Annotated in this window: 101 protein-coding genes, 2 tRNA genes and 3 pseudogenes (2 of these 106 running past the window's edge); 41 read left to right on the top strand and 65 right to left on the bottom strand. The window is 68.3% G+C overall.

The features are described 5' to 3' along the window. Together QM772_RS01595 and QM772_RS01600 are read right to left on the bottom strand one after the other, a co-directional pair. Positions 1-1,056 carry the 5' portion of a wax ester/triacylglycerol synthase domain-containing protein gene (locus tag QM772_RS01595; protein ID WP_415133498.1) on the bottom strand. Its footprint begins 360 nt before the window's first position, so the window shows 1,056 of its 1,416 coding nt (coding positions 1-1,056); it begins with the start codon at positions 1,054-1,056; its stop codon lies off the left edge, out of view. 356 nt (positions 1,057-1,412) lie between these two features. After that, positions 1,413-2,036: a hemerythrin domain-containing protein gene (locus tag QM772_RS01600; RefSeq protein ID WP_415133500.1), complete on the bottom strand. Its 624-nt coding sequence runs from the start codon at positions 2,034-2,036 to the stop codon at positions 1,413-1,415. 189 nt (positions 2,037-2,225) lie between these two features. Between QM772_RS01600 and upp the strand changes: the two genes are divergently transcribed. From upp to QM772_RS01615, 3 genes are all read left to right on the top strand, one after another. Further along, positions 2,226-2,885 (top strand): uracil phosphoribosyltransferase, encoded by a 660-nt coding sequence (upp, locus tag QM772_RS01605; RefSeq protein WP_415133502.1) that lies wholly within the window; start codon positions 2,226-2,228, stop codon positions 2,883-2,885. 156 nt (positions 2,886-3,041) lie between these two features. Further along, the gene (locus tag QM772_RS01610; protein WP_415133504.1) at positions 3,042-3,437 is read left to right on the top strand and encodes a DUF4398 domain-containing protein; all 396 of its coding nucleotides are present in this window, start codon (positions 3,042-3,044) and stop codon (positions 3,435-3,437) included. Between the two features lie 32 nt (positions 3,438-3,469). After that, the gene (locus tag QM772_RS01615) at positions 3,470-4,387 is read left to right on the top strand and encodes an OmpA family protein (protein WP_415133506.1); all 918 of its coding nucleotides are present in this window, start codon (positions 3,470-3,472) and stop codon (positions 4,385-4,387) included. 69 nt (positions 4,388-4,456) lie between these two features. On the opposite strand, the gene QM772_RS01620 is transcribed toward QM772_RS01615, so the two are convergent. The 4 genes from QM772_RS01620 to msrA form a co-directional block, all read right to left on the bottom strand. Continuing rightward, positions 4,457-6,310 (bottom strand): beta-galactosidase, encoded by a 1,854-nt coding sequence (locus QM772_RS01620; RefSeq protein WP_415133508.1) that lies wholly within the window; start codon positions 6,308-6,310, stop codon positions 4,457-4,459. Between the two features lie 125 nt (positions 6,311-6,435). Continuing rightward, positions 6,436-8,514 (bottom strand): TonB-dependent receptor, encoded by a 2,079-nt coding sequence (locus QM772_RS01625; protein ID WP_415133510.1) that lies wholly within the window; start codon positions 8,512-8,514, stop codon positions 6,436-6,438. 108 nt (positions 8,515-8,622) lie between these two features. Beyond that, positions 8,623-9,000 carry a hypothetical protein gene (locus QM772_RS01630; RefSeq protein ID WP_415133512.1) on the bottom strand — a complete coding sequence of 126 codons (378 nt, stop codon included), beginning with the start codon at positions 8,998-9,000 and terminating at the stop codon, positions 8,623-8,625. Between the two features lie 48 nt (positions 9,001-9,048). Further along, entirely contained in the window at positions 9,049-9,585 is a 537-nt protein-coding gene (msrA, locus tag QM772_RS01635) for a peptide-methionine (S)-S-oxide reductase MsrA (protein WP_415133514.1), read from the bottom strand. Positions 9,586-9,665: 80 nt separating this feature from the next. Here msrA and QM772_RS01640 point away from each other — a divergent pair, with 80 nt between their 5' ends. The 8 genes from QM772_RS01640 to QM772_RS01675 all read left to right on the top strand — a co-directional run bounded on the left by QM772_RS01640 (position 9,666) and on the right by QM772_RS01675 (position 19,734). Next, positions 9,666-10,853: an acyl-CoA dehydrogenase gene (locus QM772_RS01640; RefSeq protein WP_415133516.1), complete on the top strand. Its 1,188-nt coding sequence runs from the start codon at positions 9,666-9,668 to the stop codon at positions 10,851-10,853. A gap of 22 nt (positions 10,854-10,875) precedes the next feature. Then, entirely contained in the window at positions 10,876-12,015 is a 1,140-nt protein-coding gene (locus QM772_RS01645) for a serine/threonine protein kinase (protein ID WP_415133518.1), read from the top strand. Between the two features lie 57 nt (positions 12,016-12,072). Then, complete coding sequence (locus QM772_RS01650; RefSeq protein WP_415133520.1) at positions 12,073-12,741, top strand: TetR family transcriptional regulator; 669 nt, start codon at positions 12,073-12,075, stop codon at positions 12,739-12,741. Continuing rightward, complete coding sequence (locus QM772_RS01655; protein ID WP_415133522.1) at positions 12,738-13,868, top strand: efflux RND transporter periplasmic adaptor subunit; 1,131 nt, start codon at positions 12,738-12,740, stop codon at positions 13,866-13,868. The genes QM772_RS01650 and QM772_RS01655 overlap by 4 nt, the downstream gene beginning before the upstream one ends. A 66-nt stretch (positions 13,869-13,934) precedes the next feature. Then, on the top strand, positions 13,935-17,171 hold the full coding sequence (locus QM772_RS01660; protein ID WP_415133524.1) for an efflux RND transporter permease subunit: 3,237 nt from the start codon (positions 13,935-13,937) through the stop codon (positions 17,169-17,171). A 34-nt stretch (positions 17,172-17,205) separates the two neighbouring features. Next, complete coding sequence (locus QM772_RS01665) at positions 17,206-17,880, top strand: protein-L-isoaspartate O-methyltransferase family protein (RefSeq protein WP_415133526.1); 675 nt, start codon at positions 17,206-17,208, stop codon at positions 17,878-17,880. Positions 17,881-18,031: 151 nt separating this feature from the next. Continuing rightward, complete coding sequence (locus QM772_RS01670; protein ID WP_415133528.1) at positions 18,032-18,376, top strand: rhodanese-like domain-containing protein; 345 nt, start codon at positions 18,032-18,034, stop codon at positions 18,374-18,376. An 11-nt stretch (positions 18,377-18,387) separates the two neighbouring features. Further along, positions 18,388-19,734, top strand: coding sequence for a TolC family outer membrane protein (locus tag QM772_RS01675; RefSeq protein WP_415133530.1), 1,347 nt, complete (start codon positions 18,388-18,390; stop codon positions 19,732-19,734). A gap of 59 nt (positions 19,735-19,793) precedes the next feature. Here QM772_RS01675 and QM772_RS01680 read toward each other — a convergent pair whose 3' ends face one another. The 4 genes from QM772_RS01680 to QM772_RS01695 all read right to left on the bottom strand — a co-directional run bounded on the left by QM772_RS01680 (position 19,794) and on the right by QM772_RS01695 (position 23,865). Further along, positions 19,794-20,441, bottom strand: a complete 648-nt coding sequence (locus QM772_RS01680) for an exosortase H-associated membrane protein (RefSeq protein ID WP_415133532.1) — start codon at positions 20,439-20,441, stop codon at positions 19,794-19,796. Positions 20,442-20,446: 5 nt separating this feature from the next. Continuing rightward, positions 20,447-20,959 (bottom strand): exosortase H, encoded by a 513-nt coding sequence (gene xrtH, locus QM772_RS01685; protein WP_415133534.1) that lies wholly within the window; start codon positions 20,957-20,959, stop codon positions 20,447-20,449. 52 nt (positions 20,960-21,011) lie between these two features. Beyond that, positions 21,012-22,331: a 3-deoxy-D-manno-octulosonic acid transferase gene (locus QM772_RS01690; RefSeq protein ID WP_415133536.1), complete on the bottom strand. Its 1,320-nt coding sequence runs from the start codon at positions 22,329-22,331 to the stop codon at positions 21,012-21,014. 79 nt (positions 22,332-22,410) lie between these two features. Continuing rightward, the gene (locus QM772_RS01695; protein ID WP_415133538.1) at positions 22,411-23,865 is read right to left on the bottom strand and encodes a phosphomannomutase/phosphoglucomutase; all 1,455 of its coding nucleotides are present in this window, start codon (positions 23,863-23,865) and stop codon (positions 22,411-22,413) included. 156 nt (positions 23,866-24,021) lie between these two features. Between QM772_RS01695 and QM772_RS01700 the strand changes: the two genes are divergently transcribed. The 3 genes from QM772_RS01700 to QM772_RS01710 all read left to right on the top strand — a co-directional run bounded on the left by QM772_RS01700 (position 24,022) and on the right by QM772_RS01710 (position 27,118). Then, entirely contained in the window at positions 24,022-25,509 is a 1,488-nt protein-coding gene (locus QM772_RS01700; protein WP_415133540.1) for an AlkA N-terminal domain-containing protein, read from the top strand. Between the two features lie 59 nt (positions 25,510-25,568). After that, complete coding sequence (locus QM772_RS01705) at positions 25,569-26,150, top strand: methylated-DNA--[protein]-cysteine S-methyltransferase (protein ID WP_415133542.1); 582 nt, start codon at positions 25,569-25,571, stop codon at positions 26,148-26,150. Positions 26,151-26,233: 83 nt separating this feature from the next. Continuing rightward, positions 26,234-27,118, top strand: coding sequence for a DMT family transporter (locus QM772_RS01710; RefSeq protein ID WP_415133544.1), 885 nt, complete (start codon positions 26,234-26,236; stop codon positions 27,116-27,118). A 7-nt stretch (positions 27,119-27,125) separates the two neighbouring features. Here QM772_RS01710 and QM772_RS01715 read toward each other — a convergent pair whose 3' ends face one another. Then, positions 27,126-27,767 carry a riboflavin synthase gene (locus tag QM772_RS01715; RefSeq protein WP_415133546.1) on the bottom strand — a complete coding sequence of 214 codons (642 nt, stop codon included), beginning with the start codon at positions 27,765-27,767 and terminating at the stop codon, positions 27,126-27,128. Positions 27,768-27,779: 12 nt separating this feature from the next. Beyond that, positions 27,780-28,250, bottom strand: a complete 471-nt coding sequence (locus QM772_RS01720; RefSeq protein ID WP_415133548.1) for an S-adenosylmethionine decarboxylase family protein — start codon at positions 28,248-28,250, stop codon at positions 27,780-27,782. 344 nt (positions 28,251-28,594) lie between these two features. Here QM772_RS01720 and mobH point away from each other — a divergent pair, with 344 nt between their 5' ends. Further along, positions 28,595-29,422 (top strand): MobH family relaxase, encoded by an 828-nt coding sequence (mobH, locus tag QM772_RS01725; RefSeq protein WP_415139418.1) that lies wholly within the window; start codon positions 28,595-28,597, stop codon positions 29,420-29,422. A 227-nt stretch (positions 29,423-29,649) separates the two neighbouring features. Here the strand turns inward: mobH and QM772_RS01730 are convergent. The 12 genes and pseudogenes from QM772_RS01730 to QM772_RS01785 all read right to left on the bottom strand — a co-directional run. Continuing rightward, positions 29,650-29,832, bottom strand: a pseudogene (locus QM772_RS01730) (slipin family protein); the annotation flags it as partial. 157 nt (positions 29,833-29,989) lie between these two features. Beyond that, positions 29,990-30,760: an SDR family NAD(P)-dependent oxidoreductase gene (locus QM772_RS01735; protein WP_415133550.1), complete on the bottom strand. Its 771-nt coding sequence runs from the start codon at positions 30,758-30,760 to the stop codon at positions 29,990-29,992. A 30-nt stretch (positions 30,761-30,790) separates the two neighbouring features. Beyond that, positions 30,791-32,029 carry a thiolase family protein gene (locus QM772_RS01740; protein ID WP_415133552.1) on the bottom strand — a complete coding sequence of 413 codons (1,239 nt, stop codon included), beginning with the start codon at positions 32,027-32,029 and terminating at the stop codon, positions 30,791-30,793. Between the two features lie 14 nt (positions 32,030-32,043). Beyond that, on the bottom strand, positions 32,044-32,910 hold the full coding sequence (locus QM772_RS01745; RefSeq protein ID WP_415133554.1) for a CoA-transferase subunit beta: 867 nt from the start codon (positions 32,908-32,910) through the stop codon (positions 32,044-32,046). Beyond that, a complete protein-coding gene (locus tag QM772_RS01750) occupies positions 32,897-33,772 on the bottom strand; it encodes a CoA transferase subunit A (protein ID WP_415133556.1) in 876 nt (291 codons plus the stop codon). The genes QM772_RS01745 and QM772_RS01750 overlap by 14 nt, the downstream gene beginning before the upstream one ends. Beyond that, the gene (locus QM772_RS01755) at positions 33,762-34,484 is read right to left on the bottom strand and encodes an ABC transporter ATP-binding protein (RefSeq protein ID WP_415133558.1); all 723 of its coding nucleotides are present in this window, start codon (positions 34,482-34,484) and stop codon (positions 33,762-33,764) included. The genes QM772_RS01750 and QM772_RS01755 overlap by 11 nt, the downstream gene beginning before the upstream one ends. Continuing rightward, the gene (locus tag QM772_RS01760) at positions 34,471-35,253 is read right to left on the bottom strand and encodes an ABC transporter ATP-binding protein (RefSeq protein WP_415133560.1); all 783 of its coding nucleotides are present in this window, start codon (positions 35,251-35,253) and stop codon (positions 34,471-34,473) included. The genes QM772_RS01755 and QM772_RS01760 overlap by 14 nt, the downstream gene beginning before the upstream one ends. After that, complete coding sequence (locus QM772_RS01765) at positions 35,250-36,866, bottom strand: ATP-dependent acyl-CoA ligase (protein ID WP_415133562.1); 1,617 nt, start codon at positions 36,864-36,866, stop codon at positions 35,250-35,252. The genes QM772_RS01760 and QM772_RS01765 overlap by 4 nt, the downstream gene beginning before the upstream one ends. After that, positions 36,863-37,870 (bottom strand): branched-chain amino acid ABC transporter permease, encoded by a 1,008-nt coding sequence (locus QM772_RS01770; protein WP_415133564.1) that lies wholly within the window; start codon positions 37,868-37,870, stop codon positions 36,863-36,865. The genes QM772_RS01765 and QM772_RS01770 overlap by 4 nt, the downstream gene beginning before the upstream one ends. Beyond that, the gene (locus tag QM772_RS01775) at positions 37,867-38,733 is read right to left on the bottom strand and encodes a branched-chain amino acid ABC transporter permease (RefSeq protein WP_415133566.1); all 867 of its coding nucleotides are present in this window, start codon (positions 38,731-38,733) and stop codon (positions 37,867-37,869) included. Before QM772_RS01775 ends, QM772_RS01770 begins: the two co-directional genes overlap by 4 nt. Positions 38,734-38,760: 27 nt before the next feature. Beyond that, a complete protein-coding gene (locus tag QM772_RS01780) occupies positions 38,761-39,942 on the bottom strand; it encodes an ABC transporter substrate-binding protein (protein ID WP_415133568.1) in 1,182 nt (393 codons plus the stop codon). Between the two features lie 12 nt (positions 39,943-39,954). Continuing rightward, positions 39,955-40,731 carry a TetR family transcriptional regulator gene (locus QM772_RS01785; RefSeq protein WP_415133570.1) on the bottom strand — a complete coding sequence of 259 codons (777 nt, stop codon included), beginning with the start codon at positions 40,729-40,731 and terminating at the stop codon, positions 39,955-39,957. 111 nt (positions 40,732-40,842) lie between these two features. Here QM772_RS01785 and QM772_RS01790 point away from each other — a divergent pair, with 111 nt between their 5' ends. From QM772_RS01790 to QM772_RS01825, 8 genes are read left to right on the top strand one after another with little or no spacing between them, the layout of a single operon-like run. After that, positions 40,843-41,946 (top strand): thiolase family protein, encoded by a 1,104-nt coding sequence (locus tag QM772_RS01790; protein ID WP_415133572.1) that lies wholly within the window; start codon positions 40,843-40,845, stop codon positions 41,944-41,946. Beyond that, positions 41,943-43,136 carry a thiolase C-terminal domain-containing protein gene (locus QM772_RS01795; RefSeq protein ID WP_415133574.1) on the top strand — a complete coding sequence of 398 codons (1,194 nt, stop codon included), beginning with the start codon at positions 41,943-41,945 and terminating at the stop codon, positions 43,134-43,136. Before QM772_RS01790 ends, QM772_RS01795 begins: the two co-directional genes overlap by 4 nt. Before the next feature lie 26 nt (positions 43,137-43,162). Next, the gene (locus QM772_RS01800) at positions 43,163-43,633 is read left to right on the top strand and encodes a Zn-ribbon domain-containing OB-fold protein (RefSeq protein ID WP_415133576.1); all 471 of its coding nucleotides are present in this window, start codon (positions 43,163-43,165) and stop codon (positions 43,631-43,633) included. A gap of 13 nt (positions 43,634-43,646) precedes the next feature. After that, complete coding sequence (locus QM772_RS01805) at positions 43,647-44,834, top strand: thiolase C-terminal domain-containing protein (protein ID WP_415133578.1); 1,188 nt, start codon at positions 43,647-43,649, stop codon at positions 44,832-44,834. Further along, positions 44,831-45,271, top strand: coding sequence for a Zn-ribbon domain-containing OB-fold protein (locus QM772_RS01810; protein ID WP_415133580.1), 441 nt, complete (start codon positions 44,831-44,833; stop codon positions 45,269-45,271). The genes QM772_RS01805 and QM772_RS01810 overlap by 4 nt, the downstream gene beginning before the upstream one ends. After that, a complete protein-coding gene (locus QM772_RS01815; RefSeq protein ID WP_415133582.1) occupies positions 45,264-46,307 on the top strand; it encodes an MBL fold metallo-hydrolase in 1,044 nt (347 codons plus the stop codon). The genes QM772_RS01810 and QM772_RS01815 overlap by 8 nt, the downstream gene beginning before the upstream one ends. A gap of 46 nt (positions 46,308-46,353) precedes the next feature. Further along, positions 46,354-48,150: an acyl-CoA dehydrogenase gene (locus QM772_RS01820; RefSeq protein WP_415133584.1), complete on the top strand. Its 1,797-nt coding sequence runs from the start codon at positions 46,354-46,356 to the stop codon at positions 48,148-48,150. Between the two features lie 36 nt (positions 48,151-48,186). Beyond that, a complete protein-coding gene (locus tag QM772_RS01825) occupies positions 48,187-48,963 on the top strand; it encodes an SDR family NAD(P)-dependent oxidoreductase (protein WP_415133586.1) in 777 nt (258 codons plus the stop codon). A 1,023-nt stretch (positions 48,964-49,986) separates the two neighbouring features. On the opposite strand, the gene QM772_RS01830 is transcribed toward QM772_RS01825, so the two are convergent. The 3 genes from QM772_RS01830 to hrcA form a co-directional block, all read right to left on the bottom strand. Beyond that, positions 49,987-50,063, bottom strand: a tRNA-Arg gene (locus QM772_RS01830). Positions 50,064-50,093: 30 nt separating this feature from the next. Further along, positions 50,094-50,170, bottom strand: a tRNA-Ile gene (locus tag QM772_RS01835). A gap of 12 nt (positions 50,171-50,182) precedes the next feature. Then, entirely contained in the window at positions 50,183-51,199 is a 1,017-nt protein-coding gene (hrcA, locus tag QM772_RS01840; protein ID WP_415133587.1) for a heat-inducible transcriptional repressor HrcA, read from the bottom strand. A gap of 72 nt (positions 51,200-51,271) precedes the next feature. Here hrcA and QM772_RS01845 point away from each other — a divergent pair, with 72 nt between their 5' ends. The 4 genes from QM772_RS01845 to xth are packed head-to-tail and all read left to right on the top strand — an operon-like array spanning position 51,272 to position 55,515. Next, entirely contained in the window at positions 51,272-52,168 is an 897-nt protein-coding gene (locus tag QM772_RS01845) for an NAD kinase (RefSeq protein WP_415133589.1), read from the top strand. 1 nt (position 52,169) lies between these two features. Then, positions 52,170-53,858, top strand: coding sequence for a DNA repair protein RecN (gene recN, locus QM772_RS01850; protein ID WP_415133591.1), 1,689 nt, complete (start codon positions 52,170-52,172; stop codon positions 53,856-53,858). Then, positions 53,855-54,733 carry an RNase adapter RapZ gene (gene rapZ, locus QM772_RS01855; RefSeq protein ID WP_415133593.1) on the top strand — a complete coding sequence of 293 codons (879 nt, stop codon included), beginning with the start codon at positions 53,855-53,857 and terminating at the stop codon, positions 54,731-54,733. The genes recN and rapZ overlap by 4 nt, the downstream gene beginning before the upstream one ends. Positions 54,734-54,738: 5 nt before the next feature. Beyond that, on the top strand, positions 54,739-55,515 hold the full coding sequence (gene xth, locus QM772_RS01860) for an exodeoxyribonuclease III (protein ID WP_415133595.1): 777 nt from the start codon (positions 54,739-54,741) through the stop codon (positions 55,513-55,515). On the opposite strand, the gene ntrC is transcribed toward xth, so the two are convergent. The 6 genes from ntrC to QM772_RS01890 all read right to left on the bottom strand — a co-directional run bounded on the left by ntrC (position 55,512) and on the right by QM772_RS01890 (position 62,245). Continuing rightward, positions 55,512-57,044: a nitrogen regulation protein NR(I) gene (gene ntrC / locus QM772_RS01865; protein ID WP_415133597.1), complete on the bottom strand. Its 1,533-nt coding sequence runs from the start codon at positions 57,042-57,044 to the stop codon at positions 55,512-55,514. The two genes, xth and ntrC, sit on opposite strands and share 4 nt — an antisense overlap. A 37-nt stretch (positions 57,045-57,081) precedes the next feature. Beyond that, positions 57,082-58,155 (bottom strand): nitrogen regulation protein NR(II), encoded by a 1,074-nt coding sequence (gene glnL, locus QM772_RS01870; protein ID WP_415133598.1) that lies wholly within the window; start codon positions 58,153-58,155, stop codon positions 57,082-57,084. 40 nt (positions 58,156-58,195) lie between these two features. Further along, entirely contained in the window at positions 58,196-58,693 is a 498-nt protein-coding gene (locus tag QM772_RS01875; protein ID WP_415133600.1) for a hypothetical protein, read from the bottom strand. A gap of 150 nt (positions 58,694-58,843) precedes the next feature. Next, a complete protein-coding gene (gene glnA / locus QM772_RS01880) occupies positions 58,844-60,259 on the bottom strand; it encodes a type I glutamate--ammonia ligase (protein ID WP_415133601.1) in 1,416 nt (471 codons plus the stop codon). Between the two features lie 191 nt (positions 60,260-60,450). Beyond that, positions 60,451-61,350 carry a competence/damage-inducible protein A gene (locus QM772_RS01885; RefSeq protein WP_415133603.1) on the bottom strand — a complete coding sequence of 300 codons (900 nt, stop codon included), beginning with the start codon at positions 61,348-61,350 and terminating at the stop codon, positions 60,451-60,453. Further along, positions 61,340-62,245, bottom strand: coding sequence for an EI24 domain-containing protein (locus QM772_RS01890; protein WP_415133605.1), 906 nt, complete (start codon positions 62,243-62,245; stop codon positions 61,340-61,342). The genes QM772_RS01885 and QM772_RS01890 overlap by 11 nt, the downstream gene beginning before the upstream one ends. Positions 62,246-62,416: 171 nt before the next feature. On the opposite strand from QM772_RS01890, the gene QM772_RS01895 reads away from it, so the two are divergent. Then, the gene (locus tag QM772_RS01895; protein WP_415133607.1) at positions 62,417-63,163 is read left to right on the top strand and encodes a sulfite exporter TauE/SafE family protein; all 747 of its coding nucleotides are present in this window, start codon (positions 62,417-62,419) and stop codon (positions 63,161-63,163) included. Positions 63,164-63,601: 438 nt separating this feature from the next. Here the strand turns inward: QM772_RS01895 and QM772_RS01900 are convergent, their stop codons facing one another. From QM772_RS01900 to QM772_RS01915, 4 genes are all read right to left on the bottom strand, one after another. Then, positions 63,602-67,147, bottom strand: a complete 3,546-nt coding sequence (locus tag QM772_RS01900; RefSeq protein ID WP_415133609.1) for an IPTL-CTERM sorting domain-containing protein — start codon at positions 67,145-67,147, stop codon at positions 63,602-63,604. A gap of 352 nt (positions 67,148-67,499) precedes the next feature. Then, entirely contained in the window at positions 67,500-68,477 is a 978-nt protein-coding gene (locus QM772_RS01905; protein ID WP_415133611.1) for a sterol desaturase family protein, read from the bottom strand. Between the two features lies 1 nt (position 68,478). Next, positions 68,479-69,297: a polysaccharide deacetylase family protein gene (locus QM772_RS01910; protein WP_415133613.1), complete on the bottom strand. Its 819-nt coding sequence runs from the start codon at positions 69,295-69,297 to the stop codon at positions 68,479-68,481. A 3-nt stretch (positions 69,298-69,300) separates the two neighbouring features. After that, complete coding sequence (locus QM772_RS01915; protein ID WP_415133615.1) at positions 69,301-70,320, bottom strand: YncE family protein; 1,020 nt, start codon at positions 70,318-70,320, stop codon at positions 69,301-69,303. A gap of 56 nt (positions 70,321-70,376) precedes the next feature. Between QM772_RS01915 and QM772_RS01920 the strand changes: the two genes are divergently transcribed. Continuing rightward, the gene (locus QM772_RS01920) at positions 70,377-71,159 is read left to right on the top strand and encodes an alpha/beta fold hydrolase (RefSeq protein WP_415133617.1); all 783 of its coding nucleotides are present in this window, start codon (positions 70,377-70,379) and stop codon (positions 71,157-71,159) included. Positions 71,160-71,163: 4 nt separating this feature from the next. Here the strand turns inward: QM772_RS01920 and QM772_RS01925 are convergent, their stop codons facing one another. After that, on the bottom strand, positions 71,164-71,898 hold the full coding sequence (locus QM772_RS01925; protein ID WP_415133619.1) for a pseudouridine synthase: 735 nt from the start codon (positions 71,896-71,898) through the stop codon (positions 71,164-71,166). A gap of 165 nt (positions 71,899-72,063) precedes the next feature. On the opposite strand from QM772_RS01925, the gene QM772_RS01930 reads away from it, so the two are divergent. Then, positions 72,064-72,804 (top strand): DUF2726 domain-containing protein, encoded by a 741-nt coding sequence (locus tag QM772_RS01930; protein WP_415133621.1) that lies wholly within the window; start codon positions 72,064-72,066, stop codon positions 72,802-72,804. Positions 72,805-72,907: 103 nt separating this feature from the next. Here the strand turns inward: QM772_RS01930 and QM772_RS01935 are convergent, their stop codons facing one another. After that, on the bottom strand, positions 72,908-73,243 hold the full coding sequence (locus QM772_RS01935; protein ID WP_415133623.1) for a DUF3579 domain-containing protein: 336 nt from the start codon (positions 73,241-73,243) through the stop codon (positions 72,908-72,910). A gap of 231 nt (positions 73,244-73,474) precedes the next feature. Between QM772_RS01935 and QM772_RS01940 the strand changes: the two genes are divergently transcribed. From QM772_RS01940 to QM772_RS01955, 4 genes are all read left to right on the top strand, one after another. Beyond that, a complete protein-coding gene (locus QM772_RS01940) occupies positions 73,475-74,635 on the top strand; it encodes an aspartate aminotransferase family protein (protein ID WP_415139420.1) in 1,161 nt (386 codons plus the stop codon). Between the two features lie 7 nt (positions 74,636-74,642). Continuing rightward, entirely contained in the window at positions 74,643-75,575 is a 933-nt protein-coding gene (gene argF / locus QM772_RS01945; protein WP_415133625.1) for an ornithine carbamoyltransferase, read from the top strand. Continuing rightward, positions 75,572-75,919, top strand: coding sequence for a YkgJ family cysteine cluster protein (locus QM772_RS01950; protein ID WP_415133627.1), 348 nt, complete (start codon positions 75,572-75,574; stop codon positions 75,917-75,919). The genes argF and QM772_RS01950 overlap by 4 nt, the downstream gene beginning before the upstream one ends. A 323-nt stretch (positions 75,920-76,242) precedes the next feature. Beyond that, a complete protein-coding gene (locus QM772_RS01955; RefSeq protein ID WP_415133629.1) occupies positions 76,243-76,479 on the top strand; it encodes a holin in 237 nt (78 codons plus the stop codon). A gap of 218 nt (positions 76,480-76,697) precedes the next feature. On the opposite strand, the gene QM772_RS01960 is transcribed toward QM772_RS01955, so the two are convergent. Continuing rightward, positions 76,698-76,931, bottom strand: coding sequence for a hypothetical protein (locus tag QM772_RS01960; RefSeq protein WP_415133631.1), 234 nt, complete (start codon positions 76,929-76,931; stop codon positions 76,698-76,700). 130 nt (positions 76,932-77,061) lie between these two features. Here QM772_RS01960 and kynB point away from each other — a divergent pair, with 130 nt between their 5' ends. The 4 genes from kynB (at position 77,062) to QM772_RS01980 (ending at position 80,872) form a co-directional block, all read left to right on the top strand. Next, on the top strand, positions 77,062-77,700 hold the full coding sequence (gene kynB, locus QM772_RS01965) for an arylformamidase (protein ID WP_415133633.1): 639 nt from the start codon (positions 77,062-77,064) through the stop codon (positions 77,698-77,700). 23 nt (positions 77,701-77,723) lie between these two features. Beyond that, positions 77,724-78,932, top strand: a complete 1,209-nt coding sequence (locus QM772_RS01970; protein ID WP_415133635.1) for an aromatic amino acid transaminase — start codon at positions 77,724-77,726, stop codon at positions 78,930-78,932. Beyond that, positions 78,929-79,774, top strand: a complete 846-nt coding sequence (gene kynA / locus QM772_RS01975; RefSeq protein WP_415133637.1) for a tryptophan 2,3-dioxygenase — start codon at positions 78,929-78,931, stop codon at positions 79,772-79,774. The genes QM772_RS01970 and kynA overlap by 4 nt, the downstream gene beginning before the upstream one ends. 204 nt (positions 79,775-79,978) lie before the next feature. Continuing rightward, complete coding sequence (locus QM772_RS01980) at positions 79,979-80,872, top strand: DMT family transporter (protein WP_415133639.1); 894 nt, start codon at positions 79,979-79,981, stop codon at positions 80,870-80,872. 245 nt (positions 80,873-81,117) lie between these two features. On the opposite strand, the gene QM772_RS01985 is transcribed toward QM772_RS01980, so the two are convergent. From QM772_RS01985 to QM772_RS01995, 3 genes are all read right to left on the bottom strand, one after another. Continuing rightward, a complete protein-coding gene (locus QM772_RS01985) occupies positions 81,118-81,408 on the bottom strand; it encodes a hypothetical protein (protein ID WP_415133641.1) in 291 nt (96 codons plus the stop codon). A gap of 88 nt (positions 81,409-81,496) precedes the next feature. Further along, positions 81,497-82,384: an RHS repeat-associated core domain-containing protein gene (locus QM772_RS01990; RefSeq protein ID WP_415133643.1), complete on the bottom strand. Its 888-nt coding sequence runs from the start codon at positions 82,382-82,384 to the stop codon at positions 81,497-81,499. Between the two features lie 40 nt (positions 82,385-82,424). After that, positions 82,425-82,724: a hypothetical protein gene (locus QM772_RS01995; RefSeq protein WP_415133645.1), complete on the bottom strand. Its 300-nt coding sequence runs from the start codon at positions 82,722-82,724 to the stop codon at positions 82,425-82,427. Positions 82,725-82,928: 204 nt separating this feature from the next. On the opposite strand from QM772_RS01995, the gene QM772_RS02000 reads away from it, so the two are divergent. After that, the gene (locus QM772_RS02000) at positions 82,929-83,957 is read left to right on the top strand and encodes an IS30 family transposase (RefSeq protein ID WP_415133647.1); all 1,029 of its coding nucleotides are present in this window, start codon (positions 82,929-82,931) and stop codon (positions 83,955-83,957) included. A 1-nt stretch (position 83,958) separates the two neighbouring features. Here QM772_RS02000 and QM772_RS02005 read toward each other — a convergent pair whose 3' ends face one another. The 14 genes and pseudogenes from QM772_RS02005 to QM772_RS02070 all read right to left on the bottom strand — a co-directional run bounded on the left by QM772_RS02005 (position 83,959) and on the right by QM772_RS02070 (position 102,705). Then, positions 83,959-84,642, bottom strand: a complete 684-nt coding sequence (locus QM772_RS02005; protein WP_415133649.1) for an RHS repeat-associated core domain-containing protein — start codon at positions 84,640-84,642, stop codon at positions 83,959-83,961. A gap of 72 nt (positions 84,643-84,714) precedes the next feature. Beyond that, on the bottom strand, positions 84,715-86,307 hold the full coding sequence (tnpC, locus tag QM772_RS02010; protein WP_415133651.1) for an IS66 family transposase: 1,593 nt from the start codon (positions 86,305-86,307) through the stop codon (positions 84,715-84,717). A gap of 25 nt (positions 86,308-86,332) precedes the next feature. After that, positions 86,333-86,683, bottom strand: coding sequence for an IS66 family insertion sequence element accessory protein TnpB (tnpB, locus tag QM772_RS02015; protein ID WP_415133653.1), 351 nt, complete (start codon positions 86,681-86,683; stop codon positions 86,333-86,335). Continuing rightward, positions 86,659-87,102 (bottom strand): IS66-like element accessory protein TnpA, encoded by a 444-nt coding sequence (gene tnpA / locus QM772_RS02020; protein ID WP_415133655.1) that lies wholly within the window; start codon positions 87,100-87,102, stop codon positions 86,659-86,661. Before tnpA ends, tnpB begins: the two co-directional genes overlap by 25 nt. A gap of 493 nt (positions 87,103-87,595) precedes the next feature. Further along, on the bottom strand, positions 87,596-88,099 hold the full coding sequence (locus QM772_RS02025) for a hypothetical protein (protein ID WP_415133657.1): 504 nt from the start codon (positions 88,097-88,099) through the stop codon (positions 87,596-87,598). Further along, positions 88,080-88,847: an RHS repeat-associated core domain-containing protein gene (locus QM772_RS02030; protein WP_415133659.1), complete on the bottom strand. Its 768-nt coding sequence runs from the start codon at positions 88,845-88,847 to the stop codon at positions 88,080-88,082. Before QM772_RS02030 ends, QM772_RS02025 begins: the two co-directional genes overlap by 20 nt. Positions 88,848-88,954: 107 nt before the next feature. Continuing rightward, entirely contained in the window at positions 88,955-89,212 is a 258-nt protein-coding gene (locus QM772_RS02035; RefSeq protein WP_415133661.1) for a hypothetical protein, read from the bottom strand. Next, complete coding sequence (locus QM772_RS02040; protein WP_415133663.1) at positions 89,209-96,642, bottom strand: RHS repeat-associated core domain-containing protein; 7,434 nt, start codon at positions 96,640-96,642, stop codon at positions 89,209-89,211. Before QM772_RS02040 ends, QM772_RS02035 begins: the two co-directional genes overlap by 4 nt. 498 nt (positions 96,643-97,140) lie before the next feature. After that, a pseudogene (locus tag QM772_RS02045) lies at positions 97,141-97,883 on the bottom strand (hypothetical protein). Position 97,884: 1 nt separating this feature from the next. Continuing rightward, positions 97,885-99,234: a sodium:proton antiporter gene (locus QM772_RS02050; RefSeq protein WP_415133665.1), complete on the bottom strand. Its 1,350-nt coding sequence runs from the start codon at positions 99,232-99,234 to the stop codon at positions 97,885-97,887. Then, positions 99,231-100,463 carry a nicotinate phosphoribosyltransferase gene (gene pncB / locus QM772_RS02055; RefSeq protein ID WP_415133666.1) on the bottom strand — a complete coding sequence of 411 codons (1,233 nt, stop codon included), beginning with the start codon at positions 100,461-100,463 and terminating at the stop codon, positions 99,231-99,233. Before pncB ends, QM772_RS02050 begins: the two co-directional genes overlap by 4 nt. Before the next feature lie 147 nt (positions 100,464-100,610). After that, a complete protein-coding gene (locus QM772_RS02060) occupies positions 100,611-101,333 on the bottom strand; it encodes a nitroreductase (protein ID WP_415133667.1) in 723 nt (240 codons plus the stop codon). Continuing rightward, positions 101,330-101,773 carry an acyl-CoA thioesterase gene (locus QM772_RS02065; protein ID WP_415133669.1) on the bottom strand — a complete coding sequence of 148 codons (444 nt, stop codon included), beginning with the start codon at positions 101,771-101,773 and terminating at the stop codon, positions 101,330-101,332. The genes QM772_RS02060 and QM772_RS02065 overlap by 4 nt, the downstream gene beginning before the upstream one ends. Continuing rightward, positions 101,770-102,705: a histone deacetylase gene (locus QM772_RS02070; protein ID WP_415133671.1), complete on the bottom strand. Its 936-nt coding sequence runs from the start codon at positions 102,703-102,705 to the stop codon at positions 101,770-101,772. The genes QM772_RS02065 and QM772_RS02070 overlap by 4 nt, the downstream gene beginning before the upstream one ends. 272 nt (positions 102,706-102,977) lie before the next feature. Between QM772_RS02070 and QM772_RS02075 the strand changes: the two genes are divergently transcribed. After that, the gene (locus tag QM772_RS02075; RefSeq protein ID WP_415133673.1) at positions 102,978-103,520 is read left to right on the top strand and encodes a phasin family protein; all 543 of its coding nucleotides are present in this window, start codon (positions 102,978-102,980) and stop codon (positions 103,518-103,520) included. Positions 103,521-103,779: 259 nt separating this feature from the next. On the opposite strand, the pseudogene QM772_RS02080 reads toward QM772_RS02075, so the two are convergent. The 3 genes and pseudogenes from QM772_RS02080 to QM772_RS02090 form a co-directional block, all read right to left on the bottom strand. Continuing rightward, positions 103,780-104,866 (bottom strand): annotated as a pseudogene (locus tag QM772_RS02080) (PQQ-dependent sugar dehydrogenase). 72 nt (positions 104,867-104,938) lie between these two features. Further along, positions 104,939-105,949, bottom strand: coding sequence for a Bug family tripartite tricarboxylate transporter substrate binding protein (locus tag QM772_RS02085; protein WP_415133675.1), 1,011 nt, complete (start codon positions 105,947-105,949; stop codon positions 104,939-104,941). Between the two features lie 96 nt (positions 105,950-106,045). Further along, entirely contained in the window at positions 106,046-107,053 is a 1,008-nt protein-coding gene (locus tag QM772_RS02090) for a Bug family tripartite tricarboxylate transporter substrate binding protein (protein ID WP_415133677.1), read from the bottom strand. 356 nt (positions 107,054-107,409) lie between these two features. On the opposite strand from QM772_RS02090, the gene QM772_RS02095 reads away from it, so the two are divergent. Beyond that, positions 107,410-108,060, top strand: coding sequence for a C40 family peptidase (locus tag QM772_RS02095; RefSeq protein ID WP_415133679.1), 651 nt, complete (start codon positions 107,410-107,412; stop codon positions 108,058-108,060). Between the two features lie 66 nt (positions 108,061-108,126). On the opposite strand, the gene def is transcribed toward QM772_RS02095, so the two are convergent. The 5 genes from def to smc form a co-directional block, all read right to left on the bottom strand. Then, the gene (def, locus tag QM772_RS02100) at positions 108,127-108,666 is read right to left on the bottom strand and encodes a peptide deformylase (RefSeq protein WP_415133681.1); all 540 of its coding nucleotides are present in this window, start codon (positions 108,664-108,666) and stop codon (positions 108,127-108,129) included. A gap of 28 nt (positions 108,667-108,694) precedes the next feature. After that, positions 108,695-109,168 (bottom strand): hypothetical protein, encoded by a 474-nt coding sequence (locus QM772_RS02105; protein ID WP_415133683.1) that lies wholly within the window; start codon positions 109,166-109,168, stop codon positions 108,695-108,697. Positions 109,169-109,324: 156 nt separating this feature from the next. Next, entirely contained in the window at positions 109,325-111,382 is a 2,058-nt protein-coding gene (gene ligA, locus QM772_RS02110) for an NAD-dependent DNA ligase LigA (RefSeq protein ID WP_415133685.1), read from the bottom strand. Positions 111,383-111,434: 52 nt separating this feature from the next. Then, on the bottom strand, positions 111,435-112,520 hold the full coding sequence (locus QM772_RS02115) for a cell division protein ZipA C-terminal FtsZ-binding domain-containing protein (RefSeq protein WP_415133687.1): 1,086 nt from the start codon (positions 112,518-112,520) through the stop codon (positions 111,435-111,437). A 61-nt stretch (positions 112,521-112,581) separates the two neighbouring features. Then, on the bottom strand, positions 112,582-114,298 hold the end of the coding sequence (gene smc / locus QM772_RS02120) for a chromosome segregation protein SMC (RefSeq protein ID WP_415133689.1). 1,799 nt of this gene lie beyond the right edge of the window; 1,717 of the gene's 3,516 nt are visible here — the last part of the coding sequence; its start codon lies off the right edge, out of view; the stop codon is at positions 112,582-112,584.

Below are 114,298 nucleotides of genomic sequence, written 5' to 3' on the forward strand. Positions count from 1 at the left end.
CGGCACCGCCTCGCGGTATTTCGTGGCGCTGGAAGCCACGGCGACCAGGGCCTCGCCCGGGTCCTCCACATCCGTCGCGAGCGGGCGCGGCCGCCAGGAGGCCGGGCCGCGCTTGCCCGAGCTGCCCTCGGGCTTGCCCGGGTGCCAGGTCATCGCGTTCAGGGTCGCGTTCGCGGGCAATTCGCCCTGCTCGATCAGGTAGCGGCGCAAGGCCCCGCCGCAGACGGCGATCACGGCGTCCTCCAGCGTCGCGCCGGGCACCGACGCGGCGATCTGTTCGAACTCTCCGATGGCGAAGCGCCGCGTCTCGAACACGCGGTAGGGCGAGACCACCGAGTTGAAGCGCGTCATCGGCTGCACCTCGGCCAGGCCGCCGCCGGCCAGGATGCGCGCGGCCGGCAGCATGCGCTGCGCGACCCAGGGCAGTTGCCACGGCGTCAAGGCCGAACGCCACATGCCGCGCTGCAGCAGCGCCAGCGGGCCGGGGGCCGAGTCGGCGAACCACGACGGCGGCGGCGGCGCCGCAGCGGGCTTGGCCTGGGGATCGCAGAGCCCTTCGGTCAGCTTGGCCAGGTCGGACATTTCGAGCACGGCCAGGTGGGTCTTGATCAGCACCGCGAAGCTGCCGGGGGGCAGGTCCAGGAAGCTGTCCAGCCCCTCGATCACGTACAGCTCCCACAGCGGGCGGTCCATGTCCAGCGCGCGCGCGTGCAGGCGCGACGTCTGGATGCAGAACTGCCGCCAGTCGCCCGGCTTGGGCAGGGCGATGTGGCGCACGTGGTGCTCCAGGTCGAACATGTCGTCGTCCACCCAGTAGGGGCGGTCGATCCCCAGCGGCACGCGCTGCAGGCGCTGGCGGGCCCGGGGCCACCGGTGCAGCCGGTTCTCGATCTGGGCCAGGATGCTCTTGAAGCGCACCACGCCGCCGGGCGCGCTGCGCTGGTCGTGGATCTGGATCAGGCTGACGTTGGCGTTGGCGTGGGTGCTGTCGGACAGCAGATGGCCGGCGGCGCGGTCGTCCAGCTGCTCCAGCGTGTCGAATTCTTGCCGGGTCACGTTGCGATCTGCTTTCATGAAATTCAGTCAGGAGAGGATGGTCCGCGGGTCAGCCGTCTTGCGTTGGTTCAGCCGACAGCCAGGCAACAACCGCCAATGGTAGGTGATTCAAGCCCACGGGGGCGGTCGGGCTGCCACGGAGGCGACTCGCCCCAGGACCGCCGGCGGCCGCGCTGGCAGGCGATGCGGGCGGCACCGCCCCTCTCAGCCAGCGGCCACGCCACCGCTGCCGGCCCCGGCATGAACGCGGGATCGCTCTTTTGACGAAAGCGGCCGGCATCGCCCGGCAGGAAGTCACCGGCAGCTGTTCTTTTGAGGGCTATCGCCGATGGCCGCGCGGTGCGCACGGCGGCCGCTCAAACCTTCAGCTTGATCTTCTTCTCCACCCTGGCGCCGGCCCTCTCCTCGCGCTTGCGGCGGTTGAACACCTGCCGCATGTAGCGGATGTCGGTCGCCGATAGATGCTTCTGCGCGGCGACGAACTGCTCCTGCTCCTCCTCGCGGATGTGGTGCAGGTACTCCTCGCGCAGCTTGGCGAAGCGACGCAGCCAGCCGCTGGATGCCATGTCGCGCGCGGCCAGGTCGGCCAGCATCTCGTCCATCTCGTGGTGTTCGGCCACCGCGTGGCGCGCGTCTTCGGTGGTGGGCGGATCGCGCAGCACGGTGGACCACAGGGCCTGCTCCTCGGCGGCGGCGTGGCCCTTGATCTCGCGCACCAGTTCATCGAACAGGCGCTCGCGCTCGGGCGACTTGCCCTCGGTGGCGGCGATCATGGCCAGCAGCGCACGGTGGCGGTCGTGGTCCTCGACCAGGCGGCCGAAGATGTCGGGGTTTCCGCGAAACCGCGTGGCCGGCGTGGCGCCGATGCGCGCGGGCAGATCGGGCGCCACCGCCCTGGCCTTGGCGATGGCGGCGGATTTGGCCTGGCGGGCCGGGGTGGCGCGGCCGTGGACGGCACGGGGTTGGTGGGCGGTCTTCATCGTGGTCTCCTTCCTCGGTTGGGGCAACCCAGGCCGGCCTGCGCGCCTGCGCTCGCGCGGGAGGTCGCGCGACGGGTTGTGGAGGCGCCAGCTTAGGCCCGCTGCGCTGCGGCGCGCGACCGCCGCTCGTCGCATCCGGTGCAGGACGGCGGCGCTGTCGGGCGCGAGCCGGCTCCTACAATCCCGCGCATGCCGCAGCCGCCCGCCGCCCAGACCCGGCTCCACCAGGTCCACCACGTCACGCATCCGCTGGTGCAGCACAAGCTCACGCTGATGCGCGACAAGGAGGTCGGCAGCACCGGCTTCCGCACCCTGCTGGGCGAGCTGGCGATGCTGATGGCCTACGAGGTCACGCGCGACATGCCGGTGCGGATGGTGGAGATCGAAACGCCGCTGGAGCGCATGCACAGCCCCGTGATCGACGGCAAGAAGCTGGTCTTCGCCAGCATCCTGCGCGCCGGCAACGGCATGCTCGACGGCCTGCTGCGCGTGGTGCCCAACGCCCGCGTGGGCCACGTCGGCCTGTACCGCGACCCCGACACGCTGGAGGCCGTGGAGTACTACTTCAAGATGCCCACCGGCATGGCCGAGCGCGACGTGATCGCCGTGGACCCGATGCTGGCCACCGGCCACTCGGCGGTGGCGGCCATCGACAAGCTGAAGTCGCTGGCGCCGCGCTCCCTCAGGTTCCTGTGCCTGCTGGCCGCGCCCGAGGGCATCCGCACCCTGCACGCCGCGCACCCCGACGTGCCGATCCACACCGCCGCCATCGACCGCTCGCTGAACGAGCACGGCTACATCCTGCCCGGCCTGGGCGACGCGGGCGACCGCATCTTCGGCACCCGGTAGGCGCGCGCCCGGCCCTCTTTCCTACGCCACCGTCGGACAACGCCTACGGCGATGCCGCCGCGCGGCTGACGCGGCGGCATCGCCGTGCTGCCAAGAATTGCCTGGACGGCGCCCGCCAAGCCCGGACGGCGCCACGGACGAGAAAGGAAAGCACCGATGCCCTCCCCGTTTGCCGCATCACCCGCGCGCCCGGCCGCGTGGGCCGCCCTGGCGGCCACGCTGGCCCTGGCCGCCTGCTCCAGCACCCCGCCGCCGCGCGAGGAAATGGCGGTGGCCAAGACCACCGTGGACCGCGCCACCACCGCGCCCGACACCGCCGCCGCCGCGCCGCTCGAGTTGCAGTCCGCGCGCGACAAGCTCTCGCGCGCCGAGCGCGCCATGGCCGACAAGGACTACACCCAGGCCCGCCGCCTGGCCGAGGAGGCCCAGGCCGATGCCCGCCTGGCCGAGGCCAAGGCGCAGGCCACGCGCAGCGAGCAGGCCGTGCAGGAGCTGCAAGGCTCGGTCCGCGCGCTGAACGAAGAACTGCAGCGCCGCGCGCCCCAGAAGTGAACGCCCTGCCCTGCATCGACACGGAGTCCCCCATGACCGAACGAACCCCCTTCATGACCCGAACCCGCGCCGGCGGCGCCCTCGCGCTGGCCGCCGTCCTGGCCCTGGCCGCCTGCGGCACGCGCGGCCCGCTGACCGCGCTGGAAGAAGCCCGCGCGCAGGTCAACGGCACCGCCGCCAACCCCGACGTGGCGCGCCGCGCGCCGCTGGAGCTGAAGTCCGCCACCGACACCCTCGCCCGCGCCGACCGCGTGTGGCGCGAGGACGGCGACGAGGCCGAGGCCCGCCACCTGGCCTACCTGGCGCGCCAGCGCGCCGAGACCGCGTCGTCGCTGTCCCGGGCGCGCGCCGCCGACGACCAGATGAAGGACGCCAGCGCCCAGGCCGACCGCCTGCGGCTGGACGCGCGCACCCGCGAGGCCGAAGCCGCCCGCAGCCAGGCCGAGACCGCCCGTGGCGAGGCGCGCGCGGCCCAGGCCCAGGCGGGCGCCGCGCAGGCGCAGGCCCAGCAGGCCAACGCCCGCGCCGCCGCGCTGGAGGCGCAGCTCAAGGAGTTGCAGGCGCAGCAGACCGAGCGCGGCCTGCTGGTGACGCTGGGCGACGTGCTGTTCGAGTTCGGCAAGGCGCAGCTGCTGCCCACCGCCGGCCCGCGCCTCGATCAGCTGGCCGACTTCCTGAAGCAGTACCCGGACCGCAAGCTGCTGATCGAGGGCCATACCGATTCGGTGGGCTCCGCGTCGGCCAACCAGACGCTGTCCGAGCGCCGCGCCCAGGCGGTGCAGCAGGCGCTGACGATGCGCGGCGTGGACCCGGGGCGCATCACGGCGCGCGGCTACGGCAAGGCGTTCCCGGTCGCCGGCAACGGCACGCCCGAGGGCCGCGCGCTGAACCGCCGGGTGGAAGTGGTGATCGCCGACGACAAGGGCACGCTGCGCTCCCGGGGAGGCTGATTGCTACCCTATCGATAGCTACCAGCGCTTGGTGGACGGGCGCTGGCGGCTCTTTTCGTTCATGATCGCTCAGCGCTTCAGCACCTCGCGCAGCGACTCGTACAGCCGGTCCGAGCCGTGCCGCGGGTTGGCCGGGTCCAGCGCGAACGGGTTGGGCGCCGCCGCCTTCGCCTCGCCGTGCGAAGCCTGGTGCGGGTGCAGGAAGAACGACAGCGTGCGCGCGCCGTGCGCGCGGTGGCCCTCCAGCACGCGGTCCAGCTGGTCCGCATCCAGCGCGCGCAGCGGGTGGAACTCGGTCACGCTGTAGCCGGGCTGGCGCGAGCGCGCCAGCCAGTCGAAGAAGGCGCCGCCCTCGGCCGCCTCGCCGTACAGGTTGATGCCCAGCGCCACGTGGCCGAACGGCAGCAGCGACTGCCCGGCCGCGAAGCGGCTGGCGTCCCAGCCCGCGCCTTCGGCCGGGGCGATCTGCTGCGTGCGGTGCGGCGCGGCGGCCAGGCAGGTGTTGTCCAGCAGCGCGTCGAAGTGGGCGATGTAGTCCACCACCTGCTGCTCGCGGAATTGGTGCCACAGCGGCACCAGCGGGTTGTGGAACACGGCCAGGCCGTCGGCGGGCGCGTCGATCCAGAACGCCACGCCCTCGCCCGACGCGGCCATGGGTGGCAGCGGCTGGCGCAGGGGCAGCGGCGCGGGCGTGCTCTGCTGGCGGTCCATGGCGGCGAAGCGGCGCGTGCCCAGGTGCGCCAGCGCGCCGCCCGGGCGCTCCAGCGCGATGTCGATGCGGTGCACGCCGGCGGGCAGGCCGGCGTGGCGCAGGTCGAAGCGCCAGCCGACGTGGTCGGTGCCCAGCTCGGGCCGCGCCTGGCCCACGTCCTGCCGCGCGTGGCGCGCGGGCACGCGGCCGGCCAGCTCGCCGTCGAGGTAGATGCGCACCCAGGGCGCGTCGCCCGGCGCGCGCGCGGTGTCGTGCGCCCAGCCGCCCACGGCCAGGGTGCCGGCGGCCTCGGCGTCGATGTGCTGCCAGAAGTGGTCGAGCCGCTCGCGCCGGATGTCCTTCGAGGGCGGCTCGATCTGGTCGAACGACGCGAAGGGCGAGCCCAGCACCGCGTTCAGCGCCGCGATGCGGCCGAAGCGGCGCTTGAGCCAGGCGCGGAAGCCTTCGCGCGAGGCGGGCGAGTAGTCCGTCACCACGTAGGGCTTGCCATAGCCCATGCCGGCCTCGAAGTCGGGGTAGAGGTGGTGCACCTCGCCCAGCAGGTTGATGCCGGCGATGCGCGCGCGCGCGGCGGCGGGCAGCGCGCAGAGGGCATCGGCCACGGCGCCGATGGCCTGCTCGCGCCGGCGGGTGATGGGGTTGTCGAAGCGGGCGATGCTCCAGGGGTACATCGCCGCGTCCAGGTAGCGGTCCACCGGCAGCGGGCCTTGCGGCGTGGCGGCCAGGTTGGCCGGGTCCCGCGCCAGCACGGGCTCGATCGGCGCGTGCTCGGAGAAGTGCGTGGAGAACAGGTACAGCACCACCGGCCTGTCCACGTCCTGCACGGTGCGGGCGATGCGGCGCACCGCCTCGTCGTCGATCGCCCAGTCGGCGCCCTGCGGCTCGAACAGGTTGAGCAGCGGCACCACCAGGGTGTAGCCCAATTCGAAGCGGCCGTCGGAGCTGCGGCGCGGGCCGAGCGCGTCGAGCGCGGCCTCGATGCGGGCGGCGGCCGAGCCCCGCGGGCCGGCGCAGGCGGCCTCCAGCGGCGCGGCGGGCGCGGCCATCTCCAGGCAGTCGCCGAGGCCGCCGATGGCCGGCACCAGCAGCAGCGGCTGCTGCTGGCCGCGCCACAGCCACGCCGAAAAACCGAGCAGCAGCGCCAGCAGGACCAGCGCCATCGCCCCGCACACCGCATCGACGCCGCGCCCGGCGCGTGGTTCCCCGTTCATCGCAGTCCTTTTTTGACGACAGGGGCCGATTGTCACCGGGCGCGCGGGCCGCGCTGGCAGCTATCAGGTTAATAGCTGCCAGCGCTTGTCCAGCAAGCGCTGGAGGCCGATTTGGCTTGAAACCATCAGAACGTCGCCTGCACGCCCACCCGCACGCTGCGGCCCGGCAGCGGCGCATTGGGGAACACCGTCTGCGTGAGGATCGAGGTGGCGCTGTAGGCCAGCCGGTTGCTCAGGTTGTCCACCCGGGCGTACCACTGCAACTGCGCGCGGCCGACCTTCTGGCGGTAGGTGAGCGCGGCGTTCCACAGCGTGTAGGCGCCGGTGGCTCGGCTGCCCTCGGGCACGCGGCGCTGCGCCATGGCGTGGTCGAAGCCGATGCGCGCGCCCCACGGCCCCTGCGACCAGCGCAGCGTGGCGCCCACCCGGGCCGGCGCGATCAGCGGCAGCGGCTGGCCGGTGCTGGTGTTGGTGGCGCGCACCAGGTCGCCGCGCAGGTCCAGGTCCAGCACCGAGCCGCCGGCGCTGTCGCCGGCCACACCCTGCGCGCCCAGCAGGCGCACGGTGCCGCTGGCCTCCAGGCCGGCGAAGCGCGCCTTGACCCCGGTGTAGGCGTATTCGGGCAGGTCGTCCACCGTGCGGCCGGTGGGCGCCAGGCCGATGTAGTTGCCGTAGCGGCTGGCGAAGGCGGTGACGGCGAAGCGGTGCGGGCCGCGCTTCCACTGCGCGCCCAGGTCGATGCTGGCGGACTTCTCCAGCCCCAGCGTCGGGTCGCCCACTTCCCAGGCGGCGGTGGCCACGTGCGGGCCGTCGGCGAACAGCTCGTAGTCCTTGGGCGCGCGCTGCGTGTAGCTCAGGTTGCCGGTGAGCTGCCAGTCCGGCGCCACGTTGACCAGCGCGCCCAGCGCCGCGCTGCCGGGCGTGAAGCGGCGGCTGCCGGCGGCGAAGCGCTCGTCGCCGGCATCGTCCAGCACGGCGGTGCTGCGCACGCGCACCTGCTCGGCGCGCGCGCCGAAGGTGAGCTTGCCCCAGCCGGTGGCCAGTTCCTCGTGCGCGAACAGCGCCAGCGCGCGCGTGGTGCTGGGGGGGATGAAGGCCTCGTCGCCCAGCGCGGCGAAGCGCGTGCCCTCCCACTGCACGCCCCAGACGCCGCGCAGGTTGCCGAAGGCGCGGTGGCGCGCCTCCAGGCGCAGGTCGCTGCCGCGGTTCTTGAACACGGTGCCGGCCTCGTCGCCCTCGTACTCGGTGTGGCGGTAGTCGCCGTGGCTGAACTGGCCCTTGACGCTTTCGATCAGGCCGCCGGGGTTGCGCCACAACCCCTCCAGCGCGGCGCGCGTGGAGCGCATGCCGATGGTCACCTCGTCCTCGGCCACGGTGCCGTAGCTGCTGCGGTAGCCGGCGACGGAGGCGCCCAGGTAGCCGCGGTCGAAGAAGACCGTGCCGCCGACGGCGCCGCCCCAGGCGCGGTTGGCCGAGTTGCAGATGCGCCGCGCCTCGGCGGGCGAGCCGGGCCTGGCGCACTCCAGCGTGATCGGCACGGCGGTGTCGCCGGCGTCGCGGCTGAAGGCGTCCACGTGCAGGGCGTAGCGGTCGTTGCCGCCTTCCAGCAGCACGGCGCCGCTCTTCTCGCGGCTGCCGCTGGCGTACGACGCATCGGCGCGGCCGGTGACGCCGCCCTCGGGGCCGGCCACCGGCTGGCGCGGGATGCGGTTGTCGATGACGTTGACCACGCCGCCCTGCGCGCTGCCGCCGTACAGCAGCGCCGCCGGGCCGCGCAGCACCTCGATGCGCTCGACGGCGAGCGGGTCGATGGGCGTGTTGTGGTCGTAGCTGAGCGATGAAGCGTCGATGCTGGCGCCGCTGTTCTGCAGGATGCGCACGCGGTCGCCGTCCAGCCCGCGGATGGACGGCCGGCCGACGTTGGGGCCGAAGTAGGAGCTGGCCACGCCGGGCTGCTCGGCCAGCGTCTCGCCCAGCGTGCTGCCGCGCTCAAGCAGCAGGTTCTCGCCGCTGAGCACGCTGGCGGGCGCCACGGTCTGCGCCTCGCCCAGCGGGTTGCCCGTGACGGTGACTTCGGACAGGCTCGGCACGTCGGCGGCGGCGGGCGACTGCGCCCACGCCGGGGTGGCGGACATGGCGCCCAGGGCGCACAGGAACGCGGCGCGGCGGATGGCGCGCACGCGGAATCTTCTGGATGGGAACATGGTGGTGGGAATCCGGTCTGGGTTGGAGGCGGAGGCCCCGCGCCGCGCGCATGCGCGCGATGCCGCACGCCGCAGCGTGCGCACGCGAGAGCACTCAGAGGGAAAGGCTCAACCCAGCGCCGGCGGCGCCCGCGCCTGGAACAGCGCCACCACGCGCGCCGCCCAGGCGCGCTGCACCCAGCGCGGCGGCAGCCGCGGCTCGCCGGCCGCGGGCAGGCCGGCCATGGCGGCGGGCGGCGCATGGTCGCCGCCGGCCACCTGGTCGTACAGGCGGCAGTCGTCGCTGCCCTCGTGGCCGGCGAACAGGCGGGCCAGCCAGCCTTCGTCGGCGTGCGCCGCCGGCTGGGCCAGCGCGGCCACGCCGCCGGCCTGCGCGTGCCCGGCGCCCCGCGCGTGCAGCACGCCATGCGCCAGCGTCAGCCACTGCGCGGCCAGCAGAAGGGCCGGCAGCAGCCAGATCAGGGAGCGGAAGCGACGCGCGCGCATGGCGCGCACTGTAGCGCAACGGCGGCGGGCGCAGGGCCGCCTGGCCCCTCAGCGCGCCAGCTCGCGGAAGGTCTTGCGGAACTTGGCCACCTTGGGCGCGGCCACGGCCATGCAGTAGCCCTGCGTGGGGTTCTTCTCGAAGAAGTCCTGGTGGTAGTCCTCGGCCGGGAAGTAGTGCGCCAGCGGCGCCACCTCGGTGACGATGGGCGCGTCGTACAGCCCGTCGCGGGTGGCCTCGCGGACCAGCTCCTCGGCCTCTTGCCGCTGCGCGGGCGTGGTGAAGTAGATGCCGCTGCGGTACTGCGTGCCGACGTCGTTGCCCTGTCGGTCGAGCTGCGTGGGGTCGTGCACGGCGAAGAAGATCTCCAGAAGCTGCCGGGTGCCGACCTGTGCCGGGTCATAGACCAGCTTCACCACCTCGGCGCAGCCGGTGCGGCCGGCGCAGACCTGCTCGTAGGTGGGCGCTGTGGCCTGGCCGTTGCTGTAGCCGGACTCGACGTCCAGCACGCCGCGCACTTCCTTGAACACCGACTCGGTGCACCAGAAGCAGCCGCCGGCAAGCACGATGGTTTCGGTGGTACTCATGGTTGGGTCTCCTTGCCGCCCATCTTAGTGCCGGCCGCACAATGCCGGCTTTACCTCACCCTCACCACGGAGAAACCCGCATGGCCGCCACCCCAGCCCGCTTCGACTGGCAAGACCCCTTTCAGCTCCGCGCGCAGCTCACCGACGACGAGCGCCAGGTGCAGGAAGCCGCCCGCGCCTACTGCCAGGAGAAACTGCTGCCGCGCGTGCAGATGGCCTTCCGCCACGAGACCACCGACCCGGCCATCTTCCGCGAGATGGGCGCGCTGGGCCTGCTGGGCGCCACCATCCCCGAGCAGTACGGCGGCGCGGGCCTCAACTACGTCTGCTACGGCCTGGTGGCGCGCGAGGTGGAGCGGGTGGATTCGGGCTACCGCTCGATGATGAGCGTGCAGTCGTCGCTGGTGATGGTGCCGATCCACGCCTTCGGCACCGAGGCGCAGAAGCAGAAGTACCTGCCCAGGCTGGCACGCGGCGAGTGGATCGGCTGCTTCGGCCTCACCGAGCCCGGCCACGGCAGCGACCCCGGCGGCATGGTCACGCGCGCGCGCAAGGTGGACGGCGGTTACAGCTTGAGCGGCGCCAAGATGTGGATCACCAACAGCCCCATCGCCGACGTGTTCGTGGTCTGGGCCAAGGACGACGGCGGGCAGATCCGCGGTTTCATCCTGGAGAAAGGCTGGAAGGGCCTGAGCGCCCCCGCCGTGCACGGCAAGGTGGGGCTGCGCGCCAGCGTCACCGGCGAGATCGTGATGGACGAGGTCTTCGTGCCGGAGGAAAACGCCTTCCCCGAGGTGCGCGGCCTGAAAGGGCCCTTCACCTGCCTGAACAGCGCGCGCTACGGCATCGCCTGGGGCGCGATGGGCGCGGCCGAGGACTGCCTCCACCGCGCGCGCCAGTACGTGCTGGACCGCCCGCAGTTCGGCCGCCCGCTGGCCGCCAACCAGCTGATCCAGAAGAAGCTGGCCGACATGCTGACCGACATCGGCCTGGGCCTGCAGGGCGTGCTGCGCCTGGGCCGCATGAAGGACGAGGGCACGGCGCCGATCGACCTCACTTCCGTGATGAAGCGCAACAACTGCGGCAAGGCGCTGGAGATCGCCCGCCTGGCGCGCGACATGATGGGCGGCAACGGCATCAGCGACGAATACGGCGTGGCGCGCCACCTGGTGAACCTGGAGGTGGTCAACACCTACGAGGGCACGCACGACGTGCATGCGCTGATCCTGGGGCGGGCGATCACGGGGATTGCCGCCTTCGCCAGCTGAAGCGGCGGCGGGTGCGCCGACAATGCCGCCCATGCCCGCCGACCCGCATCCCTTCGCCGCCCTCACCCCCGACTTCGTGCTCGACGCCCTGGCCTCGCTGGGCCTGATGGGCGACGGGCGGCTGATGGCGCTCAATTCGTACGAGAACCGCGTCTATCTGGCCCACCTGGAGCCCGGCACGCCGCTGGCCGACGCGCATCCGGCGGTGGTGCTCAAGTTCTACCGCCCCGGGCGCTGGAACACGGCGCAGATCGAGGAGGAGCACGCCTTCTCCGCCGAACTGGCCGCCGCCGAGGTGCCCGTGGTGGCGCCGCTGGCCCTCGAAGGCCGCACGCTGCATGCACACGGCGGCTTCGCCTTCAGCGTCAGCCCGCGGCGCGGCGGCCGCGCGCCGGAGCTGGGCGACGCCGAGGCGCTGGAGTGGATCGGCCGCTTCATCGCCCGCCTGCACACCGTGGGCGCGCGCACGCCCTTCGCGCACCGCCCCGCCGTGGATGCGGCCAGCTACGGCACCGAGCCGCGCGACTGGCTGCTGGCGCACGGCGCGCTGCCGCTGGAGGTGGAGCGCGCCTGGGCCGACACCAGCCAGGAAGCTATTAAAATCATAGCTGCCAGCGCGCTCCCATCAAGCGCTGGAGGCCGATTTGACTCTCAAGAAAACGCCGGGCCGCCCCAAGTTTTCTTGCCCCCCTCGGGGGGCGGGCTGGGCACAGCCCAGCCCTGGGGGCAGTCAGGTTCTGAAGGCATCGCCACGCTGCGCCTGCACGCCGACTGCCACCCCGGCAACATCCTGTGGACGCCCACCGACCGGCCCGGCGGCGGCCCGCACTTCGTCGATCTGGACGACTGCCGCGGCGGCCCCGCCGTGCAGGACCTGTGGATGCTGCTCTCCGGCGAGCGCGCCGAACGCCAGCGCGCCCTGGGCGCCCTGCTCGACGGCTACGAGCAGGTGCGCGACTTCGACCGCCGCGAGCTGGCGCTGATCGAGCCGCTGCGCACCCTGCGCATGATCCACTACAGCGCCTGGCTGGCGCGGCGCTGGGACGACCCGGCCTTCCCCGCCGCCTTCCCCGGCTTCGGCACGCCCGACTACTGGCGCGGACAGATCGCGGCGCTGCGCGAGCAGATCGAGGCCCTGACCGAGCCGCCGCTGGTGGCGTAGCGCTCTCTTCCCGCCTCGCGCGGGTTCGCGTATATTACTAACCAGTCAGTCATTAATATGAGCGCATCCCCCGATCAACCGCCCAGTGAGGCGCCCCCGAAGCGCGAGCGCCGCAAGCAGGCCCGCCCCGGCGAGCTGCTGGACGCCGCGCTGGCGCTGTTCGTCGAGAAGGGCTTCGCCGCCACCCGCGTGGAAGAAGTGGCGGCGCGCGCCGGTGTCTCCAAGGGCACGCTGTTCCTCTACTTCCCCAGCAAGGAGGCGCTGTTCAAGGCCGTGGTGCACGAGAACGCCGGCCGCATCCTGGCCGACGCCTTCCGCGAGGTGGCCGAGTTCAACGGCTCCAGCACCGAGCTGCTGCGCGAGTTCCTGCGCCGCTGGTGGGCGCTGTACGGCGGCACGCCCGCCGCCGGCCTGACCAAGCTGATGGTCAGCGAGGCGGCCAACTTCCCCGAGCTGGCGCAGCACTACCAGGACGAGGTGGTCGACCCCAGCCACGAGCTGCTGCGCCGCGTGGTCCAGCGCGGCATCGACCGTGGCGAGTTCCGCCCGGTGGACGTGCCGCAGCTGGTGCACCTGATCGTCGCGCCGCTGGTGCAGATGGTGACCTGGCGCTACTCGCTGGCGCCCTGCTGCCCCAGCGCGCAGCAGATCGACGCGCCGGCGCTGGTGGAACTGCACGCCGACCTGCTGCTGCGCGCCCTGCGTGCCGACAAGCCCGCGCCATGAAGCGGTCCCTCAAGATCGCGCTCGTGCTGCTGGTGCTGGCGGCCGCCCTGCTGCTGGGCTGGCGCGGCTACAGCGCGCGCCAGGCCGCCCAGAAGGCGCAGGCGGCGCCGGCCGCAGCGCCAGTGATCGAGCTGGCCGCCATCGACCTGGCGACCGCGCAGGTGCGCGAGCTGAGCGCCGGCCTTCCGATCACCGGCACGCTCAAGGCCGTGAACTCGGCCGTGGTCAAGGCCCGCGTGCCGGGCGAGCTGCGCGATTTGACGGTGCGCGAGGGCGACACCGTGCAGGCCGGCCAGGTGATCGCCCGCGTCGAACCCACCGAATACGCCGAACGCCTGCGCCAGGCCCACCTGCAAGCCGAGGCCGCCAAGGCGCAGGTGGACATCGCCCAGCGCCAGTACGACAACAACGCCGCGCTGGTCAGCCAGGGCTTCATCTCGAAGACGGCGCTCGACAACTCGCTGGCCAGCCTGGCCACCGCCCAGGCCAGCCACCGCGCGGCGCTGGCCGGCGCCGAGGTGCTGCGCAAGTCGCTGGCCGATACGGTGCTGCGCGCGCCCATCGGCGGCCAGGTGTCGCAGCGGCTGGCGCAGCCGGGCGAGCGGGTGGCGCCCGAGGCGCGCATCGTCGAGATCGTCGATCTGAGCCGGCTGGAACTGGAGGCCGCGCTCAGCCCCGCCGACTCGGTAGCGGTGCGCGTGGGCCAGCCCGCCACATTGACCGTGGAAGGCGTGCCGCAGCCGGTGCAGGCCACGGTGGCGCGCATCAACCCCAGCGCGCAGGCGGGCAGCCGCAGCGTGCTGGCCTACCTGAGCGTGGCCGCGCAGCCCGGCCTGCGGCAGGGCCTGTTCGCGCGCGGCCAGCTCGCCACCGGGCAGGTGCGCGCGCTGGCGGTGCCCCTCAGCGCCGTGCGCACCGACAAGCCCCTGCCCTACGTGCAGGCCGTCGAGGGCGGCCGCATCGCCCACCGCACGGCGGAGCTGGGCGCGCGCGGCGAGGTCGAAGGCGAGCTGTGGGTGGCCGTGCAGGGCGTGGCCGAGGGCGCGCAGGTGCTGCGCGGCGCCGCCGGCCTGCTGCGCGAGGGCACGCAGGTGCGCCTGCCGGCGCAGGGCGGCGCGCGGCCATGATGCCTGTTTGCTATTTTTACGATAGCTGCTCGCGCTTTCTGGGCGCGCGCTAGAGGCCGATTTTTCATGTGGTTCACCAAGGTCAGCCTGAACAACCCGGTGTTCGCCACCATGGTGATGCTGGCCTTCGTGGTGCTGGGCCTGTTCTCGCTGCAACGCTTGCAGGTGGACCAGTTCCCCAACGTCGATTTCCCCGTGGTGGTGATCACCGCCGAATACCCCGGCGCAGCGCCCGCCATCGTGGAGAGCGAGGTCACCAAGAAGCTGGAAGAAGCCGTCAACGCCATCGCCGGCATCAACGCGCTGTACTCGCGCAGCTACGAGGGCATGTCGGTCGTCATCATCGAGTTCCAGCTGCACATCGACGGCCGCAAGGCCGCCGACGACGTGCGCGAGAAGATCGGCCAGGTGCGCCCGCTGCTGCGCGACGAGGTGAAGGAGCCGCGCGTGCTGCGCTTCGACCCGGCGAGCCGCGCCATCTGGTCGCTGGCCGTATTGCCGGAAGCAGCAGAGGGCCGCCCTGCCCCTTCCGCCATCGAGCTGACCAACTGGGCCGACCAGGTGCTGAAGAAGCGCCTGGAGAACGTGCGCGGGGTCGGCGCCGTCAACCTGGTGGGTGGGACCAAGCGCGAGCTGCACATCTACCTGCAACCGCAGGCGATGGAGGCGCTGGGCGTCACGCCCGAGCAGGTGATGGCGGCGGTGCGCGGCGACAACCAGGACCAGCCCCTCGGCCCGGTGCGCACGCGCGCGCAGGAGCTGACGGTGCAGCTCGCCGGCCGCATGGAGCGGCCGGAGGACTTCAAGCGCATCATCGTGGCACGGCGCGGCGCGGCCGCGCCTGGTCAGTCCGGCGGCGGCGCGCCCGTCTATCTGGAGCAGGTCGCCAGCGTGCACGACGGCGCGCAGGAGCTGGAATCCATCGCCCTCTACGACGACCAGCGCACCCTGGTGCTGTCGGTGCAGAAGGCGCAGGACGAGAACACCATCCAGGTGGTGGACGGGCTGAACGACGCCGTGCAGGCGCTGCGCGCCGAGCTGCCGCCCGGCGTGCGCTTGGCGCCGGTGACCGACGCCTCGCGCCCCATCCGTGTGGCGGTGACCAACGTGCGGCAGACGCTGATCGAGGGCGCGGCGCTCACGGTGCTGATCGTGTTCCTGTTCCTCAACTCGTGGCGCAGCACCGTCATCACCGGGCTGACGCTGCCGATCTCCATCATCGGCACCTTCTTCTTCATGCAGCTGTTCGGCTTCACCGTCAACATGATCACGCTGATGGCGCTCAGCCTGTGCGTGGGCCTGCTGATCGACGACGCCATCGTGGTGCGCGAGAACATCGTGCGCCACGCGCAGATGGGCAAGGCGCCCTACCCCGCCGCGATGGAGGGCACGCAGGAGATCGGCCTGGCGGTGCTGGCCACCACGCTGTCGATCGTGGCGGTGTTCCTGCCGATCGGCTTCATGCAGGGCATCATCGGCAAGTTCTTCCACGAGTTCGGGCTGACCATCGTGGCGGCGGTGCTGATCTCGATGTTCGTCAGCTTCACGCTGGACCCGATGCTGTCCTCGGTGTGGCACGACCCCGCCGTGCACGGGCACGAGCGCACCAACAGCCTCTACGACCGCACGAATCAGAAGCGCACGCTCTACGAGCGTACGTTGGGCCGCGTCACCGCCTGGTTCGACCGCGCCACCGACCGGCTGGCCGAGGGCTACCAGCGCATCCTGCGCTGGGCGCTGGCGCACCGGCTGGCGACGCTGGCCATCGCGGCGGCCGTCTTCGTGCTGAGCGTGTTCATGGTGCGCCTGCTGGGCACCGAGTTCGTGCCCAAGGCCGATTTCTCCGAGACCACCATCGCCTTCTACACGCCGCAGGGCTCGTCGCTGGAGGCCACCGAGGCCAAGGCGCGGCAGGTGGTCGAAGTCATCCGCGGCTACCCCGAGGTGCGCTACACGCTGACCACCCTCAACACCGGCAGCGCGCAGGGCAAGACCAACGCCAGCATCTACGTGCGCCTGACCGACCGCCACCAGCGCCGGCTCGGCGCCGAGCAGCTGGCGGCCGAGCTGCGCGAGCGCCTGCGCGCGGTGCCCGGCATCACCGTCACCCAGGCCGGCCTGCTGGAGCCGGTGGGCGGGCAGAAGCAGATCGAGTTCTCGCTGCAAGGCGCCGACCAGGCCGAGCTGGAGCGCCTGGCGCGCCCGCTGATGGAGCGCCTGCGCGCCATCCCCGGCCTGGTGGACCTGGACTCCAGCAGCAAGCCCGGCAAGCCGACCATCGACGTCACCGTCCGGCGCGACGCCGCGTCCGAGCTGGGCCTGTCGGCGGCGCAGATCGCCACCCCGCTGCGCACCCTGGTCGCCGGCACCACCGTGGGCAACTGGCGCGCGCCCGACGACCAGACCTACGACGTCATCGTGCGCCTGGCGCCCGAGGCGCGCACCACGCTGGCCGACCTGGAGCGCCTGCCGCTCACCGCCGGGCTGAACGCCGACGGCACGCCGCGCATCGTGCGGCTGAACCAGGTGGCCGAGCTGGCCGAAGCCACCGGCACCAACCAGATCAACCGCCGCGCCATGCTGCGCGAGATCCAGATCACCGCCAACGTGCAGGGCCGCACCACCGGCGAGGTGTCGGGCGACATCCGCGCGGCGCTCGGCGAGCTGGCCTTCCCGCCCGGCTACGGCTACACCTTCGGTGGCGCCACCAAGAACATGCAGGAAAGCTTCGCCTACGCGCTGCAGGCGCTGGCGATGGCGATCATCTTCATCTACATGATCCTGGCCAGCCAGTTCAGGAGCTTTTCGCAGCCGCTGGCGCTGATGACCTCGCTGCCGCTCACGCTGATCGGCGTGGTGCTGGCGCTGCTGCTGTTCGGCTCCAGCATGTCGATGTTCTCCATCATCGGCATCGTCATGCTGATGGGGCTGGTGACCAAGAACGCCATCCTGCTGGTGGACTTCGCCATCCGCGCGCGCGAGGGCCGCGTCGGCGAGACCCGCGGCGACGGCGGCCACTCCGCGCCGCTGCCGCGCGAGCAGGCCCTGCTGGCCGCCGCGCGCGTGCGCCTGCGGCCGATCCTGATGACCACGCTGGCCATGGTGTTCGGCATGGTGCCGCTGGCCTTCGCCGTCAGCGAGGGCGCCGAGCAGCGCGCGCCCATGGGCCAGGCCGTCATCGGCGGCGTCATCACCTCGTCGCTGCTGACGCTGGTGGTGGTGCCGGTGGTCTATTGCTATCTGGACGACCTGGCGGGCTGGCTCAAGCGCCGCTTCGCGCGAAAGCCCGTCGATAAAATCTGAAGCCCACCCGAACCCCCACGCCTGGAGCCATCCCATGAACGTCGAACAAGCCCGCTTCAACATGATCGAGCAGCAGATCCGCCCCTGGGACGTGCTCGACGCCCACGTGCTGGACCTGCTGGCCGTGGTGCGGCGCGAGGACTTCGTGCCGCCCGCGCACCGCGCCCTGGCCTTCGCCGACATCGAAATCCCGCTGCGCGAGGCCGAGGCCGCCATCGCCGCCGGCCAGGTGATGCTGCCGCCGCGCCTGGAAGGCCGCCTGCTGCAAGACCTGGAAGTCGCCAAGCACGAGAAGGTGCTGGAGATCGGCACCGGCAGCGGTTTCATGGCCGCCCTGCTGGGCCACCGCGCGCAGCGCGTGCTGACGCTGGAGATCGACGACGGCCTGGCGCGCACCGCGCACGCCAACCTGCAGCGCGCCGGCGTGCTGAACGTGGAGGTGCGCGCGGCCGACGGCGCCAGCGCCGACCTCTCGGCCGACGGCCCGTTCGACGCCATCCTGCTGTCCGGCTCGGTGGCGCTGCTGCCCGAGCGGCTGCTGGCGCTGCTCAAGCCCGGCGGGCGCCTGCTGGCCGTCGTCGGCGACGAACCCGTGATGCGCGCCACCCTGGTGCGCCAGGGCGCCAGCGGCCGCGTCGTCACCCAGCCCTGGGATACCGGGGCGCCGCGCCTGCTGAATTTCCCCGAACCGACGCGCTTCCATTTTTGAAAAATATGGAACACCCCCGTGGCTCCACGCGCTGCGCGATGTTGCGCCTCCCCCCTCGAGGGGGCGCCCCCACTGGCCGGGGGAACCCCGGCCGCGGGTACGCTGACATGGCCTGCTCCGCGGCCGCTGGACTCCTTGGGATTCAACTGAAATGATCGAGCAAGTCCCCCCGCGCGACCTCGCCGCCTGGCTGGCTTCGGTGCGCACCGAGGGCGCCGAGCCGCTGCTGCTGGACGTGCGCGAGCCCGCCGAGTGGCAGGCCGCCAGCGTGCGCGCCGAGGGCGCCGAGCTGCTGCAACTGCCGATGATGAGCGTGCCGCCGCGCCTGCGCGAGCTGGACCCCGGCCGCCCCGTCGCCGTGCTGTGCCACCACGGCGCCCGCAGCATGCAGGTGGCGATGTTCCTGCAACAGCACGGCTTCGAGCGCGTCGCCAACGTGGCCGGCGGCATCGACGCCTGGTCGCTGCAACTGGACCCTTCCGTCCCCCGCTACTGAGAAAGCCGTTCATGCCCCTGCTCCCGCGCCGCCTCCGATGCCTCGCCCTGGCCGCTGTACTCGCCGCCGGCGGCGCCCAGGCGCAGTCGCTGATGCAGCTCTACGACACCGCGCACGGCTTCGACGCCGCCTACCAGTCCGCGCAGGCGCAGGTCCAGGCCAGCCAGGCGCGGGCCGACCAGGCGCGCGCCGGCCTGCTGCCGCAGGTGGCCCTGCAGGCCGGCGCACAGCGCAACTGGCTGGACACGCACCTGGGCAGCTCCAGCCCCGGCAGCCGCGGCTACAGCGTGCTGAACGGCGCGCTGGTCGGCTCGCAGCCGCTCTACCGGCCGGCCAACCGCATCGCCTGGAACCAGGGCAGGAAGCAGGCCGAGCTGGCGCAGGTGCAGCTGGGCGGCGCCGAGCAGGACCTGATCGTGCGCCTGTCGCAAGCCTACTTCGACGTGCTGGCGGCCGAGGACGCGCTGCGCTTCGTGCGCGCGCTCAAGGCCGCCGTGGCCGAGCAGCTCGAATCGGCCAAGCGCAACTTCGAGGTCGGCAACGCCACCGTCACCGACAGCCGCGAGGCCCAGGCCCGCTTCGATCTGGCGCGCGCGCAGGAGATCGCGGCCGAGAACGACCTGCTGGTCAAGAAGCTGGCGCTCGACCAGCTCGTCGGCCAGGCCGGCAGCCAGCCGCGCCCGCTGGCGCAGCCCATCGTGCTGCCGGTGCCGCGGCCCGACAACGTGGAGGCCTGGGTCAACCAGGCGCTGGAACAGCACCCGGCCGTGGTGCAGACCCGCATGGCGCTGGAACTCGCCCGCATGGAGACGGCCAAGGCCCGCGCCGGCCATCTGCCCACGGTGGACCTGCAGGCCAGCGTCGGCCAGACGCGCTACCCCGACGGCAACCCCTCCATCAGCGCCGCGCCGGACACCCGCTACCGCGCCACCACCGCCGGCATCGGCGTGGTGCTGAACTGGCCGCTGTACGCCGGCCACGCCATCGAGAACCGCGTGCGCGAGACGCTGGCGCTGGAGGACAAGGCCCGCGCCGACCTGGACAACGCGCAGCGCACCGTCTCGCAGGCCACGCGCGCGGCCTTCTTCGGCGTGCAGTCGGGCCTGGGGCAGGTGAAGGCGCTGGAGGCGGCCGAGCAGTCCAGCCTGACCGCGCTGCAAGCCAACCAGCTCGGCTACCAGGTGGGCGTGCGCATCAACATCGACGTGCTGAACGCGCAGAGCCAGCTCTACCAGACCCGGCGCGACCTGGCGCGGGCGCGCTACGACGTGCTGGTGGGCCTGCTGCGCCTGAGGCAGGCCAGCGGCGCGCTGCAGCCGGCCGACCTGCTGCCGATCAACCAGTTGCTGGCGCAGTAGGCTTTTTTTAGCCGAATTGGCCTCCAGCGCCCGCCAGACAAGCGCCGGCAGCTATCGAATCAGGAGTCCCCGGTCTGCTGCACCGGCGGCCGCTCGGCCGATTTCTCCGGCGCGCCTTCCAGCGCCGCCTCCAGCCACAGCGCCGCCACGAAGCGCTTGTTGAACGCCAGCCACAGCAGGATCGGCGCCACCGGCGTCAGCATCAGGAAGCCGAACTGGTAGCCGTAGGCGATGAGGTTGTTGGCCAGGGGCGAGTAGTTCAGGTAGGCCGCGCCGCTCGGGCCGGAGAGCAGCGCCACGTCGCGCAGCCACTGGAAGCAGATGCCCCACGCCTGCGCCGGCACCAGCAGCACGCTGCCGATCAGGCCCTTGAGCCACCAGCGCTCGGTGCGCGCGGCCAGCAGCATGGCCCACAGCAGCACCAGGCCGTAGCCGTAGAGGGGATAGTTGACCTCGGGCGCCAGCTCGCCCAGCACGTCGGCGCCCTGCGGGCCCCTCATGCGCACCTGCACCAGGGTGTGCAGCACGGCGGTCACGCCCTGCTGCTCGAAGCCGTCCACCCAGCCGAACAGCGCCTTCATCGCCGTGCCGGCCAGCCAGATCGGCGGCGCCGCCAGCCAGCGCGCGGCCCAATACCACAGGGGCAGCAGCACCGCCAGCCAGACGATGGCCAGCAGCAGGAATCGGCCGATGAGGGTGGCGCGCATGGCGGTCAGGCGGCCGGGGCCGCTGCCGCCGGCCTGGGGTCGTGCTTGGCGACGTAGCGCATCCACAGCAGCCAGACCACCAGCACGTCCAGCATGATGAGCGCCTGCCACATGTACAGGTGGGCGAACTCGAACACCTTGAAGCTCCACTGCCCCAGGAAGAACAGGCTGACGATGCGGATCAGGTTGACCGCCTGCACGGCGATGAAGCCCAGGCCGATGCCCCACAGCTTCATCTTCCAGCTCGACGGGAAGGCCAGCATCGCCGCCACCAGCACGATGGTGGCCTCCACGCCGTTGCAGCCCGCCTCGATGGAGACGCCGAAGCCCGTCTTGGCGCTTTGCAGCACGCGGCCGTAGGAGATGACGGTGGGGTCGATCAGGTGCACGATGGCCGCGCTGGCCTTGGCCAGCCAGCCGGTCCACGGGTGCACCACCGCCACCTGCACGGGGTTCAGCATCTCGACGCCGAACAGCACGGCCTGCACGGCCAGGAAGATCAGGAAGAAGCGGACCACGGGAGCAGTACTTTCAGGTGCGATGCAACAGGGTGTTGCCGGTTGAAAGCACTTACTGTAGCAGTCGGACCGGCGCGGGCACCAGCGCCAGCGCGGCGGCGGCGGTGCGGCCGGCGGCGCCCCGGTGGCCGGCGGCGAAGTCCAGCGCGGCCTGCCGCATGGCGGCCAGCGCCGGGGCGTCGGCCAGCAGCGCCTGCGCGGCCGCCAGCGCGGCGGCCAGGTCGGGCACGCGCCGCGCGGCGCCGGCGGCCTCGGCCCATTCGGCCGCCTGGCTGAAGTTGAAGGTGTGCGGCCCCATGAGCAGCGGGCAGCCGCAGGCGGCGGCCTCGATCAGGTTCTGGCCGCCCAGCGGCGCGAAGCTGCCGCCCAGCAGCGCCACGTCGGCCAGCGCGTAGTAGGCTGCCATCTCGCTTAAGGTGTCGCCCAGCCACACGTCGGCGGGCCGCGGGGCGCCGGTCCAGCGGCTGCGGCGGCTGACGCTGAAGCCCTCGGCCTCGATCAGCGCCGCCACCTCGTCGAAGCGCTGCGGGTGGCGCGGCACGATCAGCCACTGAAATGCTCCCGATTCCGTAGCTGCCGGCGCTTGCCCCGCCTGCCTTGGAACCCTGATTTGCTTGAGAAACGCCAGTTCCTCGCCTTCGCGCGCGCTGGCCAGCATGACCACCGGGCGCGGCGACGCGGCGCGCCAGGCGCGGCCCTGGGCCCGTTGCGCTTCGGATGGCGTGGCGTCGAACTTGAGGTTGCCGAACACGCCCGCCACCGGCGCGCCGAGGGCGCGCAGGCGCTCGGCGTCGGGCTCGGTCTGCGCCCAGGCGGCGGCCAGCGCGGCGTAGGCGGGCCGCAGCAGCGCGCCGGCGCGCTGCGCGCCGCGCAGGGACTTGGCCGACAGGCGCGCGTTGGCCAGCGCCAGCGGCACGCCGTGGGCGGAGGCTTCCAGCACCAGGTTGGGCCAGACCTCGGTCTCCATCAGCACGCCCACGTCGGGCCGGAAATGCGCCAGGAAGCGCCGCACGGCGGCACGCGAATCCCACGGCTGCCAGACCTGCGCGTCGCCCGGCGCCAGCAGCTTCGCGCCCTCGGCGCGGCCGGTGGCGGTGCCGTGCGTGAGCAGCAGGCGCAGGCCCGGGCACTGCGCGCGCAGCGCGGCCAGCAGGATGGCGGCGGCGCGCGTCTCGCCCAGCGACACGGCGTGGATCCACACCAGCGGCCGGCCGGCCGCTGCGTTTGCGTCGGGACACGGCACGGTGTAGTGGCCGAAGCGCTCTTCCACCGCGTGCAGGTAGCCCGGCTCGGCCTGACCGCGCCGGCGCAGCTTGCGGCGCAGCCAGGGCTGGGCGGCCCAGGCGGCCAGGTCGTAGAGGGCGCGGATCATTCGGTATGAAAACAATAGCTGCCAGCGCTTTACTGGCGGGCGCTGGGGGCCGATTCCACCATGAAACCGCGCGGCCCGCTCAATGCCCGCCCGCACCCACTTGCGCGCCGGGCTTGACGCGCTCCAGCAGCGCCAGCATCTCGCTGCGGATGCGCGCCAGCGCCTCGGGTGTCTGGCCCTCGAAGCGCAGCACCAGCACGGGCGTGGTGTTGCTGGCGCGGATCAGGCCGAAGCCGTCGGGCCAATCGACACGCAGGCCGTCGATCGTCGACACCTGCGCCGGTTCGGCGAACAAATCGCCAGCCAGCGCCTGCAACTCGGCCGCCAGGCGGTGCGGCTCGCCCTCGGCGCAGGGCACGTTGAGTTCGGGCGTCGAGAAGCTGGTGGGCAGCGCGTTCAGCACGGCGCTGGGGTCGGGGTGGCGGCTGAGGATCTCCAGCAGCCGGCAGCCGGCGTAGGTGCCGTCGTCGAAGCCGTACCAGCGCTCCTTGAAGAAGATGTGGCCGCTCATCTCGCCGCCCAGCGGCGCATCGACTTCCTTCATGCGCGCCTTGACCAGCGAGTGGCCGGTCTTGTGCATCAGCGGCACGCCGCCGGCCGCCTGGATGGCGGGCGCCAGGCGCTGCGAGCACTTCACGTCGTAGACGATGGTGCCGCCCGGCACGCGGGCCAGCACGTCCTGCGCGAACAGCATCATCTGGCGGTCGGGGTAGATGTTCTGCCCGTCCTTGGTGACGATGCCCAGCCGGTCGCCGTCGCCGTCGAAGGCCAGGCCCAGCTCGGCGTCGGTGCTTTGCAGCGCGGCGATCACGTCGCGCAGGTTCTCGGGCTTGCTCGGGTCCGGGTGGTGGTTGGGGAAGTTGCCGTCCACCGCCGAATGCAGCTCGATCACCTCGCAGCCGATGGCGCGGAAGATTTCCGGCGCGCTGGCCCCGGCGACGCCGTTGCCGCAATCGACCACGATCTTCATCGGCCGCGCCATCACCTGCTTGATCTCGCACAGCCCCGCACTGGCGCTGTCGCCGCTGAACTGCACCGGCCGCGCCAGCTTCACGTCGCCCACGATCCGGTCCCGGTACGCCGGCAGCACGTCGTGCGTGCGCAGGCTGCCGCCGGCGCGGCGCTGCCACGATTCGGCCTCGATCATGGCGCGCAGGGCCTGGATCTCGTCGCCGAAGATGGCCCGCCCGGCCAGCACCATCTTGAAGCCGTTGTCGTCGCGCGGGTTGTGGCTGCCGGTCACCTGGATGCCGCTGCCGCACAGCGTGTGCGCGGCGAAGTACAGCATGGGCGTGGTCGCCAGGCCGATGTCGATCACCTCCACGCCGGCGGCCACCAGCCCGCGCATCAGCGCCGCCGACAGCCCGGGGCCGGACAGGCGCCCGTCGCGCCCCACGGCCACGGCGCGCTCGCCCGCGGCCAGCGCCTGCGTGCCGAAGGCCAGGCCCAGCGCCTCGGCCACGCCCTCGTTCAGCGTGCGCGGCGTGGTGCCGCGGATGTCGTAGGCCTTGAAGATGCTGGGGGTCACGTGCATGGCATGGATTGTAGGCAGCACCGAAACTACTGTTTTCATAGCTGCTGACGCCCGCCACATAAGCGCTGGAGGCCCAAAAGGCTTGAAGAATACCGGCCGCCCCGCGCCGAGGGGCATGTCCGGAAACGGCGAGTCTCCGCACCCCGCCGCCCTATCATGGCCGGCATGGCCCCCCTCGCCCCCGCGCTCGACGCCGACGCCTGCTACCGCGCCCTGGCGGCGCACGACGCGCGCTTCGACGGCGCGTTCTTCACCGGCGTGACCTCCACCGGCATCTACTGCCGCCCGGTCTGCCGCGTGAAGACGCCGCGGCGCGAGAACTGCCGCTTCTTCGCCCACGCCGCGCAGGCCGAGGGCGCGGGCTTCCGCCCCTGCCTGCGCTGCCGGCCCGAGCTGGCGCCGCGCGCCGCACCCTGGTCGGCGCAGGACGCCTCGGCCCTGCTGGCGCGGCACGCCGCGCGCCTGCTCGACACGCCCGACGCCTGGGGCGACGACGCGCCCAGCGTGGCGGGCCTGGCCGCGCGCCTGGGCGTGAGCGACCGCCACCTGCGCCGCGTGTTCGAGTCCGAGCTGGGCGTGACCCCGCTCGCCTGGCTGCAAACCCGCCGCCTGCTGGCCGCCAAGCAGCTGCTCGCCGACACGCGCCTGCCCGTGGCCCAGGTGGCGCTGGCGGCGGGCTTCGCCAGCCTGCGGCGCTTCAATGCCGCCTTCGCGGCGCACTACGGCCTCAGCCCCACGGCGCTGCGGCGGCGCGGCGCGGCCGGCAGCGCGGGCGGCGCCGTCGAGGTGCTGCTGGGCTGGCGGCCGCCGTATGACGCGGCGGCGCTGCTCGGCTTCTTCGCCCAGCGCGCCATCGACGGCCTGGAGCAGGTCGATCCCGCCGCCGGCACCCTGGCGCGCACCCTGCGCCTGGGCGCCGCCAGCGGCTGGGTGGCCTGCGCCTTCGAGCCGGCGGCGAGCCGCGTGCGGGTGCGCGTGGCCGAGGCGCTGGCGCCCCAGCTGCCGCGCGTGATCGCCCGCGTGCGCGCCTGGCTGGACCTGGACGCCGACCCGGCCGCCATCCACGCCGTGCTGGGCGCCGACTTCCCGCACGCCGCCGGCCTGCGCGTGCCGGGCGCGCCGGACGGCTTCGAGCTGGCCGTGCGCGCCGTGCTGGGCCAGCAGGTCACGGTGGCGGCGGCGCGCACGCTGGCGGCGCGGCTGGTGCGGCGCTTCGGCGCGCCGCTGCCCGAGCCCGAATCCACGCACGGCCTCGCGCGCCTCTTCCCCACGCCGGCCGCGCTGGCCGCCGCCAGCGGCGACGAACTCGGCCAGCTCGGCCTGGTGCGCCAGCGCCAGGCCGCCGTGCAGGCGCTGGCCCGCGCCGTGGACGGCGGCACGCTGGCCCTGCACGCCGGCGCCGACGTGGCCGCCACCACGGCGGCGCTGAAGGCGCTGCCCGGCATCGGCGACTGGACGGCCGGCTACGTCGCCCTGCGCGCCCTGCGCTGGCCCGACGCCTTCCCGGCCGGCGACGTGGCGCTGCAAAAGGCGCTGGGCGTCACCAGCGCGCGCGCCGCTGAAGCACGGGCCGAACGCTGGCGCCCCTGGCGCGGCTACGCCGTGGTGCGCGCCTGGCACGGCGCCTTTCAACCCACGCCCTGAGAACTATTAATTCGATAGCTGCCCGCGCAGTCCCAGCAAGCGTAAACCCCGGAAAAGCCATGAAAACCCCTACCCTCTCCGCCCACGCCCTCTGCCCCACGCCGCTGGGCGAGCTGCTGCTCGGCGCCACCGCGCACGGCCTGGCCGGCGCCTGGTTCATCGACGGCCAGCGCGACACGCCGGCTACTGAAGGCTGGAGCCGCGCCGACCCCGCGCACCCCGTGCTGGCCGAAGCCGCGCGCCAGTTCGGCGACTACTTCGCCGGCCGCCGCCCGCGCTTCGACCTGCCGCTGGACCTGTCGGCCGGCACGCCGTTCCAGCAGGACGTGTGGCGCGCGCTGCTGGGCATCGCCGGCGGCGACGCCCGGACCTACGGCGAGGTGGCCGCGCGCATCGGCCGGCCGGCCGCCGTGCGCGCCGTGGGCACAGCGGTAGGCGCCAACCCGCTCATCATCGTCGTGCCCTGCCACCGCGTGCTCGGCAGCCAGGGCGCGCTGACGGGCTTCGGCGGCGGCCTGGGGCGCAAGGCGGCCCTGCTGCGGCTGGAAGGCTGGCGCCTGGACGGCTTTGAATCCAGCACGCCCGACGCCGCGCTGCGCCGCCTGCGCCCTCGGCGCCCTGCCGCTGAACAGGCCGATTGATGCCGCGCCCGCATCAAACCCCGGCGCCAATTTCATCGCCGCCTGAGCCGGCGGGCGCGGCCGCCTCGCCCATACTCGCGGCCATGCCGGCATTGGTGGCCCTCGAATTCATCCTGCTCGCGGCGCTCTGGGGCGCCTCGTTCATGTTCCTGCGCATGGGCGCGCTGGAGTTCGGGCCGCTGCCCACGGCCGGACTGCGCGTGGCCATCGCCGCGCTGGCGCTGCTGCCGGTGATGCTGGCGCGCGGCCTGTGGCCGCAGTTGCGCCAGCACTGGAAGCCGGTGCTGTTCTGCGGCGTCATCAACTCGGCGGTGCCGTTCGCACTGTACAGCTACGCGCTGCTGCACATCAGCACCGGGCTGTCGGCCATCCTCAACGCCACCGTGCCGCTGTTCGGCGCGGTGGTGGCCTGGGCCTGGCTGGGCGACCGGCTGGACGCCTCGCGCGCGCTGGGCCTGGCCATCGGCTTCGTCGGCGTCGCCCTGCTGGCCGGCGGCGAGGCCGGCTTCCAGCCCGGCGCCTCGGCGGCGGCCAGCTTCTGGGGCATCGCCGCCTGCCTGCTGGCGACCCTCAGCTACGGCGTGTCGGCCAGCTACACGCGGCGCTACCTGAACGGCCTGAACTCGCTGATGGTGGCCACCGGCAGCCAGATCGGCGCCGCGCTGGGGCTGGCACTGCCCACGCTGCTGCTGTGGCCCGCGCAGATGCCCCGCCCGCAAGCCTGGCTGGGCATGCTGGCGCTGGGCCTGCTGTGCACGGCCGTGGCCTACGTGCTGTTCTTCAGCCTGATCCAACGGCTCGGCCCGGCGCGCGCCATCACCGTGACCTTCGCCATCCCGGTGTTCGCGGTGTTCTATGGCGTGACGCTGCTGGGCGAGACGCTGACGCCCTGGGTGCTGGCATGCGGCCTGGTCGTGCTTTGCGGCACCGCGCTGGCGACCGGCGCAGTCCGCCTGTTCGGCCGATAGCTATACTTTAAGGAGCTGCTGGCGCTGGACTGGCACCAGCTGCGAGCATTCTTTCCACATAACGCGCGATCAGGTCGATCTCCAGGTTGACCTGCGCGCCGGCTTGCAGCGCATGCAGCGCGGTGTTCTGCACGGTGTGCGGAATCAGGTTGATGCTGACCTCGCAGCCCTGGGCCGAATCGGCCACGCGGTTCACCGTCAGGCTGACGCCGTTGACGGTGATCGAGCCCTTGTAGGCCAGGAACTTGCCCAGTTCCGAGGGGGCGAGCACGCGCAGTTCCCAGCTCTCGCCCACGGGCGCGAAGTGCGTCACCGTGCCGATACCGTCCACATGGCCCGACACGATGTGGCCGCCCAGCCGGTCGCCGGCGCGCAGCGCCTTCTCCAGGTTGACGGGGCCGGCGCGGTCCAGCCCGGCGGTGCGCGCCAGGGATTCGGCCGAGATGTCGATGCGAAAGCGCCCCGCCGCCGCATCGAACGCGGTCACCGTCATGCAGGCGCCATTGAGGGCGATGCTGTCGCCCAGCCCCACGTCGTCCAGGTAGCCGGCCGGCGTTTCGATGGCGAGCTGCTTGCCGTGCGCGCTGCTCGCGCCCAGCTCGCGCACCTCGGCGATGCGGCCGACGGCGGTGATGATGCCGGTGAACATGGTGGGGGTCTCCTAGACGTCGAGCGTACCGCCGTCGCCGGCGGCCAGCGCGTGGCGCGGCTGGGGGTGGAAGCATTCCTCGGCCTCGGCTGAAGCCGCGCCGGGTGGGTGCGCGGCGCCGCGCCGCAGCGACTGGCGCTGCGCCTCGCCGGGCTGCAGCGCGTCGAGCAGCGCCTGCATCAGCGCCTCGGCCCGAGCCGAGTTGTCGGACCGGAGGTTGCACACGTAAACGTCCAGCGTCACGCCGCGGCGCTCCGGCCAGGTGTGCACCGCCAGGTGCGACTCGGCCAGCAGCAGCATGCCCGTCACGCCGCCGGGCCGGCCGCCGAAGTCGGGGAAGGTGTGCCACTTCTCGGCCACCAGCGTCAGGCCGGCCGCGAGCGTGCGCGCGCGGCACATGCGGGCCAGCGCCCGCGCGTCGGTCAGCAGAAGCTCGCCGCAAACGCAGCGGTGAAGGTCGGCGGTCAGGTGCAGGCCTTGCATGGTGTCATCTCCTTGGGCGGCGTATCGCGCCCGACGGCTTTCGGCACCAAGAAGAAAGCCCTGCAAATACACGACTTGCAGGGCATCTCTGGAGACTGGCGCGGCTGTCAGGATTCGACCCCACGACCCCTTGGTTCGTAGCCCGCTAGCTACCCCATTGACGAGTCTAAGCCAGACAGCATGAAACCCGTGACCCATTGATTATACAAGGAAAATAATTCGAGCAAACTTCATGCCGTCTCATCGAATCTCATGACATCTTTTGCCGACTGTTCCCCAAACTGTTCCCCACAACGGACGTAGCACTGATGCGAAAGCGTTGATATGCGCGCTTCGTTCACCTGCTGCCCGCCACTTCGGACAACTTCTTTGCCACGCCAGGCGGCCTGCTGCAACTGGGCCTGGAAACGGCGTTCTTCAGCCTGCAAGGCACGGACGCCCACATCTTCTCCGGCCGCTCGACGATCTCGGAGCGTCGCGAGCTCGAACCCCGCTGGCGTATCGCCACGTTCATCGGCGGCCTGTGCTGCGAGCTGCACCGCGCCCTGACCCATCTCATCGTGACCACCGCCGCGGGAGAAGAATGGCCGGCGTTCCTTGGCGGCCTGCTGGCCTGGCTCGAGCAGCGTGGCACGGACCGCTACTTCGTGCGCTGGCGCGCCCAGGCGCACGAGACGCGCGGCGTGGGGCTGTTCGCGCTCCCGCACATCGTACCGGCGCCGGTGCTGCAAATGCTGGGCAGCGGCAACGCCGTCATCGTGCCGCACCTGATGGCCAGCATCGCCGGCATCCCTCAGCACCGCGAGCACAACGTCCTGGATGAGCTGGTGCGCCGCTCCTTGGCCCTGGTGATCGACCGCAACCTGCTGGCCAGCGCCGACCGCTACGGCAAACCCCAGTACGGCTCCCACCTCGAGCGCTACCTCGTGGACGCCTTCCGCCGCCTCACCGCGGGCCATTCAGCCTGGACGCCGAACCGCGACAAGAGCCGACTGTGGCTCGGCCCCGAAGGCCTGTTCCTGATCTGGCCCGGTGCGGCCGAGGATGTCCTGAAGCTGCTGGAGAACGACCAGTTGGCCGGCATCCCGAAGTCGCCCCACACCCTGCTGGACATCTGTGCCAGCTCGCGCTGGGGCAACCCCTGGGCCAACCGTTGTGTGCGCAGGCGTTGACCCAGGGTTTGGAGAATCTCACTCGAAGACGCCAGATTAAAATACATTTATATGTATTTTTTCATAAATTATTGATGATAAAAGATATTTTTTTGTGTTTTATATGAGCAGCCGCAATACTATACAACCCCATTCATAGACAGACCATCACGCGGCCCCATCGTCGTACCCCTTCGGCCAAGCGAAAAAAAGCTCCACGCCAAAGCGGGAGCCCGTTGTGATGGTGCTCAGCGCGAAGCCAGCTTCACCAGCTCGTTGAGCACCTGGTTCAGACCTCCGAACATGGAGATCTTGTCGATGCGCTCAGAGATGCGCTCCAGCGTCTCCAACCCCTTCAGGCGCAGAGCAACGGGGTTGCCCTCCATCACCTTGGCCGTGTTGAGCAGCGAGCGCGTGGCCGCGGCCGACTTGCCGACCTCAACCCCTCCAGGAGAACTTGGCATGCTCCACACCGACAGGCTACCGCACTCACACGGACGGTGCTCGAAGTGCGCCAGGGCACTTCAAGAGCTCTGCGTCATGCTCTGCCGTGTCCTCTCGCGCAGGCCGGGCAAGCCTCGGCCGCTCTCAACGCGTACCGACTCTCGCCCCGCCATCAAGGCTGATGGTCGTCGCATTCAGATACGCATTCTCGACAATGTGGCGAACCAGACGCGCAAACTCGGCGGGCTGGCCCATTCGTTCAGGGAACAGGATGGTTTGATCGATCAATCGGTCAAAAACATCCTGGCGCATGCCGGCAGACATCCCTGTCTCGAACAGGCCCGGCGCAATCGTTACGACGCGAATGCCCAAGGGAGCAAGGTCTCTGGCTACTGGCAGTGTCAACCCCATCACACCAGCCTTACTTGCGCTGTAAGCGGCCTGTCCCACCTGCCCCTGCCATGCGGCGCCTGAGGCAGTACTAATGATGACGCCACGTTCTCCGTCGGCATTGGGTTCGTTCAGCGCCATGGCCTTCGCGGCATGGCGGACGACATTGAAGGTTCCCGTCAGGTTGACGCCGATCACCCGATTCCAGAGCTCGAATGGAAAGACCTCGCCTTTCGACAAGGTCCGACAAGGCCCCAGGATGCCCGCACAGTTGACGGCAACATGCAACGCACCCCAGACATCGAGCGCTTCGGCGACCGCGGCCACTACTTCGCCATCGTGAGCCACGTCGACAACGCGCAGCCGAACCCGGTCGCCCTTTGAACCCAACGCGCCATGCAAGGCTTCTTCATTGACATCCAGTGCGAGCACCTTCGCGCCACTATCAAGCAAGGTCTGACAGCACGCCAGGCCCAGGCCGGAGGCTGCGCCGCTGACAACCGCAATCTTTTCGGTCAGTTCCATAGTTTCTCTTCACATGGCGTCGCGGAGTTCTCAGCACGACAGAATGGTGACGACGGCTGCGGCCTCTTCGATGCCATGCAGCCCGCCACCGTTCTCGGCAAGCGCTACGCGCGCACCATCGACCTGCCTGGCACCTGCCTCGCCCCGCAGTTGCGTCACCAGTTCGAAGATCTGGCCGATGCCCGTGGCACCGACGGGATGCCCTTTGGATTCGAGCCCACCCGAGGGATTGACCGGGATTCGTCCGACCAAGCGGGTATCGCCGCGCTCCGAGAGCGCACCTCCTTCGCCAAACGCGCAGAAGCCCAGGTTCTCGATCTGGATGATCTCCCCCATGGCCGTCGCATCGTGAACTTCGGCCACGGAAACATCCGCAGGGCCCAGGCCCGCAGCCTCATAGGCGCGCTTAGCCGCCAGCGCTGTGCAGTGCGATTCATAGTCTTCTTCACGGCGATCCGATCCGCTTTGCACCACGCAGGCCCGCACGCGCACCGCGCGGCGGCGGTCAATATTCAGCCGACCGAGCGCCGCACCGCTACAGACGACCGCTGCAGCGGCCCCGTCCGACACCGGTGAACACATCGGCAGCGTCAGCGGATACACGATGGGGGGCGCAGCCAGAACTTCATCGACTGTGTAGGCGCTGCGGTACTGCGAGTTGGGGTTGTGCACCGAATGCGCATGGTTCTTCGCCGACACTGCGGCAATCTGGCGCTGCGTAGTACCCCAGCGGCGCATGTGTGCCCGCGCCATGGCTGCGTACACATCCATGAACACGCTGTAGGGGCGGGTGGAACAGGTGCCCTCAGGCACATCGATCCCCTCACCCATGCGCAGCAGATTGCTCCGATTCTCCTCGACCGTCGAGAGATCCCAGGCGCTGTCGAAGACGGAGAACATGCGCGCCTTGTCGGCGGAACACATCTTCTCGGCGCCGACGGCGAGAGCCACGTCAGCCTGTCCTGCGCGCAGTTGCGCCACAGCCAGTGCGAAAGCGGATGAACCGCTGGCGCACGCGTTCTCCACGTTGAAAACGGGAATGCGCTCGATGCCCATGGCACGCAGAGCGATCTGGCCGCGGATCATCTGCTGGCCCTCCATGTGCCCCTGCGACGCATTGCCGAAGAAAACGGCCTGCAGCTTCTCCTTGCCCAGGCCAGCATCGTCCAGCGCGGCCTGGACCGCTTCTCGGGTCAGAGTCTTCAGATCCTTGTCGAGCAAGCGACCAAAGGGCGTCATGCCGACGCCGACGATATAGATGTCTTCCATCGGACGCCCCTCTCTCAGCTGGCCAGTGCGACCAATCGTTCCATCAGTTGCGCGCGAACCGGCTCCTGCCGGGCCAGTTCCTCGATGCGCGCCAGGCGCGCTTCGCCGGAAAACAACTCCAGATCCCGCAGCGCCAAAGGATCCACCCGTGTACGCAGCACATCCAGTTGCTGCGCCGTCAAGGGTGACAACGGCAGAAGCTGCTCGCGAAAGCGCAGGTCGAAGCCTGTCTGATCCTGGACCTGCTCGCGTGTGGCACCGGGCATCAGGGTCTGTACCTCCAGTACGCCACCGGGCCGAAACCTCATCACCGCCAGATCCGTCACGATGGTGTGCGGCTTGCCGCCCTCTTCCATGCCCGGCGTGCTCACGAAGTCCAGCCGAGGCACGAAACAGTTACGGTCGTGGCGCGGCACGTACATGTAGAGCGCGGCTTCCACCGGCGCCCCATCAGGCAGACCAGCGGCACCTGGCAGCCGGACCCGAGGCCGGTCGTAGGGGCCGATCACCACGTTGTTGGTCCGCCCGGTGGCGTCGACCTGGGCGGGGCGCAAGAACTCCTTCCAGCCGCCGCGCCTGCCCGTGACGAAGGACGGCAGGTAGGAGCCATTCACGTCCCAGTAGGTGAACCGGTACACGGCGTGCTGCAGCGCCTCGAACTCGTACGCCGCCAGGCTCAAGGCGTGCGCATTCGGAACGAAGCAGTTGCCCACAGGGCACAGTCGGATAGATCGCGGCGCCTTCGTGGCCTGCGCCAGCATGTAGGCCGACGTCGGCAGGAAGGTGCCGATGCCTTCGAGCAGAACGTCACCGTCCTCGATTACGGCCACGATGGCAGCAATCATGTGCTCGGAAATGCTGTGGTTTTCAGGCGTGCTCATGGATATCCCGGGCGATGCGTTGCAGATACTCGCGTTCGTCGCCGGACTGGTGCACATACCGCTCCAGGTAAGCCTGCACCCCCGCGGCGCGCGCCTGGCGCAGGTATTGGCTGATATGCACCACATCCAGCGGATAGTCGGGATAGCAACTCGTGGGATGTGCTCCGCCCGGTGCCTCGACGACGGCATCGACCATGAACGACACCAGGCCCGCGGCGCCCTGCGCCTGCTGAATCTGCGCCGTTGGTACGATCTTCTCGGCAGTCACGATGGTGTAGTCGGCCGCCATCGCGAGCTGCGCATCGACGCAGTGCTGGCCGCCCAGCCAAGCATTGCCCTGCTCGTCGGCCAGGGGGACGTGGATCACGGCGACACGGGGCGAAACGGCCGGGAACCACGTCAGTTCGTCGCCAGTCACCGGGCACGGCGCCCGCCGCAGATCCGGACGGATACGAAAGAAGTCGGTGCCGACCTCGCAATCGCGCGACGGAAGATAGGGCACGCGCATCAGCGCGGCCTGCAGGCCCACCGCGATCGTGTATTCGGTTTCCTCGATCACCTTCACGCCCCCCTGCTCCACCGCCTTGCGAAGCACCGGCGCCAGGCCCAGAAACTCCAGACCAAAGTAACAGGTGCGCAACGCCGACAGTGCACCCACCGCCGTCAACAGCTCCGCCTCGAAGCCGCTGCAGAAGCCGATCAATGTCAAATCCCGGGCTCGTTGGCGCGCCAGCTCGCGCACGAAGGCCATCGGCTTGCGATAGAGCGTCATGCCTCCGATGCCGATGACGTCGCCGGGCTGGATCTTTCGCGCGGCATCCTGCAGCGACATGCACTTACCGCTGGCGTTTTCACTGAGCATGGCCGGACCCTCCCAGATAGAGATCCTGAATGACGGAAGAAGCCTGCGCCTGCTCGCGCGAACCCGAGAAGGCAATTGCGCCGTTCTCAAGCACGTACACCGAATCGGCCAGATTCATGGCAAGGCGGGTGTTCTGCTCCACCAAAAGCACGGTGAGGTTGCGCTCCTTCACCAGCTTGCGCACGACTTCCAGCATCTGTTCAACCAAGATCGGCGCCAAGCCCATGGAGGGTTCATCCAACAGGAGCACCTGCGGATCGGCCATCAACGCGCGGCTGAAAGCCAACATCTGCTGCTCGCCACCCGACATCGTGCCCGCCGGCTGGTGCAGGCGCTCCTTCACGCGCGGAAAGGTGTCGTAGATGAACGCTTCCACCTCGGGGCGGGAAGAAGGCAGCTTCGCGGCGATGGTGCCCAGACGCAGGTTCTCCTGCACCGTCAGGTCGGGGAAGATCTGCCGCCCCTCTGGCACGTGCGCGACACCATGCCGGACGATCTCGTGCGGCTGCAGGCCGTTGAGTTGCGCGCCTTTGAACTCGATGCGGCCCGCACGCACCTTGATGGCACCTGAAATCGCCCGCAGCAACGTGGACTTGCCCGCGCCATTGGGCCCAAGGACGGTGGTGAGCGCACCCATTGGTACTTCGAGCGAAACGTCGTGCAGCACCTGCGCACGGCCGTAGCCGGCCTCCAGACCTTCAATGCGCAGCATGGCCACCTCCCAGATAGGCTTCGATCACACCGGGATGGGCACGAACGGCTTCAGGCAGGCCCTGGGCGATGAGCTTGCCGAAATTCAACACGTACAGGTATTCGCACAAGCTCATCACGAACACCATGTCGTGCTCCACGAGCAGGAAGGCCACGGAACGCGCGGCGCGCACGCGCTTGAGCGCCGCCACCAGGGCTTGCTTCTCGGACGGGTTCATCCCCGCTACGGGCTCGTCCAGCAGGATGAGCATGGGGCTGGACACCAGGGCCCGCCCGAGTTCGGTCAGCTTCTGCAGGCCATAGGGCAAGTCGCCAGCGACCCGGTCCAGTTGGGTTTCGAGACCGAGCAGTTGCGCGATCTCTTCTACCTGTGTCTGGATCTGTGCCTCTTCCCTGCGGGCCGAGGGCAGCTTGAGCCCGGCCGACAGGAAGCCGCTGCGCGTGGCGCTGGTGGTGCCCATGCGCAGGTTGTCGCGCACCGTCATGGTCGGGAACAGGCGCACGTTCTGGAACGTGCGGGTGATGCCCAGGCTGGGCACCGCACTCACGGGGATCCCTGCCATGTCGCGCCCGCCCAGTCGGACCATGCCGCCCGTCGGCTCGTAGATCCGTGACAGCACGTTGATGAGCGTGGATTTGCCTGAGCCATTGGGGCCGATAAGCCCGACCACCTGCTGTGGCCTGACCTCGAGCGTGACGCCATCGAGCGCCCGCAACCCGCCGAAATGCATCGACACGTCGTCGACGGAAAGAAGCGTGCTCGTATTCATCTCTTCACCACGATCCCGGCCTTATCGCGGTCCCACACACTTGCGAGGCGACTTTCCGCGTTGGCCTTCAGCTTGTACTTCTCGACCTTTTCGGTCATGGTCTTGGGCATCGCCGGCAAGAACTCCACATAGCGCGGCACCATGAAGTACGCCATGTTGTCCTTGCAGTGGTGAACCAGTTCAGCCTCCGTCAGGTTCGCACCCTCGCGCAGGACCACGCTCACCATCACCTCGTCCTCGCTGTGCTCCGACGCCACCGGGAAGGCGGCGACCTCGCTGACGGCCGAATGCTTCAGAACGATCTGCTCAACCTCGAAGGCTGAGATGTTTTCGCCACGCCGACGGATCGCGTCCTTCTTGCGGTCTACGAAGTAGAGATAGCCGTCTGTATCCAGATAGGCGCGATCACCCGTATGGAACCACAGGTTGCGTGTTGCACGCGCCGTGGCTTCCGGCATGTTGTAGTAGCCCTGAGCGAAGATCCAGGGCTCCTTGGGCCGTATCAGGATCTCGCCTGGCTGGCCGCAAGGCACCTCAATATCGTCGTCGTCCACGATGCGAATCTCGCAGTAGTCGAGGGGCCGGCCAGCCGACGCCCACTTGTCAGGGCGCTCGTCGGCCCCCCGCAGGGTAACGTTGCCACAGTCAGTCAAGGCATAGACGGACGTGAAGCGGATGCCGAAGCGTTCCTGGAATTCGTGGAGGTAGGGGGGAGTGGGTACGACCATCACCTGCCGTACCTTGTGATCCCGGTCGCCGGGCTCGGGCGGCTGACTCCACAGGAAGTTGGTCATCGCCCCGAGCGAGTTGAACTGCGTGACGCCATGGCGGCGAATGTCCGGCCAGAAACCGGAGGTGGAGAAGCGGCGCGCGATCACGATGGAGGCACCCGCCACGAGCGCAGGCATCACGCTGCACAGCCAGGCATTGCCATGGAAGATCGGCAGGCAGACGTACAGCACGTCGTCGGCCCCATAGCTGAAGCCGTGCGTCAGCGCGATCCCGCAACCCACGGTATGGGCATGCGTGGACATGTTGCCCTTGGAAGGCCCCGTCGTGCCGGAGGTGTAAATCAGCGAATGAAGATCGCTAAAACGCACATCCACCTGAGGCGGCGTATCGGGGGAATCCAGCAGCAACGATTCATAGCGGCCGAGCGACCATCGCTGCGCCGGCTGCACGGGTTCATCCTGGCCAGGCTCCTGCAACGCGACCACGGTTTGGAGCCCCGGCACCCGATCCGCGACGATCGCCAGGCGCTCCACGAGCGATGCGTCGGCAATCAGCAGCTTCGAGTCGGACTGCTCCAGATAGTAGGCAAGCAGTTCTCCCTTCGCCGCCGTGTTGACCGGCACCGAGACGGCGCCCAGCTTGCCCAGGGCGAGGTAGAGCAGAACGATCTCTGGTTTGTTGTCGATCATCAGGGCGACGTGCGTGCCCTTCGCGACGCCATGGCGCACCAGTCCGTTCGCCAGTTGGTTGCTCAGGGCGTCGGCCTCGCGATACGTGAGGCTGATTTCCTCGAAACGGATGAAGACGCGGTCACCGCACTCTCGTACCTTGTCGGCCAGCACCTTGCCCAAGACTCGCTCGCTGATGGGATAGGTCTTCATTCGCGTTTCTCCTGCGCGGCAGCGGGCACGAGCCTGTTCGACCCGCCGGCTCCGGAACCCGGGGGCGGCGTACCGCGACGGGTAGCGATCAGATCCCACAGGCGATTCAGGATGCCGACCAACCCGGAAGGCCACAGGACGAAGACCAGGATCATGGCGAGGCCGTAGATGATCTGGTGGTGCCCACCCAGGTCACGCAATAGTTCGGGCACCAGCACCACGAAGGCCGCGCCGAGGAAGGAGCCAACAATGGAGCCGAGTCCACCCACGATGATCATCGACACGAAGGTGATCGACAGCCACAGCGTGAAGTGCTCGACGCTGATGAAGGTGATGATGGGCGCGTACAGCACGCCGCCCAGCGTGGCCAAGGATGCGCTGACAGCAAACGCCATCACCTTCAGACGCTTCACGTCCACCCCCATGGCGCTCGCCGCCAGTTCGTTGTCGCGCATCGCCACCAGCATGCGTCCGGGACGTCCGTGCACCACGTTGGCGATAAACAGCACCGAAACGGCAACGACGGTCAGCACCAAGTAGTACAGCGTCTGGGGCGTGTTGAAGGTGACGCCGAGGAACTGCGGCGCCATCACGGTGAGCCCGTAGGGTCCTCCCGTGAGGTCCTTGAAGTGGTAGAGGATGCGCTCGACGCCGATGCCGAAGGCCATCGTCGCGATGGCCAGGTAGAGTCCGCGCAAACGTACCGCCGGAAAGCCAACGCCGAAGCCCACCAGCCACCCGATCGCCACGGCGATTGCACCCGACAGCAGGAAAGGCAGGTTGTACCTGGTGTTCAGGATCGTCGAAGCGTAGGCGCCGATGGCGAAGAAGCCCGCATGGCCGAGGGAAATCTGGCCGCTCAGCCCGGTCAGCAGGTTCAGGCCGAGCGCAACGATGCCATAGGCGCCCGTCATGGCCAGCAGGTACAGCCAGTAGTCACCCATGCCCAGCGGAAGGAGCGCTGCGATGGCAAAGGCAGCGATGGACAGCCAGCGGTGATTCATACCTTCTCCTTGCGCAGCTTGCCGAACAGGCCCTCGGGCTGGATGAGCAGGATCGCCAAGATGAAGACGAACGCGATGCTGTCCTTGAAGTAGGTCGGGATGTAGAGCACGGCGACGTTTTCGATCACACCCAGCGCCAGGCCGCCGATGAACGCACCCACCAGGCTGTTCAGGCCCCCGAGCGCCGCCACCGCGAAGGCCTTGATAATCGGCGCCTGCATCATGTTGGAGTTGAGGAAGGTCAGCGGCGCGATCAGCACGCCCGCGATCGCCCCCACCACCGATCCCACGATCCAGGCGGTGGAGATCAGCTTGCGGATGTTTAACCCGATCAGGATCGCGCCAAAGCGGTTCTGCGGGATGGCGCGCAGCGCCAACCCAGTGCGCGTCCAGCGCAGGAAGGCCGCGAGCCCGACGGCGACCAGAAAGGCCGTCACCATCACCCCGAGGTGCTGTGCCGACACACCCATGCCGCCGATACGTACCGTACCCTCCCCGAACATCGACGGATACGGGCGAACCTCCGGCCCCCAGATCAGCTTGACGCACCCGTGGATCACGAAGAACAGGCCCAGAGTGACCACCACCGTGCCCAGTAGATTGCTCGACTGGACAGAACGGATGACGACACGCTCGATGAACGCGCCGATCAGGCCACCGGCGACGATGCTCGCCACGATGCCGACCAGGAACGGCGCGCCCATGCTGTGGAACACGGTAAAGCCAATGAAGGCCGCCAACGCCGATACTTCCCCGTGCGCGAAACTGGCGATGTCCGTGATACGGTGGATGAAAACGAGCCCCAGCGCCAGCAGCGCATAGACGCTGCCTTCCGCCAGACCGTTAATGATTGCCTGGTCCATGGTGGACTTTCAGCGAATTCGCCGCATTCACTTGGCGTCGATCCAACCGGAGACCTGCGTCCAATTGCCATCTTTCACTTGGATCATGTAGAGCGACCGCTTCCCGTCGTGGTTGGAAGGGCTGAATGCCACCGGCCCCATCAGAGGGGACTGTTTTGGATTCCAGGACTGGAGCGCTTCGATCACCTTTTGCCGTGTGGGCTGCGGGCCGGCATCCCGGATGGCTTCCGCGATCAGCATCATCGAGGCATAGCCATAAGTCGTGAAGAAAGTGGGTTCGATACCAGGCGCGTACTTCTTGAGGTTGGCGTGATAGGTCTTGACAGCTTCGCTGTCGCTCTCGGGGCGCGCCATCATGTCGGCAGCGTAGAAGCCTTCGGCCAGCGGGCCGAGCAGCTTGATCAGTGTGGTGTCCGCCTGCGTGGTGAAGCCGGCGAACTTGGGCGTGAAGCCGATGCGATCCGCAGCAGTGACGACGCGCGCACCCGCTTCCAGCGTGGTGGCCGTGTAGACGAAGTCGCAGCCTGCATTCTTCATCTTCAGCACCTGGGCCGAGAACTCGGTGGTGCCGCGCTCGAAGGTCTCAGCGGCCGCCAGTTGCGTCTTTCGCGCGGCCGTCGCCTTCTTGGCGCCGACGAAGTGATCCTCGCCCGAGGGGTCCACCTGGTACAGGATGCAGGGCTTCTTGACGTCGGTGTTGTCCATCATCCATCCGATGACGATTTCGGCCTGCGTCATGTAGGCGGGATGGGCCATGAACAACTGCGTGAGGCCGGCCTGATTCAACTGCGTGGAGCTGGCCCCCATCGGGAACAGCAGTGGAACCTTCGCCTGTTCCAGGTACCTGGCCGCCACGACCGTGGTTGGCGTACCCAGGCCGGTGACCACCAGCACCTTGTCACGCTCGACCAGCTTGCGGGCCGCGGCCATGGCACGTGACGGCTCGTAGCCATCGTCCTCCATGATCAGCTCGATCTTGCGCCCATGGACGCCGCCCGCAGCATTGACCGCCTGCACCGCGGCATTCCAGCCTGCCGCCATCTGCTTGCCTGTCAGCGGGATAGGGCCGGTCAGAGCGTTGTACGCGCCGACCTTGACGGCTGTGTCCGTGGCCCCCTGGGCCAAGGCCTGGTGCGCGCCAGGGCAAAGCAGGGCCGCCGCGGCAACCGAGGGAACGAAGCGGTGAAGGCGTGAGCGTTTGCTGAACATTGATGTCTCCATCTAGGTAGTGGGAAGGGGAAGGGAAGCCGGCGGCTTGCCGGCAGGGATGGCTTGGGGAACCCCGGGGTCGGCAGCGATGCTGCGGGTGATCAGGTTGACGAGCGACTCGGCCACATAGGCAGCGGACCATTCGCCGTCCTCGCGGTACCACTTCGGCACCCAGTTGATGGCACCGAAGAGCGCGAACACAGCCAGTTTCGGGTCACAAGAGATGATGCTGCCGTCGCGCATGCCCTCTTCCACGAGCGCACGGTAGCGGCGCTCCATCTGGTCACGGTTGCGGATCAGGCTGCGCAGTTGCTCAGGCAGCAACGCGCCCTCCTCCAGCAACACCACCGGGTGGCCCAGTTTGTCCAGGAGGTCTTCGAGGTAGCCGCGCAGAGTGATGCGCAGCTTCTCCAGGCCGGTCCGCCCGGTCTTCTCCCCGTTCTCCAGATGGGCAAAGCTCATCTCCATGACGGCGGAGAAGCACGCGGCCAGCACTTCGTGCTTGTTCTTGACGTATCGGTACAGCGCAGGCTTGGTGACGCCGAGCCTGGCGGCGATGTCGTCCATTGAGGTGCCGTGGAACCCCGAGCGGTTGAAGCACTGTGCGGCCGCGCGAATGATCGACTGCCGCTTCATCTCGTCACGCTCTTGCGCGGTCGGCACGGCGCGCCCCCACTGGCCGACCGCGGCGCCGACACCGGCTTTAGAGGCCTTCGCCTTGGGAGTGCTGCCTTTGGCAGCAGACACCTTGTCAGTGGGTGCCTTCATTTTTTTGACTTGCTGTTGCATGTGACTCAAAGATAAGTTAATGTGACGCCATAGTCAATGACGTGACCGACTGGTAACCTAAGGGAATCCCCTAGTACGCATGGGTGCCGGCGCACCCGACAAGGAGCATAGATGAGCGTTTATGTAGTAGGTCTCGGCCTGCACCCGGCGAGCACGGCCGAACACGGGCTACGGCTCGAAGAAATGGTCTGGCGTACCGCGCGAGCGGCGCTCGATGACGCCGGCGCGACGCGTCGGCAGATCGACAGCGTCACGCTGGGTGCCTGCGACGAACTCGACGGCCGGCCAATCTCCAGCATGCTGATGGCCGCGCCCGCGGGCGGCTATGGCACCGACGAGATCAAGGTGACGGATTCCGGCGCATCCGCGCTCGCCCTGGCCTATGCGCGCTTTCTGTCCGGTGAGTCGAACTTCGGGCTGGTCGCGAGCTGGTGCAAGACGTCGAAGACCGACGTCGCCACGGTAATGCGCCTGCGCGGCGACCCGTTCTACACGCGTCCGCTCGGCATCGACGACGCCGTGGCCGACGCGCTGTTCGCGCAAGCAGTCGCCAGCGAATACGGGGTGGACGAAGAAGAGGTGTCGCGACGGGTGGCGGCCGCATTCCAGCGCGCAGCCCGCAACCCCCGCGGCATGCGCCATGCCGCACCATCCGAAGAGGCCTTGAGCCAGTCCCAATACGTCGCACTTCCGCTGCGCTCGGGGCAGAGAGCCCCTTACAGCGATGGCGCCGTGGCGCTCGCCCTCGCCTCGGAGCAGTTCCTGCGCGCCAACCCCGAATGCAAGCCGCTGGCTCGTATCGCCGGTATCGGCTGGGCGACCGATGAATACCGCCTGGACGGGCAACGCCTGCGCGGACTGAAGTCCGCACGCATGGCCTGGAGCAGCGCGCTTCACCAAGCCGGCCTCAAGGATGCATCAGCGCTTGATTGCATCGAACTCGAAACCCCGACCGGATGGCACGAGGCCGCGTATGTCCGCGCCTTCGGTATCGAACAGGCAGAGAAGGTGTCACCGTCCGGGGGGTCCTTCTCCCAGAACCCCCTCTTCTGCACAGGTTTGGTCAATGCGGCGGAAGCAGTGCTGCAGGCTGCCGGCCGCGCCGGCAAGGTGCAGCGGCCGGGCGCGCGGTGGACCGCAGCCCATGGCTGCCACGGCTATGCCCAGCAGGGCAACGTGGCGATGGTGTTCGAAAGCGCAGGAGCCGTTCAATGAATCAGACCGTTGCCGTTATCGGGACCTTCCAGACCGATTTCAAGACCCACGACCCGGATCACACCTTCGTCGAGCAGGCGCAGATCGCCGCAGCCGGGGCGCTCAAGGACGCGGGCATGACGCCTGACGACATCGATGCGGTCGTATTTTCGCTCGCGCCCACCCATTTCATGGGCGTGGCCGACGCGGATCGCTGGTCCATCGACCACATCTTCAGTGCTGGCAAGCCGATGATCCGCGTGCATACCGGCGGCGCGACGGGCGGATCGGCGGTGCAGGCCGCCTATAACCTCGTGCGCTCCGGGTTGCATCGCTCCGTGCTGGTGGTTGGCGCCGAGCGCATCGCCGAAACCCCCGATGCCCAGGACGTGCTGAATCTGATCTTCGATCTGTTCTACGAGCGCGACATGCCGCTGTCCACCAACACGTCGGTGGGACTCTGGGCCACCGGCTACCTGGCGCGCCACGGCTGCACTGAAGAGGATCTGGCACGGGTGGCCGTGCGTGCGCGCCGCAACGCCATGCGCAACCCACACGCGCATCTCAAGGGAAATATCACCGTGGAGGACGTCATGGCCTCGCGCATGATCAGCACGCCGCTGAAGTTGTTCGACATCTGCCCCCGCTCTTCCGGCAGCGCGGCCATGATCGTCGGCAACATGAACATGGCCAAGCGCTTCCGCGCCAAGCCCGCGTTCATCAATGGCGTGGCCAGCCGCACGGCCACCTATTGGATCGGCGACCGCATGACGGCCACGACGGATGCGGATTTCACCGATTTCTGGCTCGCCGGCGAAACGGCCAGAGCCTGCTACCGGCAGGCGGGCATCACCGATCCGCTCAAGCAGATCCAGGTGGCGGAACTGTACGACCCGTACACGCTGATGGCGCCGGTCCAATTGGAGCGGCTCGGCTTCTGCGCTTCGGGCACAGCGCTTCGCCTGGAACGCGAAGGCTACTGGGACTGGCAGACCGGCGCCGTTTCCGTCAGCCCCTCGGGCGGCACGCTGTGCACCAACCCGATCGCCGTCTCCGGCCTGGTGCGCGCCATCGACGCAGCCAACCAGGTGATGGGTACCGCGGGCGAGATGCAACTGCGCAACGTGCACAACGCCGTGTCCACCGCCGCCGGAGGTATCGCACAGTTCTACAACTGCACCGTGTTCGGCGACGAGCCGCGCGGCCATTGAAACCCGAGAGACCCAGGAGAAACAACATGAGTGAACGCAATACCGCCCCGGGCGCCGTGATCACCGAACAGGTCACGCTGCGATATGACTACGCCCTCGGCGAAGTCGCAGGCAAGTTCATGGACGGCCTCAAGGCCGGCAAGATACTGGCCACGCGCTGCTCCAGGTCCAGCCTCACCTATCTGCCTCCGCGCGCCTACTGCGAGCGCAGCTTCGAGCCCTGCGACAGCTGGGTGGAGGCGGGCACCGAAGGCGTGATCGAAGCATCGACCATCGTGGTGCGCGGCTTCCAAGGAAAACGCAATCCGCCCGTAGCCATCGCCTACGTCAAGCTCGACGGCGTGGATTCGGCCATCGGCAACTACATCGACGATCTCGATCTGTCCGACCTCAAGAAGGCGGAGCAGAGGATCGCGCCCGGGCGCCGCGTCAAGGTGAAGTTCGCCAGTACCCGCGAGGGGCGGATCACGGACTTCAGCTTCGTCTGCATCGATTGAAGCGCCGCGCATCATGAACCTCAGCAGGGTCGCGCCCGAACGACGTGCCATGATCGTCGGCATCGGCGAGACGCGCTACACCAAGCGCGGCCAGCAGGCCGACCGCGGCGAGTGGGCTCTGGCCTGCGAGGCCACCGTCAAGGCCTGCCGCGACGCGGGCGTCGATCCGCGACGCATCGAAGGTTTGGCTTCGTTCTCCGGGGACTCTTCACTGCCCTGGCTGATGCAGCATGCGCTGGGCATCCAGCGCCTGCGCTTCGCCTCGATGGTCTGGGGCGGCGGTGGCAGCGGCTCGTGCGGTGCGCTGGCCCACGCGGTGGCCGCCGTCGAAAGCGGACAAGCCGACACGGTGCTCGTGTTCCGATCCATCGTGCAGCGAACAGACAGCCGCTATGGTGCGGCCGGCGGTTTTTCCGAGGTGCCGCAGATCGATCTGCTCGCGCCCTTCGGCATGCTCACGCCGGCCAGCATGTTCGCGCCGATCGCCATGCGCTACATGCACGAGCACGGCATCCACCACGCGCATTTCGCCGAGCTCGCCCTGACGTTCCGGGAGAACGCCCAACGCAATCCTCGCGCCGTCACGCACGGCCAACCGCTAAGCCTGGCGCAGTACATGGCCTCGCGCATGATCGCCGCGCCGTTTCGGCTGTACGACTGCTGCCAGGAAAGCGATGGCGCATGCGCCATCCTCGTGACAACAACGGAGCGCGCACGCGATCTGCCGTGCAAGCCGGTCCGCGTGCTTTCCGCACAGCAGGGCGGCGATGCCGGTTGGGGCTCCGGCGGCATGGGCACGCACACCATGCCTGCCGCCGAGTATGGCGCCGGCAACGGCCACCAGCTCGCACGCGATCTTTACGCGGACGCCGGCATCACCGCCTCGGACCTGGATTTCGCTCAACTTTACGACCATTTCAGCCCTCTCGTGCTGATGGCGCTGGAGAACTTCGGCATCTGCGGCCGCGGGGAAGCCGGTGATTTCGTGGCCAGCGGACAGATTCGGCCGGGAGGGGCCATGCCCCTGAACACCTCAGGCGGTCTGCTGTCTGAAGCCTACATCCACGGGCTCAACCTTGTCGCGGAAGCGGTGCGCCAGCTCCGCGGCGAAGCGACCACACAGGTAGCGAACGCCAAGGTCGGCCTCGTCACCGCAGGTATTGGTTCCACGCCGACCAGCGCAGCCGTCCTCGCCCTATGACAACGACATCCCTCCTTCCCGCGCTCGACCTTGGTCTGCCGCTCCTTCCCGAGCACGAGGAGTTCTGGCACCACTGCGCCAGGCGCGAATTGCGCTTCCAGCGCTGCGGTGCATGCGGTGCCTGGCAGCACCCGCCGGCGCCGGTCTGCCCCGACTGCGGCTCGCCGGAACGCCGCTGGGAAGCAGCGCCGCCCATCGGTGAGCTCTTCAGCTACACCATCGTGCACCATGCCCCCAGCCCGTTTCTCAGGCGGGCGGTGCCCTACAACATCGCGGTGGTCTCCTTTCCGGGATTGGGCGATATCCGGCTCGTCAGCCAGGTGCTCGGGGTGGCCACGGACGCACTGTGGATCGGGATGCCGCTGCGCCTGAGCTGGCGCGAACAGTCCTCCGGTCGATGGCTGCCCTGCTTCGAGCCAGGAGATGCGCATGGCTGACCAGCTGGACTATCCGCTGGCAGACGCGCCCGGGCCGGGCCAGTCGGTCGAGATCGCTCCCGGCGTGCTCTGGCTGCGCATGCCCATGCCATTCGCGCTGACGCACATCAACCTGTGGGCCTTGCGGGATGGCGACGGGTGCTGGTCGGTCGTCGATACCGGGCTTCATACGGTGGAAACCACCGCCGCCTGGCGGATGCTGCTGAGCGCGCAGGGGCCTTTGCATGGTGCCCGGATCACGCGCGTCCTTGCCACGCACATGCACCCAGATCACGTGGGCATGGCGGGCTGGCTGGGCAGGCGTTTCGATTGCGCGCTCTGGATGACGCAACTGGAATACCTGAACTGCCGCATGCTCATCAGCGACACCGGGCGCGAGGCCCCTGCCGACGGCGTCCGCTTCTACCAGCGGGCGGGATGGAGCGAAGCCGACCAGGACAACTATCGCGCCCGATTCGGCGGCTTCGGCAAGATGATCCACCCGCTGCCCGACAGCTTCGTACGGCTGTCGGACGGGCAGAGTATCCGCATCGGCGAGCAAGACTGGAAGGTCGTCGTTGGCAGGGGCCATTCGCCGGAGCATGCATGCCTGTACTGCGCGCAGCTCGGGCTCTTCATCTCCGGCGACCAGGTGCTGCCCCGCATCAGTTCCAACGTCTCCGTCTATCCGACCGAGCCTGGCGCCGATCCGCTGGCCGACTGGCTGTCCACCCTTGATCAGATCCGCCTACGCGTGCCAGACGACGTGCTCGTCCTGCCGGCACACAACGAGCCCTTCCGCGGCCTGCACCTGCGCTTGAGTCAACTGGAGCGCGGCGTGCTCCAGGGCCTGGATCGGCTGCGTGAGCAGTTGCGGCAGCCGCGCCGCGCCATCGACGTCTTCGGCGCGCTGTTTCGCAGGCCGATCGACGACCACCAACTGTTCTCCCTGGCCACCGGCGAGGCGCTCGCCCACATCAACTACCTGCTGCGCCGCAACGAAGCCGTACTCCACGGCCTGGAAAACGGCGTCGCCTGGTATCGGCTTTCGCACTGACGCTTTCCTTCGAACGGCCTTTTGCCCGCATTTCCTCACCACCGCCATGCCCGCACTCATCACAGAGCGAGAGCTCGAGTTCCTGCTGTACGACTTCCTGGATACCGAATCGCTGCTGTCCCGCGCACGCTATCGCGATCACTCGCGCGAGGTGTTCCAGCAGACCCTGGATACGGCACGCCGCCTGGCCACTGAGCTATTCGCGCCGCACAACGCCAAGGGTGACCAAAACGAACCTGTCTTCCGCGATGGTTCCGCCCTCGTGATTCCGGAAACGCACGAGGCCTGGAAGGGCTTTGCGCAAGCCGGCTTTCTCAGCGCGCACTGGGACGAGCACGAAGGCGGCTTGCAGATGCCCGAGGTCATCCTGCGCGCCGCCATGTCCTTGTTCTTCTGCGCGAACGTGTCAACAGCGGGCTACCCCTTCCTCTCGATCGGCGCAGCCAACCTGCTGCGTACATTCGGCGCCGAAGATCTCAAGAAGCGCTACCTGCCCGCGATGGGCAGCGGCAACGCCGCCGGAACGATGTGCCTCACGGAGCCGGGGCAGGGGTCGGCTTTGGGTGACATCAAGACCTATGCCGTCCCGCAGCTGGACGGCACCTACCACATCTTCGGACAGAAGATGTTCATCTCGGGGGGTGACCAGGACATCACCGCGAACATCGTGCACATGGTGCTCGCGCGCATCGAGGGCGCGCCCGCGGGCGCTAAGGGCATTTCGCTCTTCCTGGTGCCCAAATGGCTGACGGATGAGGCTGGCAACCCCGTCCAGCGCAACGACGTGGCGCTGGCGGGTCTGCTGCATAAGATGGGCTGGCACAACCTGACGTCGACAGTGCTGTCTTTCGGCGAGGCGGGCGGAGCCACCGGCTTCCTGCTGGGCGAACTGCATTGCGGCCTGGCCCAGGTGTTCCAGATGATGAACGAGGCCCGCATCGGCGTGGGGTTGATCGGCGCCTGCCTGGCCTACAGCGGCTTCGCCGAGTCTCTTGCATATGCACGCGAGCGGCCCCAAGGGCGCCTGCCCTCCGCCAAGGATCCGCTTTCGCCGCAGGTGCGACTGGTGAAGCACGCCGATGTGCGCCGGATGCTGCTGGCGCAGAAGGCCTACTCGGAAGGTGCACTGGCCCTGTGCCTCTATGCCAGTGCCCTGTTCGAGGACCAGCACACCCATCCGGATCCGCAGCGGCGCACCTCGGCGCAGATGCTGCTGGACGTTCTCACGCCCGTGGTGAAGTCCTGGCCCGCACGCTACGGATGCCTGTCCAACGATCTGGCGATGCAGGTTCTGGGTGGCGCAGGCTACACGCGCGATTACCCACTCGAACAGCTCTATCGCGACCAGCGCCTCAACCCGATTCACGAAGGCACCGAAGCGATCCAGGCCCTGGATCTGCTGGCGCGAAAGGTGGTCATGCAGGACGGGGCCGCCTTCCGGCTACTGCATTCGACCGTGCTGGAGGACGTGCAGCACGCGTCACAGTATCTGCGGCTGCAGGAACACAGCCAGACGCTGCAACAGGCGCTGACCGGTCTGGCCCGCACAACCGAGATCTTGGGCGCGCGGCAGGCCCAGAATGCCGACCTTGCGCTGGCCGGCGCCACGGTCTATCTGGACGCCTTCGGCCGTGTGGTCATGGCCTGGCTATGGCTCAGGCAAGCCATCGTCGCACTTCGTGCGCTGGAGGGCCGAGCATCCACCGATGCCCACCTGCAGGGCAAGTTGCAAGCAGCGGCGTTCTACTTCGCCTGGGAGCTGCCGGCCACGCAAACCCAGTTCGAATTGCTCAATGCATTCGAGCCAACGCCCATGAACATGAAGGACGAGTGGTTCCTGTGACCAGCCCACCGGCTTTTCTGGACAAAGAATGAATCCATGACCATTCAAGAACAACTCTTCAGCCTGGCCGGCAAGACGGCCTTCGTCTCCGGCGCATCGAGCGGCATCGGCCAGCACACGGCCAGGACTCTGGCCAGGGCCGGCGCGCGCGTCGTGCTCGCCGCGCGGCGCGAAGACAAGCTCCGGCAGACCGTGCAGGCCATGCAGGACGAGGGGCTGTCCGCATGGGCCGTGTCGCTCGACGTGACCCAGTCAACAAGCATCCCCGCAGCTTGGCAGGCGGCGCAGAAGCTGCTCGACGCGCCGGTGGACATCCTGTTCAACTGCGCAGGCGTCCTGTACGTCGAGCGCTTCCTGTCTCAAGGCGCGGAGGACATCCAGAAGGTCTTCGACACCAACCTGAAGGGGGCCTTCCTCGTCGCGCAGGAGGCTGCGAAACACATGGCCGAGCGCCGGTCGGGGGCGATCATCAACGTCGCCTCCACGTCCGGCGTGCGTGCTGCAGGCCATCTGGCCAGCTATGGCGCCGCCAAGGCAGGCCTGTTGCACCTGACTTCCATCATGGCGCTGGAACTCGCTTCGAAGGGCATCCGGGTGAACGCGCTCGCCCCCGGCAACATTGCCACGGATATGCACGACCAGTTTGAGAACGCTGGCCTGGCCGACCGCATCAGGGAGCGAATTCCCCAACGCCGGTTCGGTGAGCTCGAGGACCTCGACGGCGCGACGCTGCTTCTCGCGTCCGACGCGGGGCGGTACATCACGGGAACGGTCATTCCTGTGGATGGGGGTCAACTGCTGACGTGGATGTGATGCCGGATTTCATCCATGTTGACCCCCAAAATACCATGTGCTACCACATGGTCACGACAAAGATCCAGCACAGCGCGCTCGCGCCTAAGGCCAGGAGACATTGATGATTCGTTCAAACTTCAGTGCTTGCGCAGCGGCTGTTTTCGCCGCTTGCAGCGTGCGCACCTGAAAACCCCTATGCATCGTCGACCGTTCCTGCCTCCGCCCCCAAGGATCTGTTCACGACCAGCGAACGCAACAGGATGATCGCCGAGCCCTATCCCCAGCGCCTGGTTGCGCGCGATCAGGTCAACATGGGTGCATGTATTGCCGACCTGCAGCGTCGCGGTGGCCGAGGAACTGGGCATTCCGCAAGAAAGGTGGATCCTCCTGCATGGCCACACCGCGCGAGCGCGCTTGCTTCACCACCGCTTCCACCGGGTGAAGAGCGAACAGTTGCCCGATTAGCGCACCGATGTCATCGACAACCGCTGAGCGCATGCCCAGTCGCCCAAACAAAGGGAAAGAGTTGGCAAGAAAGTGGGATTGGGTCCGAGCCACTCGCTCATGGCGCGCCACGCCGCAGTGGTCAAGATACGCACGCGCACATATCCGTCGCGCACCTTGAAGATGGGGTAGAGCGCGTTGACCGGCGGCCGGCCGTTGAGTGCGCTGTCAAGCAACGCCTTGGATGAATTTGCGGACACACGTGCCCGGTGGCGTCACCACTCGCCGATTTCCCGCACGCGCTGGTCGGAGTCCATGCGCACCAGGCGTTCGCGCATCCGCTGTTAGCCTTCTCAAGTTCACCAACAACGGGACGACGCTGGACGCCATGAAATGCCTCGGATTCGCTCCCACTTTTAATCGACACAGGCTCGCCAGGACTGGAGCCCATGACCCCTTGACTGATGACGGGATGGCATCACTGAGTTGCCGCCGGGCTCATGCCAACCCATGCCAACTGTTCCCCAATTGTTCCCCAACTCACTGGGCAAAGAAAAACCCGCTACAGTTTTCATAGCTGTAGCGGGTTGTCTGTATTGGCGCGGCTGGCAGGATTCGAACCCACGACCCCTTGGTTCGTAGCCAAGTACTCTATCCAACTGAGCTACAGCCGCGCGAAGTCAGAGATTATATAACGGAAAACTTGGTAGGGCGTGCTGGGCTCGAACCAGCGACCAAGGGATTATGAGTCCCCTGCTCTGACCAACTGAGCTAACGCCCCATAGCGCGGATTCTAGGCCCCGCCCGTCTTGCCCTGGCTGAGCGCGTTGCTGACCAAGCGCGAGGTGATGTCCACGATCTGGATCATGCGGTCGTAGGGCATGCGCGTGGGGCCGATCACGCCCAGCGTGCCGACCACCTGGCCGTCCACCTCGTAGGGCGCGCTGACGACCGACAGTTCCTCCACCGGCACCGTCTGGCTCTCGCCACCGATGAAGATGCGCACGCCCTCGGCCTGGCTGGAAACGTCGAGCAGGCGAATGAGCTGCGCCTTCTGCTCGAACAGGCTGAACGCGCGGCGCAACTGGTTCATGTCGGTGGAGAAGTCGCTCACCGCCAGCAGGTTGCGCTCGCCCGAGATCACCACCTCGCCCTGTGCCTGGCTCATGGCCTCGGAGCCGACCTGCACGGCGGCCTGCATCAGTTGCGCGATCTCGCCGCGCAGGTGCTCGACCTCCTGGCGCAGACGCGCACGCACCTGGTCGATGGCCATGCCGGAGAAGTGAGCGTTCAGGTAGTTGGACGCCTCGATCAACTCAGCGGGCGAATAGTCGGCCTCGGTGAACAGGACGCGGTTTTGCACGTCGCCGTCGGGCGCCACAATGATCAGCAGCAGGCGGCGCTCCGACAGCCGCAGGAACTCGATGTGGCGGAACACCGAGTTGCGTCTCGGCGCCATCACCACGCCGACGAATTGCGACAGGCTGGACAGCAGGTTGGCCGCGTTGGCGATCACCTTCTGCGGCTGGTCGGGCGGCAGCGCGGGCGCGGCCAGTGCGTCGCGCTGCGCGGTGAGCATGGTGTCCACGAACAGGCGGTAGCCGCGCGCCGTCGGCACGCGGCCAGCGGAGGTATGGGGGCTGGCGATCAGGCCCAGCTCCTCCAGGTCGGACATGACGTTGCGGATGGTGGCGGGCGACAGCTCCAGCCCCGAGGCGCGCGAGAGAGTGCGCGAGCCGACGGGCTGCCCGTCGGCGATGTAGCGCTCGATCAGGGTCTTGAGCAGGCGGCGCGAACGGTCATCCAGCACGGAAGTCAATCGTCATGAATCTGCCCCGCTTTCGAAGCCTCGGGGGTCGAATCATTATGATGTAATTTGCCGATGAGCCTGAAGTTCCCACGCGTCGCCCTGGTCGGCAAATACACTGAAGCCCCGGCCGGCGCCGCCGCCGATTCGACCCGGGAACTGCTGGCGGACATCGGCGGCTTTCTGCGCGAGCACGGCTGCCAGGTGCATCTGGCCGAGCGCACGGCCCAGGCGCTCGACATCACCGATTTCCCCATCCTGGACGTGGCCGGCATCGGTGCCGAAGCCGACCTGGCGGTGGTGGTGGGTGGCGACGGCACCATGCTGGGCATCGGCCGCCGCTTGGCGCGCCACGGCACGCCGCTGATCGGTATCAACCAGGGACGGCTGGGCTTCATCACCGACATTCCGCTCGACGGCTACCGCGACACGCTGCCGCGCATGCTGCACGGCGAGTACGAGGAGGACCACCGCAGCCTGATGCATGGCAAGGTCATGCGCGGCGGTGACTGCGTGTTCGACGCCTACGCCATGAACGACGTGGTGGTCAGCCGCGGCGCGGCGGCCAGCATGGTGGAACTGCGGGTGGAGGTCGACGGCCACTTCGTCGCCAACCACCGGGCCGACGGCATCATCGTCGCCACGCCCACCGGCTCCACCGCCTACGCGCTGTCGGCCGGCGGGCCGCTGCTGCACCCGCTGGTGCCCGCCTGGGCGCTGGTGCCGATCGCGCCGCACACGCTGTCGAACCGGCCCATCGTGCTGGCCGATCCGGTGGAGATCGCCATCGAGATCGTCGGCGGGCGCGACGCCAGCGCCAGCTTCGACATGCAGTCGCTCACCTCGCTGCACCATGGCGACCGCATCGTCGTGCGGCGCTCGGACTTCCGCGTGCGCTTTCTGCATCCGCGCGGCTGGAGCTATTTCGACACCCTGCGCGAAAAGCTGCACTGGAACGAGGGAACCGTCTGACATGCCGCTTCGTCACCTGAGCCTGCGCGACTTCGTCATCGTGCCCGCGCTGGAGTTGGCGCTGGCGCCCGGTTTCACGGCACTGACGGGCGAGACCGGCGCCGGCAAGTCGATCCTGATCGACGCCCTTCAACTCGCGCTGGGCGGGCGCGGCGAGGCCATCTGGGTGCGCGAGGGCCAGCCGCGCTGCGAGATCGGCGCCGAGTTCGACACCCCCGCCACCGCCCTGCCCTGGCTGCGCGACAACGGTTTCGACAGCGAGGACGGCAGCCTGCTGCTGCGCCGCACCATCGACGCCGCCGGCAAGAGCCGCGCCTGGATCAACGGCTCGCCCGCCACCGTCGGCCAACTGCGCGAGCTGGCCGACTGGCTGGTGGACATCCACGGCCAGCACGCCTGGCAGAGCCTGACGCGGCCGGCCGCCGTGCGCGCGCTGCTGGACGGCTACGCCAGCGCCGACACCACCGCCCTGTCCGACGCCTGGACGAGCTGGCAGCAGGCCGAAGCGGCGCTGGCCCAGGCGCGCGCCGCGCAGGACGGCCTGGCGCAGGAGCGCGAGCGCCTGCTGTGGCAGATCGGCGAGCTGGACAAACTGGCCCCGCAGGACAGCGAGTGGGACGAGCTGAACCAGCGCCACGCGCGCTTGTCGCACGCGCAGGCGCTGATCGAGGCCGCGCAGGCCGCTGCCGCCGCGCTGGAGGGGGATGACGGCGACGGCGGCACCCTGCCCGCGCTGGCCCAGGCGCAGCACGCGCTGGAAGCGCAGCGCGGCATCGAACCCGAGTTTGCCGCCCTGCTGGACGTGCTGGAGACCAGCGCCGCGCAGCTGCACGATGCCGCGCACACGCTGCACGCCTACCTGCGCCGCGCCGACCCCGACCCAGACCAGCTCGCCGCCCTGGACGAGCGCATGGGCCTGTGGGTCGGCCTGGCGCGGCGCTACCGCCGCCCGCCGGAGGACCTGCCGGCGCTGCTGGCGGGCTGGCGCCAGGATTTGGCGCGGCTGGAATCGTCGGCAGACCTGGCGCAACTGGAGCGCACCGCCCGCGAAAACCGCGAAGCCTGTCTGCGCGCCGCCCGCGCCGTCTCCGCCCGGCGCGCCAAGGCGGCACCGGAACTGGCCACCGCCGTCACCGCCGCCATGCAGGAGCTGGGCATGCAGGGCGGCCGCTTCGAGGTGGTGCTGGCGCCGCTGGCCGAGCCCGCCGCGCATGGCCTGGAATCAGTGTCTTTTCTGGTCGCAGCGCACGCCGGCTCTACGCCAAGAGCTATCGATAAAGTAGCATCCGGCGGCGAGTTGTCGCGCCTGGCACTGGCGATCGCCGTCACCACCAGCCAGCTCGGCGCGGCCGGCACGCTGGTGTTCGACGAGGTGGACGCCGGCGTCGGCGGCGCGGTGGCCGCCACCGTCGGCCGGCTGCTGCAGCGCCTGGGGCAGGACCGCCAGGTGCTGTGCGTCACCCACCTGCCGCAGGTCGCGGCCAGCGCAGACCAGCACCTGGTCGTCAGCAAGCAGGCCGAGCACGGTAGCGCCACCACCAGCACCGTCAGCCCGGTCGCGGGCGAGGCGCGCGCGCGCGAGGTCGCCCGCATGCTGGGCGGCGAGCGCATCTCCGACACCACGCTGGCGCACGCGCGGGAGCTGCTGCAACCCGCCGCGCCGCCGCGCGGCAAGAAGGCTAAGGCGTGACGACGGAGCTGGTCGTCATCACCGGCATGTCCGGCTCGGGCAAGTCGATCGCGCTGCACGCGCTGGAGGACGCCGGCTACTACTGCGTGGACAACCTGCCGCCCGAGCTGCTGGAGCCCTTCATCGCGCTGGAGGACCAGCGGCAGGCGCGCCGGCTCGCCATCGCCATGGACGTGCGCAGCGGCGAGTCGCTTCCGCAGCTGCCGCTGCTGCTGCACGGCTTGCGCGACAAGGGGCTGGCGCCGCGCCTGCTGTTCCTCGACGCCAACGACCACACCCTGGTGCGGCGCTTTTCCGAGACGCGGCGGCGCCACCCGCTCTCGCTGCCGCACGACATAGACGGCCAGCAGGCGCTGGTGCAGGCCATCGCGCGCGAGCGCGAGCTGTTGGCCGACCTGCGCGAGCGCTCGCACGTCATCGACACCGGCTTCCTGCGCCCGGCGCAGCTGCTCGCCATCGTCAAGGACCTGATCGCCGCGCCCGCCGCCAACCTCACGCTGGTATTCGAGTCCTTCGCCTTCAAGCGCGGCATCACCCTGGACGCCGACTACGTGTTCGACGTGCGCATGCTGCCCAACCCCCATTACGACGCCCTGCTGCGGCCACTCACCGGCCGCGACCAGCCGGTGATCGACTTCCTCGACCGGCAGCCCGAGGTGCAGCGCATGCTGGCGCAGATCGCCGACTTCCTGCGCACCTGGCTGCCGGCGCTGGCGCACGACCACCGCAGCTACGTCACGGTGGCCATCGGCTGCACCGGCGGGCAGCACCGCTCGGTCTATCTGGCCGAAAAACTGGCTGCCCTGTTCGGCGGCGAATGGCTCACGCTGCGGCGGCACCGGGAGCTGGGCGTCAACCTTGGCGCGGGAACATGATGCAGATGAAGATCACCACCTGGAACGTCAACTCCCTCACCGCCCGCCTGCAGCACGTGCTGGACTGGCTGGCCGCCAATCCGGTGGACGTGCTGGCGCTGCAGGAGCTGAAGCTGACGGACGACAAGTTCCCCTTCGACGCGCTGCGCGAGGTTGGCTACGAGGCCGCCGTGTTCGGCCAGAAGACCTACAACGGCGTCGCATTGCTCTCGCGTGCGCCCCTGGGCGAGGTCGTGCGCAACATCGCCGGCTTCCATGACGAGAGCGCGCGCGTCATCGCCGGCACGGTGGAGGGCCCGGGCGGGCCGCTGCGCGTCGTCAACGGCTACTTCGTCAACGGCCAGGCGCCCGGCACCGAGAAGTTCGACTACAAGATGCGCTGGCTGCGCGCCCTGCGCGAGAGGCTGCGCGAGGAACTGGCCGCGCACCCCAGGCTGGTGCTGCTGGGCGACTTCAACATCGCGCCGGAAGACCGCGACAGCCACGACCCGGTGGGCCTGGCCGAGACCATCCACCACACCACGGCCGAGCGCGACCACTTCAAGGCGCTGCTCAGCCTGGGCATGACGGACGCGTTCCGCCTGTTCGAGCAGCCCGAGAAGAGCTTCTCGTGGTGGGACTATCGGCAGTTGGGCTACCAGAAGAACCGCGGCCTGCGCATCGACCACATCCTGGTCAGCGCGCCGCTGGTGCCGCAGGTCAGCGCCTGCGCCATCGACCGCGCGCCGCGCAAGTGGCCCAAGCCCAGCGACCACGCGCCGGTGACGATGACGTTGGGCTAATCCAGCCCCAATTCCTGGATCTTGCGCGTGATGGTGTTGCGGCCGATGCCCAGGCGCTGCGCCGCCTCGATGCGGCGGCCGCGCGTGCTGGTCAGCGCGGCGTGGATCAGGCGTGATTCGACGCGGCCGACCAGCCGGTCCCACACGTCGGCCTGGCCGCCCGCCAGCAAGCGCGCGGCCTCGGCCTCCAGCCCGCGCTCCCAGTCGGCCAGCGACACGCCGGCCGCCGTGTCGGCGATGGCGCCGACCGCCGGTTCAGCGACCAGGGGTTGAGCATCGAATTGGCCTGGAGCGACCGTCTGGCAAGCGCCAGCAGCTATGTTTTCAGTAGCTATCGGCTTGGCGGGCGACAGCGGCACAGCAGGCGTGAGCAGCACCTCGGGCGGCAGGTCCTTCTCGTCGATCACCTGCGCGGGCGCCATCACGGTCAACCAGTGGCAGATGTTCTCCAGCTGCCGCACGTTGCCCGGAAAGCCGAAGCCCGCCAGCCGCGCCAGCGCGGCGTCGGAGATGCGCTTGGGCTCGACGCCGAGCTGGCGCGCGCTCTGCTGCAGGAAGTGGCGCGCCAGCGCGGGGATGTCCTCGCGCCGCTCGCGCAGCGGCGGCAGGCGCAGGCGGATCACGTTCAGGCGGTGGAACAGGTCTTCGCGGAAGGCGCCGTCCTTCACGCGCTGCTCCAGGTCCTGGTGGGTGGCGGCGACCACGCGCACGCTGGCCTTGACAGCGCCGTGGCCGCCCACGCGGTAGAACTGGCCATCGGACAGCACGCGCAGCAGGCGCGTCTGCAGATCGAACGGCATGTCGCCGATCTCGTCGAGGAACAAGGTGCCGCCATCGGCCTGCTCGAAGCGGCCGCGCCGCATGGTCTGCGCACCGGTGAAGGCGCCGCGCTCGTGGCCGAACAGCTCGCTCTCCAGCAGATCCTTCGGGATCGCCGCCGTGTTGATGGCCACGAACGGCCCGCTGGCGCGCGACGAATGCTTGTGCAGCGCGCGCGCCACGAGTTCCTTGCCGCTGCCCGACTCGCCGGTGATGAGCACGGTGACGTTGCTGGCCGACAGCCGGCCGATGGCTCGGAACACGTCCTGCATGGCCGGCGCCTGGCCCAGCATCTCGGGCGCGGCGGACTGCTGCTGCTCGGCGCCCAGCGCCTCGCGCTGGCTCTCGGCCACGGCGCGCTGGATCAGCTCCACCGCCTTGGGCACGTCGAAAGGCTTGGCCAGGTATTCGAAGGCGCCGCCCTGGAAGGCCGACACGGCGCTGTCGAGGTCGGAAAAGGCGGTCATGATGATGACCGGCAGCGTCGGCACGCGCGTCTTGACCTTTTCCAGCAGATCCAGCCCGTTGCCGCCGGGCATGCGGATGTCGCTGACCAGCACCTGGGGGCCGGACTCGCCGGACTCGCTCAGCGCGGCCAGCACCTCGCGCGGGTTGGTGAACGAACGCGTGCGCAGCTCGGCGCGCGCCAGCGCCTTCTCCAGCACGAAGCGGATCGACGGGTCGTCATCCACGATCCAGATGGGCTTCATGGCGGCAGGCTCCTCGAATCAAAGCAAAGTCAGAACATCAGGGCAGCGGAATCAGGATACTGAAATCCGTGCGTCCGGGCCGGCTGTCCAACTCGATCAATCCGTGGTGCTGCTGCACGAAGGTCTGCGCCAGGGTCAGGCCCAGGCCGGTTCCGCCGTCGCGCCCCGACACCAGGGGGAAGAACACGCGCTCCTTGATCGACTCGGGCACGCCGGGCCCGTTGTCGATGACATGCAATTCCAGTGCCAAACGATAGCGCTGCTTACCGATGGTGACCTGGCGCTGCACGCGCGTGCACAGCACGATCTCGGCGTCGCCGCGCGCGATGCGCTCGGCCAGCGCCTGCGCGGCGTTGTGGACGATGTTGAGCACGGCCTGGATCAGCTGCTCGCGGTCGCCGCGGAATTCGGGGATGGACGTGTCGTAGTCGCGCACCACCCGCAGCCCACGCGGGAACTCGGCCAGCACCAGCGAGCGCACGCGCTCGCAGACCTCGTGGATGTTGACGTCGCCCACCATCCGCGCGTGACGGTGCGGGGCCAGCAGCCGGTCGACCAGCAGTTGCAGGCGGTCGGCCTCGTGGATGATGACCTGCGTGTATTCGCGCAGCTCGCGGCCCTCGATCTCCATCTCCAGCAGCTGGGCGGCGCCGCGGATGCCGCCCAGCGGGTTCTTGATCTCGTGCGCCAGGTTGCGGAACAGCTCCTTGTTGGCGCGCGTGTGGTCGGCCAGGCGCTCCTCGCGGTCCTGCCGCGCCTGCTGCTCCAGCGGCAGCAGCTCGACGATGATCTGGCCGGCGCGCTCGGTCTGCGCCACGATCACGTGCACGGGGATCAGGCCGCCGCCGTGGCGCACCAGATGCCCGTCGTAGCGCAGCGCGGCGAAATGGTTGCCGCGCGCGCCGTCCAGCGCCAGCTGCAGCTCGTCGCCGTCGGCGAAGTGGTTGCGCAGCACCGTGCCCTCGATGCTGCGCCAGGACAGCCCCACGGCATCTTCCAGCGCCGCGTTGGCGAAGATGACGATGCCGTCCGGGCCCACCACGGCCACCATGGTGGCCAGCAGGTCGAAAGCCTGGAAGCGGGCGGGGTGGGGTCTGCGGAGTGCTGCCATGACTGCGGGCCGGGCCGCACCCTGGAACGGGGCGCGGTGATCAGCGGTTGAAACGCGCGAGTTCGCGCTTGATGCCGTCGATGTCGCTCTGGTTGCGCGCCATGGCCGCCTTCATCTCGGCCACGCGGTCCAGGTACTTCTGGTGGTTGCGTGCCTCGCCGCCGATCTTGTCGGGCTCGCCGTTGTTGTATTCCTTCGCCAACTCGGCCTGGCGCGCCTCGGCGCGGCGCAGTTCCTGCTCGAGGATGGCCTTGGCGTCGGCGTCGCGGCTGCGCTGCTCGGGCGTGTCGATGCGCGGCGCCGAAGCGGGCGAGCTGGTGGCGCGCTGGGCCGGCGCGGCGCCCCCGCCCCCGCCCGCGGATGAGGGCGACGGCGTGGTGCCGCGCACCACGGTGACGTTGCCGCCTTCGACCAGCTTGCAGCCGGTGCGGCCCTTGACCTGGTTGGTGTACTCGTTGCCGCAGCGGTAGATGCGGTCCTGCGCCAGCGCGCCGGTGGCCGCCGCCAGGCACGAAATCAGCAGCAAAAGAGGTTTCATGTCGGAACTTTCATGCCGCCGGAGCAAACGCCGTCCGCGGCCAATGGGCAAGTATCAGCCATATGGAGTCCGATCCCAACCCCGTGTTCCGCCGCCTGAAACAAAAATGGCGGCCGGGGCCGCCATTTTTTCGCGCTCGGCGCGACCGGGTCACAGCGAATAGTACATGTCGTATTCGGCCGGGTTGACCTGCACGCGGATGCGGTTGACTTCGGTCATCTTCAGCTCGATGTAGGCGTCCAGCATGCTGTCGGTGAACACGCCGCCCTTGGTGAGGAAGGCACGGTCCTTGTCCAGCTCCTCCAGCGCCTGGTCCAGGCTGTGGCACACGGTGGGCACCAGCTTGTCCTCCTCGGGCGGCAGGTGGTACAGATCCTTGGTGGCGGCCTCGCCGGGATGGATCTTGTTCTCGATGCCGTCCAGGCCGGCCATCATCAGCGCCGCGAAGCACAGGTAGGGGTTGGCCATGGGGTCCGGGAAGCGGGCCTCGATGCGGCGCGCCTTGTCGCTCATCACGTGCGGGATGCGGATCGAGGCCGAGCGGTTGCGGCTGGAGTAGGCCAGCTTGACCGGCGCCTCGAAGTGCGGCACCAGGCGCTTGTAGCTGTTGGTGGTGGGGTTGGTGATGGCGTTCAGCGCGCGGGCGTGCTTGATGATGCCGCCGATGTAGTGCAGCGCGAAGTCCGACAGGCCGGCGTAGCCCTTGCCCGCGAACAGGTTCTTGCCGCCCTTCCAGATCGACTGGTGCACGTGCATGCCGCTGCCGTTGTCGCCGTGGTAGGGCTTGGGCATGAAGGTGGCGGTCTTGCCGTAGCTGTCGGCCACGTTCCACACCACGTACTTCAGGCGCTGGGTCCAGTCGGCGCGCTCGACCAGGGTGCTGAACTTGGTGCCGATCTCCATCTGGCCGGCGCCCGCCACCTCGTGGTGGAACACCTCGACGGGGATGCCCATGGCCTCCAGGATCATGACCATCTCGGCCCGCATGTCGTGCGTGCTGTCCACCGGCGGCACGGGGAAGTAGCCGCCCTTGGTGGTGGGGCGGTGGCCGCGGTTGCCGCCTTCGAGCTTGGCGCCGCTGTTCCACGGGGCCTCGTATTCGTCGATCTTGTAGAAGCTGTTGCCCGGCTCGGTGCTCCAGCGCACGCCGTCGAAGACGAAGAACTCGGGCTCGGGGCCGAAGTAGGCGGTGTCGCCCACGCCGCTGGCCTTGAGATACGCCTCGGCGCGGCGGGCGATGGAGCGCGGGTCGCGGTCGTAGGCCTTGCCGTCGCCGGGCTCCAGCACGTCGCAGGTCAGCGCCACGGTGGCCTCCTCGAAGAACGGGTCGATGTGCGCCGTGGCCGGGTCGGGCATCAGCAGCATGTCGGAGGCTTCGATGCCCTTCCAGCCGGCGACGGACGAGCCGTCGAAGGCATGGCCGTCGCTGAACTTGTCCTCGTCGAAGTGCGACACGGGCACGGTGACGTGCTGCTCCTTGCCGCGGGTATCGGTGAAGCGGAAGTCAACGAAGCGGCATTCGTTCTCCTTCACCATTTTCATGACATCGGCGACGGACTTGGCCATCTGGCAGTTCTCCTATGGGGACGGTTGTTAAGATTCGGCGCATCAGGGGATGCAGGTTCCATGCCAGCAAACGGCTGCCGCACCGGGAAGGTTCGCGTCATGCAAGCGCCCATTGTGCCTGCACGCGGCGCCGCAGGCGAAAACATGATATGCACTTAATTGGTGCAATCCAGGCGTCGCACCAAAACGGATCAGCCCGGGTTTCGCACTATTTCGGGGCCATAGCGCAGGCCGAAGGGCGCCAGCCAGGCGCGCAGGTCGGCATAGGCGCCGGCCACGCGCTCGGGCGCGCCCTTGACGCCCAGGTCGATGTGGCGGCCATATTCCGGGTGGTCCACGCTGGGCAGGCTGAACACCTTCACGCCCGGATGCGCGGCCTCCACGCGCTCCATCACGGGGGTGAGCGTGGCCTCCATGGCGCCGAAGACGATGACCGAGCGCTCCTGCCACGCCGCGCGACGGTGCAGGTGCGGGTAGCGGTGGTCCAGCACCCATTCGATCATCGGCCAGGCCATCACCGGGAAGCCGGGCATGAAATAAATCCCCCCACGCTCCCCCACTGCGTGTGGGTCGCTGCCCCCCGAGGGGGCGTTCGCGGCTTGGGACGGCCCGGCGCCGCTCAGCACATAGAAGCCCGGGATCCTGTTGTACGGGTTGGGGATGATGTGGGCGCCTTCGGGGAACACGCCCATGTTCAGCCGGTGCAGGTTGTCGGGCCGTCCGGGCTCGCAGGGCACGCCCTGCTCCGCCGCCAGGTCGCGCATGCGCTGCTCGATCAGCGCCTTGGCCTCGGGGTGCAGGACCAGCGGCACGCCGAGCGCGGCGGCGGCGCAGGGGCGGGTGTGGTCGTCGGGCGTGGCGCCGATGCCGCCGGTGCAGAGCACCACGTCGCCCGAGGCGAAGGCGCGCTGGAGCGTGGCGGTGATGCGTGCCGGCACGTCGCCCACGACCTCGGCCCAGTCCAGGCTCAGGCCGCGCGCGGCCAGCAGCTCGATGACCTTCGCCAGGTGCTTGTCGGCACGGCGGCCGGAGAGGATTTCGTCGCCGACGACGATCAGGCCGAAGCCGGGCGCAGCGTCGTCAGGGCTCATGCGGCAGCTCCCGCCAGCGGGCGTCGGACACACTGGTGGCTGCGGCGGGCGGCAGCGCGGGCGGGCCGGTGGGCGCGATGGGCGGGGGAGCCATCGGCGCTTCGGCCGCGCGCAGCGCCGCCAGCGCGTTCAGGCAGTAGTGCGCGAACCACAGCGAGGAAAAGGCGAACACCATCGTGTAGATCCAGATGGCCACCGGCACCAGCACCACGAACAGCGCCGCGAACACCACGCCCGAGGCCCACACCACGCTGGGCGCGGCGCCCAGGTAGCCGCTGACGATGCCGATCACCAGCAGCGGCCAGCGGTGCTGGCGCAGGATGGCGCGGCGCTCGTCGGCGCTGGCGAACTCGGCCAGCGCGTCGAAGCTCATCACGCGGTAGGTCAGCCAGCCCCAGATCAGCGGCGGCAGCACCAGCACGAAGGGCGGGATCAGCCACATCGGCAGCGTCAGCACCAGCGCCACGATGGCCACCAGCAGCGCGCCGGCGCCCCAGGCGATGGAGCCCAGCAGCGAGGCGCCGCGGCGCCGCTCCAGGCCGGGAAAGCGCCGCTCGGCCACCAACCGCGTCAGTGCCGGCGTCATCATCATCGACACCAGCACCAGCGCGGCCAGCACGATCACCGGCGTGGCCAGCACCACCACCAGCAGCGGCGCCAGCAGGGCCACCAGGCCGCCGGGCCAGTCCAGCCCCAGCCGGCCGTCGAGCCAGTCGATCACGGCCCAGGAATGCAGGCCGGCGCTCATCGCGGCGACGGCCTGGTGCCAGAAGAACCAGCCCAGGCCGAGCGCGGCCAGCGTCATCACCAGCAGCGGCAGCAGGGACATGACGATCACCCTGGGCAGCAGCGCGTTGCCCAGGGCATGCATGAAGGCGTCGATCACTTGGCGCATGATGGGACGGAGCATAGCGCGGGCGCGATCACTTCTGTTTCGATAGCTGCTGGCGCTTGGTGGGCGGGCGCTGGAGGCCGATTTGACGATCATCCGCGACAGCGCGCCCCGGCGACGCCCGGCGCATGCCGCGGACGCAGAATCCGCAGACAACGAACCGAAAGGGTGGTCATGGCATCGGTGTATCTCGTGGTGGCGCTGGGCGCGGCGGTGGCGGGCTTCGTGCAGGGGCTGTCGGGCTTCGCCTTCGGCATGGTGGCCATGTCGTTCTGGGCCTGGGCGCTGGAGCCGCGCCTGGCCGCCGCGCTGGCCGTGTTCGGCGCGCTGACGGGGCAGGTCCTCGCGGCGGCCACGGTGCGGCGCGGCTTCGACTGGCGGCGCCTGCTGCCCTTCGTCGCCGGCGGCCTGGTGGGCATACCGCTGGGCGTGGCGCTGCTGCCGCACCTGGACATGCAGGGGTTCAGGGCCATCCTGGGCGCGCTGCTGGTGCTGTGGTGCCCGGCGATGCTGCTGTCGCCGCGGCTGCCGCGCATCACGGCGGGCGGGCGGCTGGCGGACGGCGCCGTCGGCCTGGCGGGCGGCATCATGGGCGGCATCGGCGGCTTCACCGGCGCGCTGCCCACGCTGTGGTGCACGCTGCGCGGCTACGAGAAGGACGCGCAGCGCTCGGTCATCCAGAACTTCAACCTGTCCATGCTGGCCGTGACCATGGGCACCTACCTCGCCACCGGGGTGGTCACGCGCGAGATGCTGCCACTGTTCGCCGTCGTGGCGCCGGCCATGCTGGTGCCGACGCTGCTGGGCACGCGGCTCTACATCGGCATCAGCGAGGCGCGCTTCAGGCAGATCGTGCTGGGGCTGCTCACGGCCTCGGGCGCGGCGCTGCTGGCTTCGGCGCTGCCAAGGCTGCCGGGGTGAACCCCTGCCCCAGAGACTTATAAGCCGAATCGGCCTCCAACGCTTATGTGGAAAGCGCTGGCAGCTATCAATATAGTAGCTATTCGCGCCTGGCCAGCCGCGCTGGGGGCCGATTTCACTCAGAATCCCCGCCCGGCACGCCGGCGACGGGGCTCAGCCCCCCCGGGTTGCGCGCACGCCTGGCGCGACGCGTGCGCGGAAAGGTGCGGCTCCCCGTACTGGGGGGCGTTCGGCTCACCGGTCACCTTGACCGGCAGGCTCTCGACGAACGGCGCCCGCGCCGGCGCGGCGGAAAAGGGCGGCGATCTGCGCGCATCGGCATCTGGCGCGCGCAAGCGGACCGGCACAGCGCGCGCGAGGCAGGGCCTGGGCATGCATTTCTCCTGTTTCGATAGCTGCTTGCGCTTTCCCTGCAAGGGCTGGCGGGCAAAAACACGTTCAGACTCGCCGCCGCCGCAGCGCGGCCAGGCCCAGCAGCCCCGGCAGCAGCAGCAGGCCCCACTGCGACAGCGTAGGGATGGGCTGCGTCGGGCTGGCCAGCGTGGCGCCCCGCAGCGCGGGGCCGCCGGCGTCGACGATGCGGCTGTTGGCGCCGTCCAGGTCGTCGTCGCCCTGCCCGCCGTTGGTGATGGCGAAGCTCACGCCGTTGCCGCTGAACGTGGCGGGGTGCTGGTACCAGTGCGCCGCGTGCTCATCGGGCGTGGGGCCGTGCTTCCAGTACTGCGCGCCGTCCGGCAGGCTGGGGTAGGTGATGCGGATCGTCGCCGTGGCGCCCGGCGCGCAGCCGTCGAGCACGAAGTCGAACAGGTCGGCCGCCAGCGCCAGGCCCGCGGGCAGCGGGTCGGCCACCGACGAGCGCGCGACGAACTGCGCGCTGTCGAAGTAGCAGGTGTTGCCGGCGTCGTCGCTCACCGCCACCTCGGCCGTGCCGCCGCTGGGCAGGGGCAGGTGCGCGGTGTCCATCGGGGTGATCGCGCTGGTGGTGTTGGCGGCGTAGGTGACGGTGTAGTCGGCGCCGCCGTTGCCGTCGTCCACTGTCACGCCGCTGACGGTGACGGTCTTGCCCGTGCCCACGTGCTTGTCGGCGAAGGCGAAGCTGCCGCCGCTGAGCGTGTCGCCCGCGAACAGCGTGCCGCTGGTGACGATGGCCGTGCCGGCCGCGGCGGTGGTGCCGTCGTAGGGCTTGGTGACGGGTTCGGTGCTGACGGTGAGACCCGCGGGGGTGATGGTGGCCGCCAGGCCGCCGGTGTCGGCCAGCGCGTAGTTGCCCGCCAGCCCGCCGCCCGCGCCGTCGGCCAGGGTGTAATGGGCCGTGGCCGTGCGGCTGCCGGCGTGCCGGGCGTCGAACGTGCCCGTGGCGGTCACCGCCAGGGTTTCGCCGTCCACCAGGCCCGCCAGCGTGCCGGGCGTGATGGCGGCCTGGGTGGTGCCGTCGTAGGGCCGGCCTGCCGCCAGGCTGCCGCCGATGGACAGCACCCTGGGCGTGATGGCGCTGGTGGTGTTGTCGGCGTAGGTGACGACGTAGTTGGCGCCGCCGTTGCCGTCATCCACCGTCACGCCGCTGACGGTGACGGTCTTGCCCGTGCCCGCGTCCTTGTCGGCGAAGGCGAAGCTGCCGCCCGACAGCGTGTCGGCGCCGAGCAGCTGCGTGCCGCCGGTGGGGATGGCCGTGCCGGCGGCGGCGGTGGTGCCGTCATAGGGCTTGGTGACGGGCTCGGTGCCGACGGTCAGCGGCGCCGGCTCGATGGTGAGCCGGCCGCCGCCGGTGATGGTCAGGCTGTAGCCGAACTGGCTGGAATACAGGCCGCCGACGGTCAGCGGGTAGCTGCCCGCGTTGCGCCCGCTGGCGGTGGCGCCCGCCGCCGAGCCCAGCAGCAGCGCGGGATCGTAGGCCTGGGTGATGGCGTAGGGCGCGGTGACGTGCTGCAGGGTGCCGGTGTAGGGCACGCTCTGGTCGGTCACTTCCACCGTCAGCGGCGTGAGGAAGGCCATCAGCAGCGGATAGGTATCGCCTTCGTAGATGAAGTACTGGTTGGCGATCCGGTTGCTGTCGGAATAGACCTGCCCCGCCGCCGTGGCGGGGGTGAGGATGGCGTAGACGGGCGTGCCAATGAGCACCTGGCCGGTGTACCAGCCGGCGTGCTCGTAGGGGTCCAGCGTCATCATCTGCGCCGTGTTCCCACCCCAGAAAAGGCCGTCCGTGTAGTACTCCGGGCCGAACGACGAACCCCACCGGCCCACCGACGTCAGGTACTCGCCCGTGGTGTCTATTCTTTTGCCCGTCGAATTGGTCAGGCCGGTGGTTTCGTAGTCCCACAGCACGCCCGTCGAGCCGCCGAAGCTGCCGGCATTGCAGGTGCAATCGGTGCCGCCGATCACCGCGCCCACTTGGTAATAATTGCTGCTCGAATCGTAGTCGCCGGTGACGGCGCCGCTGGCGACGTAGGAATCGATGATGATCGAGCGGAAAGTCTCGCCGATCAGGCCGCCCACGAAGTTGTGGCCGGTGACGGTGCCGCCCCGGGTATAGACGGAATACAGGGTAAGCGTGTAAGCAACGCTGTTGTTGCCCGAGCCGCCGTTGAGGGTGCGGCCGATCAGCCCGCCCACGGCGCTGTAGCCGAACACGTTGCCGGTGGCGAACGCGTTGTGTATCACGAAAACGCCGTCCGTCGCGCCGATCAGCCCGCCGAAGCCGTAGCCATAGCCCTTGCCGGTGGTGGCGACGTCGCTGCCGGTGACGTTGCCGGTGGCATAGACGTTCTGGAACTGGACCGGATTGACGTACTGGGTTCCCCAGTATTGCGAGAGATGGGCGTAGCCGACCAGCCCGCCCAGATCGGTTTGCAGGGTCTGGTTGCTGTTGGTCATCGCCTCGCCACCGCTCACGTTGCCGGTGGCGTAGCTGTTGGTGATGCGTGCATAGCTCCTGCCCACCAGGCCGCCCGCATAACCGTAGGTGGCGTGGACATCGCCGCTGGCCCACGAGTTGGAAATCTGCTCACCGAACGCGCCGGCACCGGTGGCCATGTTGCCGACCAGCCCGCCCACTGCGATATAGCCGTCCACCGTGGCCGTGGAATGGCTGTCGGCCACGGTGCCGGCCAGGTTGCCCACCAGCCCGCCCACGCCGAACTTCGTGGTGGCCGTGCTGTCTGACTTCACCGTGCCGGACGACCAGGCATTGACGATGCTGGTGTTGCCATCGCCACGCCCGAGCAGCGCGCCGACGCCGGCGGTGCCGAGGATGTCGGCGTTGGTCAGGCCGACGTTGGCGAAGCTGGCGGCGTTGGCGTAGCCGAACAGGCCGATGTTGTCCGTGCCGCTGCGGTTGATGGTGAGGCTGTCGATGGTGTGGCCGAGGCCGTCGAAGCTGCCGGTGAACTTGGTGCTGGCATTGCCGATGGGATCGAAGCCCAGCCCCCCGTTCCAGCCGGCGGTGGCGGTGGCGATGATGTCCGCGCCCAGCACGTAGTGGCCGGCGAGGTCGCCGTTCATGCCCTGCAAATCGGTGCCGGTGGTGCTGCCTTCCGCGCCCAGGCTGGTGAGGATGGTCCAGTTGATGGCGGCGTCGGCGCCCTGCTGGGTGCTGAAGCTGCCCGTGCCCGCCAGGTCGACCGGCGCGCCCACCGTGTAGCCGCCGCCATAGCGCAGCGCCAGGCCCGCCGTGCCGCTGCCGTTCAGCCCGGCCTGGATGGCGATGTCGCCGGCGGTGCTCAGTGTCAGGGTGTGGGCGCTCCAGCTCACGCTGGCCCCCACGGCCAGCGCGTCGCCGTCCGTGGCGGCGATGCTGACGTCGCCGCCGGCCAGCCGGCTGGCCACTTCGGCGGCGCTGACGGTCGAGCCGGCGGCGCTGGGCGTCCACACGTTGGCCGACCAGCTGCCGCCGCTGCTGGCGCCGTTCACGATGGTGACGTCGAACGCATGGGCGCCGCCTGCCAGCAGCAGGACGCAGGCGGCCAGGACACGGATGAAGGCATGCACGGTACTCTCCCTATGATTTTGATAGCTTCCGGCGCTTTCCACGGCAGCGCCGCAGGCCCCGAACGCGTGAAGATGCGGACCAGGGGCCCGGCCTCCGAAAAGTCTAGGGACAGGTCGGGGCGCGCTTCGGGCTGTCTTTGGTGAATGCGTCCCAGGTTGAGTGAAGGCGTCCAGACCGGCGCGGGCGGCGCGCCATCCGGCCGCATGCGCGCGGCAGGCCGCCGCGTGTGCCGCCACGCCCCGTGCGCAAGCGCCTGCCGCCCCTCGACGCGGCGCTGGCGCCGGAAGGTGTGGCCGCGCTGATTTTCAAGAAGAAATCAGCTGCCAGCGCTTATGTGGCAAGCGCTGGCAGCTATCGATCCGGTAGCGCGTCGCGCTTCGCCAGCCGCTTCAGCCCCAGCCACTGCTGCGCCCAAAAGCCGCGCCCGTAGTCGCGCCCTCTGGAAAGCTGGTCGTCGATGCCGGTCGGCTCGGTGCCGGCGCGCCAGTCGGCGCTGCGAAACAGCATGTCCCACCAAGGGAACAGCACGCCGTAGTTGCCGCCATACGGCCGGTAGGCGGTGCTGCCGGGCGCGTGGCCCAGGGCGATGGCGTGGTGGCGGCGGTGGAAGCTGGGGCTGACCAGCAGCCGGCTGCCCACCGGGCCCCAGGACCAGCGCAGGTTGGCGTGCTGCACGCTCTCCAGCAGCTGGGTCAGCGCCACCAGGGCCACGAACTGCGCCGGGCCGACGCCGATGAGGATGGCGGCCAGCACGAAGATCACGTCGGTGATGGCCGAGTCGAGCAGGTGGTTGCGGTTGTCGGACCACATCGTCATCTGGCGCTGGCTGTGGTGCACGGCGTGCAGCTGCCACCACCAGTGCCAGCTGTGCTGGGCGCGGTGCACCCAGTAGCCCAGCAGGTCGAACACCACCAGGTAGATGACGAAGCTGACGCCGGCGCGGTCGGTCACGCCGGGCCAGAGCTGGTCGATCTGCCACGTGCCCAGGCCGTGCGCGCGCAGCCAGCCGATGCCGTGGGTGAGCCAGTCCTCGACGGTGAAGAACATCGCCAGCTTGAACAGCCCGAGCCGGTGGATGAGCGTGTAGAGCACGTCGATGGCGACGGCGTGCCGGTCGCGCACCGGCTCGACGGGCCACAGGCGCTGGAGCGGGCCGATGACGAGCAGCATCACCGCCACCTGGATCAGCCCGACCAGCAGCCAGCCGGTGGCGGCGAAGCCGTCTTCCAGCAGGTTGCCGGCGCCCAAGGCGAAGGCGGCGGGGACGACGAAGGTCTCGAACACCCATTGCTGGGCGGCGGCGAAGGCGTCGGCGAGGGTTGGGAACACCTCAACCCCCATGCGCCTTGATCCAGGCCTGGTACCGCGGATGCTCGCGCAGGGTGCGGAAGCAGAAGCCGCGCTGCTTCAGGCCCACGATCAGCGGCTCCAGCACCGCCGGCGCCCACGGGTCCTGGCGCGACCAGATGCCCAGGTGCGCCATCAGGATGTCGCCGGGGCGGATGTCGCGCAATGCTTTTTGCAGCAGCGCGTCGTTCGGGTACGCGCCGCTGGGCAGCTCGTCGCCCAGGAAGCCGGCCGGCGCCCAGCCGACGTGCTGGTAGCCGCAGCGCTCGGCGGCGGCCAGCAGCCTGGGCGAGGTCTTGCCGCCCGGCGCGCGGAACAGCGGCAGCGGGCGCCGACCGGTGACGGCGGCCAGGCGGTCGCTGGCCAGGTTCAGCTCGTCGCAATACTGCCGCGCCGTCCAGACCATGCGCTGGCCCGCCTGCGGACCGGCCGAGGGCTGGATGCGGAAGCGCGCCTCGCCGCCCGGCGCGGCCGACGTGGCGGGCGCCAGGTCGCCGCGCCAGTAGGCGTGCTGCCAGGTGTGCGAGGCGAATTCGTGCCCTTCGGCCGCGCGCGCCTTCCACCACGGCGCCCAGTGCGCGCCCAGCGAGCCGTCGCCCTCCTGCGTGCGCTCCTGCGCGGCGAAGAAGGTGACCTTGACTTGGTGGCGCTTCAGCACCTCGGCGATCAGCGGCGCCACGCCCATGTGGCCGGTGTCGAAGGTCAGATAGACCGGCGCGCAGGGCTCAGCATCTTTTTGGCCCGCAGCGCCCGCCTGGCAAGCGCTGGCAGCTATCAATACAGAAGCAATCAGGTGCTTCATGGCTCACTGCCGGGCGGCGTGGTCCAGCGTCCACACGCCGTGCGGCGACTTGCCGACCTTGACCTGGTGCACCACGCGGCGCTGTGCGACGTCGATCAGCGTCAGCTTGCCGGCCCAGCGCGAGCCGACCATGATGAGCGTGCCGTCGGCCGACACGTCCATGCAGTCCGGCCCGGCCGGCGCGGGGTACTGGTCCACCACCGCCAGGGCCAGGTAGTCGATCTTGCTGATGGTGTTGGCCACGCGGTTGCTGACGTACACGTGGCGGCCGTCGCCGGCGGCGCGGAAGGCGTGCGCGCCCTTGCCGGTGGGGATGGTCTTGACGAGTTGCGGCGCCCGCGCGCCGCCGCCGGACACGTCGTACACCTCCACCCCGGTGCCGCCGGTCAGGCCCAGCAGCAGGTGCCGGTCGCCGGGCGTGAGGAACACGTCGGCGGGCAGCGGGCCGGTGCGCACGCGGTGCAGCAGCGTCTGCGTCGGCAGGTCGATGGCCACCAGCTCGCTGCTGTCCTGCATGCTGACCCAGGCGATGGCGCTGCCGCTGTCGATCCACAGGTGGCTGGGCGTGACGCCGGTGGGGATGCGCTTGACCAGCGTGGGGTCGCGCCCGTCCCAGCGGTAGATGTCCACGTGGTTCAGGCGGTTGGCGGCCGTCACGAACCAGGCCATGTCGGGCGAGAAGCGCAGGTGGTACGGGTCGCGGATGCCCGGCAGCGTGCGCTGCACCTCGGCCGTGCGCGGGTCGATGAAGGTCAGCGAGTCGCTGGCGGCGTTGGCGACGATGACGGAGCGCTCGTCCGGCGTCAGGTACAGGTGGTGCGGTTCCCTGCCGGTGGGGATGCGCTTGACCTCGGTCCAGGTGCGCGGGTCGATCACGCTGACGTTGCCGTCCAGTGAATTGAGCACGAACACCGGCGCGGCCTGGCGCGGCGGCACGGCGGCTTGGGCGAGGTCGGGCAGCACGGCGGCGGCGGCCAGCGCCAGGCAGGTGCGGCGCGAAAGAGTGGGTTCGTGGGGGGACAAGCGGGCGCTCCGGAAACATCATGCCCCGTCCGGGGCCTACCCTTAACATTTGAAACATGGAAAAGGTGGACATCGACGGCGTTTTTCTTGACGTGCATGCCATTTTCGGCCCGGCTGAGCGGGCGCCGCTGGTGTTCCTGCACGAGGGGCTGGGCTCGGTGGCGATGTGGCGCGACTGGCCGGCCAGCCTGTGCGCCGCCGCCGGCCGCGCCGGCTGGGTGGTTTCGCGCCGGGGCTACGGCCGATCCAGCCCCGTCGCCGACGTGCGCGGCGCCGGCCGCCTGCGGCCCGACTACATGCACCGCGAGGCGCTGGACGTGCTGCCCGCGCTGCTGGCGCGGCTGGGCATCGCGCGGCCGGTGCTCGTCGGCCATTCGGACGGCGCCACCATCGCCCTGATCCACGCCGCGCACCACCCAGTGGCCGCCTGCGTGGTGATGGCGCCGCACGTGATGGTGGAAGACGTGTCGATCCGCGCCATCGAGCAGGCCCGCGACGCCTGGGAGGCCGGCGAGCTGCGCCCGCGCCTGGCGCGCTACCACGACGACGTTCATGGTGCCTTCTGGCAGTGGAACGACGTGTGGCTGTCGCCCGCCTTCCGCGGCTTCGACATCCGCGCCGAATGCCGCGCCATCACGGCGCCGCTGCTGGCCATCCAGGGCCTTCAGGATCAGTACGGCACGCTGGCGCATATCCACGACCTGCAACGCGCCGTGCCGCACGCCCGCCTGCTGGAAGTGCCCGCCTGCGGCCACTCGCCGCACCGCGACCAGCCGGAGGTGGTCAACGCGGCCATTGCCGAATTCTTGTTGAGCGTTGAGCGCGCGTCTTCACGCTGAACGCTCAACCTCTGCCCATCAGCCCCGCCACCTCCTCCGCCGTCAGCCAGCGCCAGCGCCCTTGCGGCACCTCCGGCCCCAGCACCAGCGGGCCGACCTGCGAGCGGTGCAGCGCCTCCACCCGGTTGCCGACGGCGGCCAGCATGCGCTTGACCTGGTGGTACTTGCCCTCGGTCAGCGTCAGTTGCAGGTGGCGCTCGTCCACCGCGCGGGCGGCGGCGGCGCGCACCGGGCGCGGGTCGTCGTCCAGCACCACGCCGGCCAGCAGGCGCCCCACCTGCACGTCGTCCAGCGGGTGGCGCGTGGTCACCTCATACACCTTGGGCACGTGGTGGCGCGGCGAACTCATGCGGTGGATGAAGGCACCGTCGTCCGACAGCAGCAGCAGGCCGGTCGTGTCCTGGTCCAGCCGCCCCACCGCCTGCACGCCCGGCGACTTGCCGCCGCCCGGGCGCTGGCGCAGCGGCGCCGGCAGCAGGGTGTGCACGCCGGGCCAGGCGCCGGGGCGCTGCGAGCATTCGTAGCCGGCCGGCTTGTGCAGCAGCAGGTAGGCCTTGTCGTGGAACAGCCACGGCTGGCCTTCGACGGCGAACGCGGTGACGCCCGACAGCGCGGCGATCTCGGCCGCCGGATCGAGGCAGGCGCGGCCCTCCACGGCCACCAGCCCGGCGGCGATCAGCCCCGCGCAGTGGCGGCGCGTGCCGAAGCCCTGCGAGTAAATCAACTGGTCGAGGTACATGGGCTGTGTCAACGGGCCGTCAATGGCAAGGATTTAGGTGTGACCTTTCTCACGCCACGCACATTCAGCATGCATATGTCATGAATGTATCGAAAAGTTAACCACCAAATCAGACCATCCTTAAGTAGCATTCGCCCCAACAACAAAACGCTCAGGGAGTATGCAGTGAGTGCAACGCTGGGGGCGACAGGCATTGTCGCCGGACTGCTGGCCGTGCTGGGGTTGCTTGTGGCCATCGCCGCCGCCGGCTTCTACCTGGCGCGGCGCAAGCGCGCCAGGGCACTGCCCGCTCAGCGCCGTCTGCCGCGGCAATGGCCGCTCAACCCGCGCCCGCTGGCCAACACGGCGGAGCGGCGCGTATGGCACTGGCTGCACCAGGTGTTCCCCGACCACCATGTCATGATCAAGCTGCCGGTGACGCGCTTCACCACGCCGCGCGAGCACGGCGCGGCCAGCGAATGGTTCGAGATGCTGAGCGGCGCCTACTGCACCTATACCGTCTGCAACGACCAGGGCCAGGTGGTCGGCTGCATCGATCTGCTGGGCCCGCAGGGACTCTCGCGCGGCAACCGCCAGCTCAAGCAGACGCTGCTGGCGCAGTGCGGCATCGGCTACTGGGTGCTGGTGCCCGACTCGCTGCCGGCGGCCGACGCGCTGCGCGCCGACTTCCTGGGCAGCTACGCGCCCGACTCCCGGCCCACGCCGCCCACCGAGCAGGAACGCCTGGAAGAGGCGGCGCTTCAACTGCACCAGGCGCTGGACCGCAACCGCAGCTTCCGGCAGCGCATGGCGGCCCCCCATGCCGACGACGGCAGCAGCCTCGCCGCTGGCGAACAGACGCCCTGGCCGCAGCCGGATTCTTTCCTGGGCTCCCTGGACAGCCGCCGCACGCCGCTCGAAAAATAACGAAATCGGCCTCCAACGCTTGACTGGCAAGCGCTGGCAGCTATCGTTAAAGTAGCATATCGCGGCAGCCGCACGGCTGCGCCAACCCTGCGCCCGATCGGCCTCAGGCGCCGGCACCCGGCTCGTCCGCCGCCGGCAGCAGGCAGGCCTCGATCACCTGAAGCTCGTTGTCGCGGGCGAAGTTCATCACGAAGTCCCAGGCCATGGGTTCGTGGTCGCGCAGCGCGTGGTGCACCACCACGCACTTGGCGCCGTCCAGCGTGGTCGGCACGCACCAGGGCGAATAGGCGATGTGGCTGCCGCGCGCCGCCGCGCCGCCGGGGCGGAACTGCGCCATCACCCCGGCCAGGCGCTCGGCCCAGTCGCTGGGGCGGAAGCTGCGCCCGTCGCGCGTGACGCCGCGGATGAAGACCTGGTTGCCGGGAAGTGTGGACGCCATGGATCGCTGGAACTGCCGCCGCAGGCATGCTGCGGCGCAGCAATGATTCTATCTTCTATAAGACTTGGCACGCCTCGCGGCCATCATGACTGTGATGCGGACACAGCAATAACCGCGCCAGATGCGCGCCCTAGAATGCGTTCTCAACGGGCCGCGTTGGCCCGCTTCTTTTTGTATTCACCGAAGGAGTCCACCGTGCCCGTCGCCGCCGAACTCGATCAGCCCCACCTGATGAACACCTACGGCCGCCTGCCGGCCGCCATGGCGTACGGCAAGGGCTGCCGCCTGTGGGACGTGAACGGCAAGAGCTACCTCGATGGCCTGGGCGGCATCGCCGTCAACACGCTGGGCCACGCCCACCCCAAGCTGGTGCCCGCTCTTCAGGACCAGGTCGCCAAGCTGATCCACACCAGCAACTACTACTACACGCCCAACGCCGAGAAGCTGGCCGCCAGGCTGACCGAGCTGTCGGGCATGACCAACGTGTTCTTCTGCTGCACCGGGCTGGAGGCCAACGAGGCGGCGCTGAAGCTGGCGCGCAAGTACGGCCACGACAAGGGCATCGAAAAACCCCAGATCGTCGTCTACGAAAAAGCCTTCCACGGCCGCAGCATCGCCACCCTGTCGGCCACCGGCAACCCCAAGGTGCAGGCCGGCTTCGGGCCGCTGGTGGAGGGCTTCATCCGCGTGCCGATGAACGACATCGAGGCGCTCAAGAAAGCCACCGTCGGCAACCCCAACGTGGTGGCGGTGTTCTTCGAGACCATCCAGGGCGAAGGCGGCATCAATCCCATGCGCATCGACTACCTGAAGCAGTTGCGCGCGCTGTGCGACGAGCGCGACTGGCTGATGATGGTCGACGAGGTGCAGTGCGGCATGGGCCGCACCGGCAAGTGGTTCGCCCACCAGTGGGCCGGCATCGTGCCCGACGTGATGCCGCTGGCCAAGGGCCTGGGCTCGGGCGTGCCGATCGGCGCGGTGGTGGCCGGCCCCAAGGCGGCGCACATCTTCCAGCCCGGCAACCACGGCACCACCTTCGGCGGCAACCCGCTGGCCATGCGTGCCGGCGTGGAAACCATCCGCATCATGGAAGAAGACGGCCTGCTGGAAAACGCCGCCAAGGTCGGCGCGCACCTGAAGGCCGCGCTGGAGCAGGCGCTGGCCGGCAACCCCGGCGTGAAGGAGGTGCGCGGCCAGGGGCTGATGCTGGGCATCGAACTGGCCCGGCCCTGCGGCGTGCTGGCCGAGCGCGCGCTGGCGGCCGGCCTGCTGATCAGCGTCACCGCCGACAGCGTGGTGCGGCTGGTGCCGCCGCTGATCCTGACCGAGGCCGAGGCGGACGAGATCGTCGCCATCCTGGCGCCGCTGATCGAGGCCTTCCTCAAGGAGTGAGCGGCCGATGACGCAACCCCTCAAGCACTACCTTCAATTCGCCGACTTCACGGCGGATGAATACGCCTATTTGTTCGAGCGCGCCGCGCTCATCAAGCGCCGCTTCAAGGCCTACGAGAAGCACCACACGCTGACCGACCGCACGCTGGCCATGATCTTCGAGAAGGCCAGCACGCGCACGCGCGTGAGCTTCGAGGCCGGCATGTACCAGATGGGCGGCAGCGTGGTGCACCTGACCAGCGAAGGCAGCCAGCTCGGCCGCAGCGAGCCCATCGAGGACACGGCGCGCGTGATCAGCCGCATGACCGACATCGTGATGATCCGCACCTTCGAGCAGGCGCGCATCGAGCGCTTCGCCGAGTATTCGCGCGTGCCGGTCGTCAACGGCCTGACCAACGAATACCACCCCTGCCAGATCCTGGCCGACATCTTCACCTACATCGAGCACCGGGGCAGCATCGCCGGCAAGGTGGTGGCCTGGGTGGGCGACGGCAACAACATGGCCAACACCTGGCTGGAAGCCGCCGCGCTGCTGGGCTTCAGGGTGCACGTGAGCACCCCGCGCGGCTACGAGATCGATGAGAAATTAGCCTCCAGCGCAGGCGGGTCGGGCGCCGGCAGCTATCAATTTTTTAGCAGTCCGCTCGAAGCCTGCCGCGGCGCCGACCTGGTGACCACCGACGTCTGGACCAGCATGGGCTACGAGGCCGAGAACGAAGCGCGCAGACTGGCCTTCGCCGACTGGCGCGTGGACGCCAACCTGATGGCCGCCGCCAAGCCCGGCGCCCTGTTCATGCACTGCCTGCCCGCGCACCGCGGAGAGGAAGTCACGGCCGAGGTCATCGACGGCCCGCAGTCCGTGGTGTGGGACGAGGCCGAGAACCGCATGCACGTGCAGAAGGCACTGATGGAGTACCTGCTGCTGGGCCGCCTGAATTGAGTGCGGCGCCCGACTGCCAGGGCTGCGGCGCCTGCTGCGCCAGCTTCCGGGTCGACTTCTCCATCTACGAGACCCAGGCCGCAGGCGGCGCCGTGCCCGACGGGCTGGCGGTGCAGGTCAACGGCAACACCTGCCGCATGCGCGGCACCGACCACGTGCCGATCCGCTGCGCCGCCCTCACCGGCCGCGTGGGCCAGCGCGTGGCCTGCGGCATCTACGAATGGCGCCCCTCGCCCTGCCGCGAGTTCGAGGCCGGCAGCGACGCCTGCGGGCGGGCGCGGCGGCGGCATGGGCTGGCGCAGCCGGCGGCGACAGAATCCATCTCGCCGACGTCTCGACCCTGAGCGCCGCCAGGCCCGCCGGCATCGAGACCACGCGCCTGTCCAGCAAGGGGCAGGTGGTGTGCTGCACTGCAGCCCACCGTTGAAAGCCGGGCACCGAATTCCAGGTGCAAGACACGCCCGAAGGCATCCTCCTCAAGCCGCTGGCGCGGCGGGCGCCGAGCCGGATCAGAACCGGTAGGTCACTACAAGAGTTTCAAGAAGGTCGGGCCGCTGTGCCTGATCCGCAGCTACGGCTACAAGCTGGAATATGCGCTGTACCGCCCCGAGGGCGAATTCGGGCGCGTGCCGGCCATCGCCATCGGGCGGTCTTTCAAGGGGGCGAAATGAAAACCGAAGCCGCAGAGCTGGCCGTGGCCAGCGCCGCCAGCAAGTCCACCTATGCCGGCGCCCTCTCGATGGTGCTGGGCTGGCTGACCTCCAACGAGGCGGCGGTGCTGGTCGGCATGCTGGTCGGGGTGGTGGGCCTGTGGATTAATTTCTACTACAAGGCCAAGGCCGACCGGCGCGCTGAGGCGCTGTACCAGGCGCGGCTTGGTGGTGCTGGCGGGCTACCCGTCTGATCTGTACGACCAGGCCCTGAAGGGCTGGCATCCGTCACGTCCGTCGGGTACTGCTTGCGTCTGGCCATCCGACGAATCTACAGCAGGCGCCATCAAGTTCATAACACGCTCTAATCAGGGGCGGCGAACAAGCTGGGAACGGCGAGACTTATCCACAGGCCAAGCCGTTGAGAGCGCGCGAGTGCCAAAGCGCGCGACAAAAAGCGCCAAAGCCGGCGTTAAAAAGTGCCAAAGCGCGCGGCGCGCAATGCTGGACCACCCTCCCTCCTTCGGACTGCGGGTGCGAGCGCCTTCGGGGCGGCCGGGCGGCGCTCATCGACGTCGTGCACCACCTCGCGCGCCATGCCGCGGTCGCCCCAGCGCGCCACGGGGCCGCGGCGCACGTGGGCGACGAGTTCCTCGTAGTGGCGCAGCAGCGCCGCCAGCAGAGGGAAAATGGAAGACGAGGTCACGCGCAGGCGGCGGGCACATCTAACGCCCACGAGACTGGATGCGAATGGTTTTCATTATATGAATGCTGCCGGAATCCTCGTTGGAAATAACCGACACCACGCCCACGACATTGGGGCTAAGGTCGCGCCCATGAACGACCCTGATCGCCCGCTGTGGGACATCTCGCCGCCGGTGCACGCCGGCAGCCCGGTGTTCCCGGGCGACACGCCCTACCGGCAGCGCTGGAGCGCCGCCATCGGCCCCGGCTGCCCGGTGAACGTCAGCGCCCTCACCCTGTCGCCCCACGTCGGCGCGCACGCCGACGCGCCGCTGCACTACGACCCCGAAGGCGCCGCCATCGGCGCGCTGGACCTGGCGCCCTTCCTCGGCACGTGCCGCGTGATCCACGCCATCGGCGTGCGCCCGCTCGTGCGGTGGGCGCACATCGCCCACGCCGCGCACGCGCTGCCGCCGCGCGTGCTGGTGCGCACCAGCCAACGCATGCCCGTGGATGCGTGGGACGGCGGCCTGGCCGCCTTCGCCCCCGAGACGGTGGAGCGCCTGGCCGACGCCGGCGTGCGCCTGATCGGCATCGACACCGCCAGCATCGACCCGGCCGACAGCAAGACCCTGGACAGCCACCAGGTGATCCGCCGGCGCGGCCTGCGCGTGCTGGAGAACCTGGTGCTCGACGACGTGCCCGAGGGCGACTACGAGCTGATCGCCCTGCCCCTGAAACTGACCACCGCCGACGCTTCCCCCGTGCGCGCCGTGCTGCGGGCCCTTTGATCCCTCTCCACCGGAAAACCACGATGACGACTTCTCTCTTCTCGCATGTGCCCGCCTACGGCGGCGATCCCATCCTGAGCCTGATGGAGACGTTCCAGAACGATCCGCGCGCCAACAAGGTGAGCCTGTCCATCGGCATCTATTTCGACGAGGAAGGCCGCCTGCCGGTGCTCGAATCGGTGCGCCAGGCCGAGACCGCCGGGCTGCAAGCCATCGGCCCGCGCCCCTACCTGCCCATGGAAGGCGCGGCCGCCTACCGCGACGCGGTGCAGAAGCTGGTCTTCGGCGCCGGGCACGAGGCCGTGCGGAGCGGGCGCATCGCCACGATCCAGAGCCTGGGCGGCTCGGGCGCGCTCAAGGTCGGCGCGGACTTCCTCAAGCGCTACTTCGACGGCGCCGAGGTCTGGGTCAGCGACCCGACCTGGGAGAACCACACGGCGCTGTTCGAAGGCGCCGGCTTCAAGGTGCACACCTATCCCTACTACGACCAGGCCACCGGCGGCCTGCGCTTCGACGAGATGCTGGCCAGCCTCAAGGCCCTGCCCGCGCGCGGCATCGTGCTGCTGCACGCGAGCTGCCACAACCCCACGGGCGTCGATCTGACGCCCGAGCAGTGGCGGCAGATCATCCCCGTCATCGCCGAGCGCGGCCTGATCCCCTTCGTGGACATGGCCTACCAGGGCTTCGGCGACGGGCTGGACGAAGACGCCTTCTCCGTCCGCGCCCTGGCCGACGCGGGCGTGCAGTTCCTCGTCGCCAACTCGTTTTCCAAGAACTTCTCGCTCTACGGCGAGCGCTGCGGCGGCCTGCACGTGGTCTGCGCCGACGCGCCGACGGCCGGCACCGTGCTGGGCCAGCTCAAGGCCACGGTGCGCCGCAACTACTCCAGCCCGCCCACGCATGGCGAGGCGATCATCACCCGGGTGCTGGCCGACCCCGCGCTGCGCGCGCTGTGGCAGCAGGAGCTGGCGGCGATGCGCGCGCGCATCAAGTCGATGCGCGAGGCGCTGCACCGGGGGCTGGGCGAGCACTTCGGGGACACGCGCGACTTCGGCTACCTCCTGACCCAGCGCGGCATGTTCAGCTACACCGGGCTGTCCGAAGCGCAGGTCAACGCCCTGCGCGACGCGCACGCCGTCTACCTGGTGCGCTCGGGCCGCATGTGCATGTCGGGCCTGAGCACCCGGAACGTCGCCTACGTGGCACAGGCCATGGCGAAGGTGCTGAAGTGAGCATCGCCCGCCCGCAGGACATCGTCGCCGAGGAAAAGGCCCGGCTGGACTTCAGCCACGGCATGAGCTATGGCGACTACCTGCACCTCGACCAGATCCTGAGCGCGCAGCACCCGCTCTCGCCCGCGCACGACGAGCTGCTGTTCATCGTCCAGCACCAGACCAGCGAGCTGTGGATGAAGCTGCTGCTCAAGGAGCTGGCCAGCGCCATCGAGGACGTGCGCGCCAGCCACCTGCCGCCCGCCTTCAAGAAGCTGGCGCGCGCCAGCCGCATCATGGAGCAGCTGGTGCACGCCTGGGACGTGCTGGCCACCATGACGCCGCCCGAGTACAGCGCCCTGCGCCCCTACCTGGGGCCGTCCAGCGGCTTCCAGAGCTTCCAGTACCGCTGCATCGAGTTCGCGCTGGGCAACAAGAACGCGGCCATGCTGGGGCCCCACGCCCACCACCCCGAGCGGCTGGCGCTGGTGCAGTCTTTCCACCGCGCGCCCTCGCTGTACGACGAGGCGCTGCGCCTGCTGGCGCGCAGCGGCCTGCCCGTGCCCGCGAGCCACCTGGAACGCGACTGGACGCAGCCCCATGAAGCCAGCGATGAGGTGGAGGCCGCGTGGCTCATCGTCTACCACGCGCCCGCGCAGCACTGGGACCTGTACCAACTCGGCGAAAAGCTGGTGGACCTGGAAGACGCCTTCCGCCTGTGGCGCTTCCGGCACGTGACCACGGTGGAGCGCATCATCGGCTTCAAGCGCGGCACCGGCGGAACCAGCGGCGTCGGCTACCTGCGCAAGATGCTGGACGTGGTGCTGTTCCCCGAGCTGTGGCGGCTGCGCACCGATCTTTGAATTTTTAAGCCAAATCGGCCTCCAGAGCCCGCCAGTCAAGCGCCAGCAGCTATGAATTTTGAATATTTAGCGTTTGGTGGTGAGTATTGAGCGGGCAGAAGTCCGCGCCGGACGCTCAACCCGGCACGCGCCCGCAGCCATCAAATCAGGGGCAATGAACCCGCGCCCGTGAACCCCATGGGCAGCCGGGCACAATCGCGCTCCATGCCCGCCCTGTCCCGCCAGCAGCTCGTCGTCCTGCTCCTCCTCACCCTCGTGTGGGGCGTCAACTGGCCGGTGCTGAAGCTGGGCGTGCAGGGTTTTCCGCCGTTCACGTTCCGCGCCGTGTCGCTGTTGCTGGGCCTGCCGCTGCTGGGGCTGGCGGTGCGCACGCAGAAGCTGCCGCTCGGGCTGCCGCGCGCGTTGTGGGGCCAGGTGCTGTGGCTGGGCCTGTTCAACGCCGTGCTGTGGCATGCGCTCATCATCAGCGCGGTGCCCATGCTGTCGAGCGGACGCGCGGCCATCCTGGGCTACACCATGCCCATCTTCTCGGCCCTGCTGGGCGCGCTGCTCTTCCACGACCGCCTGCCGGCGCGCGGCTGGGCCGGCGTGGCCGCCGCCGCCGCCGGCGTGCTGCTGCTGCTGTGGAACGAGATGGCCTCGATGGGCGGGCGGCCGCTGGGCGTGGCGCTCATGCTGGCCGCCGCCGCGGCCTGGGCGCTGGGCACGCGCCTGCTGCGCCGGTCGCGCCTGGACGTGCCCACGCTGACCCTGACGTTCTGGATGATGGCCGAGGCCACCGTGGCGGTGTGCGTGCTCGGCCTGCTGTTCGAGCGCGACCAGTGGCGCCTGCCCGGCGCCGGCGTGACCTGGGCCATCGTCTACAACGCGGCGCTGGCCATCGGCTTCGCCCAGACCGCGTGGTTCTACCTGGCGCGCGGCCTGCCGCCGCTGGCCTCGACGCTGAGCGTGATGATGATCCCCGTGCTGGGCGTGTTCAGCGGCGCGCTGTGGCTGGGCGAGCAGCTGCACTGGCAGGACTGGACGGCCGTGGTCCTGATGACGGCGGCCATCGCCTCGGTGCTGTGGCCGACGGCGCCGGTACGTCCACCGGCCTGAAGCCTGCCTCGGGCGGCGAGTCAACCCCGGATGGCGAGGTGAAAACGAAAAACCGCTCGTCGCGCTTCCAGCCAGCCGCCTCGTCAACAGACTGCGCGACGGTGTTCGTACAGGGCGGCCTCAGTTCCGCAGGGTATTGCACTTCAGAGTTGAGACCGCCCATAGAGCACGGGTGCAAAGCTTCAGAGTATGGGCCTCAAAAGGGAAGGTAAAAGACAAGAATTGGCCCCATTATTGCGCACATATTAGCTCAATCTATCTATGCTTAAAGAAATTTCCAACTCACCCAATCGCTTAATCAGGGAAGCTCCAAAAGTGACCCCTAGAAAGCCCTCTCTATCAAGACTTATAAATATCTCTGCCGAGCCCCCGTCACCAATAAAACCATGCCACTCCACCGCACTTTCCGATAGCCCCTCAACGAAATCAATAACAACCTCTTCAAGACCCCGAGAGTTTTTCACCGGAACATCACATACACAGTAAGAATACTCCGCCACCCTATTACCCGGCAGCACATCACCTTTATTCCACATTTTTTTATATCTAGTTTTAATTGATTTGCGATTTGATGCGCTCCTCCATCTTGCTTCCTTAAGCGCACAGATATAAAAAATTCATTCTTCATGGATATAATCCAGTGGACTCTTGAGTGTAGTCATCAGCTGGGCCGTGATTTATAGCATTACCCTCTGGATCACTGGTAATTACATCTCCATTTGGTGCGATACCAGTCCAATCCCTCGCCCCTGCTCCAACACCATCTTTAATATCATGAATCTCCCCTCTTCCAAGACCGCTTTGGTCGATAGGCTTTGTACCCGTCGACGCATCGATAGGACGAGATTCATTACCAGGCTTCGGCCTACTAAAAATCCAATTCAATCCATAACCAACTCCTCCCAGACCTGCGCCAATAGCTATATCAGCCCCGGTTACAGCAACAGGAATAAATGGGATGACAATCGCAATCTTTCCGCGCGGGTCAACCAAATTAATTGGGTTTTGCGCCACATATCCATAAAGATTTGAATCCCCACCCTTGAACAAGATCGGATCCTTGGCCGTCCATCTCCCCGTCTCCGCATCGTAGTCTCTGGCACCGAACCTGGTCAGCTTGGTGTCGTGGTCGTACAGTCCCCCCGCGAACCCGAACGGCTGGAAGTCAGGGTTCGTGTCTTTCGTGATGTTGCCCCATACGTCGTAGTCCAGTTCCTGCGCCACGTCTCCCGTCTGGCTGTCTATGACGAGTCTGACGCTGCCCAACTGGTCGCTGACGATCCGGTACGTCTTGCCACCCTTTCCCATCGCCTCCGGCACGTTGGGCTTGTCGCCGTAATAGAAGATGGCCTCCAAGGTGTTGTCGGCCTTCAGCCTGGCTATCGGTCTGAGTTGGCTCTGCCAGATGAGTTGCCATTGCAATTGCCCATCGATGCTCTTGCCGGTTCTTCGGTTGTCCGGATCAATGGCGTAGCTGATCCTTCTGCCATCTTCCAATGCATTAATATTCATCCGGCCCCGATTTCACCGCCTTCACTCTCTCAACTGTCACTCAGGAGTCAGGGATCTGTTGCAAAAACCTTTCAACTTCAATATCTAATGCCCGCATGGATTCCCGAATGAGAATTTCATCATGCTCTGTTAGAAAATCTCCAAATTCAATCGATCCGGCATTTATTTGCTCCAAGCCCAAGATAATAGGAAATACAACTTCCTTCCATTTCTTATCTTGTATGATTTCTGAGACAGCCTCAAGGTTGCCAATGAATTTATTTAAGTCGATTTTTCCTCCCAAGTAGTCAGAAATATCTTTTCTAATGAGTAAAAATTGACGCTTTAAGAAATCTTTCATCTTGAATCTTTATCGTGGAATAACAGTAATGACTTGTCCATTTCCGCCAGTAACTACCGTCAAACCATTGGATCCGTTATGAACCGTTGTACCAGGCCGACTCCCAGGCGCACTTGTTCCATTATTAATAGCATCTTCGACTGCTGACGGGGGAAGGCGGCCTCAAATCTGAAGTGCACCCCCCCCTTCAGAATTGAGGCATCCATGACCGAAAGAACCTACGAGCAGCTCAGTGAGATGGAGCGCTACGCGATAGCGCTGGGCCTGCAGCAAGGGCAGAGCCAGAGCGCCATAGCCAGAGCGCTGGGCCGCTCCAAGAGCACCATCAGCCGTGAGTGCAAGCGCAATGGAGGTGCCCAGGGCTACACCTCCAAGTACGCCCAGCAGCGCTGTGACAGACGCAGGCACTTCGCCCGCGCTTTGCCCAAACTGCACCGCGACGGCCCCCTGTTCCCCCTGGTGTGCGCGCATCTGCGCCAGCACTGGTCACCCCAGCAGATTGCAGGACACTTGAAGGCCCTGCACCCCGATGACAAGCGCATGAGAGCGTCACACGAGAGCATCTACACCTGCATCTATGCCCAGCCCAGGGGCGAGCTGAAGAAAGAGCTGGTGTCGTGCTTGCGCATGGCCCATGCCAAACGCTGGCCCCGCTCCAAGGGCAAGGATCGGCGCGGGGAGATCCAGGATCTGATGAGCATCCACGTACGCCCGCCCGAGGTCGAGGATCGCCAGCTTCCCGGCCACTGGGAGGGTGATCTGATCAAGGGGGCGGCCAACGCCAGCGCCATCGGCACGCTGGTGGAGCGCACCACGCGCCTGGTGCTGCTGGTCAAGCTGCCACATCCCAACCCGGCCACGGCCGCGCACGTGCTGCAGGCGTTCAGCGACAAGCTCAATGGCATTGCCAGCCCTATGCGCAAAACCCTGACCTATGACCGAGGCTCGGAGATGGCCGAGCACGCCAGGCTGAGCGAGAACACGGGCATGAGGGTGTACTTCTGCGACCCCCACAGCCCTTGGCAGAGGGGCAGCAACGAGAATACCAACGGACTGCTGCGCCAGTACTTCCCCAAGGGCACCGATCTGAGCGGCTATACGCAGGAGCAGCTTGATGCCGTCGCCGATGAGCTCAATGGCCGTCCCAGGATGACCTTGGGCTACCGCACTCCGCTTGAGGTCTATGCTCAGCACCTACAACTATTGACCCAGCGCGGGGACTCCGTGCATTGAATCAATGTTGCACTTGGACTTGAATCCGCCGAACTCCTCTACCTTGCATACGATCAAGTGCATGCCCTGTGTAATCGCGCCCCTCAATTGTTGTTGGATCGTTTGTCCCTGGTTCGACCTCCATGGGGCTACCTCTTCTCCCGGTCGGCGTACTAGCGTCCGCGTCTCCCCCATCGGAAAACATCCAGTCCTTCAGCCACCCTCCCACATCCATGCACATCTTGGCGGTAGCTGCGGCAGCACCAACCGCCGCCCCTCCACAAATAGGATTGGCAAAACATGCCGCTACAGCCGGAGCAATCAACCCTGTAGGATCGATAAGACTCACCGGATTCTGTAGCACATACCCATAAAGGTTGCTGTCCCCGCCCTTGAACAGAATCGGATCCTTGGCCGTCCATCGCCCCGTCTCCGCATCGTAGTCTCTGGCCCCGAATCTGGTCAGCTTCGTGTCCGGGTCGTACAGCCCTCCCGCGAACCCGAACGGCTGGAAGTTGGGGTTCGTGTCTTTCGTCACGTTGCCCCAAACGTCGTAGTCCAGCTCCTGGGCCACGTCCCCCGTCTGGCTATCAATGACCAAGCGCACGCTGCCCAACTGGTCGCTGACGATCCGGTACGTCTTGCCGCCCTTGTCCATTGCCTCCGGCACGTTGGGCTTGTCACCGTAATAGAAGATGGCCTCCAAGGTGTTGTCGGGTAAGCCGTCAATCAACCACGCCCTTGCGCATGGTGTGGGAATCGATCCGCGCAGGGCGTCCTACGCGCCGCCGAGCGCGATGTTCCAGGGCAGCAGCGCCTCGTAGTCATCCACGGTCTGCGCGAGCGGCAGCTTCTTGAAGAGCACGACGAGGTACCGGTAGGGCTCGATGCCGTTGGCCTTGGCGGTCTCGATCAACGAGTACAGGTTGGCGCTCGCGTTGGCACCGCCCACGGTATCGGCAAACAGCCAACTGCGTCTTCCGACGACGAAGGGCCGGATGGCGTTCTCCACCGGATTGGAGTCCAGCGGCCAGGCTGAGTTGTCCAGGAACCGCACAAGTTTGGGCCACTGCCCGTGCAGGTAGTGCAGCGCTTCACCAAGCAGGCTGGATGGCGCGACGCTGTGCAGGTGCGTGAGCAGCAGCCGCTCGATCTCGCGCACGACTGCGCGGCTGTAGCGCGAACGCAGCCGCAGCCGACGTGCGGGCGCCCAGTCCTTGGCCAAGGATTCGGCTCGGTACAGCTTGGCGATCAGCCGCACGAACCGGGTTGCAATCTGATCCGGTGAACGCGTTGCCTTCGGGATGGCCTCCTCAGCCTTGATGAACGGCCGGCGTGCATGCACCCAGCATCCCAGGTGCGTGAGGCCATTGGCCCTGGCGATGCCGTTGTAGACCTCGTAGCCGTCGGTGATGAGCGTAGCGCCAGGACGGATGCCGGCATACAGCCTATCGGCATGCACGGCGCCACGTCCCGGCGCATAGGCGAACAGCCGCACCGGCGGGCCGGTGCCGGCGCCATTCATCTGCGCCCACATGTAGCTCTTGGTCTGCGCCTTGCGTCCAGGCTCCTTGAGCACCTGCACCGTGGTCTCGTCACCGTAGATGAGTTGGGAGTCGAGCAGGTGGTCGCGCAGCAGATTGATCACGGGCTGCACGGCCTGGCCGATGCGCACGACGCCTGAGGCCACCGTGTTGCTGGCCAGATCGCCGCCGAAGCGGCGCAGCAGCGCGGCCGTGCGATATAGCGGCATGCCGAACTGGTACTTGCCGGTGATGACCCAGGCCTGGGCGGCTTCAGTGAGCAGTCCGCGCGGAATGATGCGCGCCGGCGTCGGCGCGACCTTCAGGCTCTGGTCGCAGCAGGGGCAGGCGTACTTGATACGGTGGTGCTGCAGCACGCGGACCTGCTCGGGGATGATGTCCAGTTGCTCACTGACTTCCGAGCCGATCTCCACCAGCGCATGCCCGTCATGGGCGCACACGCGCTCGGCCTCGGGCAACTCGTGGCGCACGACCTCGCGTGGCAGGGCCGCATCCAGCGGCTTGCGGCCACGCTTCTTGCGCTGATGCCCGGCGACCGGCATTGACGCCTCTTCATCCGTCTCGGCCTGCGGCGTCTGCTCGGTGGGCGCGAGGGCCTCGGCCTCGTTGAGGAACAGGTCCTTCTGAACGGTGCCGCGCGCTTCGCTCTTGGCGGCAAAGAGCTGGCGCTGCAGCGCCCTCAGTCGCACCAATGCGAGGTCCCGCTCGGTGGTCGCCACCCGCAGCGCGCCGGCCAGCGCATCGCGCTCGGCGATGAGAGCGGCGAGGTCTTCGGTGGTGATGGTGGCAAGGGCAGGCGGCAGCGACACGCCAGCTTGGATCGGCATGCCCCATCATCGTTCCAATGCTCCGTCAGGCCACGCTGCAATAGCGCAGATGGGCGTGGCGTTGCACCACCGCGATGTCAATGCCCTCCAGCAGCCAGTGCAACTGCTCAGCCGTCAGCGTGGGCACCGCCTCGGCCGAGGGCCAGATGAACCGGTCCTTCTCCAGACGCTTGAGCAGCAACCAGAAGCCATTGCGCTCCCAACCCAGGATCTTGACCCGGTCACGCCGCCGGTTGCTGAAGACGTACGCGCAGCAGGCGAATGGATCCAGGCCGAGCCCCTGCTCGACCAGGATCGCCAGGCCGTTGATGCTCAGCCGGAAGTCCACCGGCTCGCGGTGCAGGTAGACCTTCAGGCCTTCGTCGAAGCGAAACACCGCAGCCTCCCCAGCGCTTCGACCACATCGCCCAGCATGCGCAGATCAATGCTGCGAAGGTCGATCGCCACGCCATTGGGCAGTCTTGCATGCATGTCGATGACAGCGGCGATGCTGTCGCTGCTTGCGGCCGCAATCGGCGCCGTTGCAGGCATAGAGACCGCCACGAATGCCGAAGGTGCGGCAGCTACGTTTGCAACGGCCCTGCGCGCACGCCCACTGTCGCCATGCTCGCGAAGCCAGCGGCTGACCTGGTTGGCGTTGACGCCGCACTCACGCGCCAAGCGCGACACCGAGGCGCCCGGCTGTCGACACAATGCCACCAGTTCCGACTTCGCCGCTTCGTCGTACACGCTGCGTCCGTCGCTCTTGTGCCCCACCACCAGCCGGCGTTTGAGGTCTTCCAAATTGTCTGTCATCTACGTTCCCACGTTGCTCTATGTGGGAACGTAGGCTGTCAGGTCATAGCCTGCGGATCAAGGACGTTGTTCGTTGACCGCATACGTTGTCGGCCTTCAGCCTGGCTATCGGTCTGAGTTGGCTCTGCCAGATGAGCTGCCACTGCAATTGCCCATTGATGCTCTTGCCCGTTCTGCGGTTGTCCGGATCAATGGCGTAGCTGATCCTTCTGCCATCTTCGAGTGTCACGCTTCTGAGATTGCCCCGGCTGTCGTAGGCGTAGCTGGCCGTGCCACTTGGGCTGGTCTTGCTCGCCAAGTCGCCCGCCGCGTTGTATTGGTACGTGTTGCCTTTCCAGCTTTGCAGCTTTGCAGCTTGTCCTGGCTGTCGTAGCGGGCTATCTCAACACCGTTCTCGTGTGTGCGGTTGCCGTTGGCGTCGTAACCCCAGGTGCTGGTGCCGTTGATGCTGACTTGGCGGTGTGCTCCAGTTATGACTCAGATCAGCGCGCAATCATCCGGCAACTCCCCTGACAAACTCACCAATATCTTCAGCGCATAAGCGTATGCACGACTGATCAACCACAAAGGACCACTTCCCTTGCATCGAAGATCCGCAGGCATACGTGAACGTACAGGCAGGCTTCTCAATTGAATAAATTAAATTCTCATCACGGCCAATGGATATTTCAACCTTTTGATCACCCTCATTGAGCACACCAAGTGACACAATGAAACTTTTTTTGTCTCTCTGCCATTCTATCAAATGCTCGTACAGAGAGTTGACTGACCGAATGTCCAGCAAAACTTGCGGTAGCGTTACGTAAAAATCATTGGTCATTCCCGGCCCAATATTAGCGCCTCCCCTATGCCAAAACTCTCCTGCAACATCAATTCTACATATTAGAGCAGCAGACTTCTCGGAACGACCCACCAAAGTGCATTCAATGCGCGATCTACCATTATTAGATCGCAGCGACCAAAATATTCTATCACCTTCACCTTCGCGCTCTACCATTTGGATTTCCTTTAGGTCGCCTTGAATGCTCTTCATTACTATTAACATTTCTTTCACCGGTGTCATGAGGCGTTCTGCCTCGTGCGTCATGCCCCCCCATGTCTCGACCAGGACCTTGATCCGGTATCGGGGAATCTGGATTTAAATTTCCGGTACCAAGCAAATCGCGCAAGCCACTTCGACGCCCATCGACAGACTCTGGAGAATATGGGTCATCCGGCAAGAAAGGTGATGACTCCGAAAACATCCAGTCCTTCATCCACCCTGCCGCATCCATGCATATCTTGGTGGCGGCTACCGCAGCACCAGCCGCCGCCGCACCACAAACAGGATTGGAAAAACATGCCGCTACAGCCGGAGCAACCAATCCTGTCGGATCGATAAAACTCACCGGATTCTGCAATACATATCCATAAAGGTTGCTGTCCCCTCCCGCAAATAGAATCGGATCCTTGGCCGTCCACCGCCCCGTCTCCGCATCGTAGTCTCTGGCCCCGAACCTGGTCAGCTTCGTGTCCGGGTCGTACAGTCCGCCCGCGAATCCGAACGGCTGGAAGTTGGGGTTCGTGTCCTGCGTCACGTTGCCCCAGGCGTCGTAGTCCATCTGCTGGGCTATGTCGCCCGTCTGGCTGTCGATCACCAGTCTCACACTGCCCAGCTGGTCACTGACGATCCGGTACGTCTTGCCACCCTTGTCCATCGCCTCCGGCACGTTGGGCTTGTCGCCGTAATAGAAGATGGCCTCCAAGGTGTTGTCGGCCTTCAGCCTGGCTATCGGTTTGAGTTGGCTCTGCCAGATGAGCTGCCACTGCAATTGCCCGTTGACCGTCTTGCCTGTTCTGCGGTTGTCCGGGTCTATGGCGTAGCTGAACCACTACCCTCCCCCGGCCCTCCGCATTTATCATAAGCATCGAGATAATCCTCATGAATCTCATTTGAATTACCATCATCATACTCAATTGTATACACAATCCCCTCAGGAAACTTCTTAATATAATCACCTATTCTATCAAAAAATATACCTACCACCCAAGCAATAGCTCCCGGGCGCAATTCCAATGGCGCACTCTTAGAAACCCTAACAATATCGTCGTAATAGAATTTACTTTTCATCTGTAAAGTGGAAGGTGTGGATTTCCTTCCGGCGTAGTTATGCCGGGCCTATGACCATGTGGATCTCTGGCACGAGGGTCCTTCTGATTTTGATGCCCTCCTCTATCATATCGATCACCTGTGGGCTTACCATCAGGGCCGATTACCTGCTGATAATCTCCATTAGGTGACGAATTTATCCATCCTCCAGCAGGAACAGGAATTGCATTCCCCTTATCATCCACCACAATTAATGGCTCTGTCACCGGCTGATTGTCATATGGATTATTATTCGATCCTGATCCGCCCTCCGAAAACATCCAGTCCTTCAGCCATCCTCCGACATCCGTGCATATCTTGGCGGCAGCTGCGGCAGCACCAATCGCCGCACCCCCGCAAGCAAGATTGGAAAAACATGCCGCGATAGCCGGCGCAACCAACCCTGTCGGATCGATAAAACCCACTGGATTCTGTAGCACATACCCATAAAGGTTGCTGTCCCCTCCCGCAAATAGGATCGGGTCTTTCGCCGTCCACCTTCCAGTTTCAGCGTCATAGTCTCTGGCCCCGAACCTGGTCAGCTTCGTGTCCGGGTCGTAGATTCCCCCCGCAAACCCGAACGGCTGGAACCCAGGGTTCGTGTCCTGCGTGACGTTGCCCCAGGCGTCGTAGTCCATCTGCTGGGCCACCTCTCCCGTGTCGGCATCGATGACGAGTCTGACGCTGCCCAACTGGTCGCTGACGATCCGGTACGTCTTGCCGCCCTTGTCCATCGCCTCCGGCACGTTGGGCTTGTCGGCGTAGTAGTAGATGGCGTCCAGGGTGTTGTCGGCCTTCAGCCTGGCTATCGGTCTGAGTTGGCTCTGCCAGATCAGTTGCCATTGCAATTGCCCGTTGACCGTCTTGCCTGTTCTTCGGTTGTCCGGGTCTATGGCGTAGCTGATCCTTCTGCCATCGTCGAGTGTCACGCTTCTGAGATTGCCCCGGCTGTCATAGGCGTAGCTGGCCGTGCCCGCTGCCGTGGTCTTGCTCGCCAAGTCGCCCGCTGCGTTGTATTGGTACGTGTTGCCTTTCCAGCTTTGCAGCTTGTCCTGGCTGTCGTAGCGGGCTATCTCAACACCGTTCTCGTGCGTGCGGTTGCCGTTGGCGTCGTAAGCCCACGTGGTGGCGATGGCCCCTTGCTGCGCCCTGCTCAGGCGCCCAGCCGTGTCGTACTGGTACTGCTTGTCGGGTTGCTGCTGGGCCAGCAGCACTTCCTCGGTCTTGGTGATGCGGCCCAGTGCATCGCGGCTGTGGCTGTGGGCCAGCGCTTTGCTCCACTGCGGCACGCCGACCTGCCAGGCCGTCAGGGTGGCTTCGATCTGGTCGATGAGGCTTTGCGCCCGCGGGTCGATGTAGCTGGTGCTCCACGTGCCAGGCAGGGGCGCGGGCAGCCTGACGGGGTTCAGAAAGTAGCTGGGGCCTTCGCTGAATTGGGTTTTTATCTCTCTCAACGACATCAGCAGCCGCGAAGCGCCGTAACCGGCATCCAGCTCCCGCAGCATTTGGTGGATGTAGCTTTGCAGGCTCTCCTGGCAGATATCCTGGCTTTGCCACTCGGGCGCGCGCGGCGGCCAGGGCAAGTTGTTCTGCTCGGCCTGCTCGGCGCTGGTGACGGCGATATAGCCGTCGCCGCAGATCTCGTCGCTCTTGGTTCTGCTGGCCTGGGCTTTGGGGTGCTTGGTGGCCTTGGCGCGTTTGGCGCTGCCTTGGGTGATCTGGCGGGTGGATGGGTGGATCGGTCGGCGGGCGATGGTGAGCGCCTTGCTCTGGCACAGTTGGTCGTCGGTGGGGTTCATCACCACGCAGTCGCTTCGCTGTGTGATGTGACTGCTCATGTGTTGGCCAAGCGCTTGGATGAGCGCGCGCAGGGCCGCCTGGTCGCTGGCGTGCTCGGGGCCGAAGCCGATGCCTTGGCCGATGGTGGCGCTGCTGCTCAGTTGGCCCCAAGCGTCGTGCTGCTGGCTGGTGACCAGTTTGTCCAGGGCGATGGCGCCCAGTTGCCCGCTGGCCGAATCGCGCCCCAGTTGCAAGGGGCCGCTGGCGGAAAGCAAGCCATCGGCGTCGTAGCGCTGGGCGATGCTTTGGGTTTGACCGCCGGCGATCAGTTGCAGGCTGGCGATGCGGCCGGTGGTGATGGCGGTGCGACCCCAGGAGGGGAAAGTCTGTTCATACGCCAAGCCCAAACTGGCGCTGGTGCCTTGCAGGGTGTAGCCCACGCCTTGCAACTGAGCGCCGCTGTAGGTGTAGGCAATGGCTTGGCCGTCTGCCGTGGCGGCGCTGGCCGGGCGCCCATCGGCGCGCCAGGTGTAGTTGGTGCGGGGGCCGCTGCTGTCGGTGATGGCCGACAACTGGCCGCTGGGCAGGCGGCTGAAGGTGAGGCTTTGGCCGCCGGGGCGCACGATGCTGGCGAGCTGGCGGTCGCGGTCGTACGTCCATTGGGTGGCGCTGCCGGCGGGCGGGGTGTAACCGCTGGGCAGTTGCACGGCGCTGTAGCTGAAGCTGTGGGTGACGCCGGCGGGGGTGGTCAGGCTGGCCAGATTGCCGGCGGCGTCCCAACCGTAGTTCAGTGTGCGGCCGTCCAGCAGGGTGTGGGCGCTCAGGCGGCCGGCGGCATCGTAGGCGAAGCGCTCGGTCTGGCCCAGGGCGTTGGTGCGGCTGGCCAGTTGGCCGCCGCCTGGGCCGCTGGCGTGCCAACTGAAGCTGGCGTTGCGGTTGGTGGCGCCGTCGGTGCTGCTCAGGCCGGCGAGCTGGCCGGCGGCGTTGTAGGTGTAGCCCAGTTCCAGGCCACTGGGCAGGGTAGCGCTGTGGGCCTGCTGGTGGGCGTTGAGCTGCACGCTCTGGGTACGGCCCAGGGGGCTGAACTGGCTGAACCAGCCGTTGCCGAGGTAGTGGGTAACCCAGCTGTCGCGGCCGTGCAGGAGGGTGGTTTGCTTCCAGCCCAGGGGGTCTTGCCAGGCATCGGGGTCGCGGGCATTGCCCAGAATGCGGCCCGTGCTGATGGTGCCGTGCAGGCCGTTGCCATAGTCGAGTTGCAGGCTTTCCTGGCTGGCAGCCGCGCCCAGGCGCGGATCGGCGGTGCGAGTGGTTTGGGTTTTCAGGCCGCTGGCATGCTGTGCATCACCCGCGCCATACGCCAAGAGCCGGCTGGTGGATTGCGTACCGTCAGAAAGCGTGGTCACCACGGCGTGGGTACCGTACCGGTTGCCTGCCGTGACTTGGTGCTGGCTGGTGCGGCCTTCGGCGCTCAAGGTTGTGACGGTATGTTTGCCATCACCAGACCAGTTGTTGAACTGGTAGCCACCGGTGCCCAGCTTGCGACCGCCGCCGGCCGGATCGAGGTTGGCGCGCAGATGGCCGCCGGCGGTGTAGTTGAAACGGTCCACGCCCCCGCGCGGGTCTTGGTAGCTGGTGAGCAGGTCGGATGTGGCGGAGGCGTAGGCCATGCCGTGCGTCAAGCCGCCGGGCTGCTGCACCTGCACCAGTTGCGCGCCGCTGTAGGCCAGCGTGGTGCGCTGGCCAAAGGGGCTGGTGATGGCGGTGATGCGGCCCTGGCCATCGCGGGTGAAAGAGGTACGGTTGCCGTGGCTGTCGGCCACGCTGGCAAGCTGGCCATTGGCGTCGTAGCTGTAGTTGGCCAGCAGTTGGCCGCCGAAGGCGCTGCGCAAGGCGGTGGGGCGGCCCAGGCGATCGAATTCCTCGACTGCACTGCCGTCGGGCCGGGCAACGCGGTAAGCCGATTCACCGAAGGGCGGCAGGCCGGCACCGATGATGCCGACGACAGCCGCCGCAGGGTACTGGTCGTAGGCCATCCGAGCGCCCAGCAGGTGGCCAACGGCATCGGTCGCCAGGGGCGTGGTGGCACCGTAGCCCACGGCATTGAGGTAGTTCTCGCCCAGCACGGTGACATCGCCCGCACGGCTGAGGTGGCTGTATTGGCCGCCCTTGCTTTTGAAGAACACGCCGCCTTGCTGATCAGGCAGCAGTTCCGTCGCGCCTTCCGTGCCGGTCATGGCACGCAGCACGCCGGATTCGTTGAAATGGTAGATTGATCGTTCAGTGTTCAGCCAGACGATACCATCGGGTGAGCTGACAACCTGCCGCACAGATTCGCCAGACAGCGCATAGCGCGAGACGATGCCGGCTGGACTGATTTGCCGCAGTTCCCCCCAGGCGGTCCGCCCCCAGATGGTCATGTCGCGCGAAACAGCCAGATGACTGGCGGACATAGGGTGCTGCGCGGCAGGCACACCGTCGGCGTTCAAGGGCGTGTCGCTGGCACCGTTGCCGGCCACGGTTTCGATCACACCCGCCGGGCTGATGCGACGCAGCCGGCGGTTGCCTGCATCCATGAACACGAGGGCGCCATCGGGGGCCAAGGCCAGGGCTCCCGGCTGATTCAGACTGGCAGCAGTGGCCAACCCGCCGTCGCCCGCATAGCCTGCCGTGTCTGCCGTGCCAGCCACGACTTCCGTCGTGCCTTTGCGTGCGCCATAAAGCCAGACGCGGCGAATCTGATGACGATTGGTGTCGGAAAAATACAGGGCGCCGTCGGCCCCCAGGGCGCTTTGCCGCGCCTGCAAAGGTTGGACCTCGGACACCTGGGCCTGGGCCGTGAACCCTGCAGGCAATCTGGCCTTGGCGTCGAAGATCTGTCCACCGCTGTCATACAGGCGCTCTGCACTGGGGTCGTACAGACGCAATCCGCGCAAGGCCCAGCTACCGGCGTTGGCGATGCCGACTTCCGCGCTGGGCAGATTCACCCGCATCAGGGGTTCGGTGTAGCTCCTGGAAACGGCTACCTGACTGGTCCGTGAATCCGGCGTGATGTAGGCGCCTGCCTCCGATATCCTGGGCTGGACGCGCTCGAAGGCGCGCGCGAAGTCGGCCGGCACGTCATAGCGAACCGCAGGATAGATATAGCTGACCCGGACAGAAGACACGGCCCCTTGGTTGGTCAGGCGGCCGTAGGCATCCCGGCCATCCCAGGTCATGGAAACTGAAGCATTGGCGCTCCACCCCTCGCGCGGGACGGATTGCATCTGCGTGCGTCCGGCCACCTGCTGACTCACATCGATGCGTGCAAGCGACGGCGGCATGGCATTACCTGTGGCCCGCACCGACTGGGTGCGTGAGCCCAGATTGATGCGATCACTTCGGTAGTACAGGCCGAACGGGGTGCCGGGCACGTCGATGCCCTGCCCGACGGCGCGATCGGCGATGTAGATGTCGCAGCCTGGGCAGGTGTCGCATATCTGCCCCGGCGGGCAACCCTCAAGCGGCGGCTGATCGGGCGGCGGCGGATCGTCGCTCGGCGGCTCATCGGGTGGCGGTGGGTCGCTGGGCGGTGGGTCGCTGGGCGGCGGCTCCACGTCAGGCGGCGGCCCCCAGGGCCAGTTGCAGTCCCACGGCGTGAAGTGCGCCATGCGCACGCGCCACAACCGGGCGCCCGCGGCGCGGGTGCGGGCCAGCAGCACCAGTTCATCGTCATCGAAGCCCAGGGCTTGCAACTCGGCGGCGGTGGCGGCGCGTTCGTCGGTGGTGACCTGCACGACGGCCTGACCCTGCGCGTCCACACCCAGCACCTTGATGATGCGGCCGTTGTCCTCGCCGATCCAGGCGGTCTGGTCGAAGTCGTACCAGCCTATGGGCACGGCGCTGCCCACGGGCATGTCGATGAAGTTGTCGATGTGGGCGACGACGGGCTTGTTGAACCGGACCGACTTGGCGCCGATGGTTTCGGCCTCGTCCACGGTGAAGTTGGCGGCCCAGGTGTAGCCGACGGCCAGGTTCAGCTCGGCGGGCATGGCCTGCGGGCCACGCGAGCCGACGGTGTATTCGCTGACGCGCACGTTCATCTGCGCCAGCGCCCGCGTGCTGCCGTCTGGCATGACGGCAGTGGCCTGGGTGCCGGCCGGAAAGTACACGCTGGTGCGGCGATCGCCCCGGCCGTCGCTGATGGTGCTGCCCCAGTACATCTGCGGCTGCGCGGCCCCGCCGGTGATTAGGGTGTACTGGGCGTCGTAGGGCAACAGCACCACGTCGGGCGCGATGGCCCAGTCGCGCCACGGGGCCTGAAAGCGGCGCTGGGCGCTCATGTAGCCGGGCTTCTCGATGTGGACGGTGATCCAGCCGCCGCCGTTGGCGGCCAGGTCGTACCAGCCATCGGCGCGGGTACGGGTCTGGCCGTATTCGGGATGGCCGGCGATGCGCACGGTGGCACCAGGCAGGGGCTGGCCGTCGCCGCCGAGCACCTGGCCGCGCACGACGGTGGCGGTCACGGGATCAATCGCGCCGCTTTGCATGCCCGTCTGAATGGGGTCGACGCCCTGGTAGAGGAACGCGGTGTGCTCGGCAAACGGGGTAAAGCCGGTGGGCGACAGTGCCGTGGCGCGGGCGGCGGGATCAGTGGGCAGTTGCCGGTCGTCGCTGACGTACAGCGGAAAGGTTTGCGTCTGGGTCTGGCCGGCGCCGTCTTGCACCCGCAGAGTCACCCAATGGGTGCCGGCTGCGGCGGGCGTCCAGGCCAATTGCTGGCTGGGCGCGGTGCCGGTCAATTGCATGCCGGCGGGGCCTTGGGCCAGACTGATGGCCAGGGCCTGGCCGTGTTGGTCGGTGGCTTCGGGCGCGTACCGCCACGGTTGCCCCACCGTGGCAACGAGGCCGGGATGGGTCGAGAAGCGCGGCAGCGTGCTCTGCGCCTCCAGTGGCGACAGGTCACGGCGGAGATTGGCGCCTTCGACGGCGTCGATGCGCAGATAGAGATCGGCCCCCTGGAAGCTGGCCGTGATGCTGTGCAGATCGGCAGTGCCGGAAACGTGGTCGCCCGTCATGTCCACGGCCAGCGGTGGAAGGCCCGCCCAGTCTTCGGTGGCCCCATCTATGACCAGAGCGACCGCCGCAACGCCACTGCCGGTCAGGCCCACCAACACAAGAGCCAGCAGCAGATGCGCGCCCACGCCATGCCTGATGGATCGCAGGGCCACTACGCCAACCCCGGCGAGAAGGATGGCCAAGGCAGCCAGCACGCCCAGAGATGCCGTGGGCACGGGCTGGGTAATAAGCGCGGTTCCCCCGCCGCTGCCACTGCCGACACCGTTCAAGGTGATGGCGCTGGCGCTATCGGGAGACAGGCGGTTGATGTAGTCGCCATCAGCGGCCAGAACGATTCTTGATCTGGGGACTGCGCCGACCGCCTGGGCGGGCAGGGACAACTCCAGTTGCGCCAGAAGGTTGGCACCGCGAGGCATGGTGGCCACCCGGGGAGCGGTTTGCCCGATGGGATCGGCGCCAGAGAAATCGCCTGCCGTACAGGAGGCCAGCAGGGCCTGGCTGACGCTGCCATCGGCACTCACCACGACCGTGAGCCGATACTCGAAGCCGGTTTCGCTGCCCGTGCCGAAGCGATCCACCAGACCTGCGGCGCATCCAGTGGAAGAGTTTGTGTCGCTGTCTACGTAGAGGCGGTAAGTGCCCGCTGCAGCCCAAGCTTGGGATGCCGTGAGCACGGCCGCCAAAGCGAGCAATGAAAAGATGACGGATCGGACGATGCGGAAATACCCGCTACTCAGGAAACTCTCGAATGGATATCGACCACATTGCGTCCGCTGAACATCGGGCACAGCGTGTGCTTCTCTTCGCAGCATAGGTCTCCCCCCTCTTCTGTTCTGTAGTAGTTCCTACTCGGATGAGCAGGTCTGTCCGCCGTTGGTGCAGGCTGTCAGAGAACCATCATGGTAGTCCCACTTCGTAGGGCAAGCACCATTTGACTATGCGCCTGGGCCACTCTCGTTTCGCCGATTGGCGGGGAGTGTCTTTCTTTCACGGGAAACACATGTACGGCGCCTGAGAATACTTCAATATCGATAGCTGCCAGCGCTTGACTGGCGGGCGCTGCGGGCCTGTTTGATTCAGGCTGGCGAACGGTTCTCGGGGGCCGGGGCACCGTCGTCCGCGTCGGCCGCATGCGCCTGCGCGGCGGCGCCTCCGAGGCCGCCCATGCCCATCCCCACGGCTGCGCCGCCGCCGCCGCCTCGGCCCGCGCCGCCGCCCGCCCCACCGCCCGTGCCAGCGCCGCCACGGCTGGCATTGCCGCCGCGCGCGCCGCTGGGGGCCGGGCGCAGCGGGCCCTGGTCGGGCACGCGCACGTCGCTGGGAATGGGCTCCAGGTCCAGCGCCTGGCGGATGAAGCCGCGCAGCGAGACCACCAGCGCCTTCACCTCCACCTGGCGGCCGGCGACCATCTCGCTGGCGGCGTGGGCGGCCAGGCGCACCTGCTCTTCGGTGCCGAGCAGCACGATGTCGGACAGCGCCGCCTCCACGGCGTCGCGCGTGCGGCGGCGGCGCTCGGCGATGCTCTCGCCACCGGGGCCGGGCGCGTCGCCCTCCTCGCCGTCCTGCGCGCGGCGCTGATCGCGCAGGTGCAGCGGATCGACCGCCAGGTTGCCGGTGAAGGAGCCGCCCAGCGTCTTGCAGGCGGCGATCAGGGCAGGGTGCGCAGGCGCTCGTTGATCTGGCGGTTCTCACGCTCGCGCCGGCGCTGGATGGTCTGCATGAACACCAGCCGGATGCCGACCGCGACGACCGACACCAGCACCAGCCCCAGCAGCGTGGTGAGCAGGCCGTTCCAGGAGCTGAAGTCGAGGTTGCGCATGTCAGACGAAGAAGATCCAGGTCACCAGCGCGAACAGCGGCAGCAGCACCGCGCCGCTCCAGGCCATGTAGCCGAAGAAGCCGGGCATCCGCACGCCGCGGTCCTCGGCGATGGCCTTGACCATCAGGTTGGGCGCGTTGCCGATGTAGGTGTTGGCGCCCATGAACACCGCGCCGGCGCTGATGGCCGCCAGCGTGGTGGCGAGCGGGCCCATCAGCTGCGCCGGGTCGCCGCCAGCCGTGTTGAAGAACACCAGGTAGGTGGGCGCGTTGTCGAGGAACGAGGACAGCAGCCCCGTGGCCCAGAAGTACATGGCCGGGCTGGGGGTGCCGTCGGCATGGGTGACAGCGCGCACCACGGCGCCGAAGGGGCCGTTCACGCCGGCCTGCAGCATGGCGATGACGGGAATGATGGTCAGGAAGATGCCGGCGAACAGCTTGGCCACTTCCCGCATCGGCCCCCAGCCGAACTGGTTGTTTTCATGCACCGCGCGCGGCGTGATCGCCAGCGAGGCCGCCGTCACCGCCGCCAGGCCGATGTCGCGCGCCAGCCCGGGCAGGCCGACGCGGGTGCCCATCACGTCGAATTCCACGCCGGGCTTCCAGATGCCGCTCATGAGCACCAGCGCGACGACGGCGCCCAGCAGCACGAAGTTGACGGCGCCGTCGAAGCCGAAGCGCGGCGTGTCGGGCGTCGGGTCGGGCTGCACCACGCCCTCGCGGTGGTACTTCCAGCTGTCCAGCAGGTAGAAGACCACCAGCAGCGCCACCAGCAGGAACATGGTGTCGGGCAGGATGTGGCCGGCGGTCCAGAAGAAGTCCACGCCCTTGAGGAAGCCCAGGAACAGCGGCGGGTCGCCCAGCGGCGTGAGCGCGCCGCCGATGTTGCCGGCGATGAAGATGAAGAACACCACCACGTGCGCGCAGCTGCGCCGGTTGTCGTTGGCGCGGATCAGCGGGCGGATGAGCAGCATCGACGCCCCCGTGGTGCCCATGAAGCTGGCCAGCACGCCGCCGACCAGCAGGATGCCGGTGTTGAGCCGCGGCGTGCCGTGCAGGTTGCCGCGGATGTGGATGCCGCCGGAGACGGTGAACAGCGCCGTCAGCAGCAGGATGAAGGGCACGTATTCGGCCAGCAGCGCGTGCACCAGCCCGGCCGCCGCCGCGCCCGGCCCGAACACCAGCGCGAAGGGCAGCAGGAAGGCCAGCGCCCAGGCGGCCGCGATCTTGCCGAAGTGGCGGTGCCAGAAGCGCGGCCCCGCCAGCGGCCAGATAGCGATGGACAGCAGGATGCCGACGAAGGGCACGGCCCACGGCAGCGACAACTGGCTGCCGTCCAGGGCGGCGCTCACCGGATGAGGGGCACTGGCCGGTTGATCGGAGCGGTGGCCGGCGGCGGCGCGGGCAGGTCGAACACCTGGCGCAGGTAGGTCAGGTAGCCTTCATCCTCGACCATGGTCTTGCCCGGGGTGTCGGAGATCTTGGCCACCGGCTGGCCGTTGCACTCGATCATCTTCAGCACGATCTGCAGCGCCTCGGGGCCAAGGTCGTTGGTGAGGTTGGTGCCGACGCCGAAGGCCACCTGGATGCGGCCGTGGAAGCGCTGGAACAGCTCGATGCAGCGCGGGAAGTCCAGCCCGTCGCTGAACAGGATGATCTTGGTGCGCGGATCGCAGCGGTTCAGCGCGTAGTGCGCGATCATGCGCTCGCCCCAGCTGAAGGGGTCGCCCGAGTCGTGCCGCGCGCCGTCGAACAGCTTGCAGAAGTACATGTCGAAGTCGCGCAGGAAGGCGTTCATGCCGTACACGTCGGACAGCGCGATGCCCAGATCGCCCCGGTACTCCTGCGCCCACTTCTCGAACGCGAACACCTGGCTGTCGCGCAGGCGCGGCCCCAGCGCCTGGCTGGCCTGCAAATACTCGTGCGCCATGGTGCCCATGGGGCGCAGGCCCAGCTCCTTGGCGAACAGCACGTTGCTGGTGCCGGTGAAGCGGCTGCCCTCGCCCGCGCCCAGGCACGCCTTCATGGCGGCCAGCACTTCGCGCTGCCAGTCGCGCGAGAAGCGCCGGCGCGTGCCGTAGTCGGCGATGCGGATGCCGGCCAGCTCGGGCTTGTCGATCAGCGACAGCTTGGCGTCCAGCCGGCGCCGGCCCTCGGCCAGGTCCAGCCCCGGCTGCGTGTTGCGGTAGAACACCTCGCTGACGATGGCCAGCACCGGGATCTCGAACATGATCGTGTGCAGCCAGGGGCCGTTCACGCGGATGTCGATCTCGCCGTTGTCCTGCGCCGTGAGGGTGATGTACTTCTCGTTCAGCCTGAACAAGCCCAGGAAGTCCACGAAGTCGCTCTTGACGAAGCGCAGGCCGCGCATGTAGTCCAGCTCGTCGTCGGTGAAGCGCAGGCTGCACAGGCGGCGGATCTCCTCGCGGATCTCGTCGATGTACGGAGCCAGCTGCGCGCCCTGCGTGCGGCACTTGAACTTGTACTGCACCTGCGCGCCCGGGAACTGGTGCAGCACCGCCTGCATCATGGTGAACTTGTACAGGTCGGTGTCGAGCAGGCTCTGGATGATGCCGGGCATGGGTGTCTCACTCCTTGACGGCGCACGGGCCGCGCCTGAGGCAGTTTAGCGGCATCGCCGCGAGGCCCCGTTTGCTACTTTAATAATAGCTTCCGGCGCACGTCCAGAAAGCGCCGGAGGCCGATTTGATTCATAAATTCGGCCAGGCTATTCGAGCCAGTGCGTAAAGGCCTCCACCGGCTCGCGCGGCGTCGAGTAGGTGTTGATCAGCGCATCCGGGTCGGCATACCCCAGCGCCATGCCGCAGACCAGCATCTCCTCGGCGGCGTTGGCGCCGATCAGCGGCATGATGATGCGGGCATACGGGTTCCACGCGCCCTGCGCGCATGTGTGCAGGCCGCGCGCGCGGGCCGCCAGCATCACGTTCTGGATGAACATGCCGTAGTCCACCAGGCTCCCCTGCCCCATCACGCGGTCGAGCGTGAACATCAGCCCCACCGGCGCGCCGAACAGGCTGTAGTTCTGGTGGTGCTGGGCGTGCATGCGCTCCTTGTCGCCCTTGGCGATGCCGAGCAGGCCGTACAGCGACCAGCCGTTCTGGCGGCGACGGCCCAGGTAGGGCTCGACCCATTTGCGGGGGTAGTAGTCGTATTCCTCGCGGAAGCTGGCCGCCAGCTCGGGATTGGCATGCACCTGGTCGTGCGCGGCGCTGACCTGGCGCACCAGCTCGTCGCGCCGCGCGCCCTGCACCACGTACACCTTCCAGGGCTGGGCGTTGGTGCCGCTGGGCGCGCGGCTGGCCACGCGCAGCACGTGCTTGATCAGATCGCGCGGTACCGGCTTGGGCAAGAAAGCGCGCACGCTGAAGCGGCTTTCGATGGCGGCGTCGACGCTGTCGGGATCGCGGATGGTAGTGTTCAGCTGACTCATGCTTTGAGTCTCTCCAGCACCGCGCGCAGTTCGGCCGACAGCGGCACCGGCCGCTGGTTTGCGCGGTCCACGTACACGTGCACGAAGTGCCCCTTGGCGGCGGTCTGCGGCGCGCCCTCGGCGAACAAGCCGACCTCGTAGCGCACGCTGGAGGAGCCGACGTGCGCCACGCGGATGCCGGCCTCGACGTTCTGCGGGAAGGCCAGCGGCGCGAAGTATTGGCACTGGGTTTCGATCACGAAGCCGATGGTGCTGCCGCCAGCGGTGTCCAGCACGCCCTGCTCGATCAGGTGCGCGTTGACGGCGGTGTCGAACCAGCTGTAATAGACGACGTTGTTGACGTGGCCGTACTGGTCGTTGTCCATCCAACGGGTGGTGATGGTGCGGAAGGCGCGGTAGCTGTCGCGCGGCTCGGGCTGGGGGCGTGCGGGGGTGCTCATCGCGCCGGATTCTGCCAGCGGCGCCAGTATTCCAGCGCCACGCCGAAGGTATTGACCTGCGCCTGCACGGTGGTCTCGATGTCGTGCCCGTAACCGCCGGCCATGCACAGAGCCAGCGGCAGCCGGCGGCGCCAGGCCCAGTCGAACACGCGGCGGTCGCGCGCGATCAGGCCGTCATATGTCAGTTTGAGGCGCCCTAGGCGGTCGCCCTCGTGCGGATCGGCGCCGGCCAGGTAGAACACGTGCTGGGCGTCGAAGCGGTGCGCCAGCTCGTCCAGCGCCAGCTCCAGCGCGGCCAGGTAGGCGTCGTCGCCGGTGCCGTCGGGCAGGCCCACGTCCAGGTCGCCCGCCGCCTTGCGGAAGGGGAAGTTCTTCTCGCCGTGCAGCGACAGGGTGAAGACCGAGTCGTCGCGCGCGAAGATCTCCGCCGTGCCGTTGCCCTGGTGCACGTCCAGGTCGATCACCGCCACGCGCGGGCGGCGCGCGCCGGGCTGGCGGCGCAGGTGCTCGCGCTGCAGCACGCGCGCGGCCACCGCCACGTCGTTGAAGACGCAAAAGCCCCCGCCCCGCTCGGCACTGGCGTGGTGCGTGCCGCCGGCGATGTTGGCCGCCACGCCCTCCGTGAGTGCGGCGCGCGCCGCCTGCACGGTGGCGCCCACCGAACGGCGCGAGCGCTCCACCATCGCCTCGCTCCACGGAAAGCCGATCTCGCGCTGCGCCCGCGCGTCCAGCGTGCCGCTGGCCACGGCGTGGATGTAGCCGGGCGTGTGGGCCAGTGCCAGCGCATCGTCGCCGGCCGGCTCGGCCTGGGCCAGCACGACGGCGGGCAGCTCGGCCGCCAGCCGATCGCGCAGACGGGCGTATTTGCCCATCGGAAAACGGTGCCCCGCCGGCAGCGGCAGCACGAAGCGGGTGGAATAGAAAACCTTCACGTCCCAGCCCGCCCCCACGCTCCGCCGCTGCGCGGGTCGCTGCCCCCCGAGGGGGCGTTTTCATCTTGGGGCGGCCCGACGATGAAAAGGCCCGCGCCGGCAAAGTTAGAACGCACCATCTAAAAACTGCTGCAATGCACCAAAACGGCTTGCAATCACTCGTCCAGCCCCTAGAATTCATCCCATGCTGCACTGCAACAAAAGAAGTGGTTCAGAACAGCAAACAAGCAAAAACCGCACCCCATCCACCCATTGAGTCTAGGAGATTGAACATGCTGACCCCCGAACAACTGATCGCCACCCAGAAGGCCAACCTGGAAACCCTGCACGGCCTGACCACCAAGGCGTTCGAAGGCGTCGAGAAGCTGGTCGAGCTGAACCTGCAAGCCACCAAGGCCGCGCTGACCGAGTCCAACCAGCACGCCCAGGCTCTGCTGTCGGTCAAGGACGCGCAGGAGCTGATCGCCCTGCAGGCCAGCCTGTTCCAGCCGCTGTCCGAGAAGGCCGCCGCCTACAGCCGTCACCTGTATGACATCGCTTCGGGCACCGGCGCCGAGTTCACCAAGGCTTTTGAAGGCAAGTTCGCCGAGAGCCAGGCCCAGTTCGCCGCTCTGGTGGAGAACGCCGCCCGCAACGCCCCGGCCGGCTCCGAGACCGCCGTCGCCATGATGAAGAGCGCCGTGGCCGCCGCCAACAACGCGTTCGAGTCGGTGCAGAAGGCCGTCAAGCAAGCCACCGACGTGGCCGAAGCCAACTTCAGCGCCGTGGCGGCCAGCGCCACCAACGCTGCCAAGTCGGCCGCCAAGAAGCGCTGATCGGGCAAGCCGCCCACGCCATGCCGGCCGCGCGCCGGCGTGGCGGCCAGAGCAAAGCCTCCCGGCTTTTCCCGGGGTCTTTGCTCTGGCGCCAGCAGCGGCGCCGGCAGCTTGTCTCCTCGGGTCCTTTCGACACCCCTCGCGGGTTCAGGGATCCCTTCAAGGGCTGATCGCAAGATCGGCCCTTTTTTTATGCTTTTTCGGCCTCCAGCGCCCGTCCAGCAAGCGCCGGCAGCTATCTTATAAGTAGCAAACGGGCTCAAGGCTGAACGCGGATCAGCCGCCCCGACGGGCTGTCGGTGACCACGTACAGCAGCCCGTCCGGCCCCTGGCGCACGTCGCGGATGCGCTGGCCGACGTCTTCCAGCAGCCTGTGCTCGGCCACCACCTGGCCGTCCTTCAGCTCGATGCGGTTCAGGTACTGGAACTTCAGCGAGCCGACGAACAGGTTGCCCTTCCACGCCGGGCCGTAGCGGTCGCTGGTCAGGAAGGCCATGCCCGAGGGCGCGATGGAGGGCGTCCAGTGGTGCAGCGGCGGCGCCAGCCCCGGCCTGGCGTTGCTGCCGTCGCCGATGGGGCTGCCGTCGTAGTTGACGCCGAAGCTCACCAGCGGCCAGCCGTGGTTGCCGCCCGGCTTGGGCGCATTGATCTCGTCGCCGCCCTGGGCGCCGTGCTCGTGCATCCAGAACGCGCCGTCCGGCGCCAGCGTGGCGCCCTGGGCGTTGCGGTGGCCGTAGCTCCAGAATCTCGGGCAGCGCGCCGGCCTGGCCCACGAACGGGTTGTCGGGCGGCACGCTGCCGTCCTTGCCCACGCGCACGGTCTTGCCGTGGTGGTTGTCCAGCCTCTGCGCGTCGTCGCGGCGGGAGAAGCGGTCGCCCAAGGTGAGGAACAGCGTGCCGTCGGGCTTGCCGCCGACCAGGCGTTCAACGATGCGGCAGCCGAAATGCGCGCTGCTGCCGACCTTGGGTTTCTGGCTGAAGATGACCCGCACGTCCTCCAGCCGCGTGAGGTCATCGGACAGCCGGGCGCGCGCCAGCGCCGTGCTGTTGGTGGTGCCCAGGCCCGGCTCGGAAAAGCAGAAATAGACGGTGCGGTTGCGCTCGAAGCCCGAGTCCACCGCCACGTCCAGCAGGCCGCCCTGCCCGCCGACGGCCACCTCGGGCAGGCCCTGCAGCGGCGCGCGCAGGGCGCCATCGGCCTCCACCACGCGCAGGCGGCCGGGCCGCTCGGTCACCAGGAAACGCCCCTGCGGCAGGAAGGCCACCGCCCAGGGATGCTGCAAACCATTCGCCACGGTCTGCGCCCGCGGAGCCGCCACGGCCTGGGCCGCAGCGGCCGCCAGCAGACAGGGCGCTATCCACTTGATAGCATATTGTGCAACTTGGGAGCGCTCCAAGGGCACTTTTCGCTTGAACAATCAGTCCAGCTTGGCGCCCGAAACCTTCACCAGCTCCGCCCACTTGGGCCGCTCGGCCACGTATTCGGCGGCGAATTTGTCGGGACCGCTGTCGAGCACGGGGATGAAGCCCATGTCCACGATCTTGCGCTGCACCTCGGGGTCTTTCATGGCCTCGCGGATGGCGGCAGCCAGTTTCTCCTGGATGTCCTTGGGTGTCTTGGCGGGCGCGGCCAGGGCGAGCCAGCCGAAAAGCTGGAAGACCGGATCAGTCAGGCCGGCGTCCTTGAGCGTGGGCACGTTGGGCAGCCCCTGCGCCTTCATGGGCGCGTTGACGCCGATGGGCTTGAGCTTGCCCGCCTCCATGTGCTGCTTGCCGGTGGCCAGGCTCACCCAGGCCATGTCGATCTGGCCCCCCAGGAAGTCCTGAATCATCGGCGCCTCGCCCTTGTAGGCGACGTGGGCCATGTCGCCGTCCGTCAGGTGGCTCAGGTAAGCGCCCCACAGGTGCGGCGTCGAGCCCTGCCCGTACGAGCCGTACGACAGCTTGCCCTTGTTGGCCTTGATGTAGGCGAGCAGCTCGGTGCCGTTCTTGACCGGCAGGCTGGGCTTGACGGCCAGCACCTGCAGGCCCTGAGCCAGGCGGTACACCATGGCCAGGTCCTTGTTCGGGTCGTAGGGCAGCTTGGCGTAGAGGTACTGGTTGGCCAGCAGCGAAGTGGCCAGGCCGACGATGAGCGTGTAGCCGTCGGGCTTGGCCTTGGCGACGGCGGAGGTGCCGATGATGCCGCCCGCGCCGCCCTTGTTCTCGACGACGAAGGGCCGCTTGAGCGAGTCCGCCAGCTTCAGGGCGATCAGGCGTGCCAGCGCGTCGGTGCCGCCGCCGGCCTGGTACGGCACCATCAGCGTCACGGGCCGGCTGGGATAGGCCGCCGCGCCCTCTTGCGCGCTTGCCAGCACCGGCCAGGCCAAGGCGCTCGCGCCCAGTGCGTGGAAGCGGCGGCGGGACAGGGAGGATGAAGAAGCGGTCATGAAACGAAGTCCTTTGGAGAAATGGGAATGGAGGCCGGCAACGGCGCGGGCAGCCTGGCGCGCAAACTGCGCGAGGCGCCGCCGATGCAACAAGGTTCAGTCCAGTTTGGCGCCGGAGATCTTCACCAGCTCGGCCCACTTGGGCAGTTGCGCCTTGTATTCGGCGGTGAACTTTTCGGGGCTGCTGTCGAGCACGGGGCGGAAGCCCATGTCCTCGATCTTGCCCTGCACCGCCGGATCCTGTAGCGCCTTGCGGATTTCGGCGGCCAGCTTGTCCTGAATGTCCTTGGGCGCCTTCGCGGGCATGGCCGCCGCCAGCCAGCCCTCCATGGAGAACACCGGGTCGGTCATGCCCGCCTCCTTGAGCGTCGGCACGTTGGGCAGCGCCTTCATGCGCTCGGTGGCGTTGACGCCGATGGCCCTCAGCTTGCCCGATTCGATGAACTGCTTGGCGGCGGCGGCACTGACCCACGCCATGTCCAGCTGGCCGCCCAGGAAGTCCTGGTTCATCGGCGCCTCGCCCTTGTAGGGAACGTGATTCATCTGCCCGCCGGTGATGTGGTCCAGGTAGGCCCCGAACAGGTGCGGCGTCGAGCCGGCGCCGTAGGAGCCGTAGGCCAGCTTGCCCTTGTTGGCCTTGATGTAGGCCAGCAGCTCGGTGCCGTTCTTGACCGGCAGGCTGGGCTTGACCGCCAGGATCTGCGTGCCCGCCGCGATGCGGTACACCATGGCCAGATCCTTCTGCGTGTCGTAGGGCATCTTGGCGTAGAGGAACTGGTTGATCAGCAGCGACGTGCTCAACCCCACCGTGAACGTGTAGCCATCGCCCGCCGCCTTGGCCACCGCCGTGGTGCCGATCATGCCGCTGGCGCCGACGCGGTTGTCCACCAGGAAAGGCTGCTTGAGCGAATCCGCCAGCTTCTGGCCGATCACGCGCGCCAGCGCGTCGGTGCCGCCGCCGGGCGAAAACGGCACGATGACCGCTACGGGCTTGCTCGGCCAGGACGCGGCGCCCTGCGCCCAAGCCAATCCGGGCAGGGCCACGGCCGTGGCGCCGAGAACCTGGAGGCAGCGGCGGGAAACGAGGGAAGAGAAGATGGTCATGCGGTCCTTGTCTCCTTGTTGGAACGGATATGGACGCGCATTGCGCGCGCCTTCGTTTTTCACCGCGCCAATGATCCCGGATCGGTCGCGCGCCCCACAGAGGGAAAGCCCTGCGCCGAGGGAAATCCCGGAGTCGGCTGGGCATGCGGCGCGGCGGCCACGGCCAACTCACTCATTTTTCTTTGCCACAAAAGTCACATTCATTAACAAAACAAGCGGTAACTCTCCTTCCAGCGTCAAGCTTCCCTGCGGAAGAAACGAGCGCTTGTCCTACACTACGCGCTTCGTAGCCTAAAGCACTCACCTTGCCGCGCAGACGCCCCAATCCGGGGATCTCGCCTCCCATCGATCGGCCCATGTCCAGACGAACGCTCGCCGCCCTGATCCTGGTTGCCGTCACCGCCCTGCCCGCCCACGCGGCGCCCGAGCAGGCCGATGCCGACAAGACCGCGGCCCCGAAGGGACTGGCCTCGCGCATCGGCGAATCCATCAGCCACGCCACCGAACTGGTCATGACCGCCATGGGAGCGCTGGGCGTGCCCTACCGCCTGGGCGGCACCACGGCCGAGACCGGCTTCGACTGCAGCGGCTTCGTGCGCGCCATGTTCCAGCAGGCGGCCGGCATGATCCTGCCGCGCCGCGCCGAGGAGCAGGCGGCGGCCACCGCCAAGATCGACCAGAAGGAACTCCAGCCCGGCGACCTGGTGTTCTTCAACACCCTGCGCCGCAGCTACAGCCACGTCGGCATCTACGTCGGCGACGGCAAGTTCATCCATGCGCCGCGCACCGGCGCGCAGGTGCGGGTGGAAAGCATGAACGTCAACTACTGGCAGCGCCGCTTCAATGGCGCGCGCCGCGTGCTGGCCAACGAGGAGCCCGTCTCCACCGCCAGCGCGGCGCCGCGCGTCATCGACCGCGAATCGCCCGCCCCCACCACCGTGCGCCTGGGCGGCAGCTCCGGCAAGCCCGCCGCCGTGACGCAGCCGGCCAGCGGCGAGAACATCTGACGCGACCGGTTTACCTCCTCCAAAGGTACGGGGCCCGCGAGGGCCCTCTTTTTTTGGATCGAGGGATCAATCGTCAGCGTTGTCGGCCAGGCCCGGGAACAGCACCTCGGTGAAGCCGAAGCGCGAGAAGTCGCGCACACGCATCGGGTACAGCACGCCCCGCAGGTGGTCGCACTCGTGCTGCACCACGCGGGCGTGGAAACCCTCGGCCTCGCGCTCGATCCGGTCGCCATACGGGTCGAAGCCGCTGTAGCGCACGCGCCGCCAGCGCGGCACCACGGCGCGCAGGCCGGGCACCGAGAGGCAGCCTTCCCAGCCGTCCTCCTCCTCGTCCGTCAGCGGCGTGACGACCGGGTTGCACAGCACGGTGCGCGGCACCGGCGGGGCGTCAGGGTAGCGCGGGTTGACGGCATCGGTGCCGAAGATGACCAGTTGCAGATCGACGCCGATCTGCGGCGCCGCCAGCCCCGCGCCGCTGGCCGCGCGCATGGTCTCGAACATGTCGCGCACCAGCAGGTGCAGCGCGTCGGTGTCGAAGGCTTCTACGGGGCGGGCGACGCGCAGCAGGCGCGGGTCGCCCATTTTCAGGATGGCGTGGACCGTCATGCGCGCATCATCGCGCAAACGCCGCGCGTCAGCGTGACGGCAGGGGGTTGTCCCACCCGCCGGGGTTCGGCCGACCCGCGCCGCCGTTGCTGGGACGCGGCGGCGGCGCGGGCCGCGGGTTGTCCCACCCGCCCGGGGTGGGACGCACGCCGCCGCTGGGCGGGCGCGGGAGGCTCGGCGGATTCGCGCCCGGACGCGGCCCGGGCCGCGGAGCGCTCCAGCCGGGGCGCGGCGGCGGCGGCGGGCTGCGCCAGTAGCGGCCGCCCGACCAGCCGTACACGCCGACCGATACCGGCGGCCCGTAGTAGTAAGGCGCGGCGTAGGTGGAATAGCCCGGTGCGTAGTACCCATCGCCGTAGACGGTGGCAGGGTAGGCGACCGGATCGCCCACCTGGTAGGGCTCCACCGGCACGGCGACGCAGCCGCCCAGCAGCGCCAGCGCGGCGGCGGCCACGCCCAGGCCCCACGGCCGGGCGGTACGAGAGGAACACTGAACAGCCATGTCCGTTTTCTCCTGAATGCTGGCCGGCAGGGAAAGCGCCGGCACGGTGGGGGCGACTGCGCGCCACGGGAGTAACCACTGTACGCCGCGCATGAAAAGAAACGCGACGCTTCCTCAACGCGCCGGCCGCCCGTGCGGCTGACCTGCCTCCCGCCCTCAGCCCAGCAGCGCCCGCATCGCCGCCTCGTCGATCACCGGCACGCCGAGGTCGCGCGCCTTGTCGAGCTTGCTGCCGGCCTCCTCGCCGGCGACGACGTAACTGGTCTTCTTGCTGACGCTGCCGGACACCTTGGCGCCAGCGGCTTCGAGCATCTCCTTGGCGTCCTCGCGGCTCAGGGTAGGCAGCGTACCGGTCAGCACGAAGGTCTTGCCGGCCAGCGGCAGCAGCGCGGCAGGCGCCGGCTCGCCCTCGGGCCAGGCGAGGCCGACGGCGCGCAACTGCTCCACCACCTCGCGGTTGTGCGGCTGGGCGAAGAAGGTGTGGATGCTCTCGGCCACCACGGGGCCGACGTCGGGCACCTGCGCGAGTTGGTCCGCGTCGGCATCCATCACGCCGTCGAGCTTGCCGAAGTGGCGCGCCAGCGCCTTGGCCGTACTCTCGCCGACGTGGCGGATGCCGAGCGCGTACAGGAAGCGCGCCAGCGTGGTCTGCTTCGATTCTTGCAGCGCGTCCAGCAGGTTCCGGGCCGACTTCTCGGCCATGCGGTCCAGCGCGGCGAGGCTGACGAAGCCCATGCGGTAGAGGTCGGGCAGCGTGCGCACGACCTGGCCGTCCACCAGCTGGTCGACCAGCTTCTCGCCCAGGCCCTCGATGTCCAGCGCCTTGCGGCTGGCGAAGTGCAGCAGCGCCTGCTTGCGCTGCGCGGCGCAGAACAGGCCGCCGGTGCAGCGGTGGTCGGCCTCGCCCTCCTCGCGCACCACGTCGCTGCCGCACACGGGGCAGTGCGCGGGCATGGTGAACTCCTCGCTGCCTGCCACGCGCTTGTCGGGCAGCACGGAAACGACCTCGGGAATCACGTCGCCGGCGCGGCGCACGACGACGGTGTCGCCCACGCGCACGTCCTTGCGGCGCGCCTCCAGCTCGTTGTGCAGGGTGGCGTTGGTCACCGTCACGCCGCCGACGAACACCGGCGCCAGCTTGGCCACGGGCGTGAGCTTGCCGGTGCGGCCGACCTGCACGTCGATGGCCAGCACGGTGGTGAGCTGCTCCTGCGCCGGGTACTTGTGCGCCACGGCCCAGCGCGGCTCGCGCGTGACGAAGCCGAGCTGGCGTTGCAGTTCAAGCGAGTCCACCTTGTAGACGACGCCGTCGATGTCGAACGGCAGCCCGTCGCGCCGCGCGGCGACCTCGGCGTGGAACGCTATCAGATCGGGAGCGCCCAGCGCCCGCCTGGCAAGCGCTGAGACCGGAAAACCCCATGACTTCAGCGCTTGCAGCACCTGCCAGTGGGTCTGGAAGTCAGGGCCGCCCTGGTCCGCCGGTGTGACCTCGCCCAGGCCGTAGGCGAAGAAGCTGAGCGGCCTATCGGCCGCCATCGCCGGGTCGAGCTGGCGCACCGCGCCGGCGGCGGCGTTGCGCGGGTTGACGAAGGTCTTGGCCGCCTTGTCGCCCGCGGCGATGCGCTGGCGCATGCGTTCGTTCAGCGCCTCGAAGGCGTCGCGGCGCATGTAGACCTCGCCGCGCACTTCGAGCAAGGCCGGCGCGTCGCCATCCAGCCGGAGCGGAATCTGGCGGATGGTGCGGATGGCCTGCGTCACGTCCTCGCCGGTCTCGCCGTCGCCGCGCGTGGCGGCCTGCGCCAGCACGCCGTGTTCGTAGCGCAGGCTGAGGGCCAGGCCGTCGAACTTGGGCTCGGCGACGTAGGCGATGGGCGGCGCGTCGGGCGGCGCTTTCAACTCGCGCCGCACGCGGGCGTCGAAGGCCAGCGCGCCGGCTTCGGTGGTGTCGGTCTCGGTGCGGATGCTGAGCATGGGCACGGCGTGCCGCACGGGCTTCAGGCCGTCGAGCACGGCGCCGCCCACGCGCTGGGTGGGCGAATCGGGCGTGCGCAATTCGGGCTGCGCCGCCTCGATGGCTTGCAGTTCCTGGAACAGCCGGTCGTACTCGGCGTCGGGGATTTCGGGTGCGTCCAGCGTGTAGTACTGGTGCGCGGCGCGGTTCAGCGCGGCGCGCAACTCGGCCGCGCGCCGCACCACGTCTGCTTCTGTATTCATAGCTGCTAGCGCTTGACTGGCGGGCGCTGGAGGCCGATTTGGCTTATAAAAATCAGCTGAACAGGCGGCGCGCCTGCGGCGAGCCGGCCGCCAGGTCGTGCTGCTCCAGCGTGTCGTACAGCCGGTCCAGGTCGGCGCCGATGGTGTCGATGGTCTCGGGCCGCAGCGGCTGGCCGGCATCGTCGGTGATGACACCGCCCATCGCCTCGGCCAGGGCGAAGGCGGCGTCGCGCAGGCGGGCGAAGGGCTGCTCGGCGCGGTGCACCTGCGGCACGTCGAGGCCGAGCGTGACGAACTGTATGGCGGCCTGCGCCGGGTCTTCGGACAGCGCGGCCTGCGGGTCGAAGCCGAGGTCCAGCAGGGGCGGCAGGCCCACTTCGCCGGCGGGCAGCACCATGCGGCCGGGGATGACGCCGGCCACGAAGCCCAGCCTGGCCGCCTGCTGCTGGACGTAGCCGGGGCTCCAGCTGGCGCCGCGCGCGCGCAGCGTGAAGCCGAGCTGCGCGTCGTGCTGACCGGCGAACTGGTCCAGCTCGCGCGCACGGGCGACTTCCTCCAGCATGTCGGGGAACTCGGGCGCGCCGCCCACGGTGTCGGCGTAGCGCTGCGCCTTGACGACGAACTCGGAGAACTCGATCTCGTTCAGCGGCCCGGTGCGGTTGGCCAGCTGCACGCCGGCCTGCAGGGCGCGGTAGCGCTGGCCGGCGACGGGGAACTCCCACGCGCCGCTGGCCTCGTTCTGCCCCTCGACGGCGAACGGCTTGCTGCCGACGCGGCGCGTGGCGGGCAGCGCGGCCAGCAGCGCGTCGCCGGAGACCACGCGGCCGTCGAGCGCGATGGGGGCGATGACGTCGATCAGCGCGTCCAGGCGCGGGCGCTTCTCGGGCGCGGGCAGCGGGCCGAGCGAGGGCAGCGCGGCGGCGCCGTCGAAGGCGGGTTCGACGCGCTCGGGCTCGGCCATGGCCGGCGCGCCATCGATGGTGGGCTCGACCCGCTCGTCGGGCGCCAGCGGCGCGGGCTGCGAATCCGGCTGCGCCTGACGCGGCTCGTTGCGGCGCGCGTTCCAGGTGTTGTAGGCGATCACGCCGCCCAGCACCAGGCCGCCTGCCACCGCCAGGCCGACTTGCAGGGAGCTCACTGGACTACCCTCCGTCCTTCGGACTGCGGGTGCGAGCGCCTTCGGAGCGGCCGGGCGGCGCTCATGCCTCGGCCATCCCGACGGCGCTTTCCATATCGACCGCCACGATGCGCGAGACGCCCTGCTCCTGCATGGTCACGCCGATCAGTTGCTCGGCCATCTCCATGGCGATCTTGTTGTGGCTGATGAACAGGAACTGCGTGCCCTGCCCGCTCATGCGCGTGACCAGCTTGGCGTAGCGCTCGGTGTTGGCGTCGTCCAGCGGCGCGTCCACCTCGTCCAGCAGGCAGAACGGCGCCGGGTTGAGCTGGAAGATGGCGAACACCAGCGCGATGGCCGTCAGCGCCTTCTCGCCGCCCGAGAGCAGGTGGATGGTCTGGTTCTTCTTGCCCGGCGGCTGCGCCATGACCTGCACGCCGGAGTCGAGGATTTCCTCGCCCGTCATCACCAGCCTGGCCTGCCCGCCGCCGAACAGCTCCGGGAACATGCGGCCGAAGTGCTCGTTGACGGTGTTGAAGGTGCCGCCCAGCAACTCGCGGGTCTCGCCGTCGATCTTCCTGATGGCGTCTTCCAGCGTGGTCATGGCCTCGGTCAGGTCGGCCGACTGCGCGTCGAGGAACTGCTTGCGCTCGCGCGCGGCGGTCAGCTCGTCCAGCGCGGCCAGGTTGACGGCGCCCAGCGCCTGCACCTCGCGGTGCAGGCGGTCGATCTCGCCTTGCAGGCCGGTGAGCCTGACGTTGCCTTCTTCGATGGATTTGGCCACCGCCTCCAGGTCGGCCTGCGCGTCGGTCAGCAGCTGGGTGTACTGCTCTTGCCCCAAGCGCGCGGCCTGCTCCTTCAGTTGCAGGTCGGTGATGCGCTGGCGCATCGGGTCCAGCTCGCGCTCCAGCGACAGGCGGCGCTCGTCGCTGGCGCGCAGCTTGGCGGTCAGGTCGTCGTAGGTGCTGCGCAGCGCGCCCAGGGCCTGCTCGCGCTCCAGCTTCAGCGCCAGGGCGGATTGCAGGCCGGCCTGCGCGGCGGCGTCGGTCAGGCGCGTCAGCTCTTCCTGCGCGCGCTGCTGCTCGGCCTCGATGCCGGTGGCCTGCTGGGCGGCGGTGTCGATGGTGCGGGCCAGTTCGGCGCGGCGCGCTTGCAGGCTGCGCTGGGCGAACGCGGCCTCCTGCGCCTGCCGCTCCAGCGTGCGCTGCTGTTCGCGCGCCTCGGCCAGCTTGCGCTCGGCCTCGATCACGCGCTCGTCCAGTTGCGCGTGCCGCTCCTGCGTGTCGGCGAGTTGCATGTCCAGCTCCTCGAAGCGCGCCTCGGCGGTGACGCGGCGCTCTTGCAGCGCCTCCAGCGCGGCGTCCACCTCGGCCAGGTCGGCGGCGATCTGCTCGGTGCGGGCGCGGGTCTGCTCGGCCAGTTGCGTCAGGCGCAGCGTCTCGACCTGCGCCTCGTGCGCGCGCTGCTGCGATTCGGCCGCCTCGCGGCGCGCGGTGATGAGGCGCTGCGAGGCGTCGGTGTACGCGGCCTCGGCCTTGACAAGCGCGTTGCGCGCCTCCTCGCTGATCAGGTGCTGCGCGCGCTGCTGCTTCTCCAGGTTCTCGATCTCCTGCTGGCGCGCCAGCAAACCGGCCTGCTCGGAATCGGGCGCATAGAAGCTGACGCCGTGCGCGCTGACGCAGTGGCCGCTCTGCACGTAGATGGCCTCGCCCGGCTGGAGCTGGCCGCGCTGGGCCAGCGCGTCTTCCAGCGCGGCGGCGGTGTAGCAGCCGGCCAGCCAGTCGGCCAGCAGCGCCTTC

Origin of the sequence: Ottowia sp. (assembly GCF_047601385.1) — a bacterium.
Classification (GTDB): Bacteria; Pseudomonadota; Gammaproteobacteria; order Burkholderiales; family Burkholderiaceae_C; genus Ottowia.

Coding starts and splice junctions, on each gene's coding strand:
- QM772_RS01600 (WP_415133500.1), bottom strand. CDS start 2,036: ATGAAGACCGCCCACCAACCCCGTGCCGTCCACGGCCGCGCCACCCCG.
- upp (WP_415133502.1), top strand. CDS start 2,226: ATGCCGCAGCCGCCCGCCGCCCAGACCCGGCTCCACCAGGTCCACCAC.
- QM772_RS01610 (WP_415133504.1), top strand. CDS start 3,042: ATGCCCTCCCCGTTTGCCGCATCACCCGCGCGCCCGGCCGCGTGGGCC.
- QM772_RS01615 (WP_415133506.1), top strand. CDS start 3,470: ATGACCGAACGAACCCCCTTCATGACCCGAACCCGCGCCGGCGGCGCC.
- QM772_RS01620 (WP_415133508.1), bottom strand. CDS start 6,310: ATGAACGGGGAACCACGCGCCGGGCGCGGCGTCGATGCGGTGTGCGGG.
- QM772_RS01625 (WP_415133510.1), bottom strand. CDS start 8,514: ATGTTCCCATCCAGAAGATTCCGCGTGCGCGCCATCCGCCGCGCCGCG.
- QM772_RS01630 (WP_415133512.1), bottom strand. CDS start 9,000: ATGCGCGCGCGTCGCTTCCGCTCCCTGATCTGGCTGCTGCCGGCCCTT.
- msrA (WP_415133514.1), bottom strand. CDS start 9,585: ATGAGTACCACCGAAACCATCGTGCTTGCCGGCGGCTGCTTCTGGTGC.
- QM772_RS01640 (WP_415133516.1), top strand. CDS start 9,666: ATGGCCGCCACCCCAGCCCGCTTCGACTGGCAAGACCCCTTTCAGCTC.
- QM772_RS01645 (WP_415133518.1), top strand. CDS start 10,876: ATGCCGCCCATGCCCGCCGACCCGCATCCCTTCGCCGCCCTCACCCCC.
- QM772_RS01650 (WP_415133520.1), top strand. CDS start 12,073: ATGAGCGCATCCCCCGATCAACCGCCCAGTGAGGCGCCCCCGAAGCGC.
- QM772_RS01655 (WP_415133522.1), top strand. CDS start 12,738: ATGAAGCGGTCCCTCAAGATCGCGCTCGTGCTGCTGGTGCTGGCGGCC.
- QM772_RS01660 (WP_415133524.1), top strand. CDS start 13,935: ATGTGGTTCACCAAGGTCAGCCTGAACAACCCGGTGTTCGCCACCATG.
- QM772_RS01665 (WP_415133526.1), top strand. CDS start 17,206: ATGAACGTCGAACAAGCCCGCTTCAACATGATCGAGCAGCAGATCCGC.
- QM772_RS01670 (WP_415133528.1), top strand. CDS start 18,032: ATGATCGAGCAAGTCCCCCCGCGCGACCTCGCCGCCTGGCTGGCTTCG.
- QM772_RS01675 (WP_415133530.1), top strand. CDS start 18,388: ATGCCCCTGCTCCCGCGCCGCCTCCGATGCCTCGCCCTGGCCGCTGTA.
- QM772_RS01680 (WP_415133532.1), bottom strand. CDS start 20,441: ATGCGCGCCACCCTCATCGGCCGATTCCTGCTGCTGGCCATCGTCTGG.
- QM772_RS01690 (WP_415133536.1), bottom strand. CDS start 22,331: ATGATCCGCGCCCTCTACGACCTGGCCGCCTGGGCCGCCCAGCCCTGG.
- QM772_RS01695 (WP_415133538.1), bottom strand. CDS start 23,865: ATGCACGTGACCCCCAGCATCTTCAAGGCCTACGACATCCGCGGCACC.
- QM772_RS01700 (WP_415133540.1), top strand. CDS start 24,022: ATGGCCGGCATGGCCCCCCTCGCCCCCGCGCTCGACGCCGACGCCTGC.
- QM772_RS01705 (WP_415133542.1), top strand. CDS start 25,569: ATGAAAACCCCTACCCTCTCCGCCCACGCCCTCTGCCCCACGCCGCTG.
- QM772_RS01710 (WP_415133544.1), top strand. CDS start 26,234: ATGCCGGCATTGGTGGCCCTCGAATTCATCCTGCTCGCGGCGCTCTGG.
- QM772_RS01715 (WP_415133546.1), bottom strand. CDS start 27,767: ATGTTCACCGGCATCATCACCGCCGTCGGCCGCATCGCCGAGGTGCGC.
- QM772_RS01720 (WP_415133548.1), bottom strand. CDS start 28,250: ATGCAAGGCCTGCACCTGACCGCCGACCTTCACCGCTGCGTTTGCGGC.
- QM772_RS01735 (WP_415133550.1), bottom strand. CDS start 30,760: ATGGAACTGACCGAAAAGATTGCGGTTGTCAGCGGCGCAGCCTCCGGC.
- QM772_RS01740 (WP_415133552.1), bottom strand. CDS start 32,029: ATGGAAGACATCTATATCGTCGGCGTCGGCATGACGCCCTTTGGTCGC.
- QM772_RS01745 (WP_415133554.1), bottom strand. CDS start 32,910: ATGAGCACGCCTGAAAACCACAGCATTTCCGAGCACATGATTGCTGCC.
- QM772_RS01750 (WP_415133556.1), bottom strand. CDS start 33,772: ATGCTCAGTGAAAACGCCAGCGGTAAGTGCATGTCGCTGCAGGATGCC.
- QM772_RS01755 (WP_415133558.1), bottom strand. CDS start 34,484: ATGCTGCGCATTGAAGGTCTGGAGGCCGGCTACGGCCGTGCGCAGGTG.
- QM772_RS01760 (WP_415133560.1), bottom strand. CDS start 35,253: ATGAATACGAGCACGCTTCTTTCCGTCGACGACGTGTCGATGCATTTC.
- QM772_RS01765 (WP_415133562.1), bottom strand. CDS start 36,866: ATGAAGACCTATCCCATCAGCGAGCGAGTCTTGGGCAAGGTGCTGGCC.
- QM772_RS01770 (WP_415133564.1), bottom strand. CDS start 37,870: ATGAATCACCGCTGGCTGTCCATCGCTGCCTTTGCCATCGCAGCGCTC.
- QM772_RS01775 (WP_415133566.1), bottom strand. CDS start 38,733: ATGGACCAGGCAATCATTAACGGTCTGGCGGAAGGCAGCGTCTATGCG.
- QM772_RS01780 (WP_415133568.1), bottom strand. CDS start 39,942: ATGTTCAGCAAACGCTCACGCCTTCACCGCTTCGTTCCCTCGGTTGCC.
- QM772_RS01785 (WP_415133570.1), bottom strand. CDS start 40,731: ATGCAACAGCAAGTCAAAAAAATGAAGGCACCCACTGACAAGGTGTCT.
- QM772_RS01790 (WP_415133572.1), top strand. CDS start 40,843: ATGAGCGTTTATGTAGTAGGTCTCGGCCTGCACCCGGCGAGCACGGCC.
- QM772_RS01795 (WP_415133574.1), top strand. CDS start 41,943: ATGAATCAGACCGTTGCCGTTATCGGGACCTTCCAGACCGATTTCAAG.
- QM772_RS01800 (WP_415133576.1), top strand. CDS start 43,163: ATGAGTGAACGCAATACCGCCCCGGGCGCCGTGATCACCGAACAGGTC.
- QM772_RS01805 (WP_415133578.1), top strand. CDS start 43,647: ATGAACCTCAGCAGGGTCGCGCCCGAACGACGTGCCATGATCGTCGGC.
- QM772_RS01810 (WP_415133580.1), top strand. CDS start 44,831: ATGACAACGACATCCCTCCTTCCCGCGCTCGACCTTGGTCTGCCGCTC.
- QM772_RS01815 (WP_415133582.1), top strand. CDS start 45,264: ATGGCTGACCAGCTGGACTATCCGCTGGCAGACGCGCCCGGGCCGGGC.
- QM772_RS01820 (WP_415133584.1), top strand. CDS start 46,354: ATGCCCGCACTCATCACAGAGCGAGAGCTCGAGTTCCTGCTGTACGAC.
- QM772_RS01825 (WP_415133586.1), top strand. CDS start 48,187: ATGACCATTCAAGAACAACTCTTCAGCCTGGCCGGCAAGACGGCCTTC.
- QM772_RS01845 (WP_415133589.1), top strand. CDS start 51,272: ATGAGCCTGAAGTTCCCACGCGTCGCCCTGGTCGGCAAATACACTGAA.
- recN (WP_415133591.1), top strand. CDS start 52,170: ATGCCGCTTCGTCACCTGAGCCTGCGCGACTTCGTCATCGTGCCCGCG.
- xth (WP_415133595.1), top strand. CDS start 54,739: ATGAAGATCACCACCTGGAACGTCAACTCCCTCACCGCCCGCCTGCAG.
- ntrC (WP_415133597.1), bottom strand. CDS start 57,044: ATGAAGCCCATCTGGATCGTGGATGACGACCCGTCGATCCGCTTCGTG.
- glnL (WP_415133598.1), bottom strand. CDS start 58,155: ATGGCAGCACTCCGCAGACCCCACCCCGCCCGCTTCCAGGCTTTCGAC.
- QM772_RS01875 (WP_415133600.1), bottom strand. CDS start 58,693: ATGAAACCTCTTTTGCTGCTGATTTCGTGCCTGGCGGCGGCCACCGGC.
- glnA (WP_415133601.1), bottom strand. CDS start 60,259: ATGGCCAAGTCCGTCGCCGATGTCATGAAAATGGTGAAGGAGAACGAA.
- QM772_RS01885 (WP_415133603.1), bottom strand. CDS start 61,350: ATGAGCCCTGACGACGCTGCGCCCGGCTTCGGCCTGATCGTCGTCGGC.
- QM772_RS01890 (WP_415133605.1), bottom strand. CDS start 62,245: ATGCGCCAAGTGATCGACGCCTTCATGCATGCCCTGGGCAACGCGCTG.
- QM772_RS01895 (WP_415133607.1), top strand. CDS start 62,417: ATGGCATCGGTGTATCTCGTGGTGGCGCTGGGCGCGGCGGTGGCGGGC.
- QM772_RS01910 (WP_415133613.1), bottom strand. CDS start 69,297: ATGAAGCACCTGATTGCTTCTGTATTGATAGCTGCCAGCGCTTGCCAG.
- QM772_RS01920 (WP_415133617.1), top strand. CDS start 70,377: ATGGAAAAGGTGGACATCGACGGCGTTTTTCTTGACGTGCATGCCATT.
- QM772_RS01925 (WP_415133619.1), bottom strand. CDS start 71,898: ATGTACCTCGACCAGTTGATTTACTCGCAGGGCTTCGGCACGCGCCGC.
- QM772_RS01935 (WP_415133623.1), bottom strand. CDS start 73,243: ATGGCGTCCACACTTCCCGGCAACCAGGTCTTCATCCGCGGCGTCACG.
- QM772_RS01940 (WP_415139420.1), top strand. CDS start 73,475: ATGAACACCTACGGCCGCCTGCCGGCCGCCATGGCGTACGGCAAGGGC.
- argF (WP_415133625.1), top strand. CDS start 74,643: ATGACGCAACCCCTCAAGCACTACCTTCAATTCGCCGACTTCACGGCG.
- QM772_RS01955 (WP_415133629.1), top strand. CDS start 76,243: ATGAAAACCGAAGCCGCAGAGCTGGCCGTGGCCAGCGCCGCCAGCAAG.
- kynB (WP_415133633.1), top strand. CDS start 77,062: ATGAACGACCCTGATCGCCCGCTGTGGGACATCTCGCCGCCGGTGCAC.
- QM772_RS01970 (WP_415133635.1), top strand. CDS start 77,724: ATGACGACTTCTCTCTTCTCGCATGTGCCCGCCTACGGCGGCGATCCC.
- QM772_RS01980 (WP_415133639.1), top strand. CDS start 79,979: ATGCCCGCCCTGTCCCGCCAGCAGCTCGTCGTCCTGCTCCTCCTCACC.
- QM772_RS01985 (WP_415133641.1), bottom strand. CDS start 81,408: ATGTGGAATAAAGGTGATGTGCTGCCGGGTAATAGGGTGGCGGAGTAT.
- QM772_RS01990 (WP_415133643.1), bottom strand. CDS start 82,384: ATGAATATTAATGCATTGGAAGATGGCAGAAGGATCAGCTACGCCATT.
- QM772_RS01995 (WP_415133645.1), bottom strand. CDS start 82,724: ATGAAAGATTTCTTAAAGCGTCAATTTTTACTCATTAGAAAAGATATT.
- QM772_RS02000 (WP_415133647.1), top strand. CDS start 82,929: ATGACCGAAAGAACCTACGAGCAGCTCAGTGAGATGGAGCGCTACGCG.
- tnpC (WP_415133651.1), bottom strand. CDS start 86,307: ATGCCGATCCAAGCTGGCGTGTCGCTGCCGCCTGCCCTTGCCACCATC.
- tnpA (WP_415133655.1), bottom strand. CDS start 87,102: ATGACAGACAATTTGGAAGACCTCAAACGCCGGCTGGTGGTGGGGCAC.
- QM772_RS02025 (WP_415133657.1), bottom strand. CDS start 88,099: ATGGTAGAGCGCGAAGGTGAAGGTGATAGAATATTTTGGTCGCTGCGA.
- QM772_RS02035 (WP_415133661.1), bottom strand. CDS start 89,212: ATGAAAAGTAAATTCTATTACGACGATATTGTTAGGGTTTCTAAGAGT.
- pncB (WP_415133666.1), bottom strand. CDS start 100,463: ATGCCCGGCATCATCCAGAGCCTGCTCGACACCGACCTGTACAAGTTC.
- QM772_RS02060 (WP_415133667.1), bottom strand. CDS start 101,333: ATGAGTCAGCTGAACACTACCATCCGCGATCCCGACAGCGTCGACGCC.
- QM772_RS02065 (WP_415133669.1), bottom strand. CDS start 101,773: ATGAGCACCCCCGCACGCCCCCAGCCCGAGCCGCGCGACAGCTACCGC.
- QM772_RS02075 (WP_415133673.1), top strand. CDS start 102,978: ATGCTGACCCCCGAACAACTGATCGCCACCCAGAAGGCCAACCTGGAA.
- QM772_RS02085 (WP_415133675.1), bottom strand. CDS start 105,949: ATGACCGCTTCTTCATCCTCCCTGTCCCGCCGCCGCTTCCACGCACTG.
- QM772_RS02090 (WP_415133677.1), bottom strand. CDS start 107,053: ATGACCATCTTCTCTTCCCTCGTTTCCCGCCGCTGCCTCCAGGTTCTC.
- QM772_RS02095 (WP_415133679.1), top strand. CDS start 107,410: ATGTCCAGACGAACGCTCGCCGCCCTGATCCTGGTTGCCGTCACCGCC.
- def (WP_415133681.1), bottom strand. CDS start 108,666: ATGACGGTCCACGCCATCCTGAAAATGGGCGACCCGCGCCTGCTGCGC.
- QM772_RS02105 (WP_415133683.1), bottom strand. CDS start 109,168: ATGGCTGTTCAGTGTTCCTCTCGTACCGCCCGGCCGTGGGGCCTGGGC.
- ligA (WP_415133685.1), bottom strand. CDS start 111,382: ATGAATACAGAAGCAGACGTGGTGCGGCGCGCGGCCGAGTTGCGCGCC.